Annotated in this window: 91 protein-coding genes and 2 pseudogenes; 45 read left to right on the top strand and 48 right to left on the bottom strand. The window is 72.9% G+C overall.

Annotated features, from left to right (window positions below; genetic code table 11):
• Positions 1–173: 173 nt before the first annotated feature.
• A complete protein-coding gene (locus tag ADY59_RS12925; protein WP_049561892.1) occupies positions 174–764 on the bottom strand; it encodes a CGNR zinc finger domain-containing protein in 591 nt (196 codons plus the stop codon).
• Between the two features lie 86 nt (positions 765–850).
• Between ADY59_RS12925 and ADY59_RS12920 the strand changes: the two genes are divergently transcribed.
• Positions 851–1,621, top strand: coding sequence for an MBL fold metallo-hydrolase (locus tag ADY59_RS12920; RefSeq protein WP_049561891.1), 771 nt, complete (start codon positions 851–853; stop codon positions 1,619–1,621).
• Positions 1,622–1,766: 145 nt separating this feature from the next.
• Positions 1,767–3,008, top strand: a complete 1,242-nt coding sequence (locus ADY59_RS12915; protein WP_049561890.1) for an MFS transporter — start codon at positions 1,767–1,769, stop codon at positions 3,006–3,008.
• Positions 3,009–3,216: 208 nt separating this feature from the next.
• Here ADY59_RS12915 and ADY59_RS12910 read toward each other — a convergent pair whose 3' ends face one another.
• Positions 3,217–3,432: a heavy-metal-associated domain-containing protein gene (locus ADY59_RS12910; RefSeq protein ID WP_049561889.1), complete on the bottom strand. Its 216-nt coding sequence runs from the start codon at positions 3,430–3,432 to the stop codon at positions 3,217–3,219.
• Positions 3,429–3,812 carry a nuclear transport factor 2 family protein gene (locus ADY59_RS12905; protein ID WP_049561888.1) on the bottom strand — a complete coding sequence of 128 codons (384 nt, stop codon included), beginning with the start codon at positions 3,810–3,812 and terminating at the stop codon, positions 3,429–3,431. Before ADY59_RS12905 ends, ADY59_RS12910 begins: the two co-directional genes overlap by 4 nt.
• 79 nt (positions 3,813–3,891) lie before the next feature.
• On the opposite strand from ADY59_RS12905, the gene ADY59_RS53345 reads away from it, so the two are divergent.
• Entirely contained in the window at positions 3,892–4,608 is a 717-nt protein-coding gene (locus tag ADY59_RS53345; protein ID WP_049561887.1) for a TetR/AcrR family transcriptional regulator, read from the top strand.
• Positions 4,609–4,733: 125 nt separating this feature from the next.
• Here the strand turns inward: ADY59_RS53345 and ADY59_RS12895 are convergent, their stop codons facing one another.
• Positions 4,734–7,112 (bottom strand): ABC transporter permease, encoded by a 2,379-nt coding sequence (locus ADY59_RS12895; RefSeq protein WP_197093586.1) that lies wholly within the window; start codon positions 7,110–7,112, stop codon positions 4,734–4,736.
• Complete coding sequence (locus ADY59_RS12890; protein WP_049561920.1) at positions 7,109–7,801, bottom strand: ABC transporter ATP-binding protein; 693 nt, start codon at positions 7,799–7,801, stop codon at positions 7,109–7,111. The genes ADY59_RS12895 and ADY59_RS12890 overlap by 4 nt, the downstream gene beginning before the upstream one ends.
• 139 nt (positions 7,802–7,940) lie before the next feature.
• Between ADY59_RS12890 and ADY59_RS52505 the strand changes: the two genes are divergently transcribed.
• Together ADY59_RS52505 and ADY59_RS12880 are read left to right on the top strand one after the other, a co-directional pair.
• On the top strand, positions 7,941–8,774 hold the full coding sequence (locus tag ADY59_RS52505) for a sensor histidine kinase (RefSeq protein ID WP_231618690.1): 834 nt from the start codon (positions 7,941–7,943) through the stop codon (positions 8,772–8,774).
• A gap of 133 nt (positions 8,775–8,907) precedes the next feature.
• The gene (locus tag ADY59_RS12880; protein WP_049561883.1) at positions 8,908–9,594 is read left to right on the top strand and encodes a response regulator; all 687 of its coding nucleotides are present in this window, start codon (positions 8,908–8,910) and stop codon (positions 9,592–9,594) included.
• Here ADY59_RS12880 and ADY59_RS12875 read toward each other — a convergent pair.
• The 9 genes and pseudogenes from ADY59_RS12875 to ADY59_RS12840 all read right to left on the bottom strand — a co-directional run bounded on the left by ADY59_RS12875 (position 9,555) and on the right by ADY59_RS12840 (position 17,374).
• The gene (locus ADY59_RS12875; RefSeq protein ID WP_049561881.1) at positions 9,555–10,499 is read right to left on the bottom strand and encodes a D-alanyl-D-alanine carboxypeptidase family protein; all 945 of its coding nucleotides are present in this window, start codon (positions 10,497–10,499) and stop codon (positions 9,555–9,557) included. The genes ADY59_RS12880 and ADY59_RS12875 overlap by 40 nt on opposite strands.
• A gap of 81 nt (positions 10,500–10,580) precedes the next feature.
• Positions 10,581–11,801, bottom strand: coding sequence for a sensor histidine kinase (locus tag ADY59_RS12870; protein ID WP_049561880.1), 1,221 nt, complete (start codon positions 11,799–11,801; stop codon positions 10,581–10,583).
• Positions 11,798–12,481, bottom strand: coding sequence for a two-component system response regulator CseB (cseB, locus tag ADY59_RS12865; RefSeq protein ID WP_197093584.1), 684 nt, complete (start codon positions 12,479–12,481; stop codon positions 11,798–11,800). Before cseB ends, ADY59_RS12870 begins: the two co-directional genes overlap by 4 nt.
• A 67-nt stretch (positions 12,482–12,548) precedes the next feature.
• Positions 12,549–13,343, bottom strand: coding sequence for an alpha/beta fold hydrolase (locus ADY59_RS12860; protein ID WP_049561876.1), 795 nt, complete (start codon positions 13,341–13,343; stop codon positions 12,549–12,551).
• Positions 13,340–14,284, bottom strand: coding sequence for an RNA polymerase sigma factor (locus ADY59_RS12855; RefSeq protein WP_231618691.1), 945 nt, complete (start codon positions 14,282–14,284; stop codon positions 13,340–13,342). Before ADY59_RS12855 ends, ADY59_RS12860 begins: the two co-directional genes overlap by 4 nt.
• Before the next feature lie 39 nt (positions 14,285–14,323).
• Positions 14,324–14,536 (bottom strand): annotated as a pseudogene (locus ADY59_RS53340) (sigma factor); the annotation flags it as partial.
• The gene (locus ADY59_RS12850) at positions 14,533–14,886 is read right to left on the bottom strand and encodes a YciI family protein (protein ID WP_049561875.1); all 354 of its coding nucleotides are present in this window, start codon (positions 14,884–14,886) and stop codon (positions 14,533–14,535) included. The pseudogene ADY59_RS53340 and the gene ADY59_RS12850, both read right to left, overlap by 4 nt.
• A 172-nt stretch (positions 14,887–15,058) precedes the next feature.
• Positions 15,059–16,444, bottom strand: a complete 1,386-nt coding sequence (locus ADY59_RS12845; protein WP_049561873.1) for a family 2B encapsulin nanocompartment shell protein — start codon at positions 16,442–16,444, stop codon at positions 15,059–15,061.
• A 111-nt stretch (positions 16,445–16,555) separates the two neighbouring features.
• Entirely contained in the window at positions 16,556–17,374 is an 819-nt protein-coding gene (locus tag ADY59_RS12840; protein WP_049561871.1) for a class I SAM-dependent methyltransferase, read from the bottom strand.
• A 48-nt stretch (positions 17,375–17,422) separates the two neighbouring features.
• Here ADY59_RS12840 and ADY59_RS12835 point away from each other — a divergent pair, with 48 nt between their 5' ends.
• From ADY59_RS12835 to ADY59_RS12825, 3 genes are all read left to right on the top strand, one after another.
• Positions 17,423–18,001, top strand: a complete 579-nt coding sequence (locus tag ADY59_RS12835; RefSeq protein ID WP_049561870.1) for a helix-turn-helix domain-containing protein — start codon at positions 17,423–17,425, stop codon at positions 17,999–18,001.
• Positions 18,002–18,101: 100 nt separating this feature from the next.
• Positions 18,102–18,701, top strand: coding sequence for a Dps family protein (locus tag ADY59_RS12830; protein ID WP_049561868.1), 600 nt, complete (start codon positions 18,102–18,104; stop codon positions 18,699–18,701).
• 5 nt (positions 18,702–18,706) lie between these two features.
• The gene (locus ADY59_RS12825) at positions 18,707–19,912 is read left to right on the top strand and encodes a PP2C family protein-serine/threonine phosphatase (RefSeq protein ID WP_231618689.1); all 1,206 of its coding nucleotides are present in this window, start codon (positions 18,707–18,709) and stop codon (positions 19,910–19,912) included.
• Here ADY59_RS12825 and ADY59_RS12820 read toward each other — a convergent pair.
• Together ADY59_RS12820 and aceE are read right to left on the bottom strand one after the other, a co-directional pair.
• Positions 19,863–20,093, bottom strand: coding sequence for a hypothetical protein (locus ADY59_RS12820; RefSeq protein WP_197093583.1), 231 nt, complete (start codon positions 20,091–20,093; stop codon positions 19,863–19,865). The two genes, ADY59_RS12825 and ADY59_RS12820, sit on opposite strands and share 50 nt — an antisense overlap.
• Before the next feature lie 85 nt (positions 20,094–20,178).
• On the bottom strand, positions 20,179–22,629 hold the full coding sequence (gene aceE / locus ADY59_RS12815; RefSeq protein WP_053174709.1) for a pyruvate dehydrogenase (acetyl-transferring), homodimeric type: 2,451 nt from the start codon (positions 22,627–22,629) through the stop codon (positions 20,179–20,181).
• A gap of 18 nt (positions 22,630–22,647) precedes the next feature.
• On the opposite strand from aceE, the gene ADY59_RS12810 reads away from it, so the two are divergent.
• A complete protein-coding gene (locus ADY59_RS12810; protein ID WP_049561865.1) occupies positions 22,648–23,283 on the top strand; it encodes a GntR family transcriptional regulator in 636 nt (211 codons plus the stop codon).
• Here the strand turns inward: ADY59_RS12810 and ADY59_RS12805 are convergent.
• Positions 23,271–23,798 (bottom strand): PadR family transcriptional regulator, encoded by a 528-nt coding sequence (locus tag ADY59_RS12805; RefSeq protein WP_049561864.1) that lies wholly within the window; start codon positions 23,796–23,798, stop codon positions 23,271–23,273. The genes ADY59_RS12810 and ADY59_RS12805 overlap by 13 nt on opposite strands.
• 55 nt (positions 23,799–23,853) lie before the next feature.
• Here ADY59_RS12805 and ADY59_RS12800 point away from each other — a divergent pair, with 55 nt between their 5' ends.
• Positions 23,854–25,296: an MDR family MFS transporter gene (locus ADY59_RS12800; protein ID WP_231618687.1), complete on the top strand. Its 1,443-nt coding sequence runs from the start codon at positions 23,854–23,856 to the stop codon at positions 25,294–25,296.
• An 84-nt stretch (positions 25,297–25,380) separates the two neighbouring features.
• On the opposite strand, the gene ADY59_RS12795 is transcribed toward ADY59_RS12800, so the two are convergent.
• Both ADY59_RS12795 and ADY59_RS12790 read right to left on the bottom strand, forming a co-directional pair.
• Positions 25,381–26,694: an FAD-binding oxidoreductase gene (locus ADY59_RS12795; RefSeq protein WP_049561860.1), complete on the bottom strand. Its 1,314-nt coding sequence runs from the start codon at positions 26,692–26,694 to the stop codon at positions 25,381–25,383.
• 29 nt (positions 26,695–26,723) lie between these two features.
• Complete coding sequence (locus ADY59_RS12790; RefSeq protein WP_049561858.1) at positions 26,724–27,227, bottom strand: nuclear transport factor 2 family protein; 504 nt, start codon at positions 27,225–27,227, stop codon at positions 26,724–26,726.
• Between the two features lie 56 nt (positions 27,228–27,283).
• Here ADY59_RS12790 and ADY59_RS12785 point away from each other — a divergent pair, with 56 nt between their 5' ends.
• Positions 27,284–28,219 (top strand): LysR family transcriptional regulator, encoded by a 936-nt coding sequence (locus ADY59_RS12785; protein WP_231618686.1) that lies wholly within the window; start codon positions 27,284–27,286, stop codon positions 28,217–28,219.
• A gap of 18 nt (positions 28,220–28,237) precedes the next feature.
• Here the strand turns inward: ADY59_RS12785 and ADY59_RS12780 are convergent, their stop codons facing one another.
• The 5 genes from ADY59_RS12780 to ADY59_RS12760 form a co-directional block, all read right to left on the bottom strand.
• Positions 28,238–28,438 carry a hypothetical protein gene (locus tag ADY59_RS12780; protein ID WP_049561857.1) on the bottom strand — a complete coding sequence of 67 codons (201 nt, stop codon included), beginning with the start codon at positions 28,436–28,438 and terminating at the stop codon, positions 28,238–28,240.
• 75 nt (positions 28,439–28,513) lie between these two features.
• Positions 28,514–29,488, bottom strand: coding sequence for an aldo/keto reductase (locus ADY59_RS12775; protein WP_049561856.1), 975 nt, complete (start codon positions 29,486–29,488; stop codon positions 28,514–28,516).
• Positions 29,489–29,615: 127 nt separating this feature from the next.
• Positions 29,616–29,810 (bottom strand): ferredoxin, encoded by a 195-nt coding sequence (locus ADY59_RS12770; protein ID WP_049561855.1) that lies wholly within the window; start codon positions 29,808–29,810, stop codon positions 29,616–29,618.
• Positions 29,811–29,829: 19 nt separating this feature from the next.
• Positions 29,830–31,041, bottom strand: coding sequence for a cytochrome P450 (locus tag ADY59_RS12765; RefSeq protein WP_049561854.1), 1,212 nt, complete (start codon positions 31,039–31,041; stop codon positions 29,830–29,832).
• Between the two features lie 44 nt (positions 31,042–31,085).
• On the bottom strand, positions 31,086–32,294 hold the full coding sequence (locus ADY59_RS12760) for an NAD(P)/FAD-dependent oxidoreductase (protein WP_049561851.1): 1,209 nt from the start codon (positions 32,292–32,294) through the stop codon (positions 31,086–31,088).
• 111 nt (positions 32,295–32,405) lie between these two features.
• Here ADY59_RS12760 and ADY59_RS12755 point away from each other — a divergent pair, with 111 nt between their 5' ends.
• From ADY59_RS12755 to ADY59_RS12740, 4 genes are all read left to right on the top strand, one after another.
• Complete coding sequence (locus ADY59_RS12755; protein ID WP_049561908.1) at positions 32,406–33,032, top strand: TetR/AcrR family transcriptional regulator; 627 nt, start codon at positions 32,406–32,408, stop codon at positions 33,030–33,032.
• Positions 33,033–33,049: 17 nt separating this feature from the next.
• Complete coding sequence (locus ADY59_RS12750; RefSeq protein ID WP_049561848.1) at positions 33,050–33,265, top strand: hypothetical protein; 216 nt, start codon at positions 33,050–33,052, stop codon at positions 33,263–33,265.
• The gene (locus ADY59_RS12745) at positions 33,262–33,723 is read left to right on the top strand and encodes a Clp protease N-terminal domain-containing protein (protein WP_049561845.1); all 462 of its coding nucleotides are present in this window, start codon (positions 33,262–33,264) and stop codon (positions 33,721–33,723) included. The genes ADY59_RS12750 and ADY59_RS12745 overlap by 4 nt, the downstream gene beginning before the upstream one ends.
• Before the next feature lie 198 nt (positions 33,724–33,921).
• Entirely contained in the window at positions 33,922–35,049 is a 1,128-nt protein-coding gene (locus tag ADY59_RS12740; RefSeq protein WP_156325444.1) for a sensor histidine kinase, read from the top strand.
• Here the strand turns inward: ADY59_RS12740 and ADY59_RS12735 are convergent.
• Positions 35,024–35,650 (bottom strand): response regulator, encoded by a 627-nt coding sequence (locus tag ADY59_RS12735; RefSeq protein WP_049561841.1) that lies wholly within the window; start codon positions 35,648–35,650, stop codon positions 35,024–35,026. The genes ADY59_RS12740 and ADY59_RS12735 overlap by 26 nt on opposite strands.
• 110 nt (positions 35,651–35,760) lie before the next feature.
• On the opposite strand from ADY59_RS12735, the gene ADY59_RS12730 reads away from it, so the two are divergent.
• From ADY59_RS12730 to ADY59_RS12715, 4 genes are read left to right on the top strand one after another with little or no spacing between them, the layout of a single operon-like run.
• A complete protein-coding gene (locus tag ADY59_RS12730; RefSeq protein ID WP_049561838.1) occupies positions 35,761–35,949 on the top strand; it encodes a DUF6229 family protein in 189 nt (62 codons plus the stop codon).
• A 16-nt stretch (positions 35,950–35,965) separates the two neighbouring features.
• The gene (locus ADY59_RS12725) at positions 35,966–38,803 is read left to right on the top strand and encodes a type 2 lanthipeptide synthetase LanM family protein (protein ID WP_049561836.1); all 2,838 of its coding nucleotides are present in this window, start codon (positions 35,966–35,968) and stop codon (positions 38,801–38,803) included.
• 5 nt (positions 38,804–38,808) lie between these two features.
• The gene (locus ADY59_RS12720) at positions 38,809–40,659 is read left to right on the top strand and encodes an ABC transporter ATP-binding protein (RefSeq protein ID WP_053174706.1); all 1,851 of its coding nucleotides are present in this window, start codon (positions 38,809–38,811) and stop codon (positions 40,657–40,659) included.
• The gene (locus tag ADY59_RS12715; RefSeq protein WP_049561830.1) at positions 40,656–42,005 is read left to right on the top strand and encodes an FAD-binding oxidoreductase; all 1,350 of its coding nucleotides are present in this window, start codon (positions 40,656–40,658) and stop codon (positions 42,003–42,005) included. The genes ADY59_RS12720 and ADY59_RS12715 overlap by 4 nt, the downstream gene beginning before the upstream one ends.
• Here ADY59_RS12715 and ADY59_RS12710 read toward each other — a convergent pair.
• Positions 41,989–42,987 carry a zinc-dependent alcohol dehydrogenase family protein gene (locus ADY59_RS12710; protein ID WP_049561828.1) on the bottom strand — a complete coding sequence of 333 codons (999 nt, stop codon included), beginning with the start codon at positions 42,985–42,987 and terminating at the stop codon, positions 41,989–41,991. The two genes, ADY59_RS12715 and ADY59_RS12710, sit on opposite strands and share 17 nt — an antisense overlap.
• Before the next feature lie 98 nt (positions 42,988–43,085).
• On the opposite strand from ADY59_RS12710, the gene ADY59_RS12705 reads away from it, so the two are divergent.
• From ADY59_RS12705 to ADY59_RS12695, 3 genes are all read left to right on the top strand, one after another.
• Positions 43,086–43,412: an ArsR/SmtB family transcription factor gene (locus ADY59_RS12705; RefSeq protein WP_049561825.1), complete on the top strand. Its 327-nt coding sequence runs from the start codon at positions 43,086–43,088 to the stop codon at positions 43,410–43,412.
• A 33-nt stretch (positions 43,413–43,445) separates the two neighbouring features.
• Positions 43,446–44,171 carry a phytanoyl-CoA dioxygenase family protein gene (locus ADY59_RS12700; RefSeq protein ID WP_049561822.1) on the top strand — a complete coding sequence of 242 codons (726 nt, stop codon included), beginning with the start codon at positions 43,446–43,448 and terminating at the stop codon, positions 44,169–44,171.
• Between the two features lie 141 nt (positions 44,172–44,312).
• Positions 44,313–44,930 carry a carboxymuconolactone decarboxylase family protein gene (locus tag ADY59_RS12695; protein ID WP_082310055.1) on the top strand — a complete coding sequence of 206 codons (618 nt, stop codon included), beginning with the start codon at positions 44,313–44,315 and terminating at the stop codon, positions 44,928–44,930.
• Between the two features lie 22 nt (positions 44,931–44,952).
• On the opposite strand, the gene ADY59_RS12690 is transcribed toward ADY59_RS12695, so the two are convergent.
• Positions 44,953–45,351 carry a nuclear transport factor 2 family protein gene (locus tag ADY59_RS12690; protein ID WP_049561819.1) on the bottom strand — a complete coding sequence of 133 codons (399 nt, stop codon included), beginning with the start codon at positions 45,349–45,351 and terminating at the stop codon, positions 44,953–44,955.
• A 214-nt stretch (positions 45,352–45,565) separates the two neighbouring features.
• On the opposite strand from ADY59_RS12690, the gene ADY59_RS12685 reads away from it, so the two are divergent.
• Positions 45,566–46,084 carry a carboxymuconolactone decarboxylase family protein gene (locus ADY59_RS12685; protein ID WP_049561816.1) on the top strand — a complete coding sequence of 173 codons (519 nt, stop codon included), beginning with the start codon at positions 45,566–45,568 and terminating at the stop codon, positions 46,082–46,084.
• A complete protein-coding gene (locus ADY59_RS12680; RefSeq protein WP_049561813.1) occupies positions 46,077–47,663 on the top strand; it encodes an NAD(P)-binding domain-containing protein in 1,587 nt (528 codons plus the stop codon). Before ADY59_RS12685 ends, ADY59_RS12680 begins: the two co-directional genes overlap by 8 nt.
• On the opposite strand, the gene ADY59_RS12675 is transcribed toward ADY59_RS12680, so the two are convergent.
• From ADY59_RS12675 to ADY59_RS12665, 3 genes are all read right to left on the bottom strand, one after another.
• Positions 47,653–48,789: a carboxylate-amine ligase gene (locus ADY59_RS12675; RefSeq protein WP_049561810.1), complete on the bottom strand. Its 1,137-nt coding sequence runs from the start codon at positions 48,787–48,789 to the stop codon at positions 47,653–47,655. The genes ADY59_RS12680 and ADY59_RS12675 overlap by 11 nt on opposite strands.
• Before the next feature lie 53 nt (positions 48,790–48,842).
• On the bottom strand, positions 48,843–49,805 hold the full coding sequence (locus ADY59_RS12670; RefSeq protein ID WP_049561808.1) for an ABC transporter substrate-binding protein: 963 nt from the start codon (positions 49,803–49,805) through the stop codon (positions 48,843–48,845).
• A 74-nt stretch (positions 49,806–49,879) separates the two neighbouring features.
• Positions 49,880–50,419, bottom strand: a complete 540-nt coding sequence (locus tag ADY59_RS12665) for a helix-turn-helix domain-containing protein (RefSeq protein ID WP_049561805.1) — start codon at positions 50,417–50,419, stop codon at positions 49,880–49,882.
• A gap of 44 nt (positions 50,420–50,463) precedes the next feature.
• Here ADY59_RS12665 and ADY59_RS12660 point away from each other — a divergent pair, with 44 nt between their 5' ends.
• Positions 50,464–51,735 carry an alpha/beta hydrolase gene (locus ADY59_RS12660; protein WP_197093580.1) on the top strand — a complete coding sequence of 424 codons (1,272 nt, stop codon included), beginning with the start codon at positions 50,464–50,466 and terminating at the stop codon, positions 51,733–51,735.
• Here the strand turns inward: ADY59_RS12660 and ADY59_RS12655 are convergent, their stop codons facing one another.
• On the bottom strand, positions 51,736–52,299 hold the full coding sequence (locus ADY59_RS12655; RefSeq protein ID WP_049561801.1) for a hypothetical protein: 564 nt from the start codon (positions 52,297–52,299) through the stop codon (positions 51,736–51,738).
• 103 nt (positions 52,300–52,402) lie between these two features.
• Positions 52,403–53,821, bottom strand: a complete 1,419-nt coding sequence (locus ADY59_RS12650; protein WP_049561906.1) for an RICIN domain-containing protein — start codon at positions 53,819–53,821, stop codon at positions 52,403–52,405.
• Between the two features lie 240 nt (positions 53,822–54,061).
• Here ADY59_RS12650 and ADY59_RS12645 point away from each other — a divergent pair, with 240 nt between their 5' ends.
• Together ADY59_RS12645 and ADY59_RS12640 are read left to right on the top strand one after the other, a co-directional pair.
• Entirely contained in the window at positions 54,062–54,550 is a 489-nt protein-coding gene (locus ADY59_RS12645; RefSeq protein WP_049561798.1) for a MarR family winged helix-turn-helix transcriptional regulator, read from the top strand.
• A gap of 72 nt (positions 54,551–54,622) precedes the next feature.
• The gene (locus tag ADY59_RS12640) at positions 54,623–56,059 is read left to right on the top strand and encodes an MFS transporter (RefSeq protein WP_049561795.1); all 1,437 of its coding nucleotides are present in this window, start codon (positions 54,623–54,625) and stop codon (positions 56,057–56,059) included.
• Between the two features lie 101 nt (positions 56,060–56,160).
• On the opposite strand, the gene ADY59_RS12635 is transcribed toward ADY59_RS12640, so the two are convergent.
• Complete coding sequence (locus tag ADY59_RS12635) at positions 56,161–57,093, bottom strand: MBL fold metallo-hydrolase (RefSeq protein WP_049561793.1); 933 nt, start codon at positions 57,091–57,093, stop codon at positions 56,161–56,163.
• Between the two features lie 93 nt (positions 57,094–57,186).
• Between ADY59_RS12635 and ADY59_RS12630 the strand changes: the two genes are divergently transcribed.
• Positions 57,187–58,137, top strand: a complete 951-nt coding sequence (locus ADY59_RS12630; protein WP_049561791.1) for a GlxA family transcriptional regulator — start codon at positions 57,187–57,189, stop codon at positions 58,135–58,137.
• A 43-nt stretch (positions 58,138–58,180) separates the two neighbouring features.
• On the opposite strand, the gene ADY59_RS12625 is transcribed toward ADY59_RS12630, so the two are convergent.
• Positions 58,181–58,531: a CBS domain-containing protein gene (locus ADY59_RS12625; protein WP_049561788.1), complete on the bottom strand. Its 351-nt coding sequence runs from the start codon at positions 58,529–58,531 to the stop codon at positions 58,181–58,183.
• 283 nt (positions 58,532–58,814) lie between these two features.
• Here ADY59_RS12625 and ADY59_RS12620 point away from each other — a divergent pair, with 283 nt between their 5' ends.
• From ADY59_RS12620 to ADY59_RS12605, 4 genes are all read left to right on the top strand, one after another.
• The gene (locus tag ADY59_RS12620; protein ID WP_049561905.1) at positions 58,815–59,219 is read left to right on the top strand and encodes a VOC family protein; all 405 of its coding nucleotides are present in this window, start codon (positions 58,815–58,817) and stop codon (positions 59,217–59,219) included.
• Positions 59,220–59,321: 102 nt separating this feature from the next.
• The gene (locus ADY59_RS12615; protein ID WP_049561786.1) at positions 59,322–60,167 is read left to right on the top strand and encodes a shikimate dehydrogenase; all 846 of its coding nucleotides are present in this window, start codon (positions 59,322–59,324) and stop codon (positions 60,165–60,167) included.
• A gap of 26 nt (positions 60,168–60,193) precedes the next feature.
• Positions 60,194–61,936, top strand: a complete 1,743-nt coding sequence (locus ADY59_RS12610) for a bifunctional sugar phosphate isomerase/epimerase/4-hydroxyphenylpyruvate dioxygenase family protein (RefSeq protein ID WP_049561783.1) — start codon at positions 60,194–60,196, stop codon at positions 61,934–61,936.
• A gap of 18 nt (positions 61,937–61,954) precedes the next feature.
• A complete protein-coding gene (locus tag ADY59_RS12605) occupies positions 61,955–62,605 on the top strand; it encodes a TetR/AcrR family transcriptional regulator (protein WP_049561782.1) in 651 nt (216 codons plus the stop codon).
• Positions 62,606–62,629: 24 nt separating this feature from the next.
• Here ADY59_RS12605 and ADY59_RS12600 read toward each other — a convergent pair whose 3' ends face one another.
• From ADY59_RS12600 to ADY59_RS12570, 7 genes are all read right to left on the bottom strand, one after another.
• Positions 62,630–64,675, bottom strand: coding sequence for an outer membrane protein assembly factor BamB family protein (locus ADY59_RS12600; protein ID WP_053174703.1), 2,046 nt, complete (start codon positions 64,673–64,675; stop codon positions 62,630–62,632).
• A gap of 54 nt (positions 64,676–64,729) precedes the next feature.
• The gene (locus ADY59_RS12595) at positions 64,730–65,431 is read right to left on the bottom strand and encodes an ABC transporter ATP-binding protein (RefSeq protein WP_049561777.1); all 702 of its coding nucleotides are present in this window, start codon (positions 65,429–65,431) and stop codon (positions 64,730–64,732) included.
• Positions 65,428–67,224 (bottom strand): branched-chain amino acid ABC transporter ATP-binding protein/permease, encoded by a 1,797-nt coding sequence (locus ADY59_RS12590; RefSeq protein WP_082310053.1) that lies wholly within the window; start codon positions 67,222–67,224, stop codon positions 65,428–65,430. The genes ADY59_RS12595 and ADY59_RS12590 overlap by 4 nt, the downstream gene beginning before the upstream one ends.
• Positions 67,221–68,090: a branched-chain amino acid ABC transporter permease gene (locus ADY59_RS12585; RefSeq protein WP_049561773.1), complete on the bottom strand. Its 870-nt coding sequence runs from the start codon at positions 68,088–68,090 to the stop codon at positions 67,221–67,223. Before ADY59_RS12585 ends, ADY59_RS12590 begins: the two co-directional genes overlap by 4 nt.
• Before the next feature lies 1 nt (position 68,091).
• Positions 68,092–69,234, bottom strand: coding sequence for an ABC transporter substrate-binding protein (locus ADY59_RS12580; protein WP_049561772.1), 1,143 nt, complete (start codon positions 69,232–69,234; stop codon positions 68,092–68,094).
• 110 nt (positions 69,235–69,344) lie between these two features.
• Complete coding sequence (locus ADY59_RS12575) at positions 69,345–71,060, bottom strand: thiamine pyrophosphate-binding protein (protein ID WP_049561769.1); 1,716 nt, start codon at positions 71,058–71,060, stop codon at positions 69,345–69,347.
• The gene (locus ADY59_RS12570; protein ID WP_049561767.1) at positions 71,057–72,505 is read right to left on the bottom strand and encodes an aldehyde dehydrogenase family protein; all 1,449 of its coding nucleotides are present in this window, start codon (positions 72,503–72,505) and stop codon (positions 71,057–71,059) included. Before ADY59_RS12570 ends, ADY59_RS12575 begins: the two co-directional genes overlap by 4 nt.
• A 202-nt stretch (positions 72,506–72,707) precedes the next feature.
• Here ADY59_RS12570 and ADY59_RS12565 point away from each other — a divergent pair, with 202 nt between their 5' ends.
• The 4 genes from ADY59_RS12565 to ADY59_RS12550 all read left to right on the top strand — a co-directional run bounded on the left by ADY59_RS12565 (position 72,708) and on the right by ADY59_RS12550 (position 76,512).
• Entirely contained in the window at positions 72,708–73,481 is a 774-nt protein-coding gene (locus ADY59_RS12565) for an IclR family transcriptional regulator (RefSeq protein WP_049561764.1), read from the top strand.
• Between the two features lie 15 nt (positions 73,482–73,496).
• On the top strand, positions 73,497–74,654 hold the full coding sequence (locus tag ADY59_RS12560; protein ID WP_049561763.1) for a CaiB/BaiF CoA transferase family protein: 1,158 nt from the start codon (positions 73,497–73,499) through the stop codon (positions 74,652–74,654).
• Positions 74,651–75,406 carry a citryl-CoA lyase gene (locus tag ADY59_RS12555; protein WP_049561760.1) on the top strand — a complete coding sequence of 252 codons (756 nt, stop codon included), beginning with the start codon at positions 74,651–74,653 and terminating at the stop codon, positions 75,404–75,406. The genes ADY59_RS12560 and ADY59_RS12555 overlap by 4 nt, the downstream gene beginning before the upstream one ends.
• Positions 75,407–75,570: 164 nt before the next feature.
• Positions 75,571–76,512: a ThuA domain-containing protein gene (locus tag ADY59_RS12550; protein ID WP_049561759.1), complete on the top strand. Its 942-nt coding sequence runs from the start codon at positions 75,571–75,573 to the stop codon at positions 76,510–76,512.
• Positions 76,513–76,547: 35 nt separating this feature from the next.
• Here ADY59_RS12550 and ADY59_RS12545 read toward each other — a convergent pair whose 3' ends face one another.
• Positions 76,548–77,057 carry a winged helix-turn-helix transcriptional regulator gene (locus ADY59_RS12545; RefSeq protein WP_049561757.1) on the bottom strand — a complete coding sequence of 170 codons (510 nt, stop codon included), beginning with the start codon at positions 77,055–77,057 and terminating at the stop codon, positions 76,548–76,550.
• Between the two features lie 79 nt (positions 77,058–77,136).
• Here ADY59_RS12545 and ADY59_RS12540 point away from each other — a divergent pair, with 79 nt between their 5' ends.
• From ADY59_RS12540 to ADY59_RS12530, 3 genes are all read left to right on the top strand, one after another.
• Positions 77,137–77,595: a tautomerase family protein gene (locus tag ADY59_RS12540; protein WP_049561756.1), complete on the top strand. Its 459-nt coding sequence runs from the start codon at positions 77,137–77,139 to the stop codon at positions 77,593–77,595.
• 33 nt (positions 77,596–77,628) lie between these two features.
• A complete protein-coding gene (locus tag ADY59_RS12535; RefSeq protein ID WP_049561753.1) occupies positions 77,629–78,621 on the top strand; it encodes a MerR family transcriptional regulator in 993 nt (330 codons plus the stop codon).
• A 399-nt stretch (positions 78,622–79,020) separates the two neighbouring features.
• A complete protein-coding gene (locus ADY59_RS12530) occupies positions 79,021–79,920 on the top strand; it encodes an alpha/beta hydrolase (protein ID WP_231618685.1) in 900 nt (299 codons plus the stop codon).
• A 33-nt stretch (positions 79,921–79,953) separates the two neighbouring features.
• On the opposite strand, the gene ADY59_RS12525 is transcribed toward ADY59_RS12530, so the two are convergent.
• Positions 79,954–80,184, bottom strand: a complete 231-nt coding sequence (locus ADY59_RS12525) for a hypothetical protein (protein WP_049561752.1) — start codon at positions 80,182–80,184, stop codon at positions 79,954–79,956.
• A gap of 108 nt (positions 80,185–80,292) precedes the next feature.
• On the opposite strand from ADY59_RS12525, the gene ADY59_RS48630 reads away from it, so the two are divergent.
• Together ADY59_RS48630 and ADY59_RS12520 are read left to right on the top strand one after the other, a co-directional pair.
• A complete protein-coding gene (locus tag ADY59_RS48630) occupies positions 80,293–80,457 on the top strand; it encodes a hypothetical protein (RefSeq protein ID WP_197093591.1) in 165 nt (54 codons plus the stop codon).
• Positions 80,458–80,751: 294 nt separating this feature from the next.
• Complete coding sequence (locus ADY59_RS12520; RefSeq protein ID WP_049561750.1) at positions 80,752–81,399, top strand: NADPH-dependent F420 reductase; 648 nt, start codon at positions 80,752–80,754, stop codon at positions 81,397–81,399.
• A gap of 326 nt (positions 81,400–81,725) precedes the next feature.
• On the opposite strand, the gene ADY59_RS12515 is transcribed toward ADY59_RS12520, so the two are convergent.
• Entirely contained in the window at positions 81,726–83,129 is a 1,404-nt protein-coding gene (locus ADY59_RS12515; protein WP_231618684.1) for an MFS transporter, read from the bottom strand.
• A gap of 97 nt (positions 83,130–83,226) precedes the next feature.
• Here ADY59_RS12515 and ADY59_RS12510 point away from each other — a divergent pair, with 97 nt between their 5' ends.
• Together ADY59_RS12510 and ADY59_RS52495 are read left to right on the top strand one after the other, a co-directional pair.
• Positions 83,227–84,066 carry a helix-turn-helix domain-containing protein gene (locus ADY59_RS12510; RefSeq protein ID WP_197093579.1) on the top strand — a complete coding sequence of 280 codons (840 nt, stop codon included), beginning with the start codon at positions 83,227–83,229 and terminating at the stop codon, positions 84,064–84,066.
• A gap of 74 nt (positions 84,067–84,140) precedes the next feature.
• Entirely contained in the window at positions 84,141–84,392 is a 252-nt protein-coding gene (locus tag ADY59_RS52495) for a hypothetical protein (RefSeq protein WP_049561744.1), read from the top strand.
• A gap of 75 nt (positions 84,393–84,467) precedes the next feature.
• On the opposite strand, the gene ADY59_RS12500 is transcribed toward ADY59_RS52495, so the two are convergent.
• Positions 84,468–85,220 (bottom strand): TetR/AcrR family transcriptional regulator, encoded by a 753-nt coding sequence (locus ADY59_RS12500; protein ID WP_063780646.1) that lies wholly within the window; start codon positions 85,218–85,220, stop codon positions 84,468–84,470.
• 70 nt (positions 85,221–85,290) lie between these two features.
• Here ADY59_RS12500 and ADY59_RS12495 point away from each other — a divergent pair, with 70 nt between their 5' ends.
• Entirely contained in the window at positions 85,291–86,148 is an 858-nt protein-coding gene (locus ADY59_RS12495) for an SDR family oxidoreductase (RefSeq protein WP_049561739.1), read from the top strand.
• Positions 86,149–86,192: 44 nt separating this feature from the next.
• On the opposite strand, the gene ADY59_RS12490 is transcribed toward ADY59_RS12495, so the two are convergent.
• A complete protein-coding gene (locus tag ADY59_RS12490; RefSeq protein ID WP_063780645.1) occupies positions 86,193–86,603 on the bottom strand; it encodes an Imm10 family immunity protein in 411 nt (136 codons plus the stop codon).
• 69 nt (positions 86,604–86,672) lie between these two features.
• On the bottom strand, positions 86,673–87,563 hold the full coding sequence (locus ADY59_RS12485) for a GNAT family N-acetyltransferase (RefSeq protein WP_231618683.1): 891 nt from the start codon (positions 87,561–87,563) through the stop codon (positions 86,673–86,675).
• Positions 87,564–87,722: 159 nt separating this feature from the next.
• On the opposite strand from ADY59_RS12485, the pseudogene ADY59_RS53965 reads away from it, so the two are divergent.
• Positions 87,723–88,238: pseudogene (locus ADY59_RS53965) on the top strand (DUF4184 family protein); the annotation flags it as partial.
• A 300-nt stretch (positions 88,239–88,538) separates the two neighbouring features.
• Here the strand turns inward: ADY59_RS53965 and ADY59_RS12475 are convergent.
• On the bottom strand, positions 88,539–89,320 hold a 782-nt coding region (locus ADY59_RS12475; RefSeq protein ID WP_049561731.1), incomplete at its 5' end, for a GlxA family transcriptional regulator.

Below are 89,320 nucleotides of genomic sequence, written 5' to 3'. Positions count from 1 at the left end.
GAGGAGCTCGGGGAGGGCGAGCGGGAGGGGGCGCACGGCGTCGCCCGTCTGGACGCCCGCTCTGCTCTCGCCATCCCGGACATAGCGCACGATGTGGCTCATGGAGGTCGATACTATCGACGGCCGTCCGGCAGCGTGATCAACGCCGTGGTCAAGATTGTGATCGGGCTGGCTCAAGGCCGGGCCGGCTGAGTGCGCCGGGCGTAGGCGCGGGCGGCGCGGGCGCGGTCGCCGCAGCGGGTGGAGCACCAGTGGCGGCGGCCGTGGCGCAGCAGGTAGCGGTTGCAGGGGGCGGAGCCGCAGAGGGTGAGGCGGTCGGCGTCGGGGCCGGTGAGGAGGTCGGCGGCGTTGGCCGCGAGGGCCGCGAGAGCGCGGTCGAGGATCTCGTTGGTGGGGCACGGCGCCGCGCGGTAGGGGCCGTTCTTCTCGTCCCAGTAGAGCAGGGCGGCCGTGGGTGCCCTGCTCAGCGCGTCGTTGACGGCGGACAGGGCCGAGGGCAGGGCGGGCAGTCCGGCGACGCGGGCGGCGAGCAGCCCCCTGACGTGTTCGCGCAGTGAGCGCAGCTGGGTGGCGCACATCTCCCGCACGCCGGCGTCGGCCGGTGCCAGGCCGCGTCCGGTGAGCCACCGGTTGGCCGCCGCGGGGGTGCCGAGGAGGTCGACGAACTGCCCTCCGGGCACCGCGATCGCGCTGTTGGCGAAGTCGAGGGCGAGATAGTCGTCCGCCCCGGGCGCGGGTGGCAGCACGGTCTCGGGCTCACTCATACTCCTCATGGTACGGGTTGCGTTCATCCGTGAGACACCGCTACCGTCTCTTCACGGATAAACCACTTCTCATCCGTGAGGTTTCGATGACCGACCAGATTCCCGTCCGCGTCTTCGGCGGCCCGACCGCCCTGATCGAATACGGTGGCCTGCGCTTCCTGACCGACCCGACCTTCGACGCCCCCGGCGACTACCAGGTGCCGGGCGGCCGGCTGACCAAGACGGCACCCGCCGCCGCCGCGCCGGCCGGGCTCGGCCGCGTCGACGTGGTCCTGCTCTCCCACGACGAGCACCCGGACAACCTCGACACCTCCGGCCGGGCCCTGCTCGGCGACGTCCCGCTCACCCTCACCACCCCCGGGGGCGCCCGGCGCCTGGGCGACGGCGCCAGGGGGCTGGCCGACTGGGAGTCGATCGAGCTGGAGCGCCCCGGCGGCGGCACGATCACCGTCACCGGCGTGCCCGCCGTCCACGGGCCCGGCCCGCGCGAGGAGGTGGAGCCGATCACCGGCCAGGTCGTGGGATTCGTCCTGATCGGGGACGGCCTGCCCACCGTCTACGTCAGCGGCGACAACGCCTCGCTCGACCTGGTCAAGCAGATCGCCGGCCGCTTCGGGCCGGTGGACACCGCCATTGTCTTCGCCGGGGCTCCCCGCTTCCCCGTGCTGTTCGGCGGCGCGCTGATCGTCCTCGACAGCGGGCAGGCGGCCGAGGCGGCCACGATCCTCGGCGCCCGCCGGGTGATCCCCGTCCACTACGACAGCTGGGCGCATTTCACCGAGGGGCGTGACGAACTGGTCGCCGCGTTCACCGCCGCCGGGCTGGCCGACCGGCTCGACCTGGGAGACCGGGGCTGACCCGCCCCTCCCCACTCCCGCCGTCCGCGCCTGCCCGGGGTCCCTCGGCCCATCGGACCGCGTCTGCCTGAGGTCCCTCGGCCCATCGGACGGCGCTTGCCCGAGCCCTCCGCCCACCGGAACGCGCCTGCCCAAGGAAACCTTCGTGACGACTTCCGTGCCTGCCCGGAGCAAGTGTCTCCCGCGCTCGCGGGCGCAGCGCCGCATCCTGATCGTCCTGGCCGTGGCCCAGGTTCTCAGCGGGGCCGGGCTGGCGGCAGGCGTGGCCTTCGGCGCGCTGCTCGCACAGGACATGCTCGGCTCCACCAGCCTCGCCGGCCTGGTCAGCGCACTGGCCACCGCCGGTTCCGCGCTGGCGGCCATCGCCGTCGGCCGTGTCTCGCAGGCGCGCGGCCGCCGCCCCGGCCTCGCCGCCGGATACCTGGCGGGCGCCGTCGGCAGCGCGGGCGTCATCGCCGCCGCCGTCCTGGACGACCCCGTCCTGCTGTTCGCGGCGATGTTCGTCTACGGCGCCGGTACGGCCACCAACCTGCAGGCCCGTTACGCCGGGGCCGACCTGGCCGACCCGGCCGGGCGTGCCCGCGCCGTGTCCGCCGTGCTCGTCGCCACCACGCTGGGCGGCGTGGCCGGCCCCAACCTCGCCGCGCCCACCGGCGACCTCGCCCACGGCCTCGGCATCCCGCATCTGGCCGGGCCGTTCCTGCTCGCCGGCGTCGCCTACGCGGTGGCCGCCCTGGTCCTGGCCGTCTGGCTGCGCCCCGACCCGCTGCTGCTGGCCCGCGCCCTGGAGGCCGGAGCCCCGGAGGCCGGCGGCGAACCGCTCCCGGCAGCCGGACGCCGCTCCGCCGTGCCGGCCGGCGCGCTGGTCATGGTGCTCACCCAGTTCGTCATGGTCACGACCATGACGATGACGCCCGTCCACATGCACGACCACGGCCACGGCGCCGCCGCCTCCGGCTTCGTCATCGCCGTCCACATCGGCGCCATGTACCTGCCCTCGCCGGTGACCGGCTGGCTCGTCGACCGCTGCGGCCGCCTCCCGGCCGCTGTCGCCGCCGCCCTGGCCCTGCTGGCCGCAGGGGTGCTCGCGGCGGGCGCCCCTGGTGACTCCCTTGTGCCGTTCGTGGTGGCTCTGGCCCTGCTGGGGCTGGGCTGGAACCTCGGCCTCGTCACCGGCACCGCGATCATCGCCGAGGCAGCCCCGGCGGCCACCCGCGCCAGGACCCAGGGGCTGGTCGACGTCTCCATCGCCATCGCGGGCGCTGTCGGCGCCCTGGCCTCGGGCCTGGTCACCGCCACCGCCGGCTACCCCCTCCTGGCCGTCGCCGGCGGCCTCCTGGCCCTCGCCATCATCCCGGCCGCCGCCGCCACACCCCGCCGCCGATGACGGGCACCGGCGCGCCGCCCGGCCCAGGCCGCCGGGGCCGGCGGCGCGCTGAACATCCGCCCCCGCCCCGCCGGGACCCGACGCCGGCCGTCCAGCGCCGGTCGTCCGGGAGTCGTCCCGCGCCGGCCCCGCCTGGGAGTCGTCCCGCGCCGGCCCCGTCGGGCGGTCGTCATGCGCAGGTCGTTCGTGCGGGCGGCCGGCGCCATCGCTACGTTCCGGCGTCCGTGAGCTCGTAGCCCGCTTCCTCGACGACGGCGCGCACCTCGTCGGCGTCGAGCGGGCGGTCGCTGGTCACGGTGACCGTGTCGTGCTCCACGTCCACGGCGACGGCGGTGATCCCGGCGACGCGTTCCAACTCCTCGGTGACGGCGTCGGCGCAGTGCCCGCACGCCATCCCGGTCACGGTGTAGACGCTGGTGGTCATGCTGCCTCCTTGACCGTGCGGGTGATCGAGTTCGCCTCGCGCATGCGGCCGTCGGGCGCGAAGCGGCCGAAGAAGTGCACGTCGATGGTCAGGTCCTTGCCGCGGTTGTGCACGTACAGGGTGAAGCGGGCGGCGAGCCGGTCGTCGTCGGTCATCGCCTCGTGCACCTCCATGCGGCTGGTGGGCCGGTTCTTGCGCACCGGGCGGGTGTGCGCGATGAGCTTGTCGCGGTCCATCCGGTTGCCGTCGGCGTACTGGACGACGTCCGGCGTGTGATAGCGGTCCACGACCACCGCCGCGTCCTCGTCGCCGGACACGAGGTCGTCGTGGAAGGAGGTGTAGAAGTCGATGATGAACTGGGCGGGATCGGTGGTGATCACGGTCTTCCTTCGCCAGCGGTACGATCTCTTACGCGCTGTAAGATATGTGCCGCCCGACAATTTTGACAAGGTGTAAGAGATGATTGCGAACCGCCGTGCCGACGCCCAGCGCAGCCGCGCGGCCGTCCTGGACGCCGCGGTCCGGCTGCTCGGCACCCGGCCCGACGCCAGCGTGGAGGCCATCGCCACCGCCGCCGGCGTCACCCGCCAGACCGTTTACGCCCACTTCCCCAACCGGGACCGGCTGCTGGCCGCCGTCGTCGACCGGCTCACCCAGGAGACCGCCGCCGCCATGGACGCCGCCATGGACGCCACCGGCCTCGACACCGGCTCCAACACCGGCTCCGACACCGGCTCCGACACCGGCTCCGACACCGGCACTGGCCCCGGCCCCCGCCCTGGCCCCGGCCACGACGCCGCCACTGGGCCAGTAGCTGGCGCGCTGCTGCGTATGCTCGACGCCGCCGCCGAGATCGCCGGCCGTTACCCGGGTCTGCTGGAGAAGATCAGCTCCCTGGCCGTCCCCCCGCAGGAGGATCACGAGCGTCACACCCTCATCAGCGACCGCCTCCTCCGGGTGATCCGGCGCGGCCAGGACAGCGGCGAGTTCGACGACCGGCTGCCCACCGGCTGGCTGGTTGCCGCCACCGTCAAGCTCGCGCACGCCGCCGCCGAGGAGGCCGCCGCCGGTCGCCTGTCACAACCCGAAGCCGCCCGCGCCTTCCACACGTCCCTTCTCCGCATCCTCGGCCGCCCGGACCCCCACCAGAACGGCAGCACCGAGCCCACGCCATAAGACGCGGCACCCGCCCGCGCCATCGGCCGTCGCCGCCGACCCGGCGCCGACCCGGCGCCGACCCGCTGTACCGGGTCCGCGTCGCCAGGCCCGTGGCTATGGGGACCTCGTAGTGGGGCGGGTGCTTACTCGTTGTGCAGGACGGCGGCGATCGTCAGGCGCGCCGCGGACCTGGCGGGCACCAGGGCGCCCAGCACGGCGATCAGTACCCCGGACAGCGCCGGCAGCACGAGCAGCGGCGCGTCCCAGATGTCCTTCATCGACTCGGGGAACACCACCACCCCGACGTTGTCCACGATCAGGCGGTGCGCGGCCATCCCGCCGGGAATCCCGATCAGCCCGCCGGCCACGCCCAGCGCCGCCATCGACGTCACCATCATGATCGTCACCTGGCGCGGCGTCATCCCGATCGACTTGAGCATCCCCAGGTCGCGGCGGCGTTCGCGGGTGTTGAGCAGGACGGTGTTGAAGACGCCGAGCGACGCCACGACGATCAGCAGCGTGGTGAAGACCGAAGCGACCCCGACGACGGTCGCCGCGGCGCGGGTGTCCGGGCGGACGATGGACGGGTGCAGGCCCGGGCCGGCCGCCCTGACCGCGGCGGCGTAGGCGTCGGCGTCGGCCCCCGCGGCCAGCCGTACCTCGTAGTGGTCGGCACCGGTGCCCGGGGCCAGTGCGGTCAGCGTCGCCCACGTGGACCACAGGAAGCGGGGATCGCCGCTCATGATCTGGCCGACGATGAGCGCGGGGACCCGCCTGCCGTCGAGCTCCAGCGTGATCCGGTCACCGACCGCGAGGCCGCGCTGCACCAGGAACGACGGCGGGGCGGCGACCTCGCCGGGCCCGGCCGGCCAGCGGCCCTCGACGACCTGCGAGGCCAGCGCGGACGGGTCGCCGCGCTGGAAGTTGACGGCACTGCGCTGCGCGTGCCCGCTCAGGTGGACGTCGACGAACACCTTCGCCGTCACGTGCGTCGCGCCCGGCAGCGACCTCAGCAGCGCCTCGATCCGCGCGTCGTCCAGCTTCGGCGCGGTCTGCTGGAACACCGGCCGGCCCGCCCGCACGCCGACCTGCGGGACCGGGCTGGCCTCTGCCTCGGCGAAGGCGATCATCGTGCTGGTCAGCCCGGTGGTGAGGGTGACGGTGACCACGCCCAGGACGACCGCCGCCATGGTCATCGCGGTGCGGCCCGGCCGTGCGAACGGCTGGCCCAGGCCCAGGCTGACCGGGCGCGGCAGCCGCGAGCCGCCGAGCAGCCGCTGGACGCCCAGCCCCCGGCCCCGCAACGGCGCACTGCCCGCGCCACCCGCGCTGAGCGCCCGCGCCGCCGGCAGCCGGTGCGCGCGCAGCGCCGGCACCAGCGCCGCCGCCGCGACCACCAGCGGCATGCCGGCCAGGCAGACGACGGACACCCACGGGCTGATCCCGATGCCGGCGCTGCCGCTCTCGACGCCCTGGAAGGCGGTGTTCAGCACCGGCCCGGCCAGCACGTTGCCCAGCAGCGTGCCCGTGACGCACCCGGCGGCAGCCGGCACCGACACCATCGTCAGGTAGACGGCGACCACCTGGCTGGGCGTGAACCCGACGGCCTTCAGCACACCGATGTGCCGGCCCCCCGACACCACGGCGCCGCTGACCACGTTGGCCACCATGAGAACGGCGACCAGCAGGCCGAGCACGCCGAAGAGCGTCATGAACGGCAGATAGGCATCGGCCGAGGCGGAGAAGGCGCGCCGCAGCTCCAGATGGGACTGCGCCACCGACAGCGCGCCCCCGGGCAGCTCCGCGGTCACCGAGTCCAGACCGGCCCGTACGTCCTGCTCCGTCGAGGCGCTGTCGAAGCGGTAGAGCATCTGGACGCCGGACGGGCGCAGCGCGGCGGCCTGCGCGGGAGTGACCCACGCGTCGGCCGACTGGCTCATGCCGGCGGCCAACCCGACGACCGTCAGCGGCGGCACCCCGGGCGCCAGCAGCCGCGAGCCCAGCATGCCGGGCCGCAGCGGGCGGCCGGCGTCGCGCAGGTTGAGGACGATCTCGCCGGGCGCCCTGGCCCAGCGCCCGTGCAGCGGGTGCACGCGGTCCACCGGCCCGCCCGGGTCGGCCCGGCCCACCAGCTTGAGCGGGCCCTCGGCCTCGGGGATGTCCGTGGTCCTGGGGAAGCTGACGACGACCTGCTCGAACGGGCCCGCCGCGGCCTCGACGCCGGGCCGCCGGGCGGTCGCCGCGAGCGCCTCCTTCGACACCTTCGCGATGTCGAAGGAGGCGACGGCGTGGGCGCCGCGCTGCTCGTCGAAGGCCCGGTCGAACGGGGTGGTGGCGGCGTCGAGCAGCCCCAGCGTGAGCATGATCGTCGTGGTGCCGCACAGCACGACCAGGCCCGTGACGACCGTCTGGAGCCGGCGCCGCAGCACCGCCGCCCGCGCGGCCCGCCACACCGCCCCCATCCCCATACCCCACCTGGTCCCCACCCCGGTGCCGGGGCCGGTGTTCGGCCAGGAGTTCATTCGGCACGCTCCAGCGCGCTCTCCCGCGCCACCCGGCCGTCGGCGAGCTCGACCAGGCGGCCGGCGCAGCGGGTCGCCAGCTGCGGATCATGGGTGACGATCAGCAGCGTCTGGCCGATCTGGTTGAGGTCGATGAGCAGGTCCATCACCTGCTCGCCGAAACGGCTGTCCAGCGCGCCGGTCGGCTCGTCGGCCAGCAGCAGCGCCGGACGGTTCATCAGCGCGCGCGCCACCGCCACCCGCTGCCGCTCGCCGCCGCTCAGCACCGCCGGATAGGCGTCCTTGCGGCCCGCGATGCCCAGCTCGTCCAGCAGCTCCAGCGCGCGTCGCCGCGCCTGGCGGGCCGGGACGCCGGTGAGCTGCGCGGGCAGCGCCACGTTGTCGAGCGCCGGCAGGTCGTCGATGAGGTTGAAGAACTGGAAGATCATGCCGATGTGCCGCCGCCGGAACAACGCCAGCCCCGTCTCGTCCAGCCGGCCCAGATCCTCGCCGGCGACCACGACCGTGCCCCCGGTCGGGCGGTCCAGACCGGCGATCATGTTGAGCAGGGTCGACTTGCCGCAGCCCGACGGCCCCATCACGGCCACGGCCTCACCCGCGCCGATCCGCAGGGACACCCCGTCGAGCGCCGCCGTCTCCCCGTAGTGCTTGCGCACGCCGTCCAGTCGCACGATGTCTTCTTGGCTCACGCGCAGCACGCTAGGCCAGCGGCCGGACCCTCCGCATCGGTCGGCGGACCGAACCCGTCCGCCCGGGTCATACCCAGGGTGTACGGGGTCGCTCCGGAGGCTGATGCGCGGTGCGGCGGCCGTCTGGGACAGTGGTGCCGTGTGGACGATCGTCGCTCTGGTCGTGGCGTGCGCAGTCGCCGGATGGCTGGCCGTCGCGCTCCTGCGGGCGCGCCGCCTGCACCGCAAGGCGCTGGAGGAGCGCGGCTGGCTGCTGGAGCGAGAGCGTGAGAGCGCCGCGCGCACCGCCGTCGAGGCCGAGCGGTCCCGCATCGCCCGCGAGCTGCACGACATCGTCAGCCACAACGTCAGCCTCATGGTGGTCCAGGCGGCGGCCGCCCGCGAGGTGCTGCCCACGATGCCCGGCGAGGCCGAGGCCGCGCTCAAGGCCGTCGAGGGCGCCGGCCGAGACGCGATGACCGAGCTGCGCCACCTGCTGGGGCTGCTCGCGCCGTCGCAGAGCGGCGACGACGAGCCCTACGGCGGCGACCTGGCGCCGCAGCCGAGCCTGAGCCGGCTGGGTCCGCTCATCGACCGGATCGCGTTCGCCGGGCTGCCCGTCGACGTGCGCGTCTCGGGGGAGCCGAGGCCGCTGCCCGCCGGGGTCGACGTCACCGCGTACCGGATCGTCCAGGAGGCGCTCACCAACGCGCTCAAGCACGGCAGCGGCGTGACGGCGCAGGTCACGGTCCGTTACGCCGACCGTTCCCTGCGGGTGGAGGTCCTCAACACCGGCCCCAGCGTGCTGACCGCCCCCGCCTTACCGGGCCACCGCGAGGAGGCCGGCCCCGGCCCCGGCCACCACGACGGCGCCGGGCGGGGGCTCCTCGGGCTGCGCGAGCGTGTCGCCGTCTACGGCGGCGACCTCGACGCCAGGCGCCGGCTCGGCGGCGGCTACCGCGTCCGCGCCCGCATCCCCTTGGACCGCCCATGACACCCCGCAACCCCACGAACCGACCGCCCATGACGTCCCGCACCGCCCCGAACCGGACGCGGCCTGGGATGCGTCGTACCCCATGGGGAGGCGTTGTGGCGGGGGCCGGGTTCGCGTCTCGCCGGGATCTGTGGTGACGGCGCCCGAGCCGGCGCCCCGGGTGCTGATCGCCGACGACCAGGCGCTGGTCCGCAGTGGTTTCCGCCTGATCCTGACCACGCGCGGCATCCCCGTGGCCGGAGAGGCCGCCGACGGGGCCGAAGCGGTCGCGGCCGCGCGGGAGCTGCGCCCCGACGTCGTGCTGATGGACATCCGCATGCCCGCCATGGACGGCCTCGAAGCCGCAGGTCACATCCTGCGGGAGCTCCCAGGCTGCCGGGTGATCATGCTGACGACCTTCGACCTCGACCGGTACGTGTACGCCGCCCTGGCCCTCGGAGCCAGCGGCTTCCTGCTCAAGGACGTCACCCCCGAGCACCTGGCGGCCGCCGTGCGCCTGGTCGGCACCGGCGACGCCCTCCTGTCGCCGTCGATCACGCGCCGGCTGGTGGAGCGTTTCGCCTTCAGTGACCGTCACCCCGTCCGCGCGCCCGCCCCGCACCGTGACCTGGCCGTCCTGACCCCCAGGGAGCTGGAGGTGCTGACGTTCGTCGGGCAGGGCCTGTCCAACGCCGAGCTGGCCGACGCGCTCACCCTCAGCGAGTCCACCGTCAAGACCCACGTCGGCCGCATCTTCACCAAGCTCGGCCTGCGCGACCGCGCCCAGGCCGTCGTGCTCGCCTACGAGACGGGCCTCGTCTCGCCCGGCGACTCCTGCTGATCCTCGCCGCGCCCCGCCGGTCCCGGTCCGCGGCCATCCGCGTCGTGGGTGAGCAGCCACTGTTCGACCGCCGCGGTCATCCTGGCGCCCGCCTCCAGCGCCGCGGCCTTGGCGGCGACCGGGTTCGTGCCGGCTGCCTGGCCGAGGATCACGCCGAGCACCAGGCGGCCCCGTACGCGGGAGGCCCACATGAGGTTGCCGCCGGCGGCGGTGCCGGAGCCGGTCTTGATGCCGATGACGCCATGCCTGTTCAGCAGCGTGTTGGTGTTGGGCAGCGTCCTGGCGTCGCCGGGGACGGCCGTGCCGGTCCGCGCCACGACCTCGCGGAAGACCGGGTCGCGCATCGCCGCCCTGGCCAGTTCGAGCTGGTCGGCGGCGGTGCTGACGGTGGAGTCCTCGTTGCCGCTGGCGCCCGTGTACGTGGTTTCGGCCATGCCCAGGCGGCGCGCGGCGGCGTTCATACGCTCGACGAAACGCTCCTCCGAGCCGGAGTCCCAGCGGGCCAGGAGGCGGGCCACGTTGTTGCCCGAAGGCACCATCATGAGCTCCAGCAGACGGCGCAGCCGGATCGTCCGGCCCTCCCTGACCGGGACGGTGGACTCCCTCGCCAGGTACGACTCGTCGGCGGCCGTGCGGTCCACCTTGACCGGCGGGCCGTCGTCGCCGGGCCGCAGCGGGTGGCGGCGCAGGATCACGTAGGCGGTCATGACCTTGGCCACGCTGGCGATGGGCACCGGGTTCCGCTCACCGCTGGCGCCCAGGCTGCCCAGGCCCTCCACCTCGACCGCCGACTGCCCTTCGTCCGGCCACGGGAGGGACGCGCCCGCACCGGACACCGGCGGTACGGCCCCGCAGCCCGGCAGGGCGCTCACCAGCAGCAGGAGGATGATGAAGAAACGTCGCATGCCGGACACGGTGGGTCCGGCACGTGTCCGTCCGGCCGTGGCCGCGTATCCGTCCGCGCTCGGCCGTGTATCAGCTGCGCATCAGCCCGGTGGCCGGCGGGGCAGGCGCACGGCGGCCACGGCGCCGCCGCCGGGGGCGTTGGCCAGGGTCAGGCCGGCGCCGATGACCCGGGCCTGGCCCTGCGCGATCGTCAGCCCGAGCCCGTGCCCGCGGCCGCGTTCGGCGGCTCCCGTGCGGAAGCGCTCGGGGCCGCCGGCCAGGAGTTCCGCGGGGAAGCCCGGCCCCCGGTCGCGGACCTCGATCACGTGGTCGCGGATGGCGATCTCCACCGGCGGCGCGCCGTGGCGGTGCGCGTTGAGCACCAGGTTGGCGAGGATGCGGTCCAGGCGGCGCGGATCCGTCTCGGCCACCGGGCTCCCCGCGGCGAGCACCCGCGCCTCGACGCCGACCCGGGCCGCGGACTCCTCGGCCACCTCGGCCAGCGGCACCCGTACCCGCTCGGCGACCTCGGCGCCCGCGTCCAGCCGGGAGACCTCCAGCAGGTCCTCCACCAGCGAGCGCAGCACCCGCACCCGGTCGCGTACCAGCTCGGCCGCCTCACCCTCCTCCAGCAGCTCGGCCACGGCGACCAGCCCCATCAGCGGGGTGCGCAGGTCGTGCGCGACGTCGGCGGTGAACCGCTGCTCGGCCAGCAGCCGGTGCTGCAGGCTCGCCGCCATGGAGTCCACGGCGGCGGAGATGTCGGCGATCTCGTCCCGCCCACCCCAGCGCCTGCCCCGGGGCGGGCGGACGCGGGCGTCCAGGTCGCCGTCCGCGATCCTGCGCGCGGTACGGGCGACCCGGCGCAGCCGCCGGTTGGCCAGCTCGGCCAGGCCCACCGACACCGGCACCACCACGGCGAGGGCGATCAGCGCGGCCTTGGCCATGTCGCGGTCGAGCGCGTGCAGGCCGAGCAGCTCCGAGCCCATCGAGATCTGCACGCTGACCGCCTGGCGGCCGTCGCCGTACGCCTGGGCGGCCCACATCCACGGCTCGTCGCGATGATCGAGCCCGTACCAGACCACCTGGCGGCCGGGCCGCAGCTGGGCGGCCGGCGCGCCGGGGAGCTCGCGGACGGGCACCGTCTCGGCCAGTCCGGAGGCCAGGGACTTCCCGAGGGCCACCTCGGCCCGGGCCGTGCCCGTGTCGAGGGCGCGCTGCCAGGTGGCCCGGTGCACGAGGAGGCCGACCATGGCGGCGACGACGGTGGAGGCGAGCGTGACGAGCGCGGCGATCTTCCACCGCAGCGAGGCCGGATTCACGTGACCGTCAGTTTGTAGCCGAACCCGCGGACCGTCTCGATGCGCCCGGCGCCGATCTTCTTGCGCAGCCGCTGCACGCACAGGTCGACGACGCGGCTGTCGCCGTCCCACCCGTAGTCCCAGACGGTACGCAGCAGCGTGGCGCGTTCCAGCACGATGCCGGGGTGTGCGGCGAACTCCAGCAGCAGCCGCAGCTCGGTCGGGGTCAGCCCGACGCGCCGCCCCGCCCGCCGCACCTCCAGCGCGCCGGTGTCGACGCTCAGCTCGCCGAAGCTGAGGACCGTCCCGGCCTCGCCGGAGGCGGGCGAGGGCTGGGCGAGGGCGGCCCGGCGCAGCAGCGAGCGGATCCTGGCCACCAGCACCGGCAGGTCGACCGGTTTGACCACGTAGTCGTCGGCGCCGCCCTCCAGCCCGGCGACGACGTCCAGGCCGTCGCCGCGGGCCGACATCAGGAGGATGGGCACCTGGCTCGTCTCCCTGATCCGGCGGCACAGGCTGATGCCGTCCAGGCCGGGCAGCATCACGTCCAGCACCAGCAGGTCGTGGCCGCCGTCCCGGGCCGCCTCCAGTCCGCTCAGGCCGTCGGCGGCGGTGGCCATCCGGTAGCCGTAGCGTTCCAGCGCCAGGGCGACCGACGTGCGGATCACCGTGTCGTCCTCGACGAGCAGCAGGGATGTCATGAAAGGAACCATATGCACCGCAGTACGGTGACGGTTCCCTGCCCACGGCCGGCCGGGCCGGGAGTGGCTACGTGCCGGGCAGTGTGGCGGCGAACCGCGCCAGCACGGGCCCGAGCACCTCGGCGGGCACGATGTGCCCCTCGCCCGGCAGGAGGAGAAGCCGCCCCTTCGGCATGGCCTCCGCGATCCGCTGACCCGTCTCGATCATCCACGGCGGACCGGCCCCGCCGCACACCACGAGCGCGGGGACGCCTACCCTCCGGGCCTGCTCCTCCGGCGTGCGGCCGCCCCGGCTCTCCTCGCTCAGCACCTCGAACGGGTCGTGGGGCAGGGTGTGCGCGTTGGCCAGGGCGGCGGGGTCGACGCTCATCCGGGCGACGAGCTCGGCCGGCAGCCCCGTCGGCGTCAGGAACGACGTGATGGCCTCGGCCCGGCGGCCCTGGGCCAGGAGCGCCGCGACGTCGGCGGCGATCCGCCGCGCGGCGGCGCCGTCCCCGTCCTGGGCGAAGGGCGGCTCGTGCAGGACGAGCCCGGTGACGGGCAGGCCGGCGGCGGCCGCGTGCAGGGCCAGGGCCGCCCCGGAGGAATGCCCGTACAGCGCCGCCTGCCCGCCGGCCTCGGCGATGAGCGCGGCGAGATCGCCGATCTCGCCCGCGACGGTGTACGCGCCCGGGTCGCCGCTGTCGCCTCGGCCACGACGGTCGTAGTTGATCACCGTGGTGTACCGGGCCAGGTGCGCGGCCAGCGCGCGCATCGTCGTGCGGTCGCCCAGCGCCGGAGCTGTCAGGATGATCGGCGGGCCCTGGCCGCCGGACCGTTCGTAGGCGATGGGGGTGCCGTCCGCCGAGATCACACTGTTCATCGGATTCCTTCGTCGTCACGGCGCCGCAGCAGGTGGGCGCGTTCGGCATCGGTGCGGACCAGGCGCAGGGCGGCGTCGAAGGCGTCGGCCGCCTCCTCGCGCCGGTCCAGCCGGCACAGCAGCTCGGCTCGCACCGCGGGGACCAGATGGCTGGCCGGGAGGGTCTTCCCCAGGCCGTCGAGGAGGCTCAGCGCCGCCTCCGGCGATCCGGCCTCGGCCACCGCGACCGCCCGGTTCAGGCGGACGACCGGTGAGGCGGTGCGGCGTTCCAGGTCGGCGTACAGCTGGGCGACGCGCGGCCAGTCGGTGGGCCCGGCGGAGCTGTGCTCGGCGGCGATGAGCGCCTGAAGGTGGTACTCGCCGGCCGGTGGGCCCAGCCGGCGCAGCAGGCCGAGGCCGCGCTCGATCTCGTCGTGGCGCCACCGGCCGCGCTCCTGGTCGGCCAGCAGGACCAGGCGGCCCTCACCGTCGAACCGGGCGTCGCGCCGGGCGTGCTGCAGGATCATCAGCGCGAGCAGGGCGACGATCTCGTCCTGCTCCGGCAGCAGCTCGCCGAGCAGGTAGCCGAGCCGGATCGCCTCGCCGGCCAGCTGGGGCCGCTGCAGCTCGGGCCCGGACGTGGCGCGGTAGCCCTCGGTGAACAGCAGGTAGACGACCTTGAGCATGACGCCGAGCCGTCCGGGCAGGCCGGCGGCGCTCGGCGCACGCAGCGGGATGCCGGCCTGCGCCATCTTGGCCTTGGCCCGCGTCAGCCTGGCGAACATGGTCGGCTCGGGCACCAGGAACAGCCGGGCGATCTCCGCCGTCTTCAGCCCGGCGCCGAACCGCAGCATCAGCGCCGCCCGCGCGTCGGCGGACAGGGCCGGATGGCAGCAGGCGAACAGCAGCCGCAGCCGCTCGTCCGCGATGCCACCGGGATCCTCCCGAGGCGGATCGGTCACCAGCAGCGGCAGCCGCCGGCGGTCGTTGTCCTCACGGCGGATCCTGTCCAGCGCGCGGCGATGCGCGACCGTCAGCCACGCCGCCGGACGGTCCGGGACCCCCTGCTCCGGCCAGGTCCGGGCCGCCGAGACGAACGCGTCCTGCAGGCCGTCCTCGGCGACGTCGAACCGGCGCAGCCGGGTGAGCAGCAGCGCGAGCAGGCGCGACCAGTGCTCCCGGTACGCCCGCTCGACCTCGTCGGCGGCGTTCAGCTGCCGCTCTTCCTCGGCGGCACGATCGGCCGGATCTCCACCACACCCTCGGGCAGCTCCCTGGCCAGCTCGATCGCGGCGTCCAGGTCGGCCGCCTCGATCAGGTAGAAGCCGCCGAGCACCTCGGCCGTCTCGGCGAACGGGCCGTCGGTGACGCTCACGTCGTCGCCCCGCCGTCGCAGCGTCGTCGCCGAGCCCGACGGCGCCAGCTCCTTGCCGCCGCGCATCGCGTCCCGCTCCGCGAGCAGGGTCATGAAACGCTCGTGCCGGGCGACGTTCTCGCGAATCCCGGCCTCGTCGCGCGACTCCCACGCCTTCTCGTCACCGTAGATCAGCAGCGCGTACTCCATGTCGGTATCCCTTCTCCGGATGTCGTCGTGGGTGATGACTCCGCCACACGCCCATTTTCGACATCGGGACCGGAATGTTTCGCACGGCACCTGAATCCGCCCGCCGACGTCGGCGGCGATGGGCAGGGTGCTGGGCGGGCCGTCCGTGGCCGCGCTACCTCGTGCGAGCCGCTCAGGCAGGGCCGGCGGCGATGTCGGCGTCCTCCAGGACGCCGACCGCGTCGGGGACCAGGACCGCCACCGAGTAGTAGGCGCTGACCAGGTAGGACATCACCGCCTGCGAATCGATGCCCATGAAGCGGACGTTCAGCCCGGGCTCGTGCTCGTCCGGGATGCCGACCTGGTGCAGGCCGACGACCCCTTGGTCGTCCTCGCCCGTGCGCATGGCCAGGATCGAGCTGGTCCCGTGCCCGGTGACCGGGATGTTGTGGCACGGGAAGATCGGGACGCCGCGCCAGGTGGACACCACGTGGCCGTCGACGTCGGTGCTGCCGGGGACCAGGCCGCGCCTGTTGCACTCGCGGAAGAACGCGGCGATCGCGCTGGGGTGGGCCAGCAGCAGGCGCGTCCTGCGGCGCATGCTGATCAGGTCGTCCAGGTCGTCCGGGGTGGGCGGCCCCGACCGGGGCCGGATCCGCTGCCCGTAGTCGGCGGCGTGCAGCAGCCCGAACTCGCGGTTGTTGAGCAGCTCCCACTCCTGGCGCTCGCGGATCTCGTGAACGGTCAGCCGGAGCTGCTCCCGCAGCTGGTTCATCGGCTCGTTGTAGAGGTCGGCGACCCGGGTGTGGACGCGCAGGATCGTCTGCGACACGCTCAGCTCGTACTCGCGGGGCCGCAGCTCGTAGTCGACGAACGTGCCGCCGAGCGCCGGCTCGCCCGTGTGACCGGCCGAGATGTCCAGCGCCGCCTCGCCGCGGCGGTTGACCGGCCTGCGGGCGCCCTCCGCGTAGCGTTCGACGTGCTCGCGCAGCGCGGCCGAGCGGCCGGAGATCCGCCGCAGGTCCGTCCGCCGCGACACCATGAGCGTCACCGGCGTGGCCGCCCTGATCGTGCACGGCCAGCGCGCGTCGTCCTGGCTGAGCAGCTCGTCGCCGAACTGGTCACCGTCGGCGATCACCCCCCGGTGCTGGGCGTCGCCGTAGGGGCCGGTGGAGAGCCGGTCCAGGCGGCCGTGCGCGATCACGTAGATCTCGGTGACGGGCGCGCCCGCCTCGACGACGACCTCCCCGGCCCGCACCTCACGCTGCCGGAACGTCGCGGCGATCGTCGCCAGCACGCCGTCGTCGCCGAAGCCGCGCAGCACCGGGATCTCGGTGAGCGTCTCCGGGATGATCCGTACGTCGTCCGCGCCGGTGTGCGTGATGCCCACGCGCCCGCGCCCGACGGCGTGCGTCAGCCGGCGGTTGACCCGGTACGTGCCCCCGGCCACGTCCACCCACGGCAGCCGGCGCAGCAGCCAGCGGGAGGTGATCGCCCGCATCTGCGGACGGGTCTTGGTCGTCGTGGCCAGGTTGCGCGCGGCCTGGGTTTCCAGGCTCAGCCGCGGCTCCGTGGGCATGGTTCCTCGCAATCACCGATCCAGACGAGTCGCTCACCGAAAGTAATCATTCAGACACGATCTGTAGAGTCTCCCGGTGGCGAGGTAACCGTGGCGGCCGGCAACGACGGTCTAGCGTCTGGCCGCCCACACGGTCCTGGTGGTGCGGACGGTCAGGTCGTGGCGCCGCGCGACCCCTTCCAGGAGGCTGTCGAGCGCGGCCAGGTCGCCGGCGTCCAGCTGTTCGGCCAGGCCGTGCCTCATGCGCCCGAGCGACAGTTCGGCGTAGCGGCCGGCGGGGGCCGGCAGCGGGGACGTCAGGTGGATGTCGAAGACCCGCTCCGCCTCGACGGTGAAACCCGCCTTGGCCAGGCGGGGCGCCCAGTCGTCGCCGAAATGCGGCAGGGCGGCGGCCCGCCGGCGGTCCAGGAGCGCGTGGCAGCGCTCCTCCAGCGCCGAGTGCTCGCCGGGCAGGAAACGCGGGAAGCCGTCCATCTCCACGGCGACCAGCAGCCCGCCGGGCCGCAGCGCGGCGTGGACCTCGGTCAGGACGCGGTGGGGGTCGGCCAGATGATGCAGCGACGCCGACGCCCACACCAGGTCGACGGCGCCGATCCGCGGCCACGCCGTCTCCGGATCCGTGTCCAGATCCGCCTGGACGGTGCTGATCTGATCGGCCAGCCCGCGCTCGCGCGCCTCGTCGCGGACGCGGTGCAGCATCTGCTCCGACACGTCCAGCGCGACCGCCTCGGCGCCGGGGAAGCGTTCCAGCAGGGCGAAGGAGCCGGTGCCGGTGCCGCTGCCCAGGTCGAGGATCCGCCGGGGCGGCCGCCCGGCGGTCAGCTCGCCGACCCAGCCGGTCACATCGGACAGGTGGGAGCGCAGGACCTCGGCGTCGAGGTCGAGGAGTTCGGTCATGGAGTCGTTCGCGTGTTCGTGGTGGTTCGCCATGCCCCCGACCCTATGCGCTCCTTGCGCTGCTGACATAAGGTCTTGCGTATGAAGCAAGAGGAAGACCTCGACCAGCTCATCCGCCAGCGGATCAGAGGGCTGCGCCTGGCCCGCGGCTGGTCGCTCGACGACCTGGCCGCGCGCTGCTACCTGAGCCCGTCCACGCTGAGCCGGATCGAGACCGGCCACCGGCGCATCAGCCTCGACCAGCTCGTCTCCATCGCCCGAGCGCTGGGCACCACCCTCGACCAGCTCGCCGAGTCCGCCGCCGACGAGGACGTGGTGATCAGGCCCCGGCGTGACGAGGCGCACGGCGTGACCGCCTGGATGCTGACCCGCGAGCCGGGGCCGCACGGCGTGACCGTGGCCAAGATGCGCATCACCAAGCCGCCGCCCCCGCGCGGCACCGAGGAGATGGGCGTCCACCCGGGCAGGGACTGGTTCACCGTCCTGTCGGGCACCGTCATGCTGCTGCTCGGCGAGCGGACCATCCTGGTCGAGGCCGGCCAGGCGGCCGAGTTCTCCACGATGGTGCCGCACGCCCTCGGCGCCCACGGCGGCCCGGCGGAGATCCTGGCCATCTTCGACCACGACGGGCAACGCACCCACCTGCGCCCGACGGCGTGAATCTTGTCCTGATGCGCGGACGGCCGTGGCGCTCGCTTGGTGCGGCACCGGGAACCTTCACCTGCAGCGAGGTCCCCGTTACGTGATCAAGGAGGACGCTTTGGCCGCCAAACGCTCGGCGAAGACCGGCAGAAGAGCCGACAGCCAGCCGTGGCCGCACCTGAACGGGGTGCAGATCCAGGAGTACGGCACGGTGCGGATGTTCCCGCTCGGCCTGTCGCGTGACGCGCGCATGTACTCCTGCGAACGGCTCAATCAGATCCTGGCCGACACCCAGATCCTGTACGCGCTGTACAAGAAGCACCACTGGCTGATGCGCGGCCCCACCTTCTACCAGCTCCACCTGCTGCTGGACAAGCACGCCGAAGAGCAGATCAAGCTGGTCGACCTGATCGCCGAACGCGTGCAGACGCTCGGCGGCGTCGCCGTCGGCGATCCGCGCCACGTCGCCGAGATCACCGTGGTGCCGCGCCCGCCGAACGGCGCCGAAGAGGTGCCCGCGATGCTGACCCGCCTGATCGAGGCGCACGAGACGATCCTCGTCGCCGCCCACGACGCGGCCGCCCGGACGGCCGAGATGGGCGACGACGGCACCAACGACCTGCTCGTCTCCGACGTCATCCGCACCGGCGAGTTGCAGACCTGGTTCCTGATCGAGCATCTGGTCGACACCCCGCTGGTCGAGCCGCCGGGAGACTGACCCGGGTGGGCGCCGAGGGGGAGGAGATGCTGGGCGGCCTGGTGCTCGGCGACCACGTGACCTCGCTGGAGGACCTCCCGGGCCAGGTCGCCATGCACGCCGCGCCGGCCGGGTTCACCGCCACGGCCATCTACGTGACGGATCTGCAGCAGCGCCTTCTCGTGCCGCTGCCCGGCCAGCGCGACCCGTCGGGGGCTCCGCTGGAGCCGGAGCGCATCGACGACAGCGAGGCGGGCCTGGCCTTCCGCAGTGTGGAGCTCGTCCGCTCGGGCGTCTCGGGGCCCGGTGAGCGGGTGTGGGCGCCGCTGCTGGACGGCACCGAACGCATCGGCGTGCTCGGCCTGACCGTGCTGCGGCTCGACGACGTCGCCGAGCGGCGCGTGCTGCGGCTCGCCTCCCTGCTCGCCGTGCTGCTGGTGAGCAAGCGGCAGGCCAGCGACACCTACGCCTGCCTGATCCGCAGGCAGCCGATGGAGTTGTCCGCCGAGGTGCTGTGGAGCCTGCTGCCGATCAGGGCCTTCGCCAACGAGCGGGTCGTGGTCAGCGCGGCGCTGGAGCCCGCCTACGTCGTCGGCGGGGACGCCTTCGACTACGCCGTCACCGGCGACACCCTGCACCTGGCCGTCTTCGACGCGATGGGCCACGACACCTCCGCCGGCCTGACCGCGACGATCGCCATGGGCTCCTACCGCAACAACCGCCGCCAGGACGCCGACCTGTTCGCCGCCGCCGAGTCGATCGACGCGGCGATCGCCGACCAGTTCGGCCGCACCCGGTTCGCCACCGGCATCCTGGCCGCCCTCGACACCGGGACCGGCGAGCTGACCTGGGTCAACCGGGGCCACCACCCGCCCATGGTGCTGCGCGGCGGGCGGGTCGAGGCCACCCTGGAGACGCTGCCCGACCCTCCCATGGGCTTCCGGCTGGGCGCGGACGCCGGCCCGTCCCGCTACCGGCTCGAACCCGGCGACCGGCTGGTCTTCTACACCGACGGCATCGTCGAGGCCAAGAGCCCCCTGGGTGAGGTGTTCGGCCTGGAGCGCTTCGTCGACTTCATCATCCGTCACGAGGCCGACGGCGTGACCGCCCCCGAGACGCTGCGCCGCCTGATCCAGGCGATCCTGGACCACCAGAACGGCCACCTCCAGGACGACGCCACGGTCATGCTGGTCGAGTGGCGCACCCAGCAGCATCAGCGGCTCGCGCTGTGACGAGGCCGACGGCGACCAGCCCGGCCTCGTCGAGCTGCAGGGGGTCCATGCCGTGGATCCGCCTGCCGGTCTCGGCGACCCCGTCGAGGCGCCCGGTGTAGCGGAAGTCCGCGAACGTGCGGATCAGGACGCCGAACAGGCCGAGGACCATGGCCTTGCCCTCGAAGGGGGTGAACTTCACCGGGCTGTACAGCCGGACGTCGCCGGTGAACAGCTCGGCCAGGGCGGTGAGGTCGCGCCGGGCGGGCGACCGGAAGGGGCGGGCTTCACTCCACGGCTTTGATCACCGCGTCCGCGATCGCGCGGGGGCTCACCCCGAAGTGCTCCCGCGCGGCCTCGCGGGTGTCGGACAGGCCGAACCCGTCGGTGCCGAGCGAGGTCCACGGACGGCCGACCCACGGATGGATCTGGTCGGGCACGGCCCGCATCCAGTCGCTCACCGCGATCACCGGCCCCTCCGTGCCGGCCAGCGCCCGCCGCAGGTACGGCACGCCGTCACCGGCCATGGCGTCGCGGCGCAGTTCGCTCCAGGACGTGACCGACCACACGTCCACCCCCAGGCCGTACTCCTCCCGGAGCAGCCGCTGCGCCTCCAGCGCCCAGTGGATGGCGGTGCCGCTGGCCAGCAGGTGCGCCTGGCCGCCGCCCTCGGAGCAGCGGTAGATGCCCTTGAGGATGCCCTCCTCGACGCCCTCCGGCATCGCCGGCTGGGGCAGCGGCTCGTTGTAGAGCGTCAGATAGTAGAACACGTTCTCGCCCGCCGGCCCGTACATCCTGCGCAGGCCCTCCCGGACGATCACGGCCACCTCGTAGCCGAACGCGGGGTCGTACGCGAGGCACGCCGGGTTGGCGGAGGCGAGCAGCTGCGAGTGACCGTCGGCGTGCTGGAGCCCCTCGCCGGTCATCGTGGTGCGGCCGGCGGTCGCGCCGATGAGGAAGCCGCGGCCGAGCTGGTCGGCCAGCGCCCACATCTGGTCGCCGGTCCGCTGCCAGCCGAACATCGAGTAGAAGATGTAGAACGGGATCATCGCCTCGCCGTGGGTGGCGTAGCTGGAGGCGGCGGCGGTGAACGACGCCATCGACCCGGCCTCGGTGATGCCCTCGATGAGGATCTGCCCGTCGACCGCCTCCTTGTAGGCCAGCAGCAGCTCCCGGTCCACCGCGTCGTAGCGCTGGCCGAGCGGCGAGTAGATCTTCGCGGTGGGGAAGAGCGACTCCATGCCGAACGTCCTGGCCTCGTCGGGCACGATCGGCACCCACCGGCGGCCGGTCCCCGGGTCCTTCATCAGCTCCTTGACCAGGCGTACGAACGCCATCGTGGTGGCGATCCGCCCGCCACCCCTGGCCGCCGCCAGGAAGGGCCGCTCGGGTGGCTGGGGGAGGGGCTGGTAGGAGACGGTCCGCCGGGGGATCGGGCCGCCGAGCGCGGCCCGCCGCTCCGCCAGGTAGCGGGCCTCGGCCGAGTCCGGCCCCGGGTGCAGGTACGGCGGCAGGTCGCCGCTCAGCGCCTCGTCCGGGACGGGCAGGCCGAGCCGGTCACGCATGGCGGCGAACTCGTCCTGGGTGAGCTTCTTCATCTGGTGGTTGGCGTTGCGCGCCTCCACCCCGGCGCCGAGCGTCCAGCCCTTCACCGTCTGGACCAGCACCACCGTGGGCCCGCCGCGGTGGTCGAGCGCCCGCCGGTAGGCGGCGTGCACCTTGCGCGGCTCGTGCCCGGCCCGAGACCCGCCGACGATCGCGCGCAGCCGCTCGTCGGTGTACGGCGCGGCGACGCCCTCCAGCCCGGCGAACAGGCTCTGCCTGATGTACGCGCCCGTCGAGGCGGCGTACGTCTGGAACTGGCCGTCCGGCACGGCGGACAGCCTGGCGACCAGCTCGTCCGAGCCGAGCAGCCCGTCCCAGTCGCGGCCCCACAGCGCCTTGACCACGTGCCAGCCGGCGCCCCGGAAGACGCTCTCCAGCTCCTGCACGACGCTGGTGTTGCCGCGTACGGGCCCGTCGAGCCGCTGCAGGTTGCAGTTGATCACGAAGGTGAGGTTGTCCAGCCCTTCGCGCGCGGCCAGCGTGAGCGCGGCCGTGGCCTCCGGCTCGTCCATCTCCCCGTCGCCGAGGAAGGCCCACACGTGGCTCCGCGAGGTGTCCTTGATGCCCCGGTTGTGCAGGTAGCGGTTGAACCTGGCCTGGTAGACGGCGTTGAGCGGGCCCAGGCCCATCGACACCGTGGGGAACTGCCAGAAGTCCGGCATCGCGCGCGGGTGCGGGTAGGACGGCAGGCCGCCGGCGGTCTCCCGCCTGAACAGGTCGAGCTGCGTCTCGCTCAGCCGCCCTTCCAGGAACGCGCGCGCGTAGACGCCCGGGGAGGCGTGGCCCTGGAAGTAGACCTGGTCGTCGGCGCCGTGGAAGAAGTGGTTGAACCCGACCTCGTACAGCCAGGCGGCCGAGGCGTAGGTGGCCATGTGACCGCCCAGGCCGAGCACGCTGCCCCGGGTGACCATGGCGGCCGCGTTCCACCGGTCGTAGGCCGCGATGCGCTCCTCCAGCTCCAGGTCGCCCGGGTAGGCGGGCTCCTCGGCGGCGGGCACGGTGTTGAGCGGGCGCGTGCCGGTGGCGAGCCTGCGCAGCAGGAAGCCGGCGCGCTCGTCACCGGCGATCCGGCGCACCGCCTCCAGCGACTCCAGCCACTCCGCGGTCTCCTGAGGGTCCAGATCTTTCTCCATAACTCCATTAAACACCCTATGATCGATCATCCTGCCTATAGTGGGGGTGTGAAACCCGTCGAACGCTCGCCGCTGCGCGACGAGATCCGCCAGGTGCTGCTGGACGGCCTGATCGACGGCCGCTGGGAGCCCGGCGACCGCATCGTCGAGCGCCGCGTCGCGGCCGAGCTGGAGGTCAGCCAGGCCCCGGTCCGCGAGGCGCTGCGCGAGCTGGAGGCGCTGCGGCTGATCGAGTCGGAGCCCAACAGGGGCGCCCGGGTGCGCGCCTTCACCGCCGCCGACCTGCGCGAGGTCTACCAGGTCAGGGCCTGCCTGGAGGAGAAGGCCGCCGCCCTGGGCAGCCCCGACCCCGACGTCCTGGAGCTTCACCTGGCGCGGCTGCACGAGGCGGCGGCGGCCGGCTCACTCGCCGGCCAGGTGCGGCACAGCATCGCCTTCCACCGCGAGATCGTCGCCGCCTCCGGCAACGCCGTGCTGGTGTCGGTGTGGGAGTCGCTGGGCATCGAGGTGTGGACCCACCTGTCGATCCGCCTGTTCAGGGTGCGGCTGCACGAGAACGCGGCCGATCACGGGCCCATCGTCGAGGCCTTCCGCCGCGGCGACCCGGACGTCGGCCGCCTGCTGCACGACCACGTGCTCGGCTACGCCCCCTGAAGAGACGCCTTCCTCTCGCCTAGCACCGCCAGCGTCGCCTCCGCCCAGTCGACCATCGCCCGCGCCTGCCGGAGCCCGAGGTCCAGGGCGAAGCGCCCGGTGAACAGCTCCGACCCGGGGGAGCCCAGGCATTCCAGCCCCGCGAGCCGCGACTCGGCGTCGGCCTTGATCCGCCTCACCACCGCGATCGCGTCGTCGACGTCCAGGAGCGAGAGCAGGAACGCCTGGAGCGCCGTCTCGCTGCGGATCACCACGGACGGTTCGTGCCCGACCAGCCACTCGTGCAGCCGCGCCGCCCCCTCGGGCGTGATCGCGTAGATCTTGCGCCCGCGCGCGCCCTCCGACTCGACCTCCACCAGGCCGTCCTCGGCCATCTTCACCAGTTCCGGGTAGATCTGGGTGTGGCCGGCCTGCCAGACGTGGTTGAGCGACTTCTCGAACGCCTTGGCCAGGTCGTAGCCGCTCGCCGGGCCCGTCGCGTCCAGCAGCCCGAGTAGCGCGATCCGTAGGGACATGGATTCAGCATATATGAGTATTGACATGTCAAGACTTACATGTGACTCTTCACCGGTGAATGCTGACATGAAGTCCCGGGGGAACGGGCTGCTCCTGGTCGCCGTGATCGGCGGCATGTTCCTGGCGATGCTCGACCAGACGATCGTGGGCACCGCGCTGCCGCGGATCACCTCCGAACTGGGCGGCACCACCCTGTACACCTGGGTGATCACCGCCTACCTGCTGACGTCCACGGTGACCGTGCCGCTGTACGGCAGGCTCTCCGACCAGCACGGCAGGAAGCCGCTGCTGCTCATCGGCATGGCCCTGTTCGTCGCCGGGTCCGTGCTGTGCGGCGTGGCGCAGGACATGCCGCAGCTCATCGCCTTCCGCGCGGTGCAGGGTCTCGGCGCGGGCGCGCTGATGCCGCTCTCGCTCGCTCTCGTGCTCGACCTGTTCCCGCCGGACCGCAGCTCCCGCGTGCAGGGCGCGCTCGGCGGGGTGATGGCGCTGAGCTTCCTGGCCGGCCCGTTCATCGGCGGGATCTTCACCGACCAGGCGAGCTGGCGCTGGGCCTTCCTGGTGAACGTGCCGCTCGGCCTCGCGCTGATGGCGATCGTCGTCCTGCGGCTGCCCCGGCTGCCGGGCACCGGCGGCGTCCGCCCCGACTACCCGGGCATCGCGGTCTTCACCGTGGCGATCAGCGCCCTGCTCGTGGGGCTGACCGGGAAGGGCATCGACGGCAACACCTGGACGAGCGCGCCGGTCGTGCTCCCGATCCTGGCCGCGCTGGTCCTGCTCGTGGTGTTCGTGCTGGTGGAGCGGCGGGCCGAGCATCCGATCATGCCCCTGCACCTGTTCGCCAACCGCAACTACACGCTGGTGATGGTGATCTCCTTCTGCACCGCGTTCTGCATGTACGCCGGCGTGGTGTTCCTGCCCCGCTACTTCCAGGAGGCCCTCGGGGTCAGCGCGACCGAGTCCGGGATGCGGATCTACCCGCTCACCATGGCCATGGTCCTCGGCAGCGTCGTCATGGGGGCACTGATGAGCCGCACCGGCCTGCTCAAGCCCTGGCTGGGCGTGGCCCCGTTCCTGCTCGTCGCGGGCAGCTGGCTCTGCGCGAACCTGACGCCCGGCACCTCGGGCTGGCTCCTGGCCGGGTGGATGGTGCTGATCGGGCTCGGCATGGGCCCGATGCTGTCCGGGCTCACCGTGGCCGCCCAGCAGGCCGTGCCGCCGCAGCACATCGGCATGGCCTCGGCCAACCTGACGTTCTTCCGGCAGATCGGCGGCTCGCTCGCGCTGGCCGTCGCGGGCACCGCCTACACCTCGGTGATCACCGAGGAGGCGCCGCTGCACGGGCCCGCCGCCGCCCACGCCGAGGCGGCCGCCGTCGTCATCCCCCTGCTGGGCGTCACCGGCGCGGTCGTCGCGCTGGCCGCCATCCTGGCCCTGCGCGGCGGCAGGCTCGTGACGACGGACGCACCCGGGCGGAGCGAGGCCGCCCTGGCTTGACCGAGCCGGTCAGCCCCGCCTGCTCGCCGTCCACCTCGGCCGATCGCGCCGGGGCCGCAACGCGATGGATCGGGGGCGGGAACCTCAGGCCAGCACCGGGAAGTTGCTGCGGAACACGGCGCGGGGGTCGCGTTCGCGCTTGAGGGCCCGCAGCCGGTCCAGGACCTCGGGGGCGAAGGCCGAGGACGCGCTCTCGCCGGGCGCCAGGTAGGTGTACGGCTTGCGCCCGCTGACGTACGGCGCGAGGGCCCCGGCGAGGTCGCGCTGCCTGTCCCTGATGGCGGCGGCGACCGGCGGCGTGGACGGCACGCCGAACAGGTAGAGGCTGTAGGGCTCGGCCAGCGCGCCGTGCGGACCGGAGGAGGGCCGGGCCAGGGCGCCGCCGAGATGCCGGACCTGCACGCTGAGCAGCGGGTCGATGGGCCTCGACAGCAGGATCCCGGCGGCGGTGTCGTCCAGCCCGGTGAGCAGCTCGCCGCGCGACAGCCCCGGCCCGGGATCGGTGGGCTCGGCGGTGATGGACCCCAGGGCGGACGGCGGCATGACGCCCCGGCTGTCGGAGATCAGCCCGCCGATGCCGTCCAGCGGGGCGCCCAGCGCCCGCCCGCCGGCCTCGTCGCCCAGGTAGGTGGCGTCCACCGCCACCAGCGGGGCCGAGCCGGGGAAGCGCAGCAGGTCCAGCCACAGGGTCAGCTCGCCGGGAGCGTGCGCGGTGATGCTCCGGAAGGCCGCCAGCACCGCCGGCGCCCGATCGGCGGGCCACAGCATGCGCCCGCCGAACAGCGCGGCAGCCGGGTACAGCCGGAACTCGACCGCCGTGACGAGCGCGAAGTCGCCGCCGCCGCCGCGCAGCGCCCAGAACAGGTCAGGATCGGAGTCCGCGGTCACCCGGGCCGGCCCGCCTTCGGCGTCGACGACGTCGAAGGCGACGACGCTGTCGGCGGCCCACCCGTGCGCGCGGCCGAACCAGCTGAGCCCGCCGCCGAGCGTGTAACCGGTCACGGTCACGGCCGGGGAGCTGCCCGCGAGCCCGGTCAGGCCGTGCTCGGCGGCGGCCTCCTGGACCCGGCCCCAGGGCGCCCCCGCTCCCACGCGGGCGGTGCGGGCGGCGGGGTCCACGCGCACCTCGCCGAGCTGTCCGGTGCGCAGCAGGATCGCGCCGGCCAGGTCGCCGGTCGCGCCGTGGCCGCTGGGCTGCGGGAAGACGCTCAGCCCGCGGGCGCCGGCGTACTTGACCAGCGCCGCGGCGTCGGCGGCGTCGGCCGCTTCGACCACGGCCGCCGCGTGCTGTTCGACGGCCAGGTTCCAGGGCCGGCGGGCCGGGTCGAAGCCGGCGTCGCCGGGCAGCAGGACGCGTCCGCGTACGAGGGCGCGCAGGTCGTCGAGAGTGTGTGTCATCGTCCGTCTCCGAAATCAGGTGGTGGGGATCAGGCGTTGAAGATCGCGTTGGGGTCGCCGGTGAACCAGGCGTTGTCGATGCGGACGCGGCGCATGACCCAGCGGTCGCCGTCACGTACGAGGTCGGCGTCGTAGAGGTTCTTCAGCAGGGCGTACGTGGCGCGGTCGGCGGTGAGCAGGTGCTGGGCCTCGACCAGCGCGGTGAGCCGGGCGGTGTCGCCGTCGATCGCGACGCGCGGGTTGGTGACCTGGTGCGTGGTCGTGACCCGGCCGGCGAACAGGGCGAGGATGGTGGTGACGATGGTGTCCCGCCCGGCCATCAGCGGAGGCTTCGACCCCCACTTGGCGGCGGCCGGGCGGAAGTCCAGCTCGGCGTCGGCGGCGAAGGCGGAGGCGAACAGATCGGCGTCCTTCAGGTCCTGGCCGAGCCCGAACCGGTACAGCGCGTCGACGATCTCGGCGCGGTCCCTGAGCTCCCGGGTGACGGCGGCGGGAGCGGCGGCCGACAGGGCGTGCGGGTGGGTGACGTTCATGGGGTCCAGCCTCGCGCCGTCCGAAGTCGTGATCAACGAGCGTCTGTGCAAGGATCGTGAAGCCAGGGTTAACGATGTGGGGGGGCGGCATGCTGGAGCGGCACGAGCTGGAGGCGTTCCTCACGCTGGCCGAGGAACTGCACTTCGGCAGGACCGCCGAGCGGCTGCACGTCTCCACGTCCCGGATCAGCCAGACCATCGCCAAGCTCGAACGCCGCGCCGGTGTCCCGCTGTTCGAGCGGACCAGCCGCCGGGTGGCGCTGTCGGCGGTGGGGCGGCGGCTGTACGAGGAGGTCCGGCCCGCCTGGACCCGGATCGGCGACGCCTTCGAGCGCGCCGTCGAGTCCGGCCGGGGCGTCACCGGCACGCTGAACGTCGCCTTCACCGGCCCGGCGGCCGGCCAGTTGCTCGTCGGCGCGACGGAGCTGTTCCGCGAGCGGTATCCCGACTGCGACGTGCGGCTCCGCGAGGCGCAGATCGCGGACGTCGTGCCGTGGCTCCGCGACGGCGTGGCCGACCTCGTGCTGGCCCAGCTCCTGGCCCACGTCCCCGCGCCGGAGCCGGGCATCGTCAGCGGGCCCGTGCTGGTGCGCGAGGCCCGCATGCTGGCCGTGCCCGCCGGTCATCCCTTCGCCCGGCGGGAGTCGGTCTCGGTCGAGGACCTGGCCCGCGCCACGGTGCTGCGGATGCCGGAGACGCTGCCCGCGTCCATCCGGGCCGACCGCACCCCGCGCCGGACCCCGTCGGGGCGGCCGATCGAGGCGGGCCCCGTGGGCGCGACCTTCCAGGAGATCCTCACGCTCATCGGCGCCGGGCAGGGCGTCTTCCCGGTGGGCGCCCAGACCAGGCGCTATCACGCCCGCCCGGACGTCGCCTACGTCCCGTTCGAGGACGCCCCGCCCGTCGAGTGGGGCCTGTGGCGCACGGAGGCGGCCACCGCCCGGGTCCGCGCCTTCGCCCAGGCCGCGCACGACCTGCTCCGGGAGCCGTAGCGCCCGGCCGCCGAGCGGTCATGTGTTCTTCCTGGCCCGGGCCGCCAGCAGCGCTCCGGCGACGGCGGCCACCACGTAGCAGGTCAGCCACACCGCGAACCCGCCCGGCACCCAGTGGAGCAACCCGGCGTCGTCCCGGTCGGCCAGCAGCCGGATGCCTCCCTGGGCGCCCAGCACCAGCAGGATCATGCCGATGACGAGCATGGCCACGTGTCTCATGTCGCGCCTCCTCCGTTATGGTTCGTCCGAACCATAACACCCTTTGTGGTTCGACCGAACCACAAAGGCGCGACATTAGCCGGCCAGGCCCGCCTCCTTGGCGGCGGCGTCGATGGCGGCCAGCTCGTCGGCGGTGAAGTCCAGGCGGTCCACGGCGGCCACGTTCGCCTCCAGCTGCTCGGGGCTGGAAGCGCCCACCAGCACCGACGTGACGCGCGAGTCGCGCAGCGCCCAGGCGAGGGCGAGCTGGGCCACCGACTGCCCGCGCGCCCCGGCCAGCCCGGCCAGCGCCCGGACGAACGCCAGTACCTGCGGCGTCACCCGGTCCGCCGTCAGGAAGCGGCCCTCGGCGGCGCGCGAGTCGGCGGGGATGCCGTCGAGATACCGGTCGGTCAGCAGCCCCTGCGCCAGCGGCGAGTAGACCACGCAGCCGACCCCGTGCTCCTCCAGCACGCCCAGCAGCGACTCCTCGATGCCCCGGTTGAGCAGGGAGTAGGACGGCTGGTGCACCAGGAGCGGGGTGCCGAGCTCGCGCAGCAGCCGGGCGGCCTCCGCGGTGCGCTGCGGGGAGAAGTTGGAGACGCCCACGTACAGCGCGCGCCCGGTGCGGACCAGGTGGTCGAGCGTCGCCACCTGCTCCTCCAGCGGAGTGTCCGGATCGTCCCGGTGCAGGTAGAAGATGTCGACGAAATCGAGCTCAAGCCTGGCCAGCGAGCGGTCCAGGGTGGCGAGCAGGTGCTTGCGCGAGTTGCCCTTGCCATAAGGGCCGTCCCACATGGGGTTGCTGCCCTTCGTGGTGACCACGACCTCGTCGCGCAGCGAGCGCGGCAGCAGCCGGCCGAACGCGGACTCGGCGGCGCCCAGCGGCGGGCCGTAGCGGTCGGCGATGTCGAAGTGCGTGATGCCCAGGTCAAGGGCCTTGTGCAGGATCGCGCGCTGCCCGTCGAGCGGCTTGCCGGCGCCGAAGTTGTGCCACAGGCCGAGCGACACGGCGGGAAGCAGGAGGCCGCTGCGGCCACACCTTCGGTACGGCTGGCGTTCGTAGTCCACGATGCACCTTCCAACGTGATCAACAGGATGGGTGACATGTCATGTCGTGCCCTGGTGAGTCACCGTATCGGGTGGATCGCGCGTCTCCCGTACGTCACGGGGGCCGTGACGTACGGGAGCCCTCGTCTCAGTCGCTCAGCTCGATGGCCGCGCCGGGGCAGACCGCGGCGGCCTCGCGAACCGCGTCGTGCTGCCCGGCGTCCGGCTCGGCCTGGAGCAGGACGGCGATGCCGTCGTCGTCACGCTGGTCGAACACCTCCGGCGCGATCAGCACGCACTGACCGGCGCCGCAGCACTTGTCCTCATCGATGATGATCTTCATGGCGATGTCTCCTCTGCGGTTACCAGCGGACCGGGACCGTGCGCAGACCGCCGACGGCCAGCCCCTCCACCCGCTCCAGCTCCTCGACGGGCACGGCCAGCTCCAGGGTCGGGAGCTTGCGCAGCAGCACCTCCAGGACGACCTGCAGCTCGGTGCGGGCCAGCGCCTGGCCGAGGCAGGAGTGCGCGCCGGCGCCGAAGGCCAGGTGCGGGTTGGGGCTGCGGGTCAGGTCCATCTCGGCGGCGGCCTCGAACGCGCTCTCGTCGCGGTTGGCCGCGGCCATGCTGCACACGACGGTGGTGCCGCGCGGCAGGACCGTGCCGCTGACCTCGGTCTCCTCGCGCAGGTAGCGGGGCAGGCCGAAGCCGGAGTTGGCGTCGAGGCGCAGCGTCTCCTCCACGGCGGTGCGGATGAGCTTCGGGTCGGCCAGCAGGCTCTCCCACCGGCCGCGCTCGGCCAGCAGCATGGAGACCATCTTGCCGATCATGTTGGCGGTGGTCTCGTGCCCGGCGACCAGCAGGCCCATGCCGGTGACCAGGATCTGCAGGTCGGACAGCCCGCCCTCCTCGGGGCCGCCCGCCGCGATCAGCTCGCTCAGCAGGTCGTCGCCCGGCTCGGCGCGCTTGCCGGCCAGCAGGTCGGACATGTACTGGAAGAACGCGGCCTGCGCGGCCTCGATCTCCTCCTTGCCGTAACGGGTGAGGTTGAGCAGCGTGTCGGACCAGTATGAGAACCGGTCGCGGTCCTCCGCCGGCACGCCGAGCATGTCGCAGATGACGTACACCGGCAGCGGGAAGCCGAGGCTCGCCTTGAGGTCGCCCGGGGCGCCGCCCGCGACCATCTCGTCGACGAGATCCTCGGCGATCCTCGCCATCGACGGCCGCAGGGCCGACATCCGCTTGGCGGTGAACCACTTGCCGACCAGGCGCCGCCAGTGCTGGTGCTCCTCGCCGCCGTCAGGGATGATCGTCGCCATCTCGCTGCTGAACACGCCGCCGCCCTCCGCCGTCAGCCGGGCCGCGTCGGGCGCGGTGAGCTGGCGGGTGAAGCGCGGGTCGGCGAGCACCTCCTTGACGTCGGCGTAGCGGGTCAGCAGCGTGGCCGCGTCGCCGCTGGGCAGCTTCACGTGGGCCACCGGGCACTTCCCGCGCAGCTCCGCCCACTCCGCGGGCGGGTCGAGCGCCGCGTCGGCGGGGATGGGGTAGCGCAGGACCTGCTCGTTGACGCTCATTCGGCATCTCCTCTGAACTGGTGATTGATCGCCTGCGGACGAGGTCACGCGGACGCGAGCGACTGGGCGCCGAGGGCCTGCTGCCTCAGGACGCGCGCCTGCTTGGGCATGTTCCAGCCGATCACGCCGGTGACCCGGCCGCCCTCGCGGTAGAGGGCGGTGAAGCGGCGCTCCTCCGGGTCGCCGTCGACGACGGTCAGCTCCGCCGCCGGTGACGGCAGCCCGTGAGCCTGGATCTTGACGTCGTACTGGTCGGTCCAGAAATAGGGGATCGGCGTGTACGGGCGGTCCGCGCCGAGGATGTTGGCCGCCACCGCCTGGGCCTGTTCGGTGGCGTTGGTGCGGTTCTCCAGGCGCAGCCGCCTGCCGAGCCCCTCGTGCTGCCAGGAGGCCACGTCGCCGACGGCGTAGATCCCTTCGGCGGCGCGGCAGCGCGAGTCGCACGCCACCCCGCCGCCCGGGGTGAGGCCGGGGAGGCCTGGGAGGCCGGGGAGGTCGCTGCCCTCCAGCCAGCCGGTCGCGGGGCGGGAGCCGACGGCGACCACGACCACGTCGGCGGCCAGCAGCTCGCCGCCGGCCAGCCGGACGCCCGTGACCTGCCCGCCGGCGCCGGTCAGTTCCTCGACGGTGACGCCGAGCCGCAGCCGGACGCCGCGCTCGCCGTGCGTCCGCGACAGCAGCTCGCCGATCACGTCGCCGAGCTGCTCGCCCAGCGGGGTCCGGCCCATGCCGGCGAGGGTCACGTCCAGGCCCAGCGCGCGGGCGGTGGCCGCGACCTCCGCGCCCAGCACGCCCTCGCCGACGACCACGAGCCGCCGCCCGGCGGTCAGGTCGCGGCGCAGCGCGAGCGCGTCGTCCAGGGTGCGCAGCACGTGCACGCCCGCCAGGCCGTCCTGGCCGGGGAGCCGGCACGGAGTGAGGCCGGTGGCGATGACGAGGGCGTCGGCGCGCAGCACCCGGCCGGAGCCGGTGGTGACCGCCCGGGCCGCCGCGTCGAGCGCCACGGCGGGCTCGTCCAGCGCGAACTCCGCCTGCAGCGCCTCCAGCCGCGCCGGGTCGCGGAGCTGGACGCGGGCCGGCTCCCACGCGCCGGCCAGGACCTGCTTCGACAGCGGCGGCCGGTCGTAGGGCAGATGGGGGCCGGCGTCCAGCAGCGTCAGCCGGCCCTGGTAGCCGTGCCGGCGCAGTGCCTCCGCGGTGCTCAGGCCGGCGGCCGACGCGCCGACGATCAGCACGCTGTCCGGTGAGGTCACCAGGCGCCACCCAGATGAAGTGTCCGCATGTGTCGTGCTCCCTTCCGTCGCCAGATTACCCTACACGTGTAGGAAACCGTACAGATGTAGGCAGACGGTAGGGTGAAACGCGTGGCCACTAGCAGAAACAGCACCACGGCGGGTGACCGGCGCGTCCGCCGCACCCACGCGGCCCTGGCGCGCGCGCTCATGCAGCTCGTCGAGGAGCGGGATCTGTCGCGGATCAGCGTCGCCGACGTCGCCGAGGACGCCGGGGTGAGCCGCTCGACCTTCTACGACCACTACCGTGACGTGCACGAACTGGCCGAGGCCGCCTGCACGGCGATGATCGACGACCTGATCGAGTCCCTGCCCGGCCCCGCCCCCGACTCCGCCGACATGGCGCTGGAGGTGACCCGGTCGCTGGAGGCGTTCTTCGCCAGCCTCGCCGGGCACGCCGGGCTCTATCGGAGCCTGCTGGGGCCGCAGGGGAGCGCGCGCGTCGCCGACCACATCCGCCGCCGCATCACCGTGGCCGTCCACGACCGGATGCGGGAGAACGCGGGCCTGCCCGGCCGCGCCGAGGCGCTGCTGGACATCCCGCACGACGTGCCGGCCGCCTTCACCGGAGGCGCGATCATCGGCGTGGCCGCCGACTGGCTCCAGCGCGGCTGCCCGCGGTCGCCGGCCGAGATGGCCGCCCTGACGTGGCCGCTCTTCAACGCCCTCTATCACGCCGGCGTCCATAAGCAACTCTAGTTGCTAGGCTTGCCCGCATGCCGAGCGAAGATCCGGCGGACGCGCTGGCGGCCGTGGCCGCGCTGCGCCGCCTGGCCGACCAGTTGGAGGACTCCGCCGTCGAGCAGGCGATGCGGGCCGGCTGGAGCTGGCCGCAGGTGGCCGAGGCGCTGGCCGTCACGCGCCAGGCGGTTCACAAGAAGCACGCCAAGCGGCTCATCGCCGCCGGAGTGACGCTGCGGAGGCGGGGATGAGCCAGTTCGACGCCTACCTCCACGAGGTCCTGGAGCGGGCCGGGCACGAGGCCGCGCGGGACGCCTCGGCCACGATCGAGGCACACCACCTGCTGCTGGCCGTCGCCGCCGGGCACGAGCCGGCGCTGACGTCGGCCGGCCTCGGCTACGAGGCGCTGAAGGACGCCCTGCGCCGGGAGTTCGAGCACAGCCTGGGCGTGGCCGGGGTGACGACCGCCGCCTTCGACCTGCCGCCGGCGACCCCCGACCTCTCGCGCCGCCCGCAACTGGGCGCCTCGGTCAAGGTGGCCCTGGACCGGATGGTGCGCTCGCACCGCAAGAAGGACCTGCGGCCGGGCCACCTGCTGATCGGCATCCTGCAGGCCGAGGTCGGCACGGTGCCGCGCGCCCTCGCCCTGGCCGGGGTAGACCGGGCCGAGCTCGTCGAGCGCGTGCGGAGCGAGCTCCCCGGCCAGTAGGAACGCGTCTATTCCGGCAACTCGGACACCCGTATCCGGCGTGCGCTTGAGATCGCGCCGGGCTCGATGGATCTTAGAGTCCGGCTCGTCGGAAGGGCGTCGCTACACATGCAGCCTCCCTCCCCGCGTGACCCGGGACGGGGCTCACTCGGCTGGCGCGACCCGCTGTTTTTGGCGTCCAGGCCCAGCATCGAGCGGGTGCGCCGGTTCGTGGCGATGCTGCTGTTGCTGCAACGGCTCAGCTATCTGCTGCCCGCCTGTGCGAGCCTGTTCGCCGCTGAGGCGCTGTACGCCGACCGCGGCCGCAACGCGGTGCTGCTGGCGCTGGGCCTGACGTGGAACGCGGTGCTGTTCCGCTGGGTGGCGCGGCGCGGCTGGTTCGCGCCCCTGGCCGTGGTGATCGACGTGGTCGCCACCTGCGTCTTCCTGGTCGGCGTCACCGGCGCCTGCCTGCCTGGGCCGGGCACCTGCGTGTCCAACTGGTCCTCGCACGCCCTGCTGGCGACCGGGGCGCTGATCGGCGCGGTCTGCGCGCGCCCGATCCAGTTCGCGGCGCTGCTGCCGCCGGTCGTGGTGTACGCGATCGCGCACGCCGACGACCTGGGCCAGCGCTTCCCGCCCGCGCTGGAGCTGGCCGTGCGGGTCAACAGCTACGTGTGGTTCGCGATCATCGTCTTCTTCATCCGGCGCTACCTGGCCGCCCAGGCCACGCGGCTGGACGGGCTGGCCGAGCAGCGGCTGGCGGCCGAGGCCGAGCGGGTCGCCGAGCGGGCCAGGCTGGCGCACTACCGGCAGTTGCACGACACCGTCCTCACCACGCTGACCGCGATCGCGCGCGGCGGGCTGGACCATCGTACGGAGGAGGTGCGGCGGCGGTGCGCGGCCGACGCGGCCTACGTGCGGACGCTGATCAGGCAGGACGCGGCGGGCCCCGCCACGGGGCTGGGCAACGGCCTGGCCCGCGCGGTGGCCAGGGCGAGCGGGCTGGGGCTGTGCGTGCGCTACGCCGCCGAGGCGCTGCCCGCGGACCTGCCCGCCGACGTGGGCGAGGCCATGGCGGAGGCCGGCGCCGAGGCGCTCAACAACGTGGCCAGGCATTCGGGGGAGCGCGAGGCGTGGCTCACCGCCGTCGCGGTGGACGGCGTGGTCACCGTCCGCGTCGTCGACCGGGGCGCCGGATTCGATCCGCGCCGGGTCGAGCCCGGCTACGGGCTGCGGTCCTCGGTCATCGGGCGCATGCGCGAGGTGGGCGGCGGCGCCGAGGTCATCACGGCGCCCGGCGAGGGGGTGTGCGTGGAGCTCAGGTGGCCAGACCGTCCTCCCTGACGCGGTCGGCGAGCTCCAGCTTGGTGTAGGCGGGACGGCCGGCCTTCCGGTACTTGTCCTTGACGCGTTCGAGGTAGTTCCTGGCGGTCCCCGGCTGCACCCCGGCGCTGCGGGCCGCCGCGGTGAGCGTCATGCCGGAGGCGTAGGCGAGCAGCACCGCGCGCTCCTGCGGGGACAGGACGGGCCGATCGACGTCGCGGTCGGCCAGCCAGCCGAGCGCCAGTTCCGGGGAGATGGCGACCTTCTCCGTCGCCACCTCCCTCACCTTGGCCACCAGCATCGCCAGGTCGTGGTCCTTGGTGAGGTAGCCGCCGGCCCCGGCGGCGATCATCTGCCTGGCCATGTCGCCCGAGGTCACGACGCTGACCACCAGCACCCGCCGCCGCAGCCGCACCAGCGTGCGCACGTTGCGCACGGGGTCGGAGCGGTCGGCCAGCAGCAGGTCGAGCAGCACCACCTCGGCCGGCGACCGCTCCGTGCCGAGCAGTTCGGCGACGGTGGCGGCCGATCCGGTCAGCCGGATGTCGGGCACCCCGGCCAGCCAGGCCGCCAGCCCGTCGATGAGCATCCGGTCATCGTCGACGACGGAAACGGTGATCACGACTGTCTCTTTCATATCCGGAATGTCGTGTCAAGTGCGCAGTTTTGACGGCTAGCCGTCACGAACCCGGCAGCAGAGCATGGCGCCAAGTCCGAGAAGGGAGAGCAAGCATGACCGTGACCCTCGAAAGGGCAGAGGAGATCATCGCCGCCTGGAGGGCGGGCGACGAGCCGGACAGCCCGGCAGGCCCGCTGCTGCCGGGCACGTACGTGGAGTCCGAGATCACCATGACAGGGCCGGGCGCCTCCGGCAAATGCGGGACCGCCTGCTCGGGCTCCTACACCCGTTACTGCTGCTGAGCGGGGACGGGAGCACATGGCCGGTGAGTTCGACCCTCCGCTGGACCCGCTGATCGGACCGGCTCTGGCCGACCTGGAGGCCCGGCTGGGGTCGCTCACCGGCCTCGCCCGGGCCGAGTGCGACGTCATCCTGGCGGGCGCCGCCCGGTCCCTGGAGGAGGACGTCCGCCGCAAGATCACCAGAGTGCTGGTGCTGGAGCTGAACGCCGCCCGGCTCTCCGGGCGCCTGACCGCCCCCGATCCCGCCGCCCGCTGGGAGCAATGGAAGAAGACCGTGGCGGAACCGGAGTTCTGGCACGGCCTGGCGGTGCCGTACCCCGCCATGACGGCCAGGCTCACGACGGTGATCCGCTACCGGTGCGAGGCCGCCTTCGCGTTCGCCGCCCGCTTCGCCCGGGACCGCGCGGCGCTGGCCGCCCTTCCGGGGGCGCCGTCGGGCGAGCTCGTCGGCGTCGAGTTCGGCGCCGGGGACAGCCACCGGGGCGGGCAGACGGTCGTCCTGGCGCACGGCGAGGACGGCCGGGTCCTGTACAAGCCGCGCTCGCTGGCCGTGGACGCGGCGCTCGCCGGCCTGCTCACCCACCTCGGCGCCACCACCATGCGGGTGCCCCGGGTCGTGATCGGGCAGGGGTACGGCTGGGCCGAGCACATCGGGCACCGCCACTGCGCCGACGCTGGCGAGCTGCGCGCCTTCTATCGGGGGATGGGCCACTGGCTGGCCCTCATGCGCCTGCTCGGCGGCAGCGACCTGCATGCCGAGAACCTCATCGCGGCCGGCCCGCATCCCGTGGTCGTCGACTGCGAGAGCCTGTTCACCCCGCACGCCAAGGCGCGTCCAACCGGGTACGGCCACGCCGTCGACCTGGCGGTCGAGTTGGTGGACGCCTCGGTCATGCGCACCGGGCTGCTCCCGGGGCGAGGAGTGGCGCTGGGCTGGCGGGGCGTGGACATGTCGGCGGCGGGCGCGCTGCCCGGCCAGCAGCCGGAGGTCGAGCTGCCCGTCGTGCTCGGCGTGGGCACCGACAGCCCCCGGATGGGCACCGAGCGGGTGGAACTGCCCCCGGCGGCCAACCATCCCAGCCCCGAGCCGGTGCTCGGCCACTACTGGGACGTGATCATCGCCGGGTTCGACGAGCTCGGCGACCGCCTGACCGGACTCGACAGATCGGGCGAACTGGAGCCCCTGCTGGCGGGCTTCGCCGACTGCCCGGTCCGCGCGGTGCTGCGCTCCACCGAGTCGTACGCCGAGCTGGCCCGCATGCTCTGGCATCCCGCCGCGCTGCACGACGAGGCGCCCGCCCGGGCCAAGGCCGCCGCGCTGCTGGCCAAGATGTCGGAGAACGTGCCCGGCGCCCCCGGCGACCCCGCCATCATCGCCGCCGAGGTGGACGAGCTGTGCGACGGCGACATCCCGCTGTTCGACACCACGCCGCGCGCCGGGGTGCTGCGCGGCCCGGCGGGCACCCGGTGCGGCCCGGAGACCGACCTGATCGCCGACGCCGTGGCCCGCTGGCGGGAGCGTGACCACGGCCTGGACCGCCGGGTGGCGCAGGCGGCCCTGGTCAGCGCCTACCTCAACGAGGGCTGGATGCCGGAGGACAAGCGGCTCTCGCCCGGCCTGCTCCTCACCGGCCGCACGGAGCCCCGCCGGCGCGCGGCCGCGGCCGGCATCATGCGCGGCGTGCTGGACAGCGCCGTGCGCGGCCGGGACGGCACGGTCACCTGGATCACGCCCGTGCTCAACCCCACCGGCTGGGCCGTGCAACCGCTGTCGGCCGACCTGTACGGCGGCGCCCACGGCGTGGCGATCCTGCTGACCGCCTACGTCCGGGAGGCCGACGGCGGCCGGGCCGAGCCGATCGGCGAGCTGCCCGGCCTCCTGGAGGCGGTCCTGCGCACCATCCGCCTGACGGAGGACCGCGACGCCGCCAAACGGCGGGAGGACATGCGGATCCGGCCGGAGCCACCCGGCGCCTACCTCGGGATCACCTCGCAGGTGTGGGGCTGGCTGCTGCTGCGCGCCCTCGGCGCGGCCGGGGAGGAGGCTCCGGCGCGCGCCCGCGAGCTGGCCGCGCTGCTCCCGGAGTCGATCGAGGCCGACGACAGCTACGACCTGCTCTCCGGGATGGCCGGGGCGATCGTCCCCCTGCTGCGGCTGGGCGAGCAGACCGGCGAGGCGCACTGGGCCGAACTGGCCGCCTCCATCGGCACACGGCTGGCCGGGCTGGCGGAGCACCGATCCGGCGGCGTCTGCTGGCCCAGCCCGCGTTTCCCGCAGGGGCTCGGCGGGCTGGCCCACGGCGCCACCGGCATCGGCTGGGCGCTGTCCCGGCTGGCGGACTCGCCCGGCGCCCCCGGCGGCCTGCGGGAGGTCGCCGAGGCGGCGTTCGCCTACGAGGACACCCTGTACGACCCGGGCCAGCGTGGCTGGGTGGACCTGCGCGGGGACGGCTTCACCGCGGCCGCGTGGTGCCACGGCGCGGGCGGGGTCGGGATCGTCGCCGCCGACCGGCTGGCCCGCTCGGGCGGCGGCCGATGGCGTGACAGGCTGGCGCGCGCCGCCGCCTCCTGCTGGGCCGACGGCACCGGCTGGAACCACACCCTCTGCCACGGCGACCTCGGGTCCTGGGAAGTGATCGAGCACGCGCGGGCGGCCGGGGTCGCGCCGGTGGACCGGGCGCTGCTGGACTCCCACATCCTGGGCAGCCTGGAGGCCAACGGCCCGGTCAGCGGCCTGGCCAGGGACGCCTTCGCGCCGGGACTGCTGCCCGGCCTGGGCGGGGTGGCCTACCAGCTGCTGCACATGCACCCGGACTGCGAGCTGCCGTCCGTCCTGCTCCCGGACCTGGGGTGAGCCACGTGGAGGAGGACCTCGTCACCCCCTACTGGCATCTCGACCGGCCGGACGGGCCCCGGCGCACGCTACGACGGCTGCCGGAGCTCGTCGCGCCCGTGCTGCGGCTCATCTGGGAGTGCGGGCGCCGGCCGGCGCTCACCATCCTCGTCCTCCAGCTCGCGGTCGGCGCCGCGACGGCCGGCGGGCTGCTGGCGACCACGGCGGTGCTGGACGAGCTGCTGGCCACCGGGGCGGCGCCCGACCGGCTCCTGGCGGCGCTGCCGGACCTGGTCCTGGTCGCCGCGATCGTGGCGCTGCGCGGGGCGGCCGCGGCGGCGGTGGACCTGGCCAGGGCGCGGCTGGAGCCGGCGCTGCGGCGGGCGGCGCAGGAGCGGCTGTTCACCGCCGCGCTCGGCGTGCAGCTGGCCGACTTCGACGACGCGGACTTCTTCGACGGCCTGCACCGCGCGCGCGACCGGGGGCTGTTCCACCTCGACCGGTCGGCGGGCAACCTCGTCGACCTGCTCGGCGCCGCCTGCCAGGTGACGGCGGCGGCCGCCGGGCTGGCGGTCCTGCACCCGCTGCTGGTGCCGTTGCTCGTGGCCGGGGTGGTCCCGGAGGCGTGGGCGGTGCTGAAGGCGGCGCGGCGCGGATACGCGGGCATGCGGGCCATGGTCACGCTGAACCGCCGGGTGGACCTGCTCGCCGAGCTGGCCACCGAGCGCGAACCGGCGGGCGAGCTGCGCGCCTGCCAGGCCCAGCCGTCCGTGCTGGCCGAGTACCGCCAGGTGGCGGACGTGCTGAAGGCGGAGGAGACGCGGGTCGGGCTGGCCATGGCGCGGGCCACCGCCGCCGGCCGCGCGGCCGCCGGTCTGGCCATGGCCGGGGTGCTGGCCGTACTCGGGCTGATGCTGCACGCCGGCTGGATCGCGCCGGCCGCGGCAGGCGCGGCGGTGATCGCCGTCAGGGTGGCGGCCGCGGCGCTGAGACAGCTCGCCCAGGCCGCCAACCAGCTGTTCGAGCAGTCCCTGTACGTGGCCGACTACCACGACTTCCTCGCCGACGCCGAGGCCAGGAGGCGGCCGGCCGGCGGGGTGCCGGCGCCCCGCTCACCCGGGCGCGTCACCCTGCGCGGCGTCGGCTTCACCTACCCCGGCGGCGCGCGGCCCGCGCTGCGGGAGATCGACCTGACCATCCACGCGGGCCAGACGATCGCCCTCGTCGGCGAGAACGGGTCGGGCAAGACCACGCTGGCCAGGCTGCTGGCCGGGCTCTACCGGCCCACCACCGGCACGATGCGCTGGGACGGGATCGACACCGCCGGCCTGGACCCGGAGTCGCTGGCCGACCAGGTGGTGCTGGTGCCGCAGCACCCGGTCCGCTGGCCGCACGACGCCCGGACCAACGTCCGCATGGGCCGTCACGACCGGCCGGACCCGGGGGACCACGCCCTGCGCGAGGCCGCCTCGCTCGCCGCCGCCGACGACGTGGTCGCGGGGCTGCCCGGCGGCTGGCACACCCTGCTGTCCAAGCAGTTCAGGGGCGGTCACGAGCTGTCGGCGGGGCAGTGGCAGCGCCTGGCCGTGGCCCGCGGGCTGTTCCGCGACGGGCCGCTGCTGATCTGGGACGAGCCGACCGCGCCGCTGGACGCCAAGGCGGAGTACGCCGTCTACGAGACGCTCCGGCGGATCGGGGGCGAGCGCACCGTCGTGCTGATCACGCACCGGCTGACGAGCGTACGGCACGCCGACCGCGTCTACCTGCTGCACCTCGGCCGCGTGGCCGAGGAGGGCACCCATGAGGAGCTGCTGGCGCTGCGGGGCCGCTACGCCGAGCTGTACGCGCTGCAGACCGGGAAGGCGGCCCGCCGATGACGGGCCCGATCATGATCCACCCCGGCGAGCCGGGGTACCAGGCCAGGCGCAAGGCGTTCCTCGGCACGCTCGGCGAGGCACTGCCCGCCGCCGTGGCGTGCTGCGCCTCCGAGGCGGACGTGCTGAGCGCGCTGGAGCTCGTACGTGCCCGCGGCCTGCCGTTCGCCCTGCGCGGCGGCGGCCACAGTTTCGCCGAGCACTCCTCCACGTCCGGGCTGCTCGTCGACCTCGGCGCGATGCGCACGATCGAGGTGGGCGCGGACACCGTGCGGGTGGGCCCCGGCGTGCGGGTCGGCGAGCTGGCCCGGCGGCTGGCCGGGCACGGGCGGATGGTGCCCTGCGGCTGGTGCCCCGAGGTGGGCGTGACCGGCGCGGTGCTCGGCGGCGGCTACGGCGTATTCTCCCGGCTGTACGGGCTCGGCGCCGACCATCTGCTGGGCGCGCGGGTCGTGCTGGCCGACGGGCGGGCCGTGGAGGCGGGCGACGACCTGCTGTGGGCGCTGCGCGGGGCCGGCGGCGGCAACTTCGGCGTGGTCACGGAGCTGACGCTGCGCACCCGTCCCGTCGTGCCGGTCACCGCCGTCCAGGCGGTCTGCGACTTCGGGCGGGCGGCCGACCTCGTCGACGCCTGGCAGCACTGGGCACCCGGCGCGCCGGACGAGGTCAACCTGGAGATCGCCGTCATCTCCGGCGACGAACCGGAGGAGCCGCCCCGCGTCGTGCTCTTCGGCGTCGTCGCCGGCCCCGAGGAGCGGGCGGCGAAGCTCGCCGGCGAGCTCGTCCCGCCGGACCGGCTCACGCTCACCCGCCTGGAGGGCGCCGCGGCGGCCCGCCACCATGCCTACGCCGACGGCGGCGCGGGCGCGGTCACGGAGCTGCCCCACGGTGAGCGTCCCGGGCTCCGCCTGAACAAGTCGGGCTTCTTCCACGAGGTCCTGCCCCGGGCGGCTGTCGAGGACCTGCTGGAGCGGCTGGCCGCCGACCGGGTGCGCGGCGAGATCCGGGATCTGGAGTTCGTGCCCTGGGCGGGCGCGATCGGCCGCGTCGGCGCGGACGCGAGCGCGTTCGTCCATCGCACGCCACGGTTCCTGCTCAAGCAGGCCGTGCAGGTCGGTTTCCGGGCGAGCGACAGCCGCAGGCGGGACGCGCACGCGTGGCTGTGCCGGGAGTGGGCGCGGCTGTCACCGTGGACGTCCGGCGTCTACCCCAACTACCCCGACGCCGACCTGCGGGACTGGGCGCGGGCCTACTACGGGGACAACCTGGCGCGGCTGCGTGAGGTGAAGGAAGCCTACGACCCGGAGGGCCTGTTCCGCTTCGCCCAGTCCGTCAGCGGCCGACGGTGACGACGATCTTGCCTACCTGGGCGCCGGTCTCCAGGTAGCGGTGCGCCTCGACGATCTCGCTCAGGTCGAAGACGCGGTCGACGACGGGTTCGAAGGCGCCCGCGCGCAGGCCGGAGGCGACGAACGCCTCGGCGCGACGCAGCCGCTCCGGGTCGGTGGTCGTCTCGTGGACGGTGTAGGTGCGCATGTTCAGGGCGGGCATGCCGAGCACGAAGCCCGGATAGGGGGTCACCTCGCCGCTCAGCGCCCCGTACTCGATGAGGGTGCCGCCCGGGGCGACCGCCCTGGCCAGGTCCAGCACGCCGGGACCGGCGACGGCGTCGAAGACGAACTCGGCCCCGCGCCCGCCGGTCAGCGCGAGCACCCGCCCGGTGACGTCCTCCTCACCGGTGACGATCACCTCGGCGGCGCCGGCCGCGCGCAGCCGCGCCTCCTTGGCCCGGGTCCGGGTGGTCGCGATGGGCAGCGCGCCGACGCGGCCGGCGACCTGGATCGCGGCCAGGCCCACGCTGCTGGAGGCGGCGGTCAGCAGGACCGTGTCCCCGGCGCGCATCCCGCCGACCTCCACCAGCGCCCCGTAGGCCGTCAGGTACGGCATCCACACAGCCGCGCCGCCGACCGCGTCGAGCCCGTCGGGCCGGCGCACCACCGCGGCCGCCGGGACGATCGCACGCTCGGCGTAGACGCCGTAGTCGTTCATCGAGAACGCGGGCACCACGCTCACCCGCTCGCCGGTCGCGAATCCCGTCACGCCGGGACCGGCGACCTCGACCACGCCCGCGGCCTCGGCGCCGAGCCGGGCGGGGAACTCCTTGACCGGCTGGATGTACCGGCCGCCGCGGAACAGCGCCTCGGCGCGGTTGAGGCCGATCGCCTCCACCCGGATCAGCAGCTCACCGGGGCCGGGCTCGCCGGTCTCCACGTCCTCCAGCCGCAGCACCTCGGGGCCGCCGAGCTCATGGAAGCGCACCGTCCTGGTCATCACCCATCATTCCTTCCGCATCGCGAGGGGTTCACTCAAGCGGAAAGTGCGATCGCTGTCAAACTTCGATGATGGTCGTACTTTGGTACGATGGCGCCATGACGGTGACGCGGCGAAACGGGCGGGATCGCATCCCGCCGCACCCTGACGTCCGGGAGATCCCCCTCCAGCAGGTGCTGGAGGCCCTGGTCGACCCCGTGCGACGGCTCATCGTCAGCGAGCTGTACGCGGCCGGCGCGGACTTCAGCTGCGGCACCATCGACCTGCCGGTCAGCAAGTCCACCGCCACCCACCACTTCAACGTGCTGCGCGAGGCCGGCCTCATCCGGCAGTACTACGTGGGCACCTCCCGGATGAACTCGCTGCGCCGCGACGAGATCGACGAAGCCTTCCCCGGCCTCCTCCAGGCGCTGGTGGGCCGCTGAAAAGCGGTGGACAGCCCCGCTACGGTGGCTCCCATGGGTGTTGTGGACATCGATCAATTCATCGCCGACGGGTTCGTGAAGCTGGAGGCGGCCGTGCCCCGCGAGGTCGGCGACGCGGCCAGGGCGGTGGTGTGGCATCAGATCGGCCTGTCGCCCGACGACCCCGCCGGCTGGCGGCAGCCCGTGGTGTGGGCCGCCGACCTCACCGGCCAGGGCCCCTTCGGTGAGTTCCTGCGCAGCGCGCGGCTCAGCGAGGCGCTGGACGCGGTGGCGGGGCCGGGCGGCTGGAAGCCGCGCGGGGCCATCGGCAACATGCCGGTCCGCTTCCCCGGCAAGGCCGAGGTCGACGACCGGGGCTGGCACATCGACGCCTCCGTGGCCCGGCCCGACGGATCCTGGGCGGTGTCGGGGCGGCCGGAGACGATGCTGCTGCTCACGCTGCTGTCGGAGGTGGGCGACGACGACGCGCCCACCCGCATCAGGGTGGGCTCGCACCGCGACGCCGCGCGCATGCTGGGGGAGCGGGTGCTCGACCCGTTCGAGGCCGGGCCGCTGCTGGACGAGGTCTCCAAGGATCGCCCGATGGCCCGCGCCACCGGTCTGCCTGGCGACGTCTACCTGGTGCACCCGCTGACCGTGCACGCCGCCGACGAGCACCGGGGCACCCGGCCGCGCTTCATGGCCCAGAGCCCGGTGTTCCTGACCGCGCCGGTGACGCCGGGCGAGGGCAACGCCCTGGCGCGGGCCGTACGGGACTGACGCCCGGCGCCGTCCAGCGCCCGCGCTGACAGGAACGTGTCACGGCGGACATCATGCTGGCCCTTTCATATCCGAATCCGCGGCGGCCGCGGCCGCACACTTGCACTATGCAGGCGAATTCGGCGCACGAAGGGACAGCAAATGGCGCAGGTGAAATGGCCGCCGCGGCGGCGGGCATTCGTCAATCACGCGGGTGGAAAACGCCCGCACATCAGGCTGGTCTCGGATGAGCCGGGAATACGCGGGCTGTTCAGATATCGGCCCGAGGCGGCGGCGCCGCTGACGCAGTTGTCGGAGGTGCTCCTCGCCGGTGACGACACGATGGACCGGGCCGAACGGGAGTTGATCGCCGCGTACGTGTCGTCGCTGAACCGGTGCCGGTTCTGCTTCCACACCCACGCGGCGTTCGCGGCGGTCCGGCTGCCCCTGGGGATGGAACTCGTGGAGGCGGTGCGCCGGGACCCGGGCTCGGCGCCCGTCTCCGGCCGGCTGCGGGCGCTGCTGGCGATCGCGGCGGCGGTGCAGCGCGGCGGGCAGGAGGTCGGCGCCGACCTCGTCGAGGCCGCCAGGGCCGAGGGAGCCTCGGACCTGGCGATCCACGACACGGTGCTGATCGCCGCCGCGTTCTGCATGTACAACCGCTACGTCGACGGGCTGGCCACGCTCGCCTGCGACGACCCCGAGCACTATGCGGCGAGGGCGCGGCTGACCAGCGGATACGTGGCGGTCTGGCGGCAGGAGCTGGGCGAGGCCGGGTGAGCCCGCCCGGGGCGCGGCACGGTCAGGAGGTGAAGAACGCGTCCACGGCGTCGGGGTTGTCGGGGTAGCTCCAGCGTTCGCTGATCTTGCCTTCGGTGACGCGGTAGACCTGCAGGCCGGTGTCCTCCAGGACCCGGCCCTGGCGTTCGGCGAAGACGCGCAGCATCGTCGCGACGTGGTCGTCGCCCACCAGGAAGGTGCGCGGCTCCATGCGCAAGGTGTCGCCGGTGCTCTGGGCGAGGTGCTTGAGATAGCCGAGCACCTCGTCCTTGCCCCGGTAGTCGCGGGCCAGCGACCCGCGGCCGGGAACGTGGAAGACCACGTCGTCGGCGAGGAGTTCGTCGCGCAGATAATCCCAGTTGGCCTTGGCCATTGCGTCGTAGCTGTTGCCGGCGATGGTGATGTTGGGGTGTTCGGCCATGGCGCACTCTCCGGTCGTCAAACGGGGTTCACGTGGCCTGCGTGACATTACGCCGGGCGGTTACGCCAGACAACCCTTGTCCGGCACGACCGGAAATAGGCGCGGCGGGCGAAAAGAATTGAGGCGTTGACAGTCCGGCACAACCGAACGATCATGCAGGTGGCCGGTCGTCCGAAGGAGTTCCCCCTTGCCTCACGTCACCATCGATTCCGGAATGCCGGGCATTCGTGGGCTGTTCGCGTTCCGGCCCGAGACGGCGCGGCCGATGAACGCGCTGGCGGAGGTCCTGCTGCGCGGCGACAGCACGCTGACGCGCGGCGAGCGGGAGCTGATCGCCGCCTACGTGTCGGGCCTGAACGCGTGCGAATACTGCACCGCCTCCCATTCGGCGTTCGCCGCCGCGCAACTGCCGGAAGGCACGGAGCTGGTGGACGCGGTGCGCGCGGACGCCGCGACCGCGCCCGTCACGCCCAAGCTGCGCGCCCTGCTGGCCATCGCCGCCGCCGTGCAGCGCGGCGGCAAGAACGTCACCGCCTCGCTCGTGACGGCCGCCAAGTCCGAGGGCGCCACCGAGCTGGAGATCCACGACACCGTGCTGATCGCCGCCGCGTTCTGCATGTTCAACCGGTACGTCGACGGCCTGGCCACCGACACGCCGGACGACGACTCCTTCTACGCCGGGTCGGCCGAGCGGATCGTCGAGCGGGGATACACGAGCGTCGCCGATGCCTGACGAACGGCATCGCTATGTGATCATCGGGGCCGGTCCCGGCGGTCTGCAGCTGAGCTACTTCCTGCAACTCGCCGGCGCCGACTACCTGACCCTCGAACGGGAGGGCGCGCCGGGCGGGTTCTTCCGCCGATACCCGCGTCACCGGCGGCTGATCTCGCTCAACAAGGTCAACACGGGCGAGAAGGACCGCGAGATCCAGCTCCGCTGGGACTGGAACTCGCTGCTCTGCGACGGCGGCCCCGACCTGCGGTTCGACGCCTACTCGCGGGAATACTTCCCGCACGCCGACGACCTGGTCCGCTACCTGGGCGACTTCCAGGCCGCCCACGGGCTCAACGTCCGCTACGACACCCCCGTGCACCGCGTGGACAAGCGCGACGGCCTGTTCGAGGTGCACGCGGGCGACCGGGTGGTGCGCGCCGAGTGCGTGATCGTCGCCGCCGGGTGGCACGGCCCGTACGTGCCCGAAATCCCGGGGATCGAGCTGGCGACGGGCTACGAGGACGTGCCGGTCGGCGGCGAGGAGTTCACCGGCCGCCGCGTCCTGATCATCGGAAAGGGCAACGCCGCGTTCGAGACGGCGATGTCGCTGCTGCCGCACGCGGCCGTCATCCACCTGGCCAGCCCCAGCCCGGTGCGGCTGGCCTGGACCAGCAAGCACCCCGGGCACGTACGCGGCCAGTACGGGGCACTGCTCGACAGCTACTGGTTCAAGACGCTGCACGCGGTGCTGGAATGCACGGTCGACCGGCTGGAGCGGCACGGCGAGGGCGTGCGCGCCTCCATCACCTACACCCTGGCCGACGGCGAGCGGGCGGAGCTGGACTACGACGCGGTGCTGCGCTGCACCGGCTTCGTCATGGACACCGGCCTGTTCGCCGAGGCGTGCCGGCCGGAGCCGGTGCCGGGCGGGCGGCTGCCGGCCATCCGCCCGGACTTCCAGTCGGTCAACGTCGACGGCCTGTACTTCGCCGGCACGCTGATGCAGGCGCGCGACTTCAAACGGGCCTCGTCGGCGTTCGTCGACGGCTTCCGCTACAACCTGCGCACGCTGGCGGCGCTGCTCGCCGAACGCTACGACGGCGTGCCCCTGGCCGCCGGCACGGTGCCCGCCGAGGCCGGCGCGCTGACGCGGTCGATGCTGGGACGGGTCAACCACAGCTCGGCGCTGTGGACGCAGTTCGAGTACCTGTGCGACGCCTACGTGGTGGACGGCGACGCGGTGGACGGTCACGCGGTGGACGGTCACGCGGTGGACGGCGACGTGCGGCACTACCGCGACCTGCCCGAGGACTACGCGGTGGAGCGCTTCGGCGGCGGCGACCTGACCTTCACCGTGACGCTGCGGTGGGGGCGGCGCGACCACCCCGACGTGTTCGCCATCCGCCGCCACCCGGAGCCCGGCCGGGCCGACGAGTGCGCGTTCCTGCATCCGGTCGTCAAGGCCTGGCGCGGCGGCGAACTGCTGGCCGAGCGGCATCTGCTGGAGGATCTGCAGGCCCGCTGGGACGACCCGGTCCGGCACGCCGAGCCGCTGCGGTCGTTCCTGGCGCGGTGGCTGCCCGATCTCACCGGGTGAAGCGGTCGGCCAGGTCGTCGACCACGTCGGTGAGCACGCCGCGCCGCGCGAAGGCCGCGCGCTGCCGGGCCGCCCCGCTGCCGGCCGCGCGCAGCCGTCGCCAGTGCTCCCGCACCGCCTCCAGGTCGCCGCTGGCGGTCAGCGCGGGCCGGACGAACTCCAGCAGTTCGTCGGCCAGCTCGGTGGCGGGGCGCGGCGTGCCGGTGAACGGGTCGGCGGCGTGGCCCTCCAGCCCGTCGCGGGCGCTGCGCCAGTAGGCGGCGCGCAGCAGCGGCTCGGTCGGCCGAGGGCCGGGGTCGCCGGCCCGCGCCCTCGCGGCGCACTCCGTCACCAGCGCCCGGACGACCAGCGCCAGCAGCGTCGCCTCGGCCGTCGAGGCGGGCACGTCGCTGACCCGCACCTCGATGGTCGGCAGGTGGGCCGACGGGCGGGCGTCCCAGAACAGGGTGCCCGGGTCGACCAGCGCCTCGGAGGCGGTCAGCGCCGCCACCAGCCGATCGTGCTCGGCGGCGCTCCCGCAGTAGGGCGGCGGCCCGGCCACCGGCCACTTGCCCCACGCCAGCACCCGCCAGGCGGCGTAGCCGGTGTCGCGGCCCTCCCAGAACGGCGAGTTGGCCATGAGCGCGATCAGCACCGGCAGCCAGGGGCGCAGGTGGTTGCAGACCAGCACGGCGAGCTCACGGTCGGGCAGGTGCACGTGCACGTGCCCGGCGCAGATGCTCTGCTCGTCGTGCAGCGCCCGGTAGGCGGCGATGCCCTGGTCGTAGCGGGCGCCCTCGGTGATGGGCGGCGGCACCGCGCCGGGCAGGACGGGCGTCCCCGACGCGATGACGGCCAGCCCTTCGGCGCGGGCGGCGGCGGCCACGGCCCGGCGCATCCCCGCCAGCTGGGCGCCCAGCTCGGCGGCGCCGGCGCAGGGCGTGGTCTTGGCCTCCACCTGGAAACGGGTGATCTCCGCGCACACCCGGTCGCCCAGCTCGGCGGCGGCGCGTTCGACGACGGCCCGAGCCCGGGGGGCCACGGCCCGGGTGGCCGGATCGACGAGCAGGTATTCCTCTTCGACCCCCATGAGCGGGCTGACGGCGTCGAACGGGGTGGAGCGCGCGGTCTCGGCGGTCGCGGTCATCTCATCTCCGGCTCAGGGGCGGACTTCCCTACCCGATCATGCTGCCGTACCGGTCACCCGGCCGCGAGGACCTTCTTGATGTGCAGCGGGTTTTCGACGTATCCGTGCAGCAGCATGTGGTCGGCGATCCGCTGCACCCCCCGCTCGTCGATGCCGGTGGTGTAGACGCCCAGCTCGGCGGCCTCGGCGACGCCCCTGTCGATCTTCGTGAAGGTCGGCAGCGTCCGCTCCGCCTCGGCGCGGCCGTTCGCGGTCAGAGGCTGGGTCTTGGCCAGCGCCCGCCGGAAGGCCGCCAGGGTGCGCGGGTTGTCCCTGGCCCACGTGCCGCTGACCGCCCAGCCGCCGACGGGCAGGCCGGTCAGGCGGTCCCCGGCGCTGTCGGGGATCCGGCGCAGGGCGTGGTGCCGCTCGCCCTGGGTGACGAACGGTTCGGCCAGCCAGGCGGCGTCGGCCTTCCCCTTGACGAGCCGCGCCTCCATCTCGGGAAAGGGCGTCTCGACGAGAAGCACGTCCTCCGCCTTCAGGCCGGCGTCCTTCAGCACGGCGGTGACCATGAGCGTGCTCATGCTCATGAGGTTGTTCACCGCGATCTTCTTGCCCTTCAGGTCCGCGGGGGTCTTGATCCGCGAGTCCGCTCCCGTGACGAGGCCGAAGCTGCGGGGCCCGGCCCGGTGGAGCCCTCCGACGATGGTGAGGTCCTTGCCCATGTTGTGGGCGGCCAGGGCCGAGACGTAGTCGGTCTGGGCGATGTCCAGCATCCGGGTGTCGAGTTGCGGCAGCGCGGCGGCGCCGCCGGTCACCACGACCGGCTCGACCGTCAGGCCCTCCTCCTTGAAGAAGCCCCTGCTGTCGGCGATCAGCAGCGGCACGGCGCCGGTGGTCGGCATGATGCCCACCTTGATGACGGCTCGTTCCGGGGGAGCAGGCCTGGGCCGCGGCTCGCCGCCGGTGCCCGTGCAGGCGGCGGCGGTGACGGTCAACAGGAGGGCGACGGCGATCCGGCGGGCGCGATCCATCGCGGCTGTCCTTCCGCTCGGGGGGTAGCGGGAAGCGTACCGGATGGAGATCACCCGCAGGGGCGATCCGGCGATCAGCCGGGCTCGGCGTCCTCGATCGGGAACAGGATCGGGCTGAGCAGGTAGCGTGCCCGGCCCGGCCCGGCCCGGTTGGCCAGCCTGGGCGCGATCGCGGCGCGCAGCTCGGTGATCAGCTCGGCGAGTTCGTCCGGGCTGAGCCAGACGGCGTGCTGCCGGTAGCCGACGAGGTCCGCCACGGGGTCGGCGTGCTCGCGGTCGAGGTAGGCGCTGAACTCGGCGAGCAGGGTGGTCATCGCCATGGCGAACCCGCGCCGGTGGTCGTCGGGCGTCAGTGTCGCCATCAGCTCGGCGTCGATCACCGCCCGGTCCTGCCGCAGCCGGTAGCGGCGCTCCACCGCGCCGCGCACCCGCTGCTCGCCGGCCACCTCCAGGACCCCTCCGGCCACGAGCAGGTCGACGTGCCGGTACACGGTGGCCTTCGACACGTCGGGGATCCGGGCGCACAGCTCGGACGTCGTCAGCATCCGCCCGCCGCGCATGGCGTGCACGACGCGCAGCCGTACGGGATGCCCCAGCAGCTCCAAGGTGTTCATCCCCGTACGATCTCATATCGTGCTACCTTTCTCAGATTATGAGAATGGTATTGAATCCTGAGGCGACCGCCCGCACGGTCGTCGAGCTGGCCCGCACGGGACGCTTCGACGAGATCGAGCGGCTCTTCGCGCCGCCGCTGCGCGCGTTGATCGACGCCGAGGCGGTGCGCGCCGCCTGGACCGGCGAGATCGGCGCGAGGGGCCCCATCACCGGCGTGGGCGAGCCCGTCAGCGAGCGGGCCGGGGCGCAACCGGCCCGTGTGAGCGTCCCGGTGACCTGCGAGAGCGGGGAGCTCGCCGTGGTGGTCGCCGTCGACGGCGACGGCCTGCTCCACGACCTGCGGCTCACCGCCATCACGCCGCCCTGGGCCCCGCCGCCGTACGCCGACCCGGCGAGCTTCGACGAGCGCGACGTCGTGATCGGCGACGGTCCTCTCGCCGTGCCGGGCACGCTGACCCTGCCGCGCGAGCCCGGCCCGCACCCCGGCGTCGTGCTGCTCAGCGGGGGAGGGCCGTTCGACCGCGACGCCACCAGCGGGGCCAACAAGCCGCTGAAGGACCTGGCCTGGGGGCTGGCCGGCCGTGGCGTCGCGGTCGCGCGGTTCGACAAGGCGGCCCACGCCCACGGCGCCCTGGCGGCCGGGCTCACGATGACCGAGGAGTACGTGCCGCACGCCGTGGCGGCCGTCCAGTTGCTCCGGGAGCAGCCGGGCGTGGACCCCGGCCGCGTCTTCGTCGCCGGCCACAGCATGGGCGGCAAGATCGCGCCCCGCGTCGCGACCGCGGAGCCGGCCGTCGCCGGACTGGTGATCATGGCCGGTGACACGCAGCCGATGCACCGGGCCGCCGTCCGCGTCGTCCGCTACCTGGCGTCGCTGTATCCCGGCCCGGCCACGGACGCCGCCGTCGAGTCGATCACGCGGCAGGCCGCGGCGGTCGCGGACCCCGGGCTCTCGCCGTCGACGCCGGCCGAGTCGCTGCTGTTCGGCCGGCCCGCGCCGTACTGGCTGGACGTGCGCGGCTACGACCCGGTCGCGACGGCGGCGGCGCTGGACCGGCCGATGTTCATCCTGCAGGGAGGTCGCGACTACCAGGTGACGGTCGCGGACGACCTGCCGGGCTGGCAGGCCGGCCTCGCCCACCGGCCCGACGTCACGATCCGCGTCTACGACGCCGACGACCACCTGTTCTTCCCCGGCGCGGGCCCGTCCATGCCCGCCGGGTACGAGCCCGCGCAGCACCTGGACCCGGCCGTGGTCACCGACATCGCCGCCTGGCTCAAGACCGCCGGCGGGCCGGGAGCCGTCCTCACTTGATCAGGGGCGTGCCGGCCCCTCTGCGGCTGCGGAGTCCGGCTGCGGAAGATCCTGCATGAATTGCTCGTCATCCCGCCATGACGAGGTCCTGGTGGTTACGCGATAGCTTTCTCCGCCATAGAGGGATTCGTACTGAATTTCGAACTCTATGCGCTGCTCGATCAGTTGCCGGAAGGCGCCGTGCTCTATCGGGTCGTAAGCGTCCACGCCCACCAGGAAAGTGCTGTCACCGGACGGGATGCCCGTCCCGTCGAAGAGTGCGGAGGCGCGCGGGCGAGGTGTCATGCCGGCGCGTGCCTGCCGGGATGTCCCCCTGCTCCACGCTCCCAGATCGTGCCCGTCGAGCCAGGCCCGGGTGCGTGTGACTATGGCCGGACCAAGGCCGATGTTCGCCACCACGATGCCGGATCTCTCTCCCGGGACCGTGCGGAGTTGCAACTGGAGAAGGGGGCGAACGGAATGACGGTTGTGCAGCCGGGTGGCTCTCAGTTGATAGATGGAAACCGTCAGGGATGCGATGGCGATGATGGTGGCGCTGACGGCGATCACGGTTTGCGCATCCATCTGGACTCCTCGTGCCCGCTCGGCATGCCTGCTCCGAACGTAGGGTCGGCTCGACGCGGGAGCAAGAGGGGATGGGCCCGGGTGCGGCCTGCGCCGCACCCGGTCAGGGCTGGGTGCGGGACCATTGCTGGTTGGTGCCGCTGCCGCAGGTCCACTGCTGGATGTCGGCGCCGTCGGCGGTGGAGGCGCCGGCCACGTCCAGGCACTTGCCGCTGTGCCGGGCCCTGAGCTGGAAGTAGCCGCCGGTGGCGACCCACTGCCACTGCTGGTTGGCCGCGCCGCCGCAGGTGTACTGGATGACGTTGGCGCCGTCGGCGGTGGAGGCGCCGGCCACGTCGAGGCACTTGCCGCTGGTGCGGCTCACCAGCCGGTGGTAGCCGCCGCCGGCGTCCTGGAACTGCCACTGCTGGTTGCCGCCGCCGTTCCACGGATACTGCTTGACCTCGGCGTTGTTCGCCGTGGAGGCGCTGACCACGTCCATCACCTTCCCGCTGTGGCGGGCGGTGACGCGGTGGTACGGGGTCGAGCCGCCGCCGGTGATCGTGCCGGTGGCCGTGTCGATGGTGATCTGGGGATGCCAGGCCAGGCTCATGCTGGTGGCGGAGGGGAACGTGATCGGCAGCCACACGTACTGGGAGTCGTTCACCGGCCCGCCCCAGGCGCCGGCCCAGCGGTCGCCCATGTAGAGATAGCTCGTCGTCGCCGACCCCTGGATGGGCAGCACGTACGCGGGCTGGGAGCTGAACGTGGTGCCGTCGCCGACGTTGGTCCACCCGGTCCACGGCCCGGTGACGCTCGGCGCGGTCGCGTACTTGGCCTGGTTGGGGTTCCAGCCCGTCGCGCCGGAGGTCAGCAGGAAGTAGACGCCGCCCCGGTTGAACAGGGCGGGGGCCTCGCGGTGGGCGTCGTTCCAGAAGTTGCCGACCAGCGTGGCGATGTTCAGGAAGTCCGGCGTCAGCCGGTAGATGTGCAGGTCGTAGTTCTCGTCCGCGGCCGAGATCATGTACCCCGTGCCGTTGTCGTTGTAGAGCGTGATGTCTCTCGACATGTGCTGGCCCAGCGGGCGGAAGCTGCCGTGGTAGGTGTAGGCGCCGTCCACGGTGGCCGAGGAGGCGACGGCGGCGCGCGCCTCGCTGTAGTTGGAGCCGTTCTCCTTGTGCATCCACATGACGAAGCGGCCGGTGGAGGCGTTGTAGACGACCTTCGGCCGTTCGATGTTGGCGACGCCGAGTTCGGCGTGCGAGGACTGGGTGAGCACGTTGTTGCGGAACTCCCAGGTCGCCAGGTCCGCCGACCGGTAGACGGAGACCGCGCGGAACGTGCCGTCGGGGTTGCGGTTCTCGCCGAACCAGTAGTAGTGGTCGCCGACCTTCACGACGCCGCCGCCGTGGGCGTGCAGGACGTTGCCACCGGTGTCACGGAACTGGGTGCCGTTGGTGACGGTCACCGGGGCCGCGTGCGCGGGCGCCGCGACGAGGCCCAGCAGCAGGACGGCGAGCGCGATCACGCGGAGCAGCCTCATGATGTTCACGTGAACATCCCGCGTCGAGGCTGTCAAGCGCCTCGATCGGCCCGGGGCGCGCGATCACGGCGGACGTCGTCCGGGCCCGATGGCGGCGCTGGCACAACGGGTGGCGGTGACCGGGCGGGCACGGGCCGCCGCTCTTGAAACGTTCACCGGCTCTGGGGTCGTGAGCGCCCGTCCCGTCCGGCCGGGTCGTTGCGGATAATCCGGATGGGGACGATTGGCTAGGCTGGGGGCATGACCGCCATGGCGCCCGGCCGCACTGAGCCCGACCTGTCGTTCTTGCTCGACCACAGCAGCCACGTGCTGCGGACGAAGATGGCCGCGGCGCTGGCCGAGATCGGCCTGACGGCCCGGATGCACTGTGTTCTCGTCCACGCCCTGGAGGAGGAGCGCACCCAGATCCAGCTCGCCGAGCTCGGTGACATGGACAAGACGACCATGGTGGTCACGGTCGACGCCCTGGAGAAGGCGGGCCTGGCCGAGCGCCGCCCCTCCAGCACCGACCGGCGGGCGCGGATCATCGCGGTGACCGAGAAGGGCGCCGAGGTCGCCCGCCGCAGCCGGCAGATCGTCGACGGCGTGCACCGGGACGCGCTCGGCGCCCTGCCGGAGGAGGAGCGGGAGGTGCTGCTCTCGGCGATGCGGCGGCTGGTGGAGGGCCATCTGTCCACTCCGGTGGAGGTCGCCCCGGGCGCCCGCCGGGCCCGGCAGTCCCAGAAGTAGGTCCGTCAAGGATCGTCTACAACAAAACCATCTGTTAGGGTCTCTCCTGTCCGCATCTGAACAGGAGTGGCCATGTCCCCCATCTCATCGCGCCCGCTCGCCTTGATCGTGCTGTCGGCGGCAAGCCTGATGACCATCCTCGACGGCAGCATCGTCACCGTGGCGATGCCCGCCATCCAGCACGACCTGGGCTTCACGGCCGCCGGGCTGAGCTGGACCGTCAACGCCTACTTGATCCCCTTCGGCGGCCTGTTGCTCCTGGCCGGACGGCTCGGCGACCTGATCGGCCGCAAGAGCATGTTCCTGACCGGCAACGTGGTCTTCGCCGCCGCGTCGCTGCTCGCCGGTCTGGCCACCACCCCCGCCCTGCTGATCGCCGCCCGGTTCCTGCAGGGCGCGGGCAGCGCGCTGGCCTCGGCCGTGGTGCTCGGCATCCTGGTGACGCTGTACACCGAGCCACGTGAGCGGGCCAAGGCGATCGGCGTGTTCAGCTTCACCGGCGCGGCCGGCGCCTCCATCGGCCAGGTGCTCGGCGGCGTCCTCACCGACGCCCTCTCCTGGCACTGGATCTTCTTCATCAACCTGCCGATCGGGCTGGTCACCGTCGCGCTGGCGGTCCGCGTCCTGCCCGCCGACCGCGGCGCCGGGCTCGCGGCCGGCGCCGACGCGCTCGGCGCCGCGCTGGTCACCGGCGGCCTGATGCTGGGCATCTACACCGTCGTCAAGATCGAGGAGTACGGCTGGGCGGCCGGGCACACGCTGGGCCTGGGCGCGCTGTCGCTGGCGCTGCTGGCAGGCTTCTTCGCCCGGCAGGCCACCGCGCGCACCCCGCTCATGCCGCTGCGCGTCTTCCGCTCCCGCAACGTCTCCGGCGCGAACCTGGCCCAGATGCTGAGCCTGTCGGCGATGTTCGCCTTCCAGATCCTCGTCGCGCTCTACATGCAGAAGGTGCTCGGCTACGGCGCCCTGGAGACCGGCCTGGCGATGCTGCCGGCGGCGGTCGCGATCGGCGGCATCTCGCTGTTCGCCTCCGCCAGGCTCAACAACCGGTTCGGGGCGCGGGCCGTGCTCGTCGCGGGCCTGGTGCTGCTGCTCGCGGCGATGGGCTGGCTCACCCGGGTGCCGGTGCAGGCGTCGTACGTCACCGACCTGCTGCCGGTCATGCTGCTGATCGCCGGAGGCGGCCTGGTGCTGCCCGCGCTGGCCACGCTCGGCATGTCGGCGGCCAGGGCCGACGACGCCGGGCTCGCCTCGGGCCTGTTCAACACCACGCAGCAGATCGGCATGGCGCTGGGCGTGGCCGTGCTGTCCACCATGGCCGCCTCCCGGACCGGCGAACTGCTCGGCCGGGGCGCGACCCAGGCGGCGGCCCTCACCGGCGGCTACCGGCTGGCGTTCGCGATCGCGGCCGGCCTCCTGCTGGCCGCGCTCGTGGTGGCGCTGGCCGTGCTCCGCTCGCCCGGACGCCAGGCCGCCCCGGACTCACCGGCCCCGGTGATCACGCACTAGGAGCCGGCGGGATGTCGCAGCCGAACCGGAAGACGTCGCCCGGGTCTACACGGCCTTGATGCGGGGGCGAGCGCCGCCGCCGGGATCTCCGCGCTGTCCGGCTAGGGGCAGCGGGCGTCGACGAACGGGCTGGTCAGATGGGCCGTCGCCAGCGTCGCGTGCCGTCGCCTGGCGTCCGCGAGCAGGTTCCGGCGCGTCTCGGCGGCCACCGCCTGGTCGGCCTCCAGGGCGTAGCCGACGTCCGGGGCGACCAGTTGCACGGCGTGCACCAGCACGTCGCCGGTGATCACCATCCGCCGGTCGTGGCCGTCGACGAGCACCGACTGGTGTCCCACGGTGTGGCCCGGCGTCGGGATCGCGGTGAGCCGGCTGCCCCGCGCCCCGGCCAGCGTCACCTCGCCGGAGATCTCCTGGAGCTGCCCGGTGCGCCGCAGGGGCACGATCAGGTAGTCGCGCATCGGGCTGGTCTCCGCGAGCCGCGCCACCTCGGCCCGCTGGACGACGTACCGGGCGTTCGGGAACGCCGGCACCCCGTCCGGGCTCACCGACCAGCCCATGTGGTCCTCGTGGACATGGGTCAGCACGACGAGGTCGACGTCCGCCACGTCGATGCGGGCGGCGGCGAGGAGCTCGGGCAGGATGCCCGGGGCGGCCCACGCGGATCCCGGGCTGCCTGCCGGGCCGACCCCGGCGTCGACGAGCGCGATCCGCCCGCCCGGACGCCGGACCGCGTAGCAGCGGAAGTCGAGCTTCCAGGCCAGGTCCGGGCCGAACGCGCCGGGGTCCGCCCGGCGGGCCCGCCGCCAGTCCGCCTCCGTCGCGTCCGGGAACATCTCCGCCCGCGTGGCGGGAAAGGTGTCGGCGGAGTCGCGGAGCGCGACGACGTCGAAGGCGCCCACACTCTTCGACGTGATGGCCCCGCCCGGTGACGCCCCGCCCGGTGACACCTCGCCCAGGGCGGCCGTGGGCAGGAGGGCGCCCGCGCCGGCGGCGACCGCGCCCCACAGGAACGTCCGTCGATGCACTCCGGTCATGATGTCTCCTCCGCGTTCGGCTCCGGATCATCCTGATCGGGGGGCGAGGACGGCAGGAGTAATGGGGACGCCAACATGCGCTACATTCCTGCCATGCGCAGTGTCGCTCTCCTTCTGCATGACGAGATGAGCGTCCTGGACTACTCGGTCGTCTGCTGGGTGTGGGGAGCCGACCGCTCTCACGCCGGGGTGCCGCGCTTCGACCTGCGGCTCTGCTCGATCGACGGAGCTCCCGTCACGATGGAGCCCGCCGCCCTGGTGCGGCCCACCCACACGCTGGACGGCCTGGACGACGCCGACCTGATCGTCATCCCCGGCGCGGGCATCCCCCGCGAACCGCTCGACGGGCGGCTCGTGGAGGCGCTGCACGCGGCCGCCGGCCGGGGCGCCGAGATCGCCGCCCTGTGCAGCGGCGCCTTCGTGCTGGCCGCCGCCGGCCTGCTGGACGGGCGCCGGGCCACCACCCACTGGCTGCTGACCGCCCAGCTCGCCGAGGCGCATCCCGGGATCACCGTCGATCCCGGCGCGCTGTTCGTGGCGGACGGCGGCATCTGGACCTCGGCGGGCGCCACCGCGGGCATCGACCTGTGCCTGCATCTGGTACGGCTGGCGCACGGCGTCAACGTGGCCAACGTCATCGCCCGGCATCTGGTCGCCGCCGGCCATCGCGACGGCGGGCAGGCGCAGTTCGTCGCCCGGCCGGTACCCGCCACCAATTCCGCGGCCCCGGACATCGCCGCCACCCAGGCGTGGGCCCTGGATCGTCTCGACCAGCCGCTGACGGTGGCGGAGCTGGCCGCGCACGCCCGGACGAGCCCGCGCACGTTCGCCCGCCACTTCGCCGACTACACCGGCACCACCCCGGCCCAGTGGCTGCTGCGCGCCCGCATCGCCCGGGCCCAGCAGTTGCTGGAGTCCACGACGCTGCCGATCGACCAGGTCGCGGCCCGCTGCGGCTTCGGCGTCACCGCGCTGCTGCGCCGCCACTTCTCCCGGCTGATCGGCACCTCACCCGGCCGCTACCGGCGCCTGCACGGCCACTGACCCCACCGGCCGGTCGCCACGCGGCGGCCGCCCGGGCCGAGGATCAGCCTTCCGGGCCGGCCAGCGCCATGCCGGCCAGCAGGCGTTCCAGGGTGATCGTCCCGACGAGGCCGCCGTCGCGGCCGACCACCGCGACCAGCTCGCCCCGCTCCTGCCAGAACATGTCGGCATGCGCCTCGTCGACCGTCCTGGCCAGCGTCGGGTCCTCCTGGTAGGCACCCGGGACCGTCATGCGGAGCACCTGGGTGCCGGTCAGCACCATCCGGGGCCGGGCGGCGTCGTCGACGACGATCAGTCCAGGCAGCCGGGCGAGCGTCATCACCCGCACCGCCCTGGTGACCGGATCGCCGGCCGTCACCGTCGGCACCTTCACCGCGATATCACGTGCCTGCATGCACACCGTCCCCTCGAACCCGGGGCGGGCCCGCCGGGCCGCCGCCGCCTTCAGTGTGGGCAGGGGCGGGCCGGGAGGCCATCGGGGCTGACACCCGTTCACGGGCTGCGACACCATGCAGACGAAGGGACGGAACGCCCGGTCAGCGCCGACTCCCGGGGGTGGCGGGCCCTCCGCCATGGTGAACGCCGGGCTGAGTCTGTCCGCCCGTGCGCTCCACGCACGAGGTGCGTGGCCCGCGGACAGTGGTGCCCCCCGTCCGGAGGGCACTACTGTGCGCGGCATGCGCATGCTGCACCTCGGACTGCGGGTCACCGACCTGGAGCGCTCGCTCGCCTTCTACACCGCGCTCGGCTACGCCGAACTCGGCCATGTCCCCGAGACGGAATTCGGCAGCCTGACCATGCTCAAGCTGCCCGGCGATCCGTTCGTCAGCCTTGAGCTCGTGCACGACCCCGCGAGACCGGTCAAGGACATCGGCGCCGTCAACCACCTCGTCGTCCAGGTGGACGATCTCGACGCCGCGATCGCCGAGCTCGCGGCCAAGGGCGTCACCGCCGAGCCCCCGGCGGACCTGGGGGAGGGGATGCGGACGTGCTGGCTGACCGACCCCGACGGCTACAGGATCGAGGTCGTCCAGTGGCCGCCCGGCCATCCGCCCGGCATGACGGCGGCGGATTTCGGCTGACGGGTTTGACCGGTTCGGTTCCTGGGTGCCGTCCGGCGGTCTAGCCAGCTAACTCACTAGTACGTACATTAAGGAGTCGGCCCCTGCTGGAAGGAAGAAGTGATGGACTCGTTCCTGGTCGGGTTGATCGGCTCGGGCATCGGCCCCTCCTTGAGCCCGCCCCTGCACGAGCAGGAAGCGGCGCACCACGGGTTGCACTACGTCTACCGGCTGCTCGACACCGATCGGCTCGGGCTCGACGTGGGGACGCTGGTCCGCACCGCCCGCCGCTTCGGCTTCGACGGGCTCAACATCACCCATCCGTGCAAGCAGGCCGTCATCCCGTACCTGGACGAGCTGTCGCCCGACGCCGCGATGCTCGGCGCGGTCAACACCGTGGTGTTCGACGGGCAGCGGGCCGTCGGGCACAACACCGACTGGACCGGCTTCGCCGAGTCGTTCGCCCGCGGCCTGCCCGACGCGCCCACGCACCGGATCGTCCAGCTGGGCGCGGGCGGCGCGGGCAGCGCGGTGGCGCACGCGCTGCTCACGATGGGAGCCGACCGGGTCACCGTCGTCGACGCGGACCCCGCCCGGGCCCTCGCGCTGGCGGGGGAGCTGGCCGGCCGCTTCGACGGCGGGCGGGCCCGCCACGCGACCCACGCGGAGCTGCCGGACCTCCTGGCCGGGGCCGACGGCCTGGTGCACGCCACCCCCACCGGGATGGCCCGCCATCCGGGCCTGCCGCTGGCCGCCGAGCTCCTGCGCCCCGGCCTGTGGGTGGCCGACATCGTCTACCGGCCGCTGGAGACCGAGCTGCTGCGGCAGGCGCGCGCCGCGGGCTGCCGGACGTTGCACGGCGGCGGCATGGTCGTCTTCCAGGCCGTGCACGCCTTCCGCCTGTTCACCGGCCGGGAGCCGGACGCCGAGCGGATGCTCGCCCACCTGACCGATCTCATCGCCGTCTGAAGATCGCCGTCCGAAGGAGGAATCCGGTGCGTAAGTCCATCGCCACCGTGTCGGTGAGCGGCTCGCTCGCGGAGAAGCTGGAGGCCATCGCCGCCGCCGGGTTCGACGGGGTGGAGGTCTTCGAGAACGACCTGCTGGTCACCTCGATGACCCCGGAGGACGTCCGGGCCAAGGCCGCCGACCTCGGGCTCGGCATCGATCTATACCAGCCCTTCCGCGACTTCGAGGCGGTGCCGCCCGACGCGCTGGCCCGCAACCTGCGCCGGGCCGAGCACAAGTTCCGCACGATGCGGCGGCTCGGCGCCGACCTGCTGCTGGTCTGCTCGAACGTCTCCCCGTCGGCGATCGGCGACGACGCCCTGGCCGCCGAGCAACTGCGGCTGCTCGCCGATCGGGCTGCCGAGCACGGCATCCGCATCGCCTACGAGGCGCTGGCCTGGGGCCGGCACGTCAACGAGTATCTGCACGCCTGGCGGATCGTGCGGCTCGCCGACCACCCGAACCTCGGCACCTGCCTGGACAGCTTCCACATCCTCTCGCGCGGCTCCGACCCGATCGGCATCGAGGCGATCCCCGGCGAGAAGATTTTCTTCCTGCAGCTCGCCGACGCGCCGCTGCTGGCCATGGACGTGCTGCAGTGGAGCCGCCACTACCGCTGCTTCCCCGGGCAGGGCAACTTCGACCTCGCCCGGCTGGTCGAGCACGCGCTCAACGCCGGCTATGCGGGCCCCCTGTCGCTGGAGGTGTTCAACGACGTCTTCCGGCAGGCCGACACCCGGCGCACCGCGCTGGACGGCATGCGCTCGCTGCTCGCCCTGGAGCAGGACCTGGACGGGGCCGGGCAGCCGGTCGCCCCCACCGGGTTCGCCTTCGCCGAACTGGCCGGCGACACCGGTTCGCTGGGCGAGGTGCTGACGGCGCTCGGCTTCGCCCGGACCGGGAGGCATCCCACCAAACCCGTCGAGCTGTGGGAGCAGGGCGGTGCCCGGCTGCTGCTCAACGCCACCGGCGCTGACCCCGCCCTGGTCGCCATCGGGCTCGACAGCCAGGATCCGAAGAGCGCGGCCGAGCACGCCGAGTCGCTGCTGTCGCCGGTCCTGCCCCGCGAACGCGCGCCGGAGGAGGCGAGGCTGGACGCCGTCGGCGCGCCGGACGGCACCGAGATCTTCTTCTGCGACGACTCCTGGCTGTCCGACTTCGCGCCGGACGCGCCGGACGGCCGGGGCGCGGGGGAGATCACCGGCATCGATCACGTCGCTCTCACCCAGCCCTGGCACCACTTCGACGAGGCGGCGCTGTTCTACCGCACGGTCCTCGGCCTGCGCCCGCAGGGCAGCCTGGAGGTGCCCGACCCGTACGGCCTGCTGCGCAGCAAGGCGATGTCGGCCCCGCACGGCGCGGTCCGCATGGTGGTGAACGTCGCCCACGTGGGCACCGGAGACGGCACCGGAGACGTCCCGTGGCAGCACGTCGCGCTGGCCTGCGGCGACCTGGTGGCCGTCGCCCGCAGGCTGCGGAGCGAGCATCCCGAACTGCTCCTGCCGATCCCCGGCAACTACTACGACGACCTGGAGGCCCGCCACGAGGTCGACCCGGAGCTGCGCCGGCTCGGCGTGCTCCACGACCGGGACGAGCACGGTGGCGAGTTCCTGCATCTCTACACCGTCACCCTGGGCCGGGTGTTCTTCGAGCTCGTCCAGCGGGTGAACGGCTACCAGGGGTACGGGGCCGGCAACGCCCCCATCCGGCTCGCGGTGCAGCACGCGTGAGGTCACTAGGATGGGCGGATGACCTCTCAGCCCGCCGCCGCCGAACGCCAGCGGGACGCCGAGCGCACCAAGGCGGAGATCCTCGAGGTCGCTCAGCAGGAGTTCGCCCGGCACGGCTACGCGGGCGCGCGGGTCGACGAGATCGCCGCACGCATGCGCACCACCAAGCGGATGATCTACTACTACTTCGGCAGCAAGGAGCGGCTCTACATCGCGGTCCTGGAGAAGGCCTACGCCGAGGTGCGCGACATGGAGCGCACCATCGAGGTGGAGCACCTGGCTCCGGTCGAGGCCATCCGCACGCTGGCCGAGCTCACCTTCGACCACCATGACCTGCACCGCGAGTTCATCAAGCTGGTCGCGATCGAGAACATCCACCAGGCCGAGCACATCCGCAAGTCGCCGGCCCTGGCCAATCTCGGCACGCCCGTGCTCGACCTGATAGCGGCCATCCTCGACCGGGGCGCGGCGGGCGTCGGCTTCGTCACCGAGGCCGACGCGATCGACGTGCACATGCTGATCAGCTCGTTCTGCTTCTTCCGGGTGGCCAACCAGCACACCTTCGGCGCGCTGTTCGGGCGCGACATGACCGCCCCCGAGCACCGCGACCGGCTGCGCGCGATGGTGGGCGACGCCATCGTCGCCTACCTGCGCGGCACCGGCTCCTGATCCCCGAGCCGGTGCCGGCGGCGATCAGCCGACGACCTCGATCTTGCCCGTCGGGCGCGGGCTGTGGGTGTCGTTGAAGAAATACTCGCCGGGTTCGGTGAAGGTGTACCGGAAGGACTCGCCCGGTTCGAGCCTGACGTCGAACAGGCCCTCGAAGAACTGGGTGGCGCCGTGCGCGTGGACGTTGTCCGCGGGGTTGACGAACGTCACCGTGGTGCCGGCGGGCACCCGCAGGTGGGTGGGCGCCATGGCGTCGACGGCCGTGGACTCGACGGCGCCGACCTGCCCGTCGGCGTAGGTGCGCGCGAGCACGACCGTGTTGTCCACGGTGGCGCCGTCCACCGGGCCGCCGGAGACCGGCCGCCTGACCACCGGCGCGGGCGGGGTCGCGGCGGGCGCCACGGTGCCGCCGAGCTTGAAGGCCCACAGGTGGTCGCCGCGCGGGGCGGAGTCGCCGTACGGGATGCCGGTGCCTCCCGCGTAGACGGCGATGTACTGCTCGCCGTCGATCTCGTAGGAGATCGGGCTGCTGCTGACCGCGGCGCCGGTCTGCCAGCGCCACAGCTCGCGCCCGTGGCGGGCGTCCAGGCAGAGCAGGTTGCCGTCGGGCTGACCGATGAACAGCAGGTCGGAGGCGGTGGTGAGGATACCGTTGCCGTGCGCCAGCGAGTAGGGCATGTGCTTGTTCCAGCGGACCAGGTTGGTGCCGGGGTCCACGGCCACGATGCCGCCCGTCATGTACTCGCCGGGCGGGCGCAGCCCGTTGGACCTCTCGGTCAGGGAGTGCGCGGCGGCCACGTACCCGAAGCTCGTGTAGACCAGCCGGGTGCTGTGGCTGTAGGACTGGTGGTTCCAGTCGGCGCCGCCGCCGTGACCGGGGATGCTCAGAATCGGCTCGTCCCAGTGCGGCGTGAAAAGCGGGCCGATGGTGTAGTTGGGGACGGCGCGGTGCGGAGCGCCGGGGATCTCGGTGCCGAGCGGCTGCCACACCGGCTTCAGCTCGGTCCAGCCGCCCTGGCGCGGGAAGGGCTGCGTCGGCCAGGTCTTCTGCCGGGGTTCCTGGGGCACGGGCAGTTCGTCGATGCCCAGCGGGGCCGAGCCGTCGGCGCGGTCGAGGATGTAGTACATGCCGGTCTTGCTGCCGTACACGACGAGCTTGCGGAGGCGGCCCCGGACGCGGGCGTCCACCAGGACCGGCGCCATGACGTTGTCCATGTCCCAGATGTCGTGGTGGACGGACTGGAAGTGCCAGCGGTAGGCGCCGGTCTTCAGGTCCATGGCCACGATCGAGTTGGCGAACAGGTTCTGGCCGCCACGCTCGGAGCCGTCCTGGGAGGAGCGGGCGCCCCTGGCGTTGCCGAACGTCCAGTAGACCAGCCGGAGCTCCGGGTCGATGGCGCAGTGCATCCACGGCGTGGCGCCGCCGGTCTGCCAGGAGTCGCCCTCCCAGGTGTCGTGGCCGAACTCGCCGGGGCCCGGCGTGCCCCAGAAGTTCCAGACCAGGTCGCCGGTCTCGGCGTCGAAGGCGAGCGCCGAGCCCCGCGGGCCGTCGTTGGTGCCGCAGTAGAGCATGCCGTCGTGGTAGGTGACCGCGACCTTCTCCAGGTTGCCGTAGCCGTTGTGCTGCCGCTCCCACAGCACCTGGCCGGTGCGCTGGTCGAGGGCGATGAGCCAGTTGCCGTTGGCGCACGTGTAGACCTTGCCGGCGCCGACCGCCACCCCGCGCCGGGTGACCGCGCCGCGCGTCTGCGCGTACTTCCAGATCGTGGCCCCGGTACGGCCGTCGACCGCGACGACGTTGCCCGGCGCCGACTCGACGTAGAGCACGCCGTCCACTGCCACGGCGGTGCTCTGGCTGTTGCCCGCCATCAGCCCGCCCTCGATGTGGTTGACCCACGCCGCCCGCAGCCGCCGCACGTTGCCCCGGTGCAGGGCGCGCAGCCGGCTGTGGTTCTGGTTGGCCAGGTTCCCGCCGACCTTGGGGAAGTCCCGGTCGAGCCGGCTGGAGGCGGCGACGGCGGTGCCGGGCCCGGCGAGCGCGGCGGCGGCGACGGCGGCTGCGGCGCTCATGAGTAACTCTCGTCGATGAACCATGGCGATCCCTTCACAGGTGCGCGGGGTGAATCACAGACCGAGGTAGATGCGCCGGACCTCGGGGTCGTTCCGCAGGTCGGCCGAGACGCCGGTGGCGGCGATCTGCCCGTTCTCCATGACCAGGCAGGTGGTGGTGACGTCGAAGGTCAGCTTGGCGTTCTGCTCGACGAGCAGGATGGCCAGGCCGTCGGCGTTGAGCCGCTTGAGCACGCCGGCGATCTCGGCGACGAGGATCGGCGACAACCCCATGGACGGCTCGTCCAGCAGCATCACCTGGGGCCGGCACATCAGCGCCCGGCCGACGGCCAGCATCTGCTGCTGGCCGCCGGACAGCGCCCCGGCCAGCCGGTGCCGCATCTCGCGCAGCACCGGGAACAGCTCGTACACCTCCTCGATCGGGGTGTGCTTCCAGCTGCTGGTGTAGGCGCCGAGCAGCAGGTTCTTCTCCACGCTGAGGCCGGGGAAGACGTGCCTGCCCTCGGGGACGTAGCCGATGCCGTGCCGCACCAGGGTGTGCGCGGGCGCGCGCAGGAGGTCGTGCTCGCCGAACCGGATCGTGGTGGCCCGGCGCGGCGCGAGACCCATGACGGCCTTGAGCGTCGAGGTCTTGCCCGCGCCGTTGGCGCCGATGATGCCGAGCGACTGGCCGGGTTCGACGGTGAAGGACACGTCGTGGGCGGCGCGGACGCCCCCGTAGTGGACCGACAGTCCTTCCACGGTCAGTGTCGTCATCGGGACGCCTCCTCGACGGCAGCCTCGCTGGGGGTGGACATCGAGTCGCCCAGGTAGGCGGCGACCACGTCGGGGTGCACGGCGACCTCGGCCGGCCGGCCGTCCGCGATCACCCTGCCGCTGGACAGCACGGTGACCTGCTCGCACAGCGACATGACCAGGCCCATGTTGTGCTCGATGATGACCACGGTGACGCCCGAGTCCCTGATGGACCGGACGATCTCGCCGAGCTGGCGCACCTCCTCGCCGTTGAGACCGGCGGCGGGCTCGTCCAGCAGCAGCAGGCTGGGCGACATCGCCATGGCGCGGGCCAGCTCGATGCGCCGCTGGATCCCGTACGGCAGTGAGCGCGGATCGGCGTCGGCGACGTCGGCGAGCCCGAACCGCTCGATGAGCTCCCCGGCGCGGGCGCGCAGCGTCCGCTCGTAGCCCAGCACCTTCCAGGGCAGGCTCGGATAGCGCCAGATCCAGGAGGTCGGCGTGCGGTCCAGGCCGACCAGGATGTTCTCGCGCACGCTGAGGTCCTCGAACAGGCGCAGGTTCTGGAACGTCCTGGCCACGCCGCACAGCGACAGCCGGTACGGTGCCGCGCCGGTCAGGTCCTGGCCGCGCAGGAGCACCGACCCCTGGGTGGGCGTGTAGAAGCCGCTGATCACGTTGAACAGCGTGGTCTTGCCCGAGCCGTTGGGGCCGACGATGCCGCGGATCTGCCCGGCGGGCACGGTGAGGGACACCCCGTCGAGCGCGGTCAGGCCGGTGAACCGCTTGGTCACCGCCCGGACCTCCAGCGCGTTCCCGCCCGCGTCCGAGGGCGCGGGTTCGTACGGCAGGAAGGCGCCGAGCTGGGCCCGAGAGCCGTCGCCGCGCCGCCGCCGCAGCAGCAGCCGGAGCTGCCCGGGCAGACCGGCCAGCCCCCGGGGCGCGAACACCACCACGAGCACGACCACGAGGCCGTAGCCGAGCTGGGCGTACCCGGAGGCGTCCAGGAGCGCCTCTCGGAGCAGGGTGAGCGCGACGGCGCCGACGACACAGCCCAGGATGCTGCTCCGGCCGCCGATGATCACCATGGCGAGCAGGAGGAACATGTTGGCGATGTTGAACGACTCGGGAGCCACGAACCGGATGAGCCCCGCGTACAGCACGCCGGCGACGCCGCCGTACAGGCCCGACAGCACGAACGCGGTCATGCGCAGCAGCGGGATCTGCGCGCCCAGCGCGCCCGCGGCCAGGTCGTCGTCGCGCATGGCGCGCAGGCGGCGGCCCAGCGGCGAGCGGGTGACCAGCAGGGCGAAGGCCAGGGCGAGCGCGAAGACGACCAGTTCGACGTAGTAGAAGAGGTATCCGCTGGACAGGTCGACGCCGAACAGCGGCGGGACCGGGATGTCGCTGATGCCCTCGGCGCGGCCGGCGATGTCGGCGTTGGTGACCCAGTTGGTGAAGGCCAGGGCCAGGCCGAGCGTGACGATGCCGAGGTAGTGCGACTGCATGCGCAGCGCGGGGATGCCGACCAGGATGCCGAACACCATGGCGATCAGCAGCGCCAGGGCGGCCGCCGCCCAGAAGCCGAACCCCGCCTGGGTGGTGAGGATGGCGACGGCGTAGGCGCCCACGCCGAAGAACGCGACCTGGGCCAGGTTGATCTGCCCGGCGACGCCCATGGTCAGGCCGAGGCCGACGGCCAGGATGGCGAAGATGACGGCGACGTCGGCGACGTGGATCGCGTACCCGTCCAGCCCGTAGGGGAGCAGCCAGGCGGCCACCGCCACGGGGACGAGCCAGGCAAGACGTTTCACGCTCGGTTCACCGTGGCCTCTCCGAAGATGCCGGTGGGGCGGATCATGACGATGACCGCGAACACCAGGAACGTGACCAGCTCGGAGTACTCCTGGAAGTTGCCGGCCGCGAAGGCGTCCAGCAGCCCGAAGGCCAGGCCGCCGACGATCGCGCCGGGCATGCTGCCGAAGCCGCCCAGCATGGCGGCGGCGAAGCCCTTGATGCCCAGGGTGCCGCCCATGGTCGGGTTGACGTACAGCATGGGGCCGATCAGGCTGCCGGCCAGGGCCGCGAGCCCCGCGCCGATGGCGAAGGCCATCGCGTTGCTGCGGCCGACGTGGATGCCGACGGCGGTGGCCGCCTGGTGGTCCATGGCGACCGCCTGCATGGCCGCGCCGCGTTTGGTGCGCTGCAGGAACAGCGCCAGCAGCCCGGTCGCGGCGGCGGCGACGGCTATCACCACCAGGTTGTAGGTCGGGATGCGGATGCCGGCCAGGTCGATCGGCCCGGTGGCGACGGGGGAGGGCACGGCGTGGCCGGTGGCGCCCCAGATGAGCACGGCCCCCGCCTCTAGCACCGCGCCGAAGCCGATCGTGCCGATCAGCATCAGCGTGAAGTCCTTGTTCTCCAGCGGACGCAGGAATCGTTCGATGATCAGGCCGATGAGGCCGGTCACCGTGATGGCGACGATGATCGCTACGGCGAAGGGGAGCTGCGTGGCCAGGTAGAACGTGGAGGCGGCGTACGCGCCGATCATCACGACGCTGCCGTGGGCGAAGTTGACCAGCCCCATGGTGCGGTAGACGATCGAGAACCCCATCGCCACCAGCGCGTACACCGCTCCGAACGTCACCCCGCCGATCAGGGTCTGGAGGAATACCTGCACGTCAGCTCGCGGCCTCGGGCTCGACCTTGCCGTCCTTGACCAGGCCGATCTTGGTTTCGTGGATGCCGACGCCGTTGGCGTCGAAGGTGTAGTCGCCCAGCAGCCCGGCGCGCTTGACGCCGCGGATGGCGTCGGCCAGCTTCTGCCCGCCTTCGCCGCCGGTCTGCTTGAGCGCCTCGATGAGGATCGACGCGCCGTCGTAGGCCTTGGCGACGTGCATGCGGGCGTCCTCGCCGTAGGCGGCCTTGTACTTGGCGGCGAACGCCTTGATCTCGTCGCTGGCCTCGTTGCTCAGGTACGGCGAGCTCACGACGGAGTCCTCGGCGGTCTCCGTCCCCGCCGTGGTGGCGTACACGTCGGTGCCCATCGGGGCGCCGCCCGCGAAGGTCGCCTCGATGCCGAGCTCGCGTGCCTGCTTGGCGATCAGCCCCGACTGGACCTCCTCGGCGCCGATGAACAGCACCTCCGGCTCCTCCTCGCGGATCTTGGCCAGGTTGGCGTTGAAGTCCTTCTGGTCGGGGGTGACGATCTCGTCCGCGACCGGGGTGACGTTCCTGGACTTGAGCGCGGCCAGGAAGGCGTCGTGCTCGCCCGCGCCGTAGGCGCCGTTGTTGCTGATCAGCGCGATCTTCTTGTGGCCCTTGTCGTCGACCAGGTATTTCGCCAGCGTCTCGTCGAAGGTGACGCTGGTCGGCGCGTTGAGGAACAGGAAGGGGCTCTTCAGCTCGGCGAGTTTCGGCGACTGGCCCGAGGTGATGTTGGGGATCTTGGCGTCCTTGAGGATGGGCGCCATGGCCAGGGTCACGGCGCTCTCCGCGGTGCCCAGCATCGCGATGTAGCCCTCGCTGGCGATCTTCCTGGCCAGGTTGGTGCCGATGGTGGGGTCGCCCTGGTCGTCGAAGAGGTCGAGCTGGATCTGCCGCCCGTTGACGCCGCCGGCCTTGTTGGCCTCGTCGATGGCGAGCTTGACGCCCTTGTGCTCCCACTGGCCGAGCGAGCTGAGCTGGCCGCTCTGCGCGTTGATGTTGGCGATCTTGAGGGGACCGGTGGCGCCCGCCTCCGGTGCGGCCGACTGACCGGGCGGGGCGCAGGCGGCGAGCGCTATGAACGCCGCCGCGGCGATGGAGGATCTCGCGAAAGACACGGTTTCACCTCATGGGGGGATAGGTGAGAGTTAATTCACGGACTAGTACGTTCGTTATAACGTCAGGACGTCGATGAGGGAATATCGAACCTACAACGGTTTCCTGCGGATCAGTCGGCGAAGACGCCCTGGTAAATGTCCTTGATGTTCCAGTGCCCCGGGGTCGGCACCGGCTCGTTCACCATCGGGACGTCGATCACCGCGGGCCGCCGGTTCGCGACGGCCGCGCGCAGAGCCGGGCCCAGGCCGGCCGGGGTGGTGACGGGGTAGCCGTCGGCGCCGCACGCCTCGGCGAGTGCGGCGAAGTCCGGGCTGTAGGGCCGCCCGGCGGGGTCGGTGAAGTCGCACCCGTGGCTGCGCCCGAAGTGGGCCGCCTGCAGGTCGGAGATCGTCCCGTGCGACCGGTTGTTCATCACCACGAAGATCACCGGAGCGCCCTGCTCGACCGCCAGCGGCACGGCGGGCAGCTGCGCGCTCATGCCGCCGTCACCGACGAGTGCCACGACGGTCCCGCCGGGCCGGGCGAGCTGCGCGCCCACGGCGGCGGCGGGGCCGAACCCCATGGTGGAGGCGCCGCCGGGAGTGATGAAGCGGCCCTCGGGCGGCAGCTCGTAGCACTGGGCCACGCCGTTCTTGTTCCAGCCGACGTCGGTGACCAGGATCGCGTCGGCCGGGAGCAGAGCGCGCAGGTCGGCCAGGATGCGCTCGGGCCGCAGGGGGAAGTCGTCGGCGCGCTCGCGCTCCGCGCTCGCCGCGAACAGCCTCGACCTCGCCTCGGCGATCCGCCGCCGCAGCTCCGGCCGGTCGCGTGGCGGGTGGGACCCGGCGGCGCGGGCCAGCGCCTCTACGGCGAGCCGCACGTCGGCGACCGCGCCGATCTCCACGGGGTAGCTGCGGCCGATCTCCGCCGGGTCGATGTCGATCTGGATGAGCGTGCTCGCCGAGAAGTCCCAGGTGAAGCGAGGGTCCCAGGAGCTGGCGTCGGTCTCGGCGAAGCGGGTGGCCAGGGCCAGCACCACGTCCGACCCGCGCGCGTACGCGTTGGTCAGCTCCAGCCCCCAGAACCCGGTCATGCCCAGCAGCAGCGGGTGGGCGTCGGGCACGGCGCCCTTGGCCATGAGCGAGTGCGCGATCGGGATGTCCAGGTGCTCGGCCAGTGAGATCAGCGCCCCGGCGTCCTCCCGCAGGCCGCCTCCGAGGTAGATCAGGGGCCGCTCGGCTGCCGCCAGCCTCGCCGCGATCAGCTCCGCGGTGGCTTCGGGCAGGCCGGGCGGCGCGGCGTGGCTGATGGCCGGGTGCGGCGCGGCGGGCCGGGAGAAGACGTCCATCGGCACGTTGACCAGCACCGCGCCGGGCCGGCCGGAGGTCGCCGTCCAGAAGGCGCGCTCCACGGCGCGGCCCAGGTCCTGGGCCCGGTGCACGTTCCAGGCCCGCTTGACGAAGGGGCGGAAGATCGACGCCTGGTCGGCGTCGGCGTGCAGGTTCACCTCCTGGTGCGGGTGGCGGCCCCGGAAGTACGAGGGGATGTCGCCGGAGATCACCACCAGGGGCACCGAGTCGAGCGCGGCGGTCATGACGCCGGTGGTGGCGTTGGTGAGCCCGGGGCCGACGTGGACCAGCAGCACGCCGGGCTTCCCGGCGGCGCGGGCGTAGCCGTCGGCGGCGTGCGCGGCGGCCTGCTCGTGACGGGCCATGACGAAGCGGATGCGGCTGTCGGCCAGCGCGTCGAGCACGGCGATGTTCGTGTGGCCGCAGGTGCCGAAGACGTACTCGACACCGAGTTCCTCGAACTGCGCGACGAGGGCGCGGGCCGCGGTGGTGGTCACTGGTCTCCCCAGATGGTCAGCCCTTTGAGCATGAGGGTCTTGGTCACGGTGAAGTCCTCGATCATCCAGCGGGGCGACTCGCGGCCGATGCCGGAGTCCTTCACGCCGCCGAACGGGACGTGGTCGAGGCGGAAGTTGGAGGAGCCGTTGACGATCAGGCCGCCCACCTCCAGCTCGCGCCAGGCGGTGACGATGCGGCGCACGTCGTGCGTGAACAACCCGGCCTGCAGTCCGTACGGGCTCCGGTTGCACTCCTCGACGACCCCGTCGAACGTGTCATAGGGGAGCACGACGACCAGCGCGCCGAACACCTCCTCGCGGACGACCCTGGCCTCGCGCGGCGGCGCGAGCACGACCGTGGGCGCCATCACCGATCCGCTGCGGCTGCCGCCGGTGGTGACGGCGGCGCCCGCCGCGGCCGCCTCGGCGGTCTCGCGGACCACCCGCTCGGCGGCGTCGTCGTCGACCATGGAGCCGACGTCGGTCGCCGGGTCCGCCGGATCGCCCACGACCAGCGCCTTCACCTCCGCGGTCAGCGCGTCGGCGAACTGGTCGAAGCGGCTGCGGTGGACGTAGACGCGCTGGACCGACACGCAACTCTGGCCGGAGTTGCTGTAGCCGGTGCGGGCGCACACGCGGGCCGCCTCCGTGACGTCGGCGTCCTCGCAGACGATGGTCGCGGCGTTGCCGCCGAGTTCGAGCATCACCCGTTTCGGCCCGGCCGCGCGGGCGACGGCCCGCCCGGCGGTCACGCCGCCGGTGAAGCTCACCACGGCGATCTCCGGAGCGGCGCACAGCCGTTCGCCCACCTCGCCGCCGCCGTGCAGCACCTGCACCGCCTCCACCGGCATCCCGGCGTCGAGGAGCAGCTCCACCAGCGCCGTGGAGACGGCCGGGGCCTGCGGCGGCGGCTTGACGATCGTGGTGTTGCCCGCGGCGAACGACGCGGCGAGCTTGTGCGCCAGCAAGTTCGCCGGGGCGTTGAACGGCGTGATGGCCAGGACGGGACCCGCCGGGGCGCGCTGGGTGATCGCCGTGTTGCCGACCCCGCGCCCCCAGCCCGCCACCGGCAGCACCTCGCCGCCGATCATCCTGGCCTCGGCCGCGGCGACGGACAGGGTGTCGCACACCCGTAAGATCTCGCCGCGCCCGTCCTTGAGCGGTTTGCCCAGCTCGCGCGCGAGCAGGCCGGCCAGCCGCTCGCCGTGCGCGGTGACGGCGGCGGCGGCGCGGGCCACCACGCCGGCCCGGGTGGCGGGGGCCAGCCGGGCGACGGCCTTGGCCGCCCGCCGGGCGTAGTCCACCGCCGCGACGATGTCGGCGGACTGTGCGGTGCGCGCCCGGCTGACGGGCTCGCGCAGATAGGGGCCGATGCGGTCGGTGTACGGGCCTTCGGTCACCCACTCGCCGGCGACCAGACACGCCGCTTCGTGGATCGTGTCCATAGGGACTCCCATCGAATCCGCTCAGCGGTTCGGTCAAACCGCGCTGTGGATTGCATCACGGTATGAGCCGACGAAGGTTCTGACAAGAGGGATACGTCAACCGCTTGGTGGAGCATATGGACCACCAAGCGGACTCGGTGTTAGCGTACGGACCGCATGAGAGGGTGAGCGCGAGCTCATCTCCGATCACTAGTGAGGACCCGTGCCTTCGAACATTCCGGCAGCCTCCGGCGAGAGCGGTGGGGTGCGCAGCGTCCAGCGGGCGTTCGACATCCTCTCGCTGCTCACCGAGGATCGCCGCACGCTGACGATCCGCGAGGTCGTCGACGAGACGGGCCTGGCCAAGACCACGGCGCTGCGCCTGCTGCAGACCCTGGAGCAGATGGGTCTGCTCTGGGCCACGCCGAAGGGCTACGCGGCGGGCCCCGGCCTGTGGCGCTGGGCGCACCTGGCCCGCTCGGCGTGGGAGCTGCCGCCGGAGACCGTGCAGCTCATGCGTGACCTGGGCGCGCGGCATCGGGAGACGGTCAACCTCTACGTCCTGCGGGACGTGCACCGCATCTGCATCGCCCAGCAGGAGAGCCCGCAGCCGCTGCGCCACGTGGTGCGGGTCGGCGACGAACTGCCCCTCTGGGCGGGCGCGTCCTCGAAGATCCTGCTCAGGGACGCCCCGCCGAGGCTGCTCGCGCGGGTGGCCCGGTCCTCCCCGCACGGCGAGGCGCACGTGGCGACGCTGCGGGACTGGATCGACCGCGCGGCCCGCGACGGCTACGCGGTCAGCCACGGCGAGCGGGACCCGGGCCTCTCGGCGGTCGCCGTGCCGGTCACGGGCAGCTCGCGGGCGACCGTGGCGGCGCTGACGCTGAGCGGTCCGACGGTTCGCTTCACCGTGGAACGCGTCCGGGAGTTCGCCGCGGACCTGCGCGATGCGGCCAGACGCATGTCGGAGCGCGGGTTCGACCATCCGCTGACCTGACCCTATGGAGCGTGAATGCAGCAGTTGCCACTGGACGGCGTCAAGGTCGTGGACCTGACCAACGTCCTGGCCGGGCCGTACTGCAGTTACCAGCTGATGCTGTTCGGCGCGGAGGTGGTCAAGGTGGAGCTGCCCGGCGCCGGGGATCTGGCCCGGCGTCTCGGCCCCGACCCCGAGCTCAACCGGGAGCTGATGGGCGCCTCCTTCCTGGCCCAGAACGCCGGCAAGAAGTCCGTCGGGCTCGACCTCAAGAGCCCGGCCGGGCGGGCGGCCTTCGAGGCGATGGTCGCCGGCGCCGACGTCCTGCTGGAGAACTTCAGGGCCGGGGTGCTGACCAGGCTCGGCTACGACTGGGACCGCCTGCGCACGCTCAACCCGCGCCTGGTCTACTGCGCGATCTCGGGGTTCGGGCAGAGCGGCCCGATGAGTGACGCGCCCGCCTACGACCAGATCGTCCAGGGGCTGTCCGGCATGATGAGCGTCACCGGCACCCCCGACACCGTCCCGCTACGGGTGGGATTCCCGATCTGCGACACGGTCGGCGGGCTGATGGCCGCGCTGTCGATCTCCGCCGCGCTGGCCGGCCGCCACCGCACCGGGCGCGGCTGCTTCCTGGACCTGTCCATGCTGGAGGCGTCCATCTCCGCCATGGGCTGGACCGTCTCCAACTACCTGATCAGCGGCGTCGAGCCGGAACCGATGGGCGACCAGAACGCCACCGCGGCGCCCTCGGGCACGTTCGAGACCGCCGACGGGCCGCTGAACATCGCCGCCAACCAGCAGGCCCAGTTCGAGACGCTGTGCCGGCTCACCGGACGCCCCGACCTGGCCACCGACCCCCGGTTCGCCGAGCGGGAAGCGCGCAAGACCCATCGGCAGGCCCTCAACCGCGAGCTCAACCAGGCCCTGCGGGCCAAGACCGCGCAGGAGTGGGAGGAGACGCTCTCCCGCGCGGGCGTGCCCGCCGCCCGCGTCCTCACCGTCCCGCAGGCGCTCGCACTCGACCAGGTACGTCATCGCGGCTTCCTGACGGAGCTGCCGCTGGCCGGTGCGGGGGAGCGGCAGGTCACCGTCACCGGCAACGGCGTGCTCGTCGACGGCGTCGCCCTGCGCCCGCGCGGTCCCGCCCCGCTTCTCGGGGAGCACGACGGGGAGTACGGGGTGACGTCATGAGCGCCCCCGGGGACGGCGCCGAGGTCGCCGACTGGTGGGCGACCGCCGTGTCGAGGATCGAGCCCGACGTCATCGAGTTGCGGGGCCGGCCGGTCCAGGACCTCATCGGCCGGATCGGCTTCGCCGAGATGATCTGGCTCATGCTCCGCGGCGAACGGCCCGACCCGCGCCGGGCGGCGTTGCTGGAGGCGGCGCTGGTCTCCTCCGTCGATCACGGCCCGCACGCGCCGTCCATCGCCGTCGCGCGGATGGCCGCCACCTGCGGGGTCGGGCTCAACAACGCCGTCGCCACGGGGGTCAACCTGCTCGGCGACGTGCACGGCGGCGCGGGGGAGCAGTGCGTCGGCCTGCTGGAGGAGGTCGTGGGCGACGGTGACGCCGCCGCCGTGGTGGCCCGCCGGCGCGCCCGCGACAAGTACCTGCCCGGCTTCGGGCACCGCTTCCACCGGCGTGATCCGCGCCGCGACCCGCTGCTCGACCTCGTGGCCGGCGCGGTCGCTGACGGCGTGGTGCCGGGCGCGCACCTGCGCGCCGCCCTCGAGGTCGAACGGCTGATCGCGCCGGTGCCGATGAACATCGACGGGGCGTCCGCCGTCGTCTACGCCGAGCTCGGCTTCCCCGCCCCGCTGGCGCGCGGGCTGTTCGTGCTCAGCAGGTCCGTCGGCATCCTGGCCCACGCCTGGGAGGAGATGGGGCAGGGACGGCGGAACAAGGGGCCGATGCCGCCGTCCGTGCTGCCCACCTGGCTCTGAACCTGCGGTCCGCCTGGTGGTCCGAACGCTCCGCTCGGCAGCGCATTCTCGCTCGCCCCGGTCTCCAAGGCAAGGCTTGTCTCCCCGTGTCCTCCATGTCTACGCTCAGGGCCTCTAGCGGAACGATCGGTCCACCTGGTGGACCGTAACGTGAGGTGCTCCCCATGCGCAGCAAACTCTCCGTCGCCGCCGCCACCGGAGCGGCGGCACTTCTGCTCACCGCGACCGCGCCCAGCTCCGCCGCATCACCCGCCCCCGCGCGGAACCTCGGGGATCCCGACTACGGGGTCTGCCGTGGCACCGACCCCCGCTGCTACCACGACTGGGGCAACTTCGACCCGGCCGACGGCTACAAGCTGCTCGTCTACAGCCGCACCGCCGGCCCGCGCCACGCGCACCTCGGCACGCCGCTCGGCCCCGGTCTCAACCCGCCGCTCAACGACGACAACGTGGCCGTCAAGGCGGTGGTCGAGCTGGGCCGGGAGAACGGCTTCACCGTCGACTACACCGAGGACGTCACCCGGCTGTCCTCGGCGGGCCGCCTGCTGCCGTACGACGCGGTCATGTTCCTCAGCACCACCCGCGACGCCCTGGACGACCCCGCGCAGACCGCGCTGCGCCAGTACGTCCGCGCCGGTGGCGGCTTCATCGGCGTGCACAACGCCTTCGGCACCGAGTACAACTGGCCCTGGTACGAGGGCCTGCTCGGCAACGCCAACTTCTACGACCACAGCGCCAACCAGCCCGGCACCGTCGTCACCGTCAACCGGCGCGACGCCTCCACCCAAGGGCTGCCCCGCGCCTGGGCCTTCTCCGACGAGTGGTACAACCTGGTTCCCGCTCCCACGCGGGTCCGCGTGCTGGCGGAAGTGGACGAGAGCACCCTGGCCCAGGGCGTGCGCGGCAATCTCGGCCACCCCGGCCACGGCGACCACCACCCGGTCAGCTGGTGCCAGTACTACGACGGCGGCAAGGCCTGGCTCACCACCCTCGGCCACGACGTCAGGGCCTGGACCGACGAGCCCATGGAGGGCGACCAGCACTTCGTCCGGCATCTGCTGGGCGGCGTCACCTCCGTGCTCGGCATGACCCCGTTCTGCCGCTGACGCCGGGAGCCCGGCCGGCGCCGTGATCTCCCCGGTCACGACTCCTCGGCGGCGAGGCCGCTGCGCAGGGCCAGCACCCTGGTCCCCGGTCCGGAGGCGGCGCCCGGGCCGGGCAGCGCCCGCACGTCGGCGGTCGTCACCGGTTGTCCGCAGCCCGAGCAGCAGACCCGCGGCGTGAACTCCGCGCCGCAGTCACGGTGCACCAGGCGGACGGGCGGGCCGCCCGCCGGTGTCACCCATCTGTCGCCCCACGCCATCAGCGCCATCAGCACCGGCACGAGGTCGCGGCCGGCCTCGGTGAGGTGGTACTCGTGCCTCGGCGGCCGCTCCTGATACGCCCGGCGCTCCACGATGCCGTCGGTGACCAGCGTCTCGAGGCGGCGGGTGAGCAGGTTGCGGGAGATGCCGAGGTTCTCGGCGATGTCGTCGAACCGGTGCAGGCCGAGGTGGATGTCCCGCACGATCAGCAACGTCCACCACTCGCCGACACGTTCCAGGGACTGTCCGATCGAGCAGTGCATCTCCGCGAAGCTGGTCCGTTGCATGGCTCCAGTGTAGAGGGTTGATTCATTGAACTCACTGTCGTACGTTGTGCCCGAGAGAGTTCAATGAAAGGACTGACTGATGCCGTTCGTGGAGTTGTTCGTTCCCAAGGGCTCGCTCGACCAGGAGCGCCGGGAGAAGATCGGAGGGCGGCTGGTGTCGGAAGTGATGATCGCCGAGGGCGCCCCCGACACCGAGGCGGCCAGGTCCATCTCGTGGCTCGTGGTGAACGAGGTCGACGCCTGGTTCGTGGGCGGCCGCCCGCTGCCCGCCGGGGACAAGCCGAAGTACGTGGTGCGGGTGGGAGTTCCGGCCGGGTCGATGAACGACGACAGACGCCATGACATCGTACGGCGCGTCACGCGGGTGCTCGCGGACGCCGACGAGGACCCGGGACGGTTCACCGAGGCCGCCGCCGCGTGGGTGCACATCAACGAGATCCCGGAGGGCAACTGGGGAGCGCGCGGGGAGATCGTCCGCATCGAGGACATCGCGGCCTTCGTGACCGGCACGGGCGCCGTGGTCCCACGCGGGGCTTGAGTCTCAAGCCGCTTGAGATTCCATAGTGGCGACATGGACGACAACGAGCTGTACCCGATCGGGGACGTGGCGCGCCGGACCGGGCTGACCGTCAGCGCCATCCGCTTCTACTCCGACGCCGGCGTCATCGCGCCCACGCGTGTCACCGAGGCCGGCTACCGGCTGTACGACGTACGCGCGATCGCCCGGCTGGAACTCATCCGCACCCTCCGCGACCTGGGCGCCGGCCTGGACGACATCCGGCGGCTGCTCGACGGCGCGACGTCACTGCACGAACTCCTCGCGGCGCACCTGGAGCTCGTCGAGCGTCAGGAGCGCGACCTCAGGGCCAGACGCGTCGTGCTGAGGACGCTGGTCAAGCAAGGCGGCACCGCCACGCAGGCCGCCCTGATGCACGGACTCGTCTCGATGACCGACGAGGAGCGCGAGCGGCTCGTCGACGAGTTCTGGAACGAGGTGGACGAGGGCCTCGACGTACCCCCGGGCTTCGTCGAGCGGTTGCGGAGGATGCGGCCGCGCCTGCCGGAGGACCCCACGGCCGGCCAGCTCGAAGCCTGGATCGAGCTGGCCGACCTGCTCCGGGGCGAGGAGTTCCGGGGCGCGGTCTGCTCCTACCTCCAGGACACGTACGGCACCTTTCCCGGACGGCGCCTGGCCGCCGCGCCCGTATGGGACTTCATCCACCAGGAGGGGGCGAAAGCGGGGGAGGAGATCGTGGAGGCGTATCGCTCCGGGCTCCCGGCGGACTCCCCGCGAGCGCGGGAACTGGCCGCCGCCCTGGCGGACGCCTCCGCCGCGGCCTTCGGCACGCAGGCCACGGCGCAATCACGCGAACGCCTGGCCACGGCCTTCCTGCTGGTCGAAGAGCTCCGGCGGGAAGATTTCCGGGAGGAGGCCCGGTACGACGCCACGTACGGCAGGTACCTGTCCCTGGTGGCCCGGATCAACGAGATCCCGGCCGGTGCGGACGAGGACGGCCCCGCCCTGTTCGCCTGGATCGCCGAGGCTCTACGCGCTTCGGCCTGAACCCCGGTTCCCCCGAGCTCCCGCGAGCTCCCGAGCTTCCGCCGATGGGATCGATGGACGGACTTGACAACTGATCACGCGTGCCTTTCTAATATTCGGCGTGTCGCGTGACGCCGGCCAGGAAGACGGCCGCGGGTGGGCGGCACCGTATGCAGGGAGATGATCGCCGTGGACTCGTTCACCACAGGTCGCGCCTGATCCCGTCGCGCCCGCGCGTCATCCCGGCCGCCTCCGGCGGTCTCGAACGCCTTCCTCGCTGACGCCCTTCGCCGTCCCCTGCCCATCACGGGCCGGACGCTGACGCGCGCGCGTTCCCGTACTGCTCGTCAACCCGTCACCGCGCCCGCGCGGTTCCTCACACGTGCCCGGCCACGCCTCCGGGCCGAAGGAGCTCTCTACTTGAACACCACCCGCCTTCCCGCTTCCACGCAAGAATCCGACGCCGTACGCGCGAAGATGCAGCAGGTCTTCTCCGACCCGCCCGTCCTCGACGGCGACGCCGGCCTGGACCCGGTCCTGCCGGACACCGGCGGCGTCCCCGCGACCTGGGTCACCGCCGGCCGGGCTCCGGCCGAGGCCGGAGTGACCGTCTACGTCCATGGCGGCGGCTTCTCCTTCAGCAATCCTCCGATGGAGCGGATCATGGCCTACCGCCTGTCGAAGGCCACCGGTCGCCCGGCCCTGACAGTGGACTACCGCCTCGCGCCCGCCCACCCGTACCCGGCGGCGGCCGAGGACGTGCTGGCCGTCTACCGGAGCCTGCTCGGCCAGGGGGTGCCGGCGGACAAGATCCTGCTCGTCGGGGAATCGGCCGGCGGCACGCTGATCCTCTCGGCGCTCCTGATGCTCGCCCACGCGGGGGAGCCCATGCCGGCCGGAGCCGTCCCGGTCTCCCCGATCACCGACCTGGCTTCGAAGCCGGGCCCTGCGGCGGGCAACGGGCGCGACTCGATCGACCCGTCCATCCTGGGGCCGATCGCCGCTCAGTACCTCGGGGGAGCCCGGCCGGACCAGGCGCCGCAGTCGCCGATCCACGGAGACTTCCGCGGGCTGCCTCCCATCCTGCTCCCGATCGGCGGTGACGAGATCGTCCTCGACGACGCCTGCCGTTTCGCCGAGGCCGCCGCCGCGGCGGGGGTGCCGGTGGACGTCGACGTGTACGAGGGCATGCCGCACGCCTTCCACGCGGCCGCGCTCTTCCCCGAGGACGCGCACCTGCCCACGGCCGCCACCTTCCTCAGCCGCCTCACGGACTGGGTCACCCGGCTGCCCGAGCCCGCCGCCCGCCTCCCGCGCTGACCTCCGCCGCCCCCCCGGGCGGGGCGCGGCCGGTCAGGCCGCGTAGGTGTAGTGGTGGGGCCAGTCGCCGGTCTTCGACCTGCCCTTGAAGATGGCCCGCAGGGCGGTCCGGGCCTGTCCCGGCAGGGTGTCCCAGCCGACCGGGACGCCGGTCGCCTTGTGCACGGTCACCACGCCCACGAGGTCGCCGGGGCCTGCGCCGTACCCGTAGGTCACGGTCTCCTCGGTCTCGGCGGTCTTGATGACGAAGATCAGAAGTCCCATGCGGCGCCGTCAGCTCTCGACGGCCAGGCGTTTGTCCATAGATCCAACGGTATGGCGCGGCACCGCAGCCATGGCCCCCCCGGTCCCGTGCTGCCGACGATGCCGGGCATGCCCGAGCGGCGCACTCACGACAACGTTCGTCATGGCATCACCACTCCATTCGCCGCCTTCGACATCGCCGTGCCGGCCGACCTGGACATCCACCTGATCTGCGACTGCGACCGGCTCCTCCTGGATCAACCAGGTCGAGCGCTGGTCCGGCTACCTGACTGATCAGCTCACGACCGCTGGAACGCCGACCCGAAACCGTTTCGAGCAGACGATGCAACGCCTGCGTCAATACCTTGTCACTGACGCCGCCGATTGCGTCACGCAGCTCGCGCCGGGCGGTGCGGCCCCGCACGTACACGGCGATCCGCCACGAACTCGTCACGATCCATTCCCTGATGCGCTCCTCTCGCCGGCCATCATCGCTTGTTCGTTGCACACCGATCGGTGCGCAACGCCTTCTCTACCGTAGCCACCAGACGATCATCGCTTGACGCGAGGTGGAAAAGGGGATTGCGGATGCGCATCGGGATTTTGGGCACGGGAATGCTTGCGGCGGCGCTCGGCGAGGGCTGGGTGCGCGCCGGACATGAGCTGGCCGTCGCCGGGCGCTCCTGGGCCAAGGCGCAGGAGCTCGCTGATCGGCTTGGCCGCAGGGCGCGCGCTGTCACGCCGGGCCAGGCGGTCGTGGATCGTGATGCGGTGCTGCTCGCGGTGTCCTGGCAGGGCGCCGAGGAAATACTGCGCAGCGCGGGCGCGGCTGACGGTTCCCTGGAGGGAACGGCGTTGATCGATCCGACGAACGCCGTCGAGCACGGCGTAGGCGTGGTGCTCGCTGGAACCGATGAGGCGATGGCGCAGCGGATCGCCAGGCTGTCTCCGGGAGCACACGTGGTGAAGGCCTTCCACCTGTTCCCCTCCGACCAGTGGACGAGGCCTCGCGTCAGTGGCGAACGCCCTGTCACGGTGGCGATGTGTGGTGACGATCCAGACGCGTTGCACGTTGTCGGCGAGCTGGTCCGTGATGTCGGCGGAATCCCGGCCGTGCTGGGGTCGCTGGATCGCGCTCGCCAGCTGGAGGAGGTCGCTGGTTTCGTCATTGGGCTGGCCTTCGCCGGCACCGACCCCAACTCCGCCATCCCGCGCATCCCATCATCGGCCGCATGACAGCATCTCTCAGCCGACCTGCGGAGCAGCCGCTGGCTTTCGGGGTCCATGCTGCTGGTCGAGGGGGCAGATCGGCCTACGTACAGAGGACGCCCTGTCCCAGCCGTGTCTCATGCGTGCGGAACATGGAAATCCCGTCGGGGTCCGCTCCAGGTCCGACTGGAGCGTCAGGCCGACCGTGAGGAGAGCTGAACTCCCCCGGCGGGAACAGGATGCCCAAGAAGCCGAGGCGACGGCCGGCATGCCCGCCTCGCCGCGCCCCGACCTACGTCCGCTGACCCCGTACATGGCCGGCCGCCGCTTCCCGCGCGGCAGGCCTTCGCCCGTCAGGACGGGGCACCGCGGGCGGCCATGGTGACGCGGACGGCATGGGCGGCGCAGGCGGCGCCCATGGCGAGCAGCACGGCCAAGGCGAGGGTGACCCGCAGGAGGCCGTCGCCCGAGGTGGGGGCCGCGAAGTAGACGCTGCCGAGCCCGGCGACGGCCGTCACTCCCGCCAGCACCGGCCCCATGGCGTTGAGCGCGGAGATCGCCGAGGCCAGCCGCGGCTCCACCAGTGACGTGATCCGCGCGATAAGCGGGCTGTACCCGGCGGCGTGCCCTGCCCCCGCCAGCGCCAGCAGGGGGACCGTGGCGAGCGGGTGCCATTGGAAGCGCTGCGAGAGCACCAGCAGCCCCGCCCCTGCCGCGAAGCCGAGCGGCCCGGCGATCGGTAGGGCGGCACGCAACCCCGCCGGGTAGCGGCTCCAGGTGAGGCTGAGCGTGCCGAAGCCCAGCGCGTATGGGACGAACGCCAGCCCAGCGGCAAGCGGCGTGAACCCGAGCGCCGACTGCAGGTGCAGCGTCAGGGTGAGCAGGAAAACCGTATAGCAGCCCATGACGATCCAGCAGGCCGCCAGTCCGGGCCGCACCCCGGCCGGCCGCAGCGCCGCCAGGTCCAGCAGCGGGTCGCGGGCCCTGCGCTCGTGGCGGAGGAACCCCGCCAGCAGCCCCGCCCCGGCCGCCGGCGAAATCCAGGCCCACACGGGCCAGCCCAGCTCGGGGCCGAAGATGAGCGGGACGATGAGCGCCGTCATGGCGGCGCTCAGTACCGCCACCCCAGCCAGGTCGAGCCGGGCACGCTCCCGGGTGCGCCGGTCCGGCAGCACGCGCGGGCCGACCACGAGCAGCACCAGGCCCACGGGGATGTTGACGAGGAACACCGGCCGCCACGACAGGCCCAGGAGATCGGCCCCCACCACCAGGCCGCCGACGACCTGCCCCAGCGCGACTCCGAGGGCGAGCACCATGCTGTAGGAGCCGATGGCTCTGCGCCGGGCTGCTCCGTCGTAGTGCAGGTGGATGAGGGCGAAGATCTGTGGCGTGAGCAGCGCGGCGCCCATCCCTTGGGCGACGCGGGCGAGCACCAGCACGGTGGCGTCGGGGGCCAGCCCGCACAGCAGCGACGCTCCGGTGAACCAGCCGAGGCCGAGCAGGAAGGCCCGCCGGTGCCCGAGCATGTCGCCGATCCGCGCGCAGGTGACCAGGAGCACGCCAGTGGTCAGCAGGTAGCCCGAGACGATGAGCTGGATGGCGGTGCCGCCGGCGTTCAGATCAGCACCGATGGTGTCGGCGGCGACCGACACGATCGAACCATCCATGGACGCCATGATTTGCCCGGTGAGCAGCACGGCCAGCATGGGGGCCCGCCGGCCGGCCGACACCGGTAGGGAGGCGTGGGTGGCGGTCATGAGTGTTCAGCATGAGCCGGCGCGGCCGTCCAGTATTGAAGAAATATGCGGATCTCTTGCGAAGTGTGCAGATCCGAGCGGGGGTACGGTGGTTCGCGTGCGTACGGCAAGGACGGTGGTCGAGAGCCCGCACTTCGTGATCCGCGCGGTCGAGTGCGCCGACGACCACGCCCGCTGGTCCGCCCCCGAGACGACGCCCGCGGTGCAGATCGTGCTGGCGCGTCGGGGCCGGTTCCGGCTCGACTGCCGGGGCAGCCGGGTGCTTGTGGAGCCGGCCGTCGGCTACCTCAGCCACCCGGGTGACGAGGTGCGCTTCGCCCATCCGGCGGGCGGCGACGCGTGCACGTCCGTCACGTTCACGGGCGAAGCCCTGGCAGCCGGGAGCGGGGACGCGTTCTCCGCCGACGTGGCAGCCCGACTCGATGCGGTCCGCTCGGCCGCGTCCGGGCGTCCGCCCGCCGTCCGCGTGGACGCGCGGCTCGAACTGGCCCACCGCCTGCTCCTGCACACCAGCGCCGACCCCGGCCTGGCCGGCGCGGAGGCGGTGCTCGATCTCCTGCTGCTGGCCCTGCGCGGGCAGCCGGGCGACGCGCCCGCGCCGGGCCGGCAGGAACTGGCCGACCTCGCCAGGGAGGCGATCCTCACCGACGACCCCGCCGGCGCCGATCTGGTCACGCTGGCCGGCCGGCTGGAGACGTCCCCTTCGCATCTGAGCCACACGTTCCGGCACCACGTCGGCATGCCGCTCAGCCGCTACCGCAACCGGGTGCGGGTCAGCCGCGCCCTGGCGCGCCTGGGCCAGGGCGAGCGCGACCTGGCGGCGCTCGCGGCCGGCCTCGGCTTCAGTGACCAGGCCCACCTGACCCGGGTGATGCGCGAGGAGGCGGGCCACACGCCCGGCCGGGTCCGCGCCCTTCTGACCGCCGTTCTCCGCTGATTCCCCCGATCCGTCAACCGGACGTGCCCGCCGAACGGTAGTCCTCACCCGGGGCGAGGAGATGGGGGTGACGGATGGACGACGAGTTCGCCGAGTACGTGACACATCGGCAGCAACGACTATGCCGGACGGCTTATCTCCTTACCCGTGAGCACTTCACGCCGACCGGCTCCTCCTGGATCAACCAGGCCGAGCGCTGGTGCGGCTATCTGACCGACCAACTCAGCCGCCGTGGGGTGCACAAGAACGTCCAGGCGCTGGAGCATCGCTTCTCGCGCGACCGCCGGGGCGTGATCCCGACGAGATCGACGGCAGCCACTGCGTAGCACTCAGCCGCCCCGAACAGGTGGCGGACCTGCTGCTGGGCTACGCGGCCGCCCGGTAGAAGAGCACCTGGCCGATCACCGATCGCGCCGGGCCATGGCGGCGATGCCGTCGAGCAGGGCGCGCAGGCCGAGGTCGAACGCGTTCGCCGCGGCCTGGGCCGCGTCGCGGTCGAAGCCGCCGTCCCGCCAGGCCTGGTCGATCACCGGGTATCGCGCCGGGTCGAAGATGGTTTCCCAGAACACTTGGCGGGCGGCCCACCAGTCTTCGCCGGACTGGCCGCTGATCCGCTCGGCCTGCGTGTGTTCGGCGAGGGTGGCGGCCGCGCCGTCGACGAAGGTGACGATGGAGTCGCTGGCCGCGGACATCTCGGCGGCGGACAGCCCGGTCATGGACAGGGCGGCCAGCAGGAAGTTGTCCCTGGCGAGCAGTCCGGGGCCGAGGGGTGGCCGGACGGTCGACACGACGCGCAGCCACGGGTGGCGTTCGTGCAGGGCCACGTTCTGCCGCGCGTAGTGCTCGATCTGCTCACGCCACGAGCCCGATCGAGTCAGGTCGAATTCCTGCCGGGCGGAATCCACCATCAGGTCGACCAGTTCCGCCTTGCCCGGCACGTGGGTGTAGAGCGTCATCGTGCCGACGCCGAGGGACGCGGCGAGCCGGTCCATGGTCATGGCGGCGAGGCCGTCCCGGTCCGCCAGCGCCATGGCCGCGGCGACGATCTTGTCCAGGGAGACCTTGGGGGGCCGGCCGCGACCCGATCGAGCCTGCGGGGAGCGCCAGAGCAGGCGCAAGGTCTCCCGAGGATCTCCGCCGCCGGTGCGTTCCATCAGGCCTCCCTATTTCCGTAGATCATACGTTATTGTTTATCCGTAGAACGTACGGAAACGGAGGACGCACGTGCGAGTACTGGTGACCGGCGCGACCGGGAACGTGGGACGGCATGTAACAGCGGGGCTGGTGCAGGCCGGAGTTCAGGTGCGGGCGCTGACCAGGGACCTGCGGCGGGCCGATCTGCCCGCCGCCGAGTTCGTCCAGGGAGATCTCACCCAGCCGGAGACCGTGCCGTTCGACGGCGTGGACCGGATGTTCCTCTTCTCGGAGCCGTCGACGGCGAAGCAGGTCGTCGAACGTGCCAAGGAGGCCGGTGTTCAGCGGATCGTCGTGCTCTCGTCAGGCGCGGTGACCGGCGGTTTCGACACGACGTTCCATCCGCCGGTCGAACAGGCCGTGCGGGAATCCGGTCTGGAGTGGACACACGTCCGGCCGGGCGAGTTCGCGGCCAACAAGCTTTCGCTGTGGGGACCGTCGATCCGGGCCGAGCGGTTGGTGCGGGACGCGAATCCGGACACGGGAGGGTTTCCCGTGCACGAGCGGGATGTCGCCGATGTGGCGCTGGCAGCCCTGCTGGGGGAGGGGCACCACGGCAAGGCGTACGACATCAACGGTCCGGAGCTGATCAGCTTGCGTGACCAGGTCAAGGCCATCGCCGACGCACTCGGGGAAGAAGTCGGGTTCGAGGAGGTCACCCCGGCGGAGGCGCGCGAGATCTACCTGAAGATCGGGGGATTCGCCGCCGAGGCCGCGGACTTCCTGCTGGGGTTCACCGACTACGACGGCAATCCGGCCGATCCGGCGGACACCGAGGACTTCGACCCGGGTGCCTTGGGCCCGCTGCCCACGGCGCAGTCCGTGACGGGCAGGTCGCCGCGGACGTTCGCGCAGTGGGCGCGGGATCGGGCCGAGGACTTCCGCTAGGCGAAACAACCCAGTGCAGGCGCGGGCGCGCTGCTGCGCAGATGTCACAGCCGGACGACAACCGGGCGGGCGTCGGCTCTGCCGTAGGCCATGATGCGTCGCAGAGCGGACCGCAGCCGGTCGACCGCCTCATCGCCGACGTCGAGGAACGCTTCGACCTCGGGATCGTCGAGACCGAGATCCTCCAGGGCGTGCGCGGCGAGGACCACGCGGAGCACGCCGCCGTGAAGCGTGATCTCGGTGACGGCCCCGTACGAGGCCGCCTGGCCGGCGGTGACCACGCAGTAGCTGTCCATCTCCGACTCGGCGTCGTCCTCGCCGGGCTCGGACAAGCCGCACTGGAAGATCAGCTCCATGCCCTCGCCGTCGTCGCGTTCGGCGACGCCGGCCGACAAGCACTCCAGCTCATGGTCTTCCGCCACTCCCGCGACCCGGGCCGTGAATCGAACAGTCATGCCGCGGAGCGTAGAGGATCAAGGCGACAGTCCCGGCTGCTCGATCGCATCGTGCCGCTGTGACGCCGGTCACGGAACAGGGGGCCCGGTCCGGGTGAGGTCCCGGATCTCGGGGAGTCGCCGGAATCCGGCTGACCGGTAGGTGGCGACGGCGCCGGTGTTGGAGCTCGGGGTGCAGACGTTCGCGCTCGACGAGCCCAGTTCCCGGAGCGCGGCCGCCGCGGCGACGGTGATCGCCCTGCCGTAGCCGTGACCGCGATGTTCCCGGTGCACGCCCATCGGTTCGAGCAGCCCGGGTCTACCCGGACCGGCCGACCACACCGTCACCGCCGCCACCGCGTCGCCCCGGTCGTCGTAGGCGACCAGACACCGGGCGTCGGCGTACGGCAACGCGGCCGCCATCGCGTGCCAGCGCTCGTCCGTGAACGTCGACCCGTCGAACGAGGCCCGCTGCACGGCGGCCCGCACGTGCGCCTGCTCAGGGCCGATCACCTCGATGCGCACGCCCGGGTCCTGCACCGGCTCGGTGAGGTCGCGGCGCAGCGGCGTCCACGGCTCGCCGGCACTCCAGCCCTGCTGCTCCAGCAGTTGCCGGACCCGTACTCCCATCGGCGTGTCGACGCTCGCCTTCCCGCCGGGGAGTACGCCGCGGTCCGGCTCGGTCATGTCCTCCGCCAGCCGCCGCGCCAGTTCCTCGTCCTGCCGGGCGGCCGGCGCGATCGTCAGCCGCAACAGCATGGGATCGTCCAGCAGCCCGACGGCGAGAACCTGCCCGTCCCGGCTCCACGTACGGACTGCCGCGGCCGTCGCCTCCGCGCCGAACCGCCAGAACCAGCCCAGGTCGCCCGGATGCAGTTGCGCCGGCGCCCCCTCGTACTGCCATGCGCGCAGCACGCCCACGACTCCGCTCAGCCCGTCGGCTCCCGGTTCACCCAGCACCATCGACATGCCGTCGATCACACACCATCGCACCCTTGTCAGGCATCGGGTTTTTCGCCGGCCGGCCCGTTCCGCACGGCAAGATCCTCGCTCCCGCTCCGGGTAACCGCCTTGAGGTGACGAGCGCGGGCCTGATCGGTCATGGTCGGCGTCCCCGGCGGTACGGGTCGATAATGGCGGGTGCCCTTCGCCCTGAGCCATGTCGTGGCGATCTTGCCGGTGCGGCGGTGGTTGCCGCCGTCGGCGCTGGCCGTCGGGGCTGTGGTGCCCGACGCGCCGTACTATCTGCCGCTGCCGTTCTCGTCGGCGAGCACGCATACGTGGTGGGGGGCGCTGCTGTTGGGCGTGCCGGTGGGTGTGGTGCTGCTGGTGGTGTTCCACCAGGGCCTGCGGGCGCCGCTGGCCGCGTTGGCCCCCGCCGGGCTGCGGGCCCGGCTGCCGGACGGCGTGAGGCCGGCGCCGGTGGCCGTGGTGGCCGCGTTGCTCGCCGGGATGGTCACCCATCTCGTCTGGGACGCCTTCACGCAGGTCGGTGGGTTCGCGGTGGTGCACTGGCAGGCGTTGCGTCAGCCGGTCGTCGGCGCGCACCGGGTGTTCAACGTGCTGATGTACGTCAGCTCGGCGGGCGGCCTGGTGGTCCTGGGCGGTTGGCTTGTGCGGTGGTACCGGCGGGCGCCGATCCACTCCGGGCGGCGGGCGAAGACGGCGGGCCGGGCGCGTGGCGTGGTGCTTGCCGCAGCCGTTCTCGCCTCGGCCGTCGGCGCCGCCGCCGGGGCGACCTCGGACCGTGCCGCGGTGAGCGACTACGACCTGGTGCGAAGCGCGATCTTGGGTGGTGCCGACGGAGTTCGGTCGGGTAGAGCCGGACGCCGGGACCCCCTGGACAATGATCTACTTTGTAAAGGCGGGCGGCCGGTGCGAAAAACACACCTTCTTCAAAGGCACGGGCTTCGCCCGTACGCCCTCCACGAACAAGAGCGCCCGGTGGCGCACAGATCAGTGGGCCCGAGGCGGAGCTGTCGCGCGGGCCCGGAGCCGGCGCAACATGCGGGGGTCGGCGAAGCCCACCTCGCGTGCGGCGGCCTCGGTGGTGGCACCGCGGCCGAGGAGGTGTTCGGCCCGTTCCAGTCGCAGGGCGGTCTGGTAGGCGAGGGGGGTGAGCCCGGTCGCCCGGCTGAACAGCCGGGTCACGGTCCGCTCGCTGCATCCGCCGGCTTCGGCGAGCAGGCTCAGCGGTAGTCGTTCGGTGAAGCGGGTCTCGATGAGGTCCTGGACGCGGTGGACGGTCTCGTTCGCGTGGGAGCGCCATCGCAGGAGGGGGCTGATCTGCTCGGCGGTGCCGTCGCGGTGGGTGTGGACGAGCATGGCGCGGGCCACTTGTCCTGCGGCGTACGGTCCGTGCCGGGTGGTCACGAGGTGGAGGGCGACGTCGATTCCGCTGGCGACGCCCGCGGAGGTGACGATGCGGTCGTCCTCGATGTAGAGCGCGTCCTTGATCACGTGCGCTCGTGGGTGGAGGCGTGCGAGTTCGTCCTGGACGGTGTGGTGGGTGGTGCAGCGGCGGCCGTCGAGGAGTCCGGCGCGGCCCAGTGCGTCGGCGCCCGCGCACACGCCGGCGACGGTGCCGCCTGTGGTGTGGTGTTGGTGTAGGTGGCGCAGTGTTTCGTGGCCGGCGGGGTGGGTGGGGCCGCGCCAGCCGGGCACGATGATCAGGTCGTCGGGGGTGAGGGTGGGCCAGTGGGTTTCGGCGTGGGGGGTGAGTCCTTGGACGGTGGCGA

Source organism: Nonomuraea sp. SBT364, from assembly GCF_001083785.1.
Classification (GTDB): domain Bacteria; phylum Actinomycetota; class Actinomycetes; order Streptosporangiales; family Streptosporangiaceae; genus Nonomuraea.
The sequence above is the reverse complement of the archived record's forward strand: the minus strand, read 5'-3'. Positions and strand labels throughout refer to the sequence as shown.

What these genes read in the sequence shown, in the direction of transcription:
- ADY59_RS12925 (WP_049561892.1), bottom strand. Translation starts at nt 764, where the DNA reads ATGAGTGAGCCCGAGACCGTGCTGCCACCCGCGCCCGGGGCGGACGAC.
- ADY59_RS12920 (WP_049561891.1), top strand. Translation starts at nt 851, where the DNA reads ATGACCGACCAGATTCCCGTCCGCGTCTTCGGCGGCCCGACCGCCCTG.
- ADY59_RS12910 (WP_049561889.1), bottom strand. Translation starts at nt 3,432, where the DNA reads ATGACCACCAGCGTCTACACCGTGACCGGGATGGCGTGCGGGCACTGC.
- ADY59_RS53345 (WP_049561887.1), top strand. Translation starts at nt 3,892, where the DNA reads ATGATTGCGAACCGCCGTGCCGACGCCCAGCGCAGCCGCGCGGCCGTC.
- ADY59_RS12895 (WP_197093586.1), bottom strand. Translation starts at nt 7,112, where the DNA reads ATGAACTCCTGGCCGAACACCGGCCCCGGCACCGGGGTGGGGACCAGG.
- ADY59_RS12875 (WP_049561881.1), bottom strand. Translation starts at nt 10,499, where the DNA reads ATGCGACGTTTCTTCATCATCCTCCTGCTGCTGGTGAGCGCCCTGCCG.
- cseB (WP_197093584.1), bottom strand. Translation starts at nt 12,481, where the DNA reads ATGACATCCCTGCTGCTCGTCGAGGACGACACGGTGATCCGCACGTCG.
- ADY59_RS12860 (WP_049561876.1), bottom strand. Translation starts at nt 13,343, where the DNA reads ATGAACAGTGTGATCTCGGCGGACGGCACCCCCATCGCCTACGAACGG.
- ADY59_RS12850 (WP_049561875.1), bottom strand. Translation starts at nt 14,886, where the DNA reads ATGGAGTACGCGCTGCTGATCTACGGTGACGAGAAGGCGTGGGAGTCG.
- ADY59_RS12845 (WP_049561873.1), bottom strand. Translation starts at nt 16,444, where the DNA reads ATGCCCACGGAGCCGCGGCTGAGCCTGGAAACCCAGGCCGCGCGCAAC.
- ADY59_RS12840 (WP_049561871.1), bottom strand. Translation starts at nt 17,374, where the DNA reads ATGGCGAACCACCACGAACACGCGAACGACTCCATGACCGAACTCCTC.
- ADY59_RS12835 (WP_049561870.1), top strand. Translation starts at nt 17,423, where the DNA reads ATGAAGCAAGAGGAAGACCTCGACCAGCTCATCCGCCAGCGGATCAGA.
- aceE (WP_053174709.1), bottom strand. Translation starts at nt 22,629, where the DNA reads ATGGAGAAAGATCTGGACCCTCAGGAGACCGCGGAGTGGCTGGAGTCG.
- ADY59_RS12810 (WP_049561865.1), top strand. Translation starts at nt 22,648, where the DNA reads ATGATCGATCATCCTGCCTATAGTGGGGGTGTGAAACCCGTCGAACGC.
- ADY59_RS12805 (WP_049561864.1), bottom strand. Translation starts at nt 23,798, where the DNA reads ATGTCCCTACGGATCGCGCTACTCGGGCTGCTGGACGCGACGGGCCCG.
- ADY59_RS12795 (WP_049561860.1), bottom strand. Translation starts at nt 26,694, where the DNA reads ATGACACACACTCTCGACGACCTGCGCGCCCTCGTACGCGGACGCGTC.
- ADY59_RS12790 (WP_049561858.1), bottom strand. Translation starts at nt 27,227, where the DNA reads ATGAACGTCACCCACCCGCACGCCCTGTCGGCCGCCGCTCCCGCCGCC.
- ADY59_RS12780 (WP_049561857.1), bottom strand. Translation starts at nt 28,438, where the DNA reads ATGAGACACGTGGCCATGCTCGTCATCGGCATGATCCTGCTGGTGCTG.
- ADY59_RS12770 (WP_049561855.1), bottom strand. Translation starts at nt 29,810, where the DNA reads ATGAAGATCATCATCGATGAGGACAAGTGCTGCGGCGCCGGTCAGTGC.
- ADY59_RS12765 (WP_049561854.1), bottom strand. Translation starts at nt 31,041, where the DNA reads ATGAGCGTCAACGAGCAGGTCCTGCGCTACCCCATCCCCGCCGACGCG.
- ADY59_RS12750 (WP_049561848.1), top strand. Translation starts at nt 33,050, where the DNA reads ATGCCGAGCGAAGATCCGGCGGACGCGCTGGCGGCCGTGGCCGCGCTG.
- ADY59_RS12745 (WP_049561845.1), top strand. Translation starts at nt 33,262, where the DNA reads ATGAGCCAGTTCGACGCCTACCTCCACGAGGTCCTGGAGCGGGCCGGG.
- ADY59_RS12730 (WP_049561838.1), top strand. Translation starts at nt 35,761, where the DNA reads ATGACCGTGACCCTCGAAAGGGCAGAGGAGATCATCGCCGCCTGGAGG.
- ADY59_RS12725 (WP_049561836.1), top strand. Translation starts at nt 35,966, where the DNA reads ATGGCCGGTGAGTTCGACCCTCCGCTGGACCCGCTGATCGGACCGGCT.
- ADY59_RS12715 (WP_049561830.1), top strand. Translation starts at nt 40,656, where the DNA reads ATGACGGGCCCGATCATGATCCACCCCGGCGAGCCGGGGTACCAGGCC.
- ADY59_RS12710 (WP_049561828.1), bottom strand. Translation starts at nt 42,987, where the DNA reads ATGACCAGGACGGTGCGCTTCCATGAGCTCGGCGGCCCCGAGGTGCTG.
- ADY59_RS12705 (WP_049561825.1), top strand. Translation starts at nt 43,086, where the DNA reads ATGACGGTGACGCGGCGAAACGGGCGGGATCGCATCCCGCCGCACCCT.
- ADY59_RS12700 (WP_049561822.1), top strand. Translation starts at nt 43,446, where the DNA reads ATGGGTGTTGTGGACATCGATCAATTCATCGCCGACGGGTTCGTGAAG.
- ADY59_RS12695 (WP_082310055.1), top strand. Translation starts at nt 44,313, where the DNA reads ATGGCGCAGGTGAAATGGCCGCCGCGGCGGCGGGCATTCGTCAATCAC.
- ADY59_RS12690 (WP_049561819.1), bottom strand. Translation starts at nt 45,351, where the DNA reads ATGGCCGAACACCCCAACATCACCATCGCCGGCAACAGCTACGACGCA.
- ADY59_RS12685 (WP_049561816.1), top strand. Translation starts at nt 45,566, where the DNA reads ATGCCGGGCATTCGTGGGCTGTTCGCGTTCCGGCCCGAGACGGCGCGG.
- ADY59_RS12680 (WP_049561813.1), top strand. Translation starts at nt 46,077, where the DNA reads ATGCCTGACGAACGGCATCGCTATGTGATCATCGGGGCCGGTCCCGGC.
- ADY59_RS12675 (WP_049561810.1), bottom strand. Translation starts at nt 48,789, where the DNA reads ATGACCGCGACCGCCGAGACCGCGCGCTCCACCCCGTTCGACGCCGTC.
- ADY59_RS12670 (WP_049561808.1), bottom strand. Translation starts at nt 49,805, where the DNA reads ATGGATCGCGCCCGCCGGATCGCCGTCGCCCTCCTGTTGACCGTCACC.
- ADY59_RS12665 (WP_049561805.1), bottom strand. Translation starts at nt 50,419, where the DNA reads ATGAACACCTTGGAGCTGCTGGGGCATCCCGTACGGCTGCGCGTCGTG.
- ADY59_RS12660 (WP_197093580.1), top strand. Translation starts at nt 50,464, where the DNA reads ATGGTATTGAATCCTGAGGCGACCGCCCGCACGGTCGTCGAGCTGGCC.
- ADY59_RS12655 (WP_049561801.1), bottom strand. Translation starts at nt 52,299, where the DNA reads ATGGATGCGCAAACCGTGATCGCCGTCAGCGCCACCATCATCGCCATC.
- ADY59_RS12650 (WP_049561906.1), bottom strand. Translation starts at nt 53,821, where the DNA reads ATGAGGCTGCTCCGCGTGATCGCGCTCGCCGTCCTGCTGCTGGGCCTC.
- ADY59_RS12645 (WP_049561798.1), top strand. Translation starts at nt 54,062, where the DNA reads ATGACCGCCATGGCGCCCGGCCGCACTGAGCCCGACCTGTCGTTCTTG.
- ADY59_RS12640 (WP_049561795.1), top strand. Translation starts at nt 54,623, where the DNA reads ATGTCCCCCATCTCATCGCGCCCGCTCGCCTTGATCGTGCTGTCGGCG.
- ADY59_RS12635 (WP_049561793.1), bottom strand. Translation starts at nt 57,093, where the DNA reads ATGACCGGAGTGCATCGACGGACGTTCCTGTGGGGCGCGGTCGCCGCC.
- ADY59_RS12630 (WP_049561791.1), top strand. Translation starts at nt 57,187, where the DNA reads ATGCGCAGTGTCGCTCTCCTTCTGCATGACGAGATGAGCGTCCTGGAC.
- ADY59_RS12625 (WP_049561788.1), bottom strand. Translation starts at nt 58,531, where the DNA reads ATGCAGGCACGTGATATCGCGGTGAAGGTGCCGACGGTGACGGCCGGC.
- ADY59_RS12620 (WP_049561905.1), top strand. Translation starts at nt 58,815, where the DNA reads ATGCGCATGCTGCACCTCGGACTGCGGGTCACCGACCTGGAGCGCTCG.
- ADY59_RS12615 (WP_049561786.1), top strand. Translation starts at nt 59,322, where the DNA reads ATGGACTCGTTCCTGGTCGGGTTGATCGGCTCGGGCATCGGCCCCTCC.
- ADY59_RS12605 (WP_049561782.1), top strand. Translation starts at nt 61,955, where the DNA reads ATGACCTCTCAGCCCGCCGCCGCCGAACGCCAGCGGGACGCCGAGCGC.
- ADY59_RS12600 (WP_053174703.1), bottom strand. Translation starts at nt 64,675, where the DNA reads ATGAGCGCCGCAGCCGCCGTCGCCGCCGCCGCGCTCGCCGGGCCCGGC.
- ADY59_RS12595 (WP_049561777.1), bottom strand. Translation starts at nt 65,431, where the DNA reads ATGACGACACTGACCGTGGAAGGACTGTCGGTCCACTACGGGGGCGTC.
- ADY59_RS12570 (WP_049561767.1), bottom strand. Translation starts at nt 72,505, where the DNA reads ATGGACACGATCCACGAAGCGGCGTGTCTGGTCGCCGGCGAGTGGGTG.
- ADY59_RS12560 (WP_049561763.1), top strand. Translation starts at nt 73,497, where the DNA reads ATGCAGCAGTTGCCACTGGACGGCGTCAAGGTCGTGGACCTGACCAAC.
- ADY59_RS12555 (WP_049561760.1), top strand. Translation starts at nt 74,651, where the DNA reads ATGAGCGCCCCCGGGGACGGCGCCGAGGTCGCCGACTGGTGGGCGACC.
- ADY59_RS12550 (WP_049561759.1), top strand. Translation starts at nt 75,571, where the DNA reads ATGCGCAGCAAACTCTCCGTCGCCGCCGCCACCGGAGCGGCGGCACTT.
- ADY59_RS12545 (WP_049561757.1), bottom strand. Translation starts at nt 77,057, where the DNA reads ATGCAACGGACCAGCTTCGCGGAGATGCACTGCTCGATCGGACAGTCC.
- ADY59_RS12540 (WP_049561756.1), top strand. Translation starts at nt 77,137, where the DNA reads ATGCCGTTCGTGGAGTTGTTCGTTCCCAAGGGCTCGCTCGACCAGGAG.
- ADY59_RS12535 (WP_049561753.1), top strand. Translation starts at nt 77,629, where the DNA reads ATGGACGACAACGAGCTGTACCCGATCGGGGACGTGGCGCGCCGGACC.
- ADY59_RS12525 (WP_049561752.1), bottom strand. Translation starts at nt 80,184, where the DNA reads ATGGGACTTCTGATCTTCGTCATCAAGACCGCCGAGACCGAGGAGACC.
- ADY59_RS48630 (WP_197093591.1), top strand. Translation starts at nt 80,293, where the DNA reads ATGCCCGAGCGGCGCACTCACGACAACGTTCGTCATGGCATCACCACT.
- ADY59_RS12520 (WP_049561750.1), top strand. Translation starts at nt 80,752, where the DNA reads ATGCGCATCGGGATTTTGGGCACGGGAATGCTTGCGGCGGCGCTCGGC.
- ADY59_RS12515 (WP_231618684.1), bottom strand. Translation starts at nt 83,129, where the DNA reads ATGACCGCCACCCACGCCTCCCTACCGGTGTCGGCCGGCCGGCGGGCC.
- ADY59_RS52495 (WP_049561744.1), top strand. Translation starts at nt 84,141, where the DNA reads ATGGACGACGAGTTCGCCGAGTACGTGACACATCGGCAGCAACGACTA.
- ADY59_RS12500 (WP_063780646.1), bottom strand. Translation starts at nt 85,220, where the DNA reads ATGGAACGCACCGGCGGCGGAGATCCTCGGGAGACCTTGCGCCTGCTC.
- ADY59_RS12490 (WP_063780645.1), bottom strand. Translation starts at nt 86,603, where the DNA reads ATGACTGTTCGATTCACGGCCCGGGTCGCGGGAGTGGCGGAAGACCAT.